This is a genomic window from Ramlibacter sp. AN1133 (assembly GCF_037890035.1).
In the GTDB taxonomy this organism is placed as follows: Bacteria; Pseudomonadota; Gammaproteobacteria; order Burkholderiales; family Burkholderiaceae_C; genus Ramlibacter.
Genome location: NZ_JBBKTQ010000018.1, coordinates 1 through 112,293 on the forward strand (window position 1 = coordinate 1; position 112,293 = coordinate 112,293).

Annotated in this window: 107 protein-coding genes and 2 tRNA genes (1 of these 109 only partly in view); 65 read left to right on the forward strand and 44 right to left on the reverse strand. The window is 69.5% G+C overall.

Annotated elements, in window-relative coordinates; genetic code table 11:
- Positions 1–59 precede the first annotated feature (59 nt).
- The 20 genes from WG923_RS21320 (at position 60) to trhA (ending at position 21,569) form a co-directional block, all read left to right on the forward strand.
- Positions 60–135 (forward strand) — tRNA-Trp (locus tag WG923_RS21320).
- Positions 136–228: 93 nt separating this feature from the next.
- Entirely contained in the window at positions 229–612 is a 384-nt protein-coding gene (gene secE / locus WG923_RS21325; RefSeq protein ID WP_340353013.1) for a preprotein translocase subunit SecE, read from the forward strand.
- Positions 612–1,214: a transcription termination/antitermination protein NusG gene (nusG, locus tag WG923_RS21330; RefSeq protein WP_340353014.1), complete on the forward strand. Its 603-nt coding sequence runs from the start codon at positions 612–614 to the stop codon at positions 1,212–1,214. The genes secE and nusG overlap by 1 nt, the downstream gene beginning before the upstream one ends.
- 136 nt (positions 1,215–1,350) lie before the next feature.
- Positions 1,351–1,782, forward strand: a complete 432-nt coding sequence (gene rplK / locus WG923_RS21335; protein ID WP_340353015.1) for a 50S ribosomal protein L11 — start codon at positions 1,351–1,353, stop codon at positions 1,780–1,782.
- Positions 1,783–1,784: 2 nt separating this feature from the next.
- On the forward strand, positions 1,785–2,498 hold the full coding sequence (gene rplA, locus WG923_RS21340) for a 50S ribosomal protein L1 (RefSeq protein ID WP_340353016.1): 714 nt from the start codon (positions 1,785–1,787) through the stop codon (positions 2,496–2,498).
- Positions 2,499–2,725: 227 nt separating this feature from the next.
- Complete coding sequence (gene rplJ / locus WG923_RS21345; protein ID WP_340353017.1) at positions 2,726–3,250, forward strand: 50S ribosomal protein L10; 525 nt, start codon at positions 2,726–2,728, stop codon at positions 3,248–3,250.
- A 51-nt stretch (positions 3,251–3,301) separates the two neighbouring features.
- On the forward strand, positions 3,302–3,679 hold the full coding sequence (gene rplL / locus WG923_RS21350; protein ID WP_340353018.1) for a 50S ribosomal protein L7/L12: 378 nt from the start codon (positions 3,302–3,304) through the stop codon (positions 3,677–3,679).
- A gap of 291 nt (positions 3,680–3,970) precedes the next feature.
- The gene (gene rpoB / locus WG923_RS21355; protein WP_340353019.1) at positions 3,971–8,083 is read left to right on the forward strand and encodes a DNA-directed RNA polymerase subunit beta; all 4,113 of its coding nucleotides are present in this window, start codon (positions 3,971–3,973) and stop codon (positions 8,081–8,083) included.
- A gap of 18 nt (positions 8,084–8,101) precedes the next feature.
- Positions 8,102–12,334 carry a DNA-directed RNA polymerase subunit beta' gene (rpoC, locus tag WG923_RS21360; protein WP_340353020.1) on the forward strand — a complete coding sequence of 1,411 codons (4,233 nt, stop codon included), beginning with the start codon at positions 8,102–8,104 and terminating at the stop codon, positions 12,332–12,334.
- Between the two features lie 162 nt (positions 12,335–12,496).
- Entirely contained in the window at positions 12,497–13,060 is a 564-nt protein-coding gene (locus WG923_RS21365; protein ID WP_340353021.1) for a LemA family protein, read from the forward strand.
- 46 nt (positions 13,061–13,106) lie between these two features.
- Complete coding sequence (locus tag WG923_RS21370) at positions 13,107–13,469, forward strand: c-type cytochrome (RefSeq protein ID WP_340353022.1); 363 nt, start codon at positions 13,107–13,109, stop codon at positions 13,467–13,469.
- Complete coding sequence (locus tag WG923_RS21375; RefSeq protein ID WP_340353023.1) at positions 13,466–14,740, forward strand: NAD(P)/FAD-dependent oxidoreductase; 1,275 nt, start codon at positions 13,466–13,468, stop codon at positions 14,738–14,740. Before WG923_RS21370 ends, WG923_RS21375 begins: the two co-directional genes overlap by 4 nt.
- Positions 14,740–16,083 (forward strand): 16S rRNA (cytosine(967)-C(5))-methyltransferase RsmB, encoded by a 1,344-nt coding sequence (rsmB, locus tag WG923_RS21380; protein ID WP_340353024.1) that lies wholly within the window; start codon positions 14,740–14,742, stop codon positions 16,081–16,083. The genes WG923_RS21375 and rsmB overlap by 1 nt, the downstream gene beginning before the upstream one ends.
- Positions 16,058–16,675 carry a DUF4390 domain-containing protein gene (locus WG923_RS21385; RefSeq protein ID WP_340353025.1) on the forward strand — a complete coding sequence of 206 codons (618 nt, stop codon included), beginning with the start codon at positions 16,058–16,060 and terminating at the stop codon, positions 16,673–16,675. Before rsmB ends, WG923_RS21385 begins: the two co-directional genes overlap by 26 nt.
- An 83-nt stretch (positions 16,676–16,758) precedes the next feature.
- A complete protein-coding gene (locus WG923_RS21390; RefSeq protein WP_340353026.1) occupies positions 16,759–19,026 on the forward strand; it encodes a sensor histidine kinase in 2,268 nt (755 codons plus the stop codon).
- 113 nt (positions 19,027–19,139) lie between these two features.
- On the forward strand, positions 19,140–19,856 hold the full coding sequence (locus WG923_RS21395; protein ID WP_340353027.1) for a response regulator: 717 nt from the start codon (positions 19,140–19,142) through the stop codon (positions 19,854–19,856).
- A 116-nt stretch (positions 19,857–19,972) separates the two neighbouring features.
- Positions 19,973–20,048: transfer RNA gene (locus WG923_RS21400), tRNA-Phe, on the forward strand.
- A gap of 153 nt (positions 20,049–20,201) precedes the next feature.
- Positions 20,202–20,513, forward strand: a complete 312-nt coding sequence (locus tag WG923_RS21405) for a hypothetical protein (RefSeq protein ID WP_340353028.1) — start codon at positions 20,202–20,204, stop codon at positions 20,511–20,513.
- A 131-nt stretch (positions 20,514–20,644) separates the two neighbouring features.
- A complete protein-coding gene (locus tag WG923_RS21410; RefSeq protein ID WP_340353029.1) occupies positions 20,645–20,893 on the forward strand; it encodes a hypothetical protein in 249 nt (82 codons plus the stop codon).
- Positions 20,871–21,569 (forward strand): PAQR family membrane homeostasis protein TrhA, encoded by a 699-nt coding sequence (trhA, locus tag WG923_RS21415; RefSeq protein ID WP_340353030.1) that lies wholly within the window; start codon positions 20,871–20,873, stop codon positions 21,567–21,569. Before WG923_RS21410 ends, trhA begins: the two co-directional genes overlap by 23 nt.
- A gap of 34 nt (positions 21,570–21,603) precedes the next feature.
- On the opposite strand, the gene WG923_RS21420 is transcribed toward trhA, so the two are convergent.
- Positions 21,604–22,386: an aspartate/glutamate racemase family protein gene (locus tag WG923_RS21420; RefSeq protein ID WP_340353031.1), complete on the reverse strand. Its 783-nt coding sequence runs from the start codon at positions 22,384–22,386 to the stop codon at positions 21,604–21,606.
- A 53-nt stretch (positions 22,387–22,439) separates the two neighbouring features.
- Between WG923_RS21420 and panC the strand changes: the two genes are divergently transcribed.
- The 8 genes from panC to WG923_RS21460 all read left to right on the forward strand — a co-directional run bounded on the left by panC (position 22,440) and on the right by WG923_RS21460 (position 31,209).
- A complete protein-coding gene (gene panC / locus WG923_RS21425) occupies positions 22,440–23,261 on the forward strand; it encodes a pantoate--beta-alanine ligase (RefSeq protein WP_340353032.1) in 822 nt (273 codons plus the stop codon).
- 176 nt (positions 23,262–23,437) lie between these two features.
- Positions 23,438–25,159, forward strand: coding sequence for a methyl-accepting chemotaxis protein (locus tag WG923_RS21430; protein ID WP_340353033.1), 1,722 nt, complete (start codon positions 23,438–23,440; stop codon positions 25,157–25,159).
- Positions 25,160–25,258: 99 nt separating this feature from the next.
- A complete protein-coding gene (locus tag WG923_RS21435) occupies positions 25,259–26,473 on the forward strand; it encodes an alpha-hydroxy acid oxidase (protein WP_340353034.1) in 1,215 nt (404 codons plus the stop codon).
- 226 nt (positions 26,474–26,699) lie between these two features.
- A complete protein-coding gene (locus WG923_RS21440; RefSeq protein WP_340353035.1) occupies positions 26,700–27,797 on the forward strand; it encodes a TRAP transporter substrate-binding protein in 1,098 nt (365 codons plus the stop codon).
- A 10-nt stretch (positions 27,798–27,807) separates the two neighbouring features.
- Positions 27,808–28,350 (forward strand): TRAP transporter small permease subunit, encoded by a 543-nt coding sequence (locus tag WG923_RS21445; RefSeq protein ID WP_340353036.1) that lies wholly within the window; start codon positions 27,808–27,810, stop codon positions 28,348–28,350.
- Entirely contained in the window at positions 28,347–29,672 is a 1,326-nt protein-coding gene (locus WG923_RS21450) for a TRAP transporter large permease (protein ID WP_340353037.1), read from the forward strand. Before WG923_RS21445 ends, WG923_RS21450 begins: the two co-directional genes overlap by 4 nt.
- Before the next feature lie 154 nt (positions 29,673–29,826).
- Positions 29,827–30,390: a cytochrome b gene (locus WG923_RS21455; RefSeq protein ID WP_340353038.1), complete on the forward strand. Its 564-nt coding sequence runs from the start codon at positions 29,827–29,829 to the stop codon at positions 30,388–30,390.
- 102 nt (positions 30,391–30,492) lie between these two features.
- Positions 30,493–31,209, forward strand: coding sequence for a response regulator transcription factor (locus WG923_RS21460; RefSeq protein WP_340353039.1), 717 nt, complete (start codon positions 30,493–30,495; stop codon positions 31,207–31,209).
- Between the two features lie 13 nt (positions 31,210–31,222).
- Here WG923_RS21460 and WG923_RS21465 read toward each other — a convergent pair whose 3' ends face one another.
- Complete coding sequence (locus WG923_RS21465; RefSeq protein ID WP_340353040.1) at positions 31,223–31,825, reverse strand: ABC-type transport auxiliary lipoprotein family protein; 603 nt, start codon at positions 31,823–31,825, stop codon at positions 31,223–31,225.
- On the reverse strand, positions 31,822–32,811 hold the full coding sequence (locus WG923_RS21470; protein WP_340353041.1) for an MlaD family protein: 990 nt from the start codon (positions 32,809–32,811) through the stop codon (positions 31,822–31,824). The genes WG923_RS21465 and WG923_RS21470 overlap by 4 nt, the downstream gene beginning before the upstream one ends.
- A gap of 86 nt (positions 32,812–32,897) precedes the next feature.
- Between WG923_RS21470 and WG923_RS21475 the strand changes: the two genes are divergently transcribed.
- From WG923_RS21475 to WG923_RS21485, 3 genes are all read left to right on the forward strand, one after another.
- Entirely contained in the window at positions 32,898–33,638 is a 741-nt protein-coding gene (locus WG923_RS21475) for a haloacid dehalogenase type II (RefSeq protein ID WP_340353042.1), read from the forward strand.
- Positions 33,639–33,745: 107 nt separating this feature from the next.
- Complete coding sequence (locus WG923_RS21480; RefSeq protein WP_340353043.1) at positions 33,746–33,934, forward strand: hypothetical protein; 189 nt, start codon at positions 33,746–33,748, stop codon at positions 33,932–33,934.
- Between the two features lie 10 nt (positions 33,935–33,944).
- Positions 33,945–34,142: a hypothetical protein gene (locus WG923_RS21485; protein WP_340353044.1), complete on the forward strand. Its 198-nt coding sequence runs from the start codon at positions 33,945–33,947 to the stop codon at positions 34,140–34,142.
- A gap of 38 nt (positions 34,143–34,180) precedes the next feature.
- Here WG923_RS21485 and gspE read toward each other — a convergent pair whose 3' ends face one another.
- From gspE to gspG, 10 genes are all read right to left on the reverse strand, one after another.
- Positions 34,181–35,584, reverse strand: a complete 1,404-nt coding sequence (gspE, locus tag WG923_RS21490; protein WP_340353045.1) for a type II secretion system ATPase GspE — start codon at positions 35,582–35,584, stop codon at positions 34,181–34,183.
- Positions 35,585–35,592: 8 nt separating this feature from the next.
- Positions 35,593–37,743: a type II secretion system secretin GspD gene (gspD, locus tag WG923_RS21495; RefSeq protein ID WP_340353046.1), complete on the reverse strand. Its 2,151-nt coding sequence runs from the start codon at positions 37,741–37,743 to the stop codon at positions 35,593–35,595.
- 21 nt (positions 37,744–37,764) lie between these two features.
- Positions 37,765–38,556, reverse strand: a complete 792-nt coding sequence (gene gspN / locus WG923_RS21500) for a type II secretion system protein N (RefSeq protein ID WP_340353047.1) — start codon at positions 38,554–38,556, stop codon at positions 37,765–37,767.
- A 4-nt stretch (positions 38,557–38,560) separates the two neighbouring features.
- Positions 38,561–39,040 (reverse strand): type II secretion system protein GspM, encoded by a 480-nt coding sequence (gene gspM / locus WG923_RS21505; protein WP_340353048.1) that lies wholly within the window; start codon positions 39,038–39,040, stop codon positions 38,561–38,563.
- Entirely contained in the window at positions 39,037–40,245 is a 1,209-nt protein-coding gene (gspL, locus tag WG923_RS21510; protein ID WP_340353049.1) for a type II secretion system protein GspL, read from the reverse strand. The genes gspM and gspL overlap by 4 nt, the downstream gene beginning before the upstream one ends.
- A gap of 33 nt (positions 40,246–40,278) precedes the next feature.
- Positions 40,279–41,250, reverse strand: a complete 972-nt coding sequence (gspK, locus tag WG923_RS21515; protein WP_340353050.1) for a type II secretion system minor pseudopilin GspK — start codon at positions 41,248–41,250, stop codon at positions 40,279–40,281.
- On the reverse strand, positions 41,247–41,915 hold the full coding sequence (locus WG923_RS21520) for a PulJ/GspJ family protein (protein ID WP_340353051.1): 669 nt from the start codon (positions 41,913–41,915) through the stop codon (positions 41,247–41,249). Before WG923_RS21520 ends, gspK begins: the two co-directional genes overlap by 4 nt.
- Before the next feature lie 81 nt (positions 41,916–41,996).
- Positions 41,997–42,353, reverse strand: a complete 357-nt coding sequence (gene gspI / locus WG923_RS21525; RefSeq protein WP_340353052.1) for a type II secretion system minor pseudopilin GspI — start codon at positions 42,351–42,353, stop codon at positions 41,997–41,999.
- Positions 42,350–42,823, reverse strand: coding sequence for a GspH/FimT family pseudopilin (locus WG923_RS21530; RefSeq protein WP_340353053.1), 474 nt, complete (start codon positions 42,821–42,823; stop codon positions 42,350–42,352). Before WG923_RS21530 ends, gspI begins: the two co-directional genes overlap by 4 nt.
- Positions 42,798–43,256 carry a type II secretion system major pseudopilin GspG gene (gene gspG, locus WG923_RS21535; RefSeq protein ID WP_340353054.1) on the reverse strand — a complete coding sequence of 153 codons (459 nt, stop codon included), beginning with the start codon at positions 43,254–43,256 and terminating at the stop codon, positions 42,798–42,800. Before gspG ends, WG923_RS21530 begins: the two co-directional genes overlap by 26 nt.
- A gap of 22 nt (positions 43,257–43,278) precedes the next feature.
- On the opposite strand from gspG, the gene WG923_RS21540 reads away from it, so the two are divergent.
- Complete coding sequence (locus WG923_RS21540) at positions 43,279–43,884, forward strand: type II secretion system protein N (RefSeq protein WP_340353055.1); 606 nt, start codon at positions 43,279–43,281, stop codon at positions 43,882–43,884.
- Here the strand turns inward: WG923_RS21540 and WG923_RS21545 are convergent.
- Together WG923_RS21545 and ilvA are read right to left on the reverse strand one after the other, a co-directional pair.
- On the reverse strand, positions 43,857–44,582 hold the full coding sequence (locus WG923_RS21545) for a hypothetical protein (protein ID WP_340353056.1): 726 nt from the start codon (positions 44,580–44,582) through the stop codon (positions 43,857–43,859). The genes WG923_RS21540 and WG923_RS21545 overlap by 28 nt on opposite strands.
- The gene (ilvA, locus tag WG923_RS21550) at positions 44,566–46,119 is read right to left on the reverse strand and encodes a threonine ammonia-lyase, biosynthetic (RefSeq protein WP_340353057.1); all 1,554 of its coding nucleotides are present in this window, start codon (positions 46,117–46,119) and stop codon (positions 44,566–44,568) included. The genes WG923_RS21545 and ilvA overlap by 17 nt, the downstream gene beginning before the upstream one ends.
- Before the next feature lie 301 nt (positions 46,120–46,420).
- Here ilvA and WG923_RS21555 point away from each other — a divergent pair, with 301 nt between their 5' ends.
- Positions 46,421–46,882, forward strand: coding sequence for an OsmC family protein (locus tag WG923_RS21555; RefSeq protein WP_340353058.1), 462 nt, complete (start codon positions 46,421–46,423; stop codon positions 46,880–46,882).
- Here the strand turns inward: WG923_RS21555 and coq7 are convergent.
- Complete coding sequence (coq7, locus tag WG923_RS21560) at positions 46,879–47,502, reverse strand: 2-polyprenyl-3-methyl-6-methoxy-1,4-benzoquinone monooxygenase (protein ID WP_340353126.1); 624 nt, start codon at positions 47,500–47,502, stop codon at positions 46,879–46,881. The two genes, WG923_RS21555 and coq7, sit on opposite strands and share 4 nt — an antisense overlap.
- Before the next feature lie 319 nt (positions 47,503–47,821).
- On the opposite strand from coq7, the gene WG923_RS21565 reads away from it, so the two are divergent.
- The 8 genes from WG923_RS21565 (at position 47,822) to WG923_RS21600 (ending at position 56,734) form a co-directional block, all read left to right on the forward strand.
- Positions 47,822–48,973 (forward strand): porin, encoded by a 1,152-nt coding sequence (locus WG923_RS21565; RefSeq protein ID WP_340353059.1) that lies wholly within the window; start codon positions 47,822–47,824, stop codon positions 48,971–48,973.
- Between the two features lie 41 nt (positions 48,974–49,014).
- Positions 49,015–49,809 (forward strand): DUF3047 domain-containing protein, encoded by a 795-nt coding sequence (locus tag WG923_RS21570; RefSeq protein ID WP_340353060.1) that lies wholly within the window; start codon positions 49,015–49,017, stop codon positions 49,807–49,809.
- 91 nt (positions 49,810–49,900) lie between these two features.
- Complete coding sequence (locus tag WG923_RS21575) at positions 49,901–50,881, forward strand: ABC transporter permease (protein ID WP_340353061.1); 981 nt, start codon at positions 49,901–49,903, stop codon at positions 50,879–50,881.
- A 5-nt stretch (positions 50,882–50,886) separates the two neighbouring features.
- On the forward strand, positions 50,887–52,107 hold the full coding sequence (locus tag WG923_RS21580) for a M20 aminoacylase family protein (protein WP_340353062.1): 1,221 nt from the start codon (positions 50,887–50,889) through the stop codon (positions 52,105–52,107).
- 50 nt (positions 52,108–52,157) lie between these two features.
- Positions 52,158–53,732 (forward strand): ABC transporter substrate-binding protein, encoded by a 1,575-nt coding sequence (locus tag WG923_RS21585; RefSeq protein WP_340353063.1) that lies wholly within the window; start codon positions 52,158–52,160, stop codon positions 53,730–53,732.
- 31 nt (positions 53,733–53,763) lie between these two features.
- Entirely contained in the window at positions 53,764–54,675 is a 912-nt protein-coding gene (locus WG923_RS21590; RefSeq protein ID WP_340353064.1) for an ABC transporter permease, read from the forward strand.
- The gene (locus WG923_RS21595) at positions 54,672–55,649 is read left to right on the forward strand and encodes an ABC transporter ATP-binding protein (protein ID WP_340353065.1); all 978 of its coding nucleotides are present in this window, start codon (positions 54,672–54,674) and stop codon (positions 55,647–55,649) included. The genes WG923_RS21590 and WG923_RS21595 overlap by 4 nt, the downstream gene beginning before the upstream one ends.
- Before the next feature lie 68 nt (positions 55,650–55,717).
- Positions 55,718–56,734: an ABC transporter ATP-binding protein gene (locus WG923_RS21600; RefSeq protein WP_340353066.1), complete on the forward strand. Its 1,017-nt coding sequence runs from the start codon at positions 55,718–55,720 to the stop codon at positions 56,732–56,734.
- 95 nt (positions 56,735–56,829) lie between these two features.
- Here the strand turns inward: WG923_RS21600 and WG923_RS21605 are convergent, their stop codons facing one another.
- A complete protein-coding gene (locus WG923_RS21605; RefSeq protein ID WP_340353067.1) occupies positions 56,830–57,678 on the reverse strand; it encodes a MurR/RpiR family transcriptional regulator in 849 nt (282 codons plus the stop codon).
- Positions 57,679–57,709: 31 nt separating this feature from the next.
- Positions 57,710–59,164 carry a glucose-6-phosphate dehydrogenase gene (gene zwf, locus WG923_RS21610; RefSeq protein WP_340353068.1) on the reverse strand — a complete coding sequence of 485 codons (1,455 nt, stop codon included), beginning with the start codon at positions 59,162–59,164 and terminating at the stop codon, positions 57,710–57,712.
- Positions 59,165–59,289: 125 nt separating this feature from the next.
- Here zwf and WG923_RS21615 point away from each other — a divergent pair, with 125 nt between their 5' ends.
- Genes WG923_RS21615 through pgi form a run of 5 tightly spaced genes read left to right on the forward strand, consistent with a single transcriptional unit; the run spans position 59,290 to position 66,116 of the window.
- Positions 59,290–60,303, forward strand: a complete 1,014-nt coding sequence (locus WG923_RS21615) for an ABC transporter substrate-binding protein (protein WP_340353069.1) — start codon at positions 59,290–59,292, stop codon at positions 60,301–60,303.
- Complete coding sequence (locus WG923_RS21620; RefSeq protein ID WP_340353070.1) at positions 60,300–62,522, forward strand: ABC transporter permease; 2,223 nt, start codon at positions 60,300–60,302, stop codon at positions 62,520–62,522. The genes WG923_RS21615 and WG923_RS21620 overlap by 4 nt, the downstream gene beginning before the upstream one ends.
- Positions 62,519–63,565, forward strand: a complete 1,047-nt coding sequence (locus WG923_RS21625) for an ABC transporter ATP-binding protein (RefSeq protein WP_340353071.1) — start codon at positions 62,519–62,521, stop codon at positions 63,563–63,565. Before WG923_RS21620 ends, WG923_RS21625 begins: the two co-directional genes overlap by 4 nt.
- A gap of 42 nt (positions 63,566–63,607) precedes the next feature.
- Positions 63,608–64,555, forward strand: a complete 948-nt coding sequence (gene tal, locus WG923_RS21630; protein ID WP_340353072.1) for a transaldolase — start codon at positions 63,608–63,610, stop codon at positions 64,553–64,555.
- A gap of 19 nt (positions 64,556–64,574) precedes the next feature.
- On the forward strand, positions 64,575–66,116 hold the full coding sequence (gene pgi / locus WG923_RS21635; RefSeq protein ID WP_340353073.1) for a glucose-6-phosphate isomerase: 1,542 nt from the start codon (positions 64,575–64,577) through the stop codon (positions 66,114–66,116).
- Between the two features lie 256 nt (positions 66,117–66,372).
- Here the strand turns inward: pgi and WG923_RS21640 are convergent, their stop codons facing one another.
- Positions 66,373–67,488, reverse strand: a complete 1,116-nt coding sequence (locus WG923_RS21640; protein ID WP_340353074.1) for an NADH:flavin oxidoreductase/NADH oxidase — start codon at positions 67,486–67,488, stop codon at positions 66,373–66,375.
- A 142-nt stretch (positions 67,489–67,630) separates the two neighbouring features.
- Between WG923_RS21640 and WG923_RS21645 the strand changes: the two genes are divergently transcribed.
- The 6 genes from WG923_RS21645 (at position 67,631) to WG923_RS21670 (ending at position 72,321) form a co-directional block, all read left to right on the forward strand.
- Positions 67,631–68,026, forward strand: a complete 396-nt coding sequence (locus WG923_RS21645) for a response regulator (protein WP_340353075.1) — start codon at positions 67,631–67,633, stop codon at positions 68,024–68,026.
- 143 nt (positions 68,027–68,169) lie between these two features.
- Positions 68,170–68,436 carry a flagellar biosynthetic protein FliQ gene (locus tag WG923_RS21650; protein ID WP_340353076.1) on the forward strand — a complete coding sequence of 89 codons (267 nt, stop codon included), beginning with the start codon at positions 68,170–68,172 and terminating at the stop codon, positions 68,434–68,436.
- A gap of 10 nt (positions 68,437–68,446) precedes the next feature.
- Positions 68,447–69,235: a flagellar biosynthetic protein FliR gene (locus WG923_RS21655; RefSeq protein ID WP_340353077.1), complete on the forward strand. Its 789-nt coding sequence runs from the start codon at positions 68,447–68,449 to the stop codon at positions 69,233–69,235.
- Entirely contained in the window at positions 69,235–70,323 is a 1,089-nt protein-coding gene (locus WG923_RS21660) for an EscU/YscU/HrcU family type III secretion system export apparatus switch protein (protein WP_340353078.1), read from the forward strand. Before WG923_RS21655 ends, WG923_RS21660 begins: the two co-directional genes overlap by 1 nt.
- Positions 70,320–71,549, forward strand: coding sequence for a flagellar type III secretion system pore protein FliP (fliP, locus tag WG923_RS21665; RefSeq protein WP_340353079.1), 1,230 nt, complete (start codon positions 70,320–70,322; stop codon positions 71,547–71,549). Before WG923_RS21660 ends, fliP begins: the two co-directional genes overlap by 4 nt.
- A 7-nt stretch (positions 71,550–71,556) precedes the next feature.
- Positions 71,557–72,321: a sigma-70 family RNA polymerase sigma factor gene (locus WG923_RS21670; RefSeq protein WP_340353080.1), complete on the forward strand. Its 765-nt coding sequence runs from the start codon at positions 71,557–71,559 to the stop codon at positions 72,319–72,321.
- Between the two features lie 55 nt (positions 72,322–72,376).
- Here the strand turns inward: WG923_RS21670 and frdD are convergent, their stop codons facing one another.
- The 9 genes from frdD to WG923_RS21715 form a co-directional block, all read right to left on the reverse strand.
- Positions 72,377–72,742, reverse strand: coding sequence for a fumarate reductase subunit FrdD (gene frdD, locus WG923_RS21675; RefSeq protein ID WP_340353081.1), 366 nt, complete (start codon positions 72,740–72,742; stop codon positions 72,377–72,379).
- Positions 72,739–73,137: a fumarate reductase subunit C gene (locus WG923_RS21680; RefSeq protein WP_340353082.1), complete on the reverse strand. Its 399-nt coding sequence runs from the start codon at positions 73,135–73,137 to the stop codon at positions 72,739–72,741. The genes frdD and WG923_RS21680 overlap by 4 nt, the downstream gene beginning before the upstream one ends.
- 1 nt (position 73,138) lies before the next feature.
- Positions 73,139–73,894, reverse strand: a complete 756-nt coding sequence (locus tag WG923_RS21685; RefSeq protein ID WP_340353083.1) for a succinate dehydrogenase/fumarate reductase iron-sulfur subunit — start codon at positions 73,892–73,894, stop codon at positions 73,139–73,141.
- A complete protein-coding gene (frdA, locus tag WG923_RS21690; RefSeq protein WP_340353084.1) occupies positions 73,878–75,707 on the reverse strand; it encodes a fumarate reductase (quinol) flavoprotein subunit in 1,830 nt (609 codons plus the stop codon). The genes WG923_RS21685 and frdA overlap by 17 nt, the downstream gene beginning before the upstream one ends.
- A gap of 177 nt (positions 75,708–75,884) precedes the next feature.
- Positions 75,885–76,367, reverse strand: a complete 483-nt coding sequence (locus tag WG923_RS21695) for a Csu type fimbrial protein (protein WP_340353085.1) — start codon at positions 76,365–76,367, stop codon at positions 75,885–75,887.
- Complete coding sequence (locus WG923_RS21700; RefSeq protein WP_340353086.1) at positions 76,360–78,807, reverse strand: fimbria/pilus outer membrane usher protein; 2,448 nt, start codon at positions 78,805–78,807, stop codon at positions 76,360–76,362. The genes WG923_RS21695 and WG923_RS21700 overlap by 8 nt, the downstream gene beginning before the upstream one ends.
- Positions 78,782–79,540, reverse strand: coding sequence for a fimbrial biogenesis chaperone (locus WG923_RS21705; RefSeq protein ID WP_340353087.1), 759 nt, complete (start codon positions 79,538–79,540; stop codon positions 78,782–78,784). Before WG923_RS21705 ends, WG923_RS21700 begins: the two co-directional genes overlap by 26 nt.
- A 114-nt stretch (positions 79,541–79,654) precedes the next feature.
- Positions 79,655–80,161, reverse strand: coding sequence for a spore coat protein U domain-containing protein (locus WG923_RS21710; RefSeq protein ID WP_340353088.1), 507 nt, complete (start codon positions 80,159–80,161; stop codon positions 79,655–79,657).
- 93 nt (positions 80,162–80,254) lie between these two features.
- Entirely contained in the window at positions 80,255–80,743 is a 489-nt protein-coding gene (locus WG923_RS21715) for a spore coat protein U domain-containing protein (RefSeq protein ID WP_340353089.1), read from the reverse strand.
- Between the two features lie 474 nt (positions 80,744–81,217).
- Between WG923_RS21715 and WG923_RS21720 the strand changes: the two genes are divergently transcribed.
- From WG923_RS21720 to WG923_RS21730, 3 genes are read left to right on the forward strand one after another with little or no spacing between them, the layout of a single operon-like run.
- Entirely contained in the window at positions 81,218–81,547 is a 330-nt protein-coding gene (locus tag WG923_RS21720; RefSeq protein WP_340353090.1) for a cupredoxin domain-containing protein, read from the forward strand.
- Between the two features lie 8 nt (positions 81,548–81,555).
- Positions 81,556–82,380 carry an FTR1 family iron permease gene (locus tag WG923_RS21725; protein ID WP_340353091.1) on the forward strand — a complete coding sequence of 275 codons (825 nt, stop codon included), beginning with the start codon at positions 81,556–81,558 and terminating at the stop codon, positions 82,378–82,380.
- A gap of 43 nt (positions 82,381–82,423) precedes the next feature.
- Positions 82,424–83,176 carry a hypothetical protein gene (locus tag WG923_RS21730; RefSeq protein WP_340353092.1) on the forward strand — a complete coding sequence of 251 codons (753 nt, stop codon included), beginning with the start codon at positions 82,424–82,426 and terminating at the stop codon, positions 83,174–83,176.
- A gap of 25 nt (positions 83,177–83,201) precedes the next feature.
- Here WG923_RS21730 and WG923_RS21735 read toward each other — a convergent pair whose 3' ends face one another.
- Positions 83,202–83,351, reverse strand: coding sequence for a hypothetical protein (locus WG923_RS21735; protein WP_340353093.1), 150 nt, complete (start codon positions 83,349–83,351; stop codon positions 83,202–83,204).
- A gap of 209 nt (positions 83,352–83,560) precedes the next feature.
- Between WG923_RS21735 and htpG the strand changes: the two genes are divergently transcribed.
- A complete protein-coding gene (gene htpG / locus WG923_RS21740) occupies positions 83,561–85,465 on the forward strand; it encodes a molecular chaperone HtpG (RefSeq protein ID WP_340353094.1) in 1,905 nt (634 codons plus the stop codon).
- A gap of 173 nt (positions 85,466–85,638) precedes the next feature.
- Here htpG and WG923_RS21745 read toward each other — a convergent pair whose 3' ends face one another.
- Genes WG923_RS21745 through WG923_RS21755 form a run of 3 tightly spaced genes read right to left on the reverse strand, consistent with a single transcriptional unit; the run spans position 85,639 to position 88,299 of the window.
- Complete coding sequence (locus tag WG923_RS21745) at positions 85,639–86,334, reverse strand: molybdate ABC transporter substrate-binding protein (protein ID WP_340353095.1); 696 nt, start codon at positions 86,332–86,334, stop codon at positions 85,639–85,641.
- Positions 86,334–87,317, reverse strand: a complete 984-nt coding sequence (locus tag WG923_RS21750; protein WP_340353096.1) for a Bug family tripartite tricarboxylate transporter substrate binding protein — start codon at positions 87,315–87,317, stop codon at positions 86,334–86,336. The genes WG923_RS21745 and WG923_RS21750 overlap by 1 nt, the downstream gene beginning before the upstream one ends.
- Positions 87,318–87,333: 16 nt before the next feature.
- Positions 87,334–88,299 (reverse strand): tripartite tricarboxylate transporter substrate binding protein, encoded by a 966-nt coding sequence (locus WG923_RS21755; RefSeq protein ID WP_340353097.1) that lies wholly within the window; start codon positions 88,297–88,299, stop codon positions 87,334–87,336.
- A 75-nt stretch (positions 88,300–88,374) separates the two neighbouring features.
- Between WG923_RS21755 and WG923_RS21760 the strand changes: the two genes are divergently transcribed.
- Positions 88,375–89,250 (forward strand): fumarylacetoacetate hydrolase family protein, encoded by an 876-nt coding sequence (locus tag WG923_RS21760; protein WP_340353098.1) that lies wholly within the window; start codon positions 88,375–88,377, stop codon positions 89,248–89,250.
- Positions 89,251–89,392: 142 nt separating this feature from the next.
- On the opposite strand, the gene WG923_RS21765 is transcribed toward WG923_RS21760, so the two are convergent.
- The 3 genes from WG923_RS21765 to WG923_RS21775 all read right to left on the reverse strand — a co-directional run bounded on the left by WG923_RS21765 (position 89,393) and on the right by WG923_RS21775 (position 91,756).
- Positions 89,393–90,400, reverse strand: a complete 1,008-nt coding sequence (locus WG923_RS21765; protein WP_340353099.1) for a serine/threonine protein kinase — start codon at positions 90,398–90,400, stop codon at positions 89,393–89,395.
- A 32-nt stretch (positions 90,401–90,432) separates the two neighbouring features.
- Positions 90,433–90,852 (reverse strand): organic hydroperoxide resistance protein, encoded by a 420-nt coding sequence (locus WG923_RS21770; protein ID WP_340353100.1) that lies wholly within the window; start codon positions 90,850–90,852, stop codon positions 90,433–90,435.
- A gap of 94 nt (positions 90,853–90,946) precedes the next feature.
- Positions 90,947–91,756 carry a crotonase/enoyl-CoA hydratase family protein gene (locus WG923_RS21775; protein ID WP_340353101.1) on the reverse strand — a complete coding sequence of 270 codons (810 nt, stop codon included), beginning with the start codon at positions 91,754–91,756 and terminating at the stop codon, positions 90,947–90,949.
- Positions 91,757–91,828: 72 nt separating this feature from the next.
- On the opposite strand from WG923_RS21775, the gene WG923_RS21780 reads away from it, so the two are divergent.
- Positions 91,829–93,487 (forward strand): GMC family oxidoreductase, encoded by a 1,659-nt coding sequence (locus WG923_RS21780; protein ID WP_340353102.1) that lies wholly within the window; start codon positions 91,829–91,831, stop codon positions 93,485–93,487.
- On the opposite strand, the gene WG923_RS21785 is transcribed toward WG923_RS21780, so the two are convergent.
- Entirely contained in the window at positions 93,427–94,218 is a 792-nt protein-coding gene (locus WG923_RS21785) for an ABC transporter permease (RefSeq protein ID WP_340353103.1), read from the reverse strand. The two genes, WG923_RS21780 and WG923_RS21785, sit on opposite strands and share 61 nt — an antisense overlap.
- Positions 94,219–94,422: 204 nt before the next feature.
- On the reverse strand, positions 94,423–95,349 hold the full coding sequence (locus tag WG923_RS21790) for an ATP-binding cassette domain-containing protein (RefSeq protein ID WP_340353104.1): 927 nt from the start codon (positions 95,347–95,349) through the stop codon (positions 94,423–94,425).
- A 95-nt stretch (positions 95,350–95,444) separates the two neighbouring features.
- On the opposite strand from WG923_RS21790, the gene asd reads away from it, so the two are divergent.
- From asd to WG923_RS21805, 3 genes are all read left to right on the forward strand, one after another.
- Entirely contained in the window at positions 95,445–96,314 is an 870-nt protein-coding gene (gene asd / locus WG923_RS21795; RefSeq protein ID WP_445322958.1) for an archaetidylserine decarboxylase, read from the forward strand.
- A gap of 237 nt (positions 96,315–96,551) precedes the next feature.
- On the forward strand, positions 96,552–97,028 hold the full coding sequence (locus tag WG923_RS21800; RefSeq protein ID WP_340353105.1) for a rhodanese-like domain-containing protein: 477 nt from the start codon (positions 96,552–96,554) through the stop codon (positions 97,026–97,028).
- 24 nt (positions 97,029–97,052) lie between these two features.
- On the forward strand, positions 97,053–98,708 hold the full coding sequence (locus WG923_RS21805) for a methyl-accepting chemotaxis protein (protein ID WP_340353106.1): 1,656 nt from the start codon (positions 97,053–97,055) through the stop codon (positions 98,706–98,708).
- A 5-nt stretch (positions 98,709–98,713) separates the two neighbouring features.
- Here WG923_RS21805 and WG923_RS21810 read toward each other — a convergent pair whose 3' ends face one another.
- Complete coding sequence (locus WG923_RS21810) at positions 98,714–100,207, reverse strand: AMP nucleosidase (RefSeq protein WP_340353107.1); 1,494 nt, start codon at positions 100,205–100,207, stop codon at positions 98,714–98,716.
- Here WG923_RS21810 and WG923_RS21815 point away from each other — a divergent pair.
- Positions 100,185–100,643: a hypothetical protein gene (locus tag WG923_RS21815; protein ID WP_340353108.1), complete on the forward strand. Its 459-nt coding sequence runs from the start codon at positions 100,185–100,187 to the stop codon at positions 100,641–100,643. The genes WG923_RS21810 and WG923_RS21815 overlap by 23 nt on opposite strands.
- Here WG923_RS21815 and WG923_RS21820 read toward each other — a convergent pair.
- The gene (locus tag WG923_RS21820; RefSeq protein WP_340353109.1) at positions 100,636–102,342 is read right to left on the reverse strand and encodes a hypothetical protein; all 1,707 of its coding nucleotides are present in this window, start codon (positions 102,340–102,342) and stop codon (positions 100,636–100,638) included. The genes WG923_RS21815 and WG923_RS21820 overlap by 8 nt on opposite strands.
- 115 nt (positions 102,343–102,457) lie before the next feature.
- Positions 102,458–103,825, reverse strand: a complete 1,368-nt coding sequence (gorA, locus tag WG923_RS21825) for a glutathione-disulfide reductase (RefSeq protein ID WP_340353110.1) — start codon at positions 103,823–103,825, stop codon at positions 102,458–102,460.
- A 99-nt stretch (positions 103,826–103,924) separates the two neighbouring features.
- On the opposite strand from gorA, the gene WG923_RS21830 reads away from it, so the two are divergent.
- Genes WG923_RS21830 through WG923_RS21840 form a run of 3 tightly spaced genes read left to right on the forward strand, consistent with a single transcriptional unit; the run spans position 103,925 to position 106,427 of the window.
- The gene (locus tag WG923_RS21830; RefSeq protein WP_340353111.1) at positions 103,925–104,728 is read left to right on the forward strand and encodes an MlaE family ABC transporter permease; all 804 of its coding nucleotides are present in this window, start codon (positions 103,925–103,927) and stop codon (positions 104,726–104,728) included.
- 2 nt (positions 104,729–104,730) lie between these two features.
- Positions 104,731–105,786, forward strand: coding sequence for an MlaD family protein (locus tag WG923_RS21835; RefSeq protein ID WP_340353112.1), 1,056 nt, complete (start codon positions 104,731–104,733; stop codon positions 105,784–105,786).
- A complete protein-coding gene (locus WG923_RS21840) occupies positions 105,783–106,427 on the forward strand; it encodes a hypothetical protein (RefSeq protein ID WP_340353113.1) in 645 nt (214 codons plus the stop codon). The genes WG923_RS21835 and WG923_RS21840 overlap by 4 nt, the downstream gene beginning before the upstream one ends.
- A 95-nt stretch (positions 106,428–106,522) precedes the next feature.
- Here WG923_RS21840 and WG923_RS21845 read toward each other — a convergent pair whose 3' ends face one another.
- The 4 genes from WG923_RS21845 to WG923_RS21860 all read right to left on the reverse strand — a co-directional run.
- Positions 106,523–107,131 carry an alpha-ketoglutarate-dependent dioxygenase AlkB gene (locus tag WG923_RS21845; RefSeq protein WP_340353114.1) on the reverse strand — a complete coding sequence of 203 codons (609 nt, stop codon included), beginning with the start codon at positions 107,129–107,131 and terminating at the stop codon, positions 106,523–106,525.
- A 161-nt stretch (positions 107,132–107,292) separates the two neighbouring features.
- On the reverse strand, positions 107,293–107,865 hold the full coding sequence (locus tag WG923_RS21850; protein WP_340353115.1) for a histone H1-like DNA-binding protein: 573 nt from the start codon (positions 107,863–107,865) through the stop codon (positions 107,293–107,295).
- Positions 107,866–108,078: 213 nt separating this feature from the next.
- Positions 108,079–109,356 carry a ribonucleotide-diphosphate reductase subunit beta gene (locus WG923_RS21855; protein WP_340353116.1) on the reverse strand — a complete coding sequence of 426 codons (1,278 nt, stop codon included), beginning with the start codon at positions 109,354–109,356 and terminating at the stop codon, positions 108,079–108,081.
- Positions 109,357–109,532: 176 nt separating this feature from the next.
- Positions 109,533–112,293: the 3' portion of a ribonucleoside-diphosphate reductase subunit alpha gene (locus WG923_RS21860; protein WP_340353117.1), read on the reverse strand. It continues 173 nt past the right edge of the window; the window shows 2,761 of its 2,934 coding nt (coding positions 174–2,934); the start codon falls outside the window, past its right edge; it ends in the stop codon at positions 109,533–109,535.

The following is a 112,293-nucleotide window of genomic DNA, read 5'->3' on the forward strand; positions in this document are numbered from 1 at the left end:
AACAAGGTCTTTCGGGATAGCCGATAATGTCGGGTTCCCCCGGAAGTGCCGGTTAGCGGAGGGGTATAGCTCAATTGGCAGAGCGTCGGTCTCCAAAACCGAAGGTTGTAGGTTCGATTCCTACTGCCCCTGCCACCTGAGTGGCAAGCCCCCGAAACCAAGCCCGTCCCTCCGACGGGCTTCGGTGTCTTGAACGGCACCGCGATTGAAGCAGGAAGAGCCCCGTCCATGGCCACGACCCAAGTTGAAACCGTCACCACTGGCGCCGACAAGGCCAAGGTGGGTGGCGCCATTGCGCTGGTGATCGCCGGCCTCGCTGCCTTCTACATGCTGGGCAAGCAGGGCCAGGTCGCCCAGTGGGGCGCGCTGATCGTCGCCCTGATCGCCGCGGTGGCCGTGTTCTTCACGTCCGAGCCGGGCAAGGAATTCATCGCCTTCGGCCGCGACGCGGTCAAGGAAACCAAGAAGGTCGTCTGGCCGACCCGCAAGGAATCGATCCAGATGACCGCCTACGTGTTCGGCTTCGTCGTGATCATGGCCATCTTCCTGTGGCTGACCGACAAGACCCTCGAGTGGGTGTTCTACGACCTGATCCTGGGCTGGAAGAAGTAATGAACGACACGACCGAAAACACCCAGGGCACCGCGCCCGTCCCCGGCGTCGAGGCGAAGGCCAAGAACCCCGACCTGCGCTGGTACGTGGTGCACGCCTACTCCGGCATGGAGAAGGCGGTGGAGCGCAACATCAAGGAGCGCATCAACCGCGCCGGCATGCAGGACATGTTCGGCGAGATCCTGGTGCCCACCGAGGAAGTCGTCGAGATCAAGAACGGCCAGAAGCGCAGCTCCGAGCGCCGCTTCTACCCCGGCTACGTGCTGGTGCAGATGGTCATGAACGACGACACCTGGCACCTGGTCAAGCACACCAACAAGGTGACCGGCTTCGTCGGCGGCGCCAAGAACCGCCCGGCCCCGATCAGCGACGAGGAAGTCGCCAAGATCCTCGGCCAGATGGAAGAGGGCGTGGAAAAGCCGCGCCACAAGGTCGAATTCACCGTGGGCGAGTACGTGCGCGTCAAGGACGGCCCGTTCACCGACTTCAACGGCACCGTCGAGGAAGTCAACTACGAGAAGAGCAAGGTGCGCGTGTCGGTGACGATCTTCGGCCGCGCGACCCCCGTGGAACTGGAATTCAGCCAGGTCGAGAAGACCTGACGAGCGATTCGCACCTTTTCAGGCGGGGTGCGATTCGTAGGCTGGCGGTGAGCGCGCGATAGCGCCGAACCCCAGCGATCAAGAGCCTCAACCCCGGGGAGCCGCAAGGCGCTATCACCCGCAAGGAAATCAAGACATGGCCAAGAAGATTGTCGGCTTCGTGAAGCTGCAAGTCCCGGCCGGCAAGGCGAACCCCTCGCCGCCGATCGGTCCCGCGCTGGGTCAGCGCGGCCTGAACATCATGGAGTTCTGCAAGGCGTTCAACGCCCAGACCCAGGGCGTCGAGCCCGGTCTGCCGCTGCCGGTGGTGATCACCGCCTTCGCGGACAAGAGCTTCACCTTCATCATCAAGACGCCCCCGGCGACCACGCTGATCAAGAAGGCGATCAAGCTGGACAAGGGTTCCGCCAAGCCGCACACCGACAAGGTCGGCAAGATCACCCGGGCCCAGCTCGAGGAAATCGCCAAGACCAAGCTGAAGGACATGAACGCGGCCAACATCGACGCCGCTGTCAAGACGCTGGCTGGTTCCGCCCGTTCGATGGGCGTCACGGTGGAGGGCCTCTGATCATGGCGAAGCTCACGAAGAAGCAGAAAGCCCTGGAAGGCAAGGTCGACAGCACCAAGCTGTACGAGCTGAACGCCGCCATCGGCCTGGTCAAGGGTGCCGCCACCGCCAAGTTCGATGAGTCCATCGACGTGGCCGTGCAGCTGGGCATCGACCCGAAGAAGTCGGACCAGGTCGTTCGCGGCGCGGTCGTGATGCCCAACGGCACCGGCAAGACCAAGCGCGTCGCCGTGTTCGCCCAGGGCGCCAAGGCCGAGGAAGCCAAGGCCGCCGGCGCCGACATCGTCGGCATGGACGACCTGGCGGCCCGCGTGAAGGCGGGCGACATGCCCTTCGACGTGGTGATCGCCGCGCCGGACGCCATGCGCGTGGTTGGCCAGCTGGGCCAGATCCTCGGCCCGCGCGGCCTGATGCCGAACCCGAAGGTCGGCACCGTGACGCCGGACGTCGCCACCGCGGTGAAGAACGCCAAGGCGGGCCAGGTGCAGTTCCGTGCCGACAAGGCCGGCATCATCCACGCGACCATCGGCCGCCGCTCGTTCGAATCGGACAAGCTGCAGGGCAACCTGGTCGCGCTGATCGAGGCGCTGAACAAGGCCAAGCCGGCCACCAGCAAGGGCGTGTACCTGCGCAAGGTGGCCGTGTCCTCGACGATGGGCCTGGGTGTCCGCGTCGACCTGCAGACCGTGAACGCGCAGGGCCAAGCCCAGGCGTGATGAATTGGCCGGTTGCGCAAGCAGCCGGCTGGTGTGGTGGGCCATCGGGGCGACCCGGTGGGCCATCCAAGACCGTTGGCGAGGCGCGAGCCTCTTAATTCCGCAAGGGCCAACGCAGATGGCGATCCCGCTGACTGAAAGATTTCGAGAGATTTCCGGAAGACAGTTGGTCGCTTAAACAGGCGCGCGAAAGGGGCAACCCCCAAGCGCAATCGAAGGAGTAGACCTTGAGTCTGAATCGCAGTGAGAAGGAAGCGGTCGTCAGCGAAGTGACCGCTCTCGCCGCTAAAGCTCAAACGCTGGTGATGGCGGAATACCGCGGCATCACGGTCGCCGACATGACGAAGCTGCGCGTGGCCGCGCGCGGCGCTGGCGTGGACCTGAGTGTTCTGAAGAACACCCTGGCCCGCCGCGCCGTTGCGGGCAGCCAGTTCGAAGTCATCGGTGACCAGATGACCGGTCCGCTGATCTACGGCTTCTCCGTGGACGCTGTGGCCGCCGCCAAGGTGGTGGCCGACTTCGCGAAGACCAACGACAAGCTGGTCATTCGCGGCGGCGCGTTCGCGGGCAAGGCCCTGGACGTCAACGGCGTCAAGCAGCTGGCGAACATTCCGTCCAAGGAAGTTCTGCTGGCGCAGCTTTGCGGCCTGCTGATGTCGCCCATGTCCCGCACCGCGGGCGTGCTGGCGGCCCTGGCGAAGAAGAAGGAAGAGGGCGCTGGCGCGCCCGCCGAGGCTGCCGCCGCCGCGTAAGCGCGGGAACAGCAGCCCTACGGATCACCAACTTATTCTGGAAAGTACAAAATGGCATTCAACAAAGACGAATTCCTGACGGCCCTGGACAGCATGTCCGTCATGGACCTCAATGACCTGGTCAAGGCCATCGAAGAGAAGTTCGGCGTCTCCGCCGCCGCCATGGCCGCCCCGGCCGCTGGTGGTGCCGGCCCGGCCGCCGCCGCCGTGGAAGAAAAGACCGAGTTCACCGTGCAGCTGATGGAAGCCGGTGCGCAGAAGGTTTCCGTCATCAAGGCGGTCCGCGAAATCACCGGCCTGGGCCTCAAGGAAGCCAAGGACCTGGTCGATGGCGCGCCGAAGCCCGTCAAGGAAGGCATGAACAAGGCCGACGCCGAAGCTGCCAAGAAGAAGCTGGAAGACGCCGGCGCCAAGGTCGAACTCAAGTAATTGCGTTCACCGTGGAAGGGCTGGAGGCTCGAAAGGCCTCCAGCCTTTGCCGCTTGTAGAGAGCACCAGGAAGACGGGTGGTTGTTGTGCCGAACGAACGCGGCGCAAATCGCTCCAACCGCTTTCCTAGTGTTTTCTGATCCGACTGCAGAAAACTGCTTGGTTCGGGCCCGGTGCAACGCCGGGCCGTCCGCCAAGGGTGGTAGTGGCCACCCCGCCAAGAACGCCGCCCACCCCTTCGCTGGTGTGGGGGCGCGTCAGTTGCCAAGAGCTTGATAGCCCGGAGAACTCATGGCCTATTCCTATACCGAACGCAAACGCATCCGCAAGAGCTTCGGCAAACGCGACAGCGTGCTCGAAGTGCCGTACCTGCTGCAGATGCAGAAGGATGCGTACACCGCCTTCCTCCAAGCCGACCTTCCACCCCAGAAACGGACCATCGAAGGTCTGCAGGCCGCGTTCGACTCCGCCTTCCCGATCGTCTCGCACAACGGGTTCGTGGAGATGAAGTTCATCGAGTACAACCTGGCCAAGCCGGCATTCGACGTGCGCGAATGCCAGACCCGCGGCCTGACCTTCGCCTCCGCCGTGCGGGCGAAGGTGCAGCTGATCATCTACGACCGCGAGTCCTCCACGCCGCAGTCCAAGGTGGTCAAGGAAGTCAAGGAGCAGGAGGTCTACATGGGCGAAGTGCCGCTCATGACGGACAAGGGCTCGTTCATCATCAACGGCACCGAGCGCGTGATCGTCTCGCAGCTGCACCGCTCGCCGGGCGTGTTCTTCGAGCACGACAAGGGCAAGACGCACAGCTCGGGCAAGCTGCTGTTCTCCGCGCGGATCATCCCCTACCGCGGCTCCTGGCTGGACTTCGAGTTCGACCCGAAGGACGTGCTGTACTTCCGCGTCGACCGCCGCCGCAAGATGCCGGTCACCATCCTGCTCAAGGCCATCGGCCTGACGCCGGAAACCATCCTGGCGAACTTCTTCGTCAACGACAACTTCCGCCTGATGGACACGGGCGCGCAGCTCGAGTTCGTGCCCGAGCGCATCCGCGGTGAAGTCGCCCGCTTCGACATCACCGACAAGTCCGGCAAGGTCGTGGTCGCCAAGGACAAGCGCGTCACCGCCCGCCACACCCGCGAGCTGGAAACCACCGGCACCACGCACATCAGCGTGCCCGAGGACTACCTCGTGGGCCGCGTGGTCGCGCGCAACATCATCGACCCGGACACGGGCGAGATCATCGCCAAGGCCAACGACGAACTGACCGAAGCGCTGCTCAAGAAGCTGCGCGCCGCCGGCATCCAGGACATCCAGGCGATCTACACGAACGAGCTGGACCAGGGCCCGTACATGTCGCAGACGCTGCGCATCGACGAGACCGCCGACGAGTTCGCCGCCCGCGTGGCCATCTATCGCATGATGCGCCCCGGCGAGCCGCCGACCGAGGACGCGGTGCAGGCCCTGTTCCAGCGCCTGTTCTACAACCCGGACACGTACGACCTGTCGCGCGTGGGCCGCATGAAGTTCAACGCCAAGGTCGGCCGCGAAGAGGGCACCGGCCCGATGGTGCTGACCAACGACGACATCCTGGCCGTCGTCAAGATCCTGGTGGACCTGCGCAACGGCCGCGGCGAAGTCGACGACATCGACCACCTGGGCAACCGCCGCGTGCGCTGCGTCGGCGAACTGGCCGAGAACCAGTACCGCACGGGTCTCGCGCGGATCGAGAAGGCCGTCAAGGAACGTCTGGGCCAGGCGGAGCAAGAGCCGCTGATGCCGCACGACCTGATCAACTCCAAGCCGATTTCCGCGGCCCTCAAGGAGTTCTTCGGCGCGTCGCAGCTGTCGCAGTTCATGGACCAGACCAACCCGCTGTCCGAGATCACGCACAAGCGCCGCGTCTCGGCCCTGGGCCCGGGCGGCCTGACGCGCGAGCGCGCCGGCTTCGAAGTGCGCGACGTGCACGTCACGCACTACGGCCGCGTCTGCCCCATTGAAACGCCGGAAGGCCCGAACATCGGCCTGATCAACTCGCTGGCCCTGTACGCCCGCCTGAACGAGTACGGCTTCATCGAGACGCCGTACCGCCGCGTGCGCGACGGCAAGGTCACGATGGAGATCGACTACCTGTCCGCCATCGAGGAAGGCAAGTACGTCATCGCCCAGGCCAACGCGCTGCTGGACGCCGAAGGCCGCCTGACCGGCGACCTGGTGTCCGCGCGTGAAAAGGGCGAATCGATCCTGGTGGGGGCAGAGCGCATCCAGTACATGGACGTGTCGCCGGCGCAGATCGTCTCCGTGGCCGCTTCGCTGGTGCCCTTCCTGGAGCACGACGACGCCAACCGCGCGCTGATGGGCGCCAACATGCAGCGCCAGGCCGTGCCGGTGCTGCGCCCCGAGAAGGCCTTCGTCGGCACCGGCATCGAGCGCGTCTCCGCGATCGACTCCGGCACCGTGGTCACCGCCACCCGCGGCGGCGTGGTCGACTACGTCGACGCCACCCGCATCGTGGTGCGCGTGAACGACGCGGAAGCCACCGCCGGTGAAGTCGGCGTCGACATCTACAACCTGATCAAGTACCAGCGTTCCAACCAGAACACCAACATCCACCAGCGTCCCATCGTCCAGCGCGGCGACAAGATCGCCAAGGGCGACGTGATCGCCGACGGCGCGTCGACGGACCTGGGCGAGCTGGCCCTGGGCCAGAACATGCTGGTCGCGTTCATGCCCTGGAACGGCTACAACTTCGAGGACTCGATCCTGATCTCCGAACGCGTCGTGGCCGACGACCGCTATACCTCGATCCACATCGAGGAACTGGTGGTGATGGCGCGCGACACCAAGCTGGGTCCGGAAGAAATCACCCGCGACATCCCGAACCTGTCCGAGCAGCAGCTCAACCGCCTGGACGAGTCCGGCATCATCTACGTCGGCGCGGAAGTGCAGCCGGGCGACGTGCTGGTGGGCAAGGTCACGCCCAAGGGCGAGACCACGCTGACGCCGGAAGAAAAGCTGCTGCGCGCGATCTTCGGCGAGAAGGCCAGCGACGTGAAGGACACTTCGCTGCGCGTGGACCAGGGCTCGCAGGGCACCGTGATCGACGTGCAGGTCTTCACCCGTGAAGGCATCCAGCGCGACAAGCGCGCCCAGCAGATCATCGACGACGAGCTCAAGCGCTTCCGCCTGGACCTGAACGACCAGCTGCGCATCGTGGAAGCCGACGCCTTCGACCGGATCGCCAAGCTGCTGACCGGCCGCGAGGCCAACGGCGGCCCGCAGAAGCTGGCCAAGGGCGCGAAGATCGACAAGGCGTACCTGGACTCGGTGGAGAAGTTCCACTGGTTCGACATCCGCCCGGCCGAAGACGAAGTGGCCTCGCAGCTCGAGTCCATCAAGAACTCGCTGGAGCAGACGCGCCACAGCTTCGACCTCGCGTTCGAGGAAAAGCGCAAGAAGCTCACGCAGGGCGACGAGCTGCCGGCGGGCGTGCTGAAGATGGTCAAGGTCTACCTGGCCGTCAAGCGCCGCCTGCAACCCGGCGACAAGATGGCCGGCCGCCACGGCAACAAGGGTGTCGTGTCCAAGATCGTCCCGGTCGAAGACATGCCCTACATGGCCGACGGCACGCCGTGCGACATCGTGCTCAACCCGCTGGGCGTGCCTTCGCGCATGAACGTGGGCCAGGTGCTGGAAGTGCACCTGGGCTGGGCCGCCAAGGGCATCGGCAACCGCATCGGCGAGATGCTGCAGAAGGAAGCGGCCGCCGCCGAAGTGCGCAGCTTCCTCGAGACGATCTACAACCGCTCGGGCAAGAAGGAAACGCTGGGCGACCTCACCGAGTCCGAAGTGATCGAGATGGCCGGCCAGCTCGCCAAGGGCGTGCCCTTCGCGACGCCGGTGTTCGACGGCGCCTCCGAGGCCGAGATCCGCGGCATGCTGCACGAAGCCTTCCCCGAGGAAGTCGCCAAGCGCAAGGGCCTCACGGCCACGCGCACGCAGGCCTTCCTGTACGACGGCCGCACGGGCGACCAGTTCGAGCGCCCGGTGACCGTGGGCTACATGCACGTGCTCAAGCTGCACCACCTGGTGGACGACAAGATGCACGCCCGCTCGACCGGCCCGTACTCGCTGGTCACGCAGCAGCCGCTGGGCGGCAAGGCGCAATTCGGCGGCCAGCGTTTCGGCGAGATGGAAGTGTGGGCGCTGGAAGCCTACGGCGCTTCCTACACGCTGCAGGAAATGCTGACCGTGAAGTCCGACGACGTGCAGGGCCGCACCAAGGTGTACGAGTCCATCGTCAAGGGCGAACACGCGATCGATGCCGGCATGCCGGAGTCGTTCAACGTGCTGGTCAAGGAAATTCGCTCGCTCGGCATCGACATCGAACTCGAGCGCAGCTAAAGGAAGGAACAGAGTTACATGAAATCTCTACTCGACCTGTTCAAGCAGTTCACGCCGGACGAGCATTTCGATGCCATCCGCATCGGGATCGCGTCGCCCGAGAAGATCCGTTCCTGGTCCTTCGGTGAAGTCAAGAAGCCGGAGACGATCAACTACCGCACCTTCAAGCCGGAGCGGGATGGCCTGTTCTGCGCCAAGATCTTCGGCCCGATCAAGGACTACGAGTGCCTGTGCGGCAAGTACAAGCGCCTGAAGCACCGCGGCGTGATCTGCGAGAAGTGCGGCGTGGAAGTCACGCAGACCAAGGTGCGCCGCGAGCGCATGGGCCACATCGACCTGGCCGCGCCCTGCGCGCACATCTGGTTCCTGAAGTCGCTGCCTTCGCGCCTCGGCCTGGTGCTGGACATGACCCTGCGCGACATCGAGCGGGTGCTGTACTTCGAGGCGTATGTCATCACCGACCCCGGCATGACCCCGCTGAAGAAGTTCGGCATCATGTCCGAGGACGACTACGACGCCAAGCGCAAGGAATACGGTGACGAGTTCATCGCCAAGATGGGCGCCGAGGGCATCAAGGACCTGCTGGAAGCGATCGACCTCGACATCGAGATCGAGAAGCTGCGCGGCGACCTGACCGGCTCCGAAGTCAAGGTCAAGAAGAACGCCAAGCGCCTGAAGGTGCTGGAAGCCTTCAAGAAGTCGGGCATGAAGCCCGAGTGGATGGTCATGCAGGTGCTGCCGGTGCTGCCGCCGGACCTGCGTCCGCTGGTGCCGCTGGACGGCGGCCGCTTCGCGACCTCCGACCTGAACGACCTGTACCGTCGCGTCATCAACCGCAACTCGCGCCTGAAGCGCCTGCTCGAACTCAAGGCGCCGGAAATCATCGCGCGCAACGAGAAGCGCATGCTGCAGGAGGCGGTGGACTCGCTGCTGGACAACGGCCGCCGTGGCAAGGCCATGACGGGCGCGAACAAGCGTGCCCTGAAGTCGCTGGCCGACATGATCAAGGGCAAGAGCGGCCGCTTCCGCCAGAACCTGCTGGGCAAGCGCGTCGACTACTCGGGCCGTTCGGTCATCACCGTGGGCCCGACGCTCAAGCTGCACCAGTGCGGCCTGCCGAAGCTGATGGCGCTGGAACTCTTCAAGCCCTTCATCTTCTCGCGCCTGGAAGCCATGGGCATCGCCACCACCATCAAGGCGGCGAAGAAGGAAGTGGAAGCCGGCACGCCGGTGGTGTGGGACATCCTCGAAGAGGTGATCAAGGAGCACCCGGTGCTCCTGAACCGCGCCCCCACGCTGCACCGCCTGGGCATCCAGGCCTTCGAGCCGATCCTGATCGAAGGCAAGGCGATCCAGCTGCACCCGCTGGTGTGCGCGGCGTTCAACGCCGACTTCGACGGCGACCAGATGGCCGTGCACGTGCCGCTGTCGGTGGAAGCGCAGATGGAAGCCCGCACGCTGATGCTGGCCTCCAACAACGTGCTGTTCCCCGCCAACGGCGAGCCCTCCATCGTGCCCTCGCAGGACGTGGTGCTGGGCCTGTACTACACGACGCGCGAGCGCACCAACGGCAAGGGTGAGGGCATGACCTTCACCGACGTGGCCGAAGTGCTGCGCGCCCTGGAAACCGGCGCGGTGGAACTGACCGCCAAGATCGCCGTGCGCCTGACCGAGTGGGAAAAGGACAAGGACAGCGGCCAGTTCGTGCCGACGACCAAGCTGTTCGACACCACGGCCGGCCGCGCGCTGCTGTCGGAGATCCTGCCCAAGGGCCTGCCCTTCAGCGTGCTGAACAAGGCGCTGAAGAAGAAGGAGATCAGCAAGCTGATCAACATCTCCTTCCGCAAGTGCGGCCTGAAGGAGACGGTGGTCTTCGCCGACAAGCTGCTGCAGAACGGCTTCCGCCTGGCGACCAAGGCCGGCATCTCCATCGCGGTGGACGACATGCTGGTGCCGCCGGAGAAGAAGGCGATCATCGAGCGCAGCGAAAAGGAAGTGAAGGAGATCGAGCAGCAGTACGTCTCGGGTCTCGTCACCGCCGGCGAGCGCTACAACAAGGTGGTGGACATCTGGGGCAAGGCCGGCGACGAAGTGTCGAAGGTGATGATGGCCCAGCTGGCCAAGGAAAAGGTCATCGACCGCCACGGCAAGGAAGTGGAGCAGGAGTCCTTCAACTCCATCTACATGATGGCCGACTCCGGCGCCCGCGGTTCCGCTGCGCAGATCCGCCAGCTGGCGGGCATGCGGGGCCTGATGGCCAAGCCGGACGGCTCGATCATCGAGACGCCCATCACGGCCAACTTCCGCGAAGGCCTGAACGTGCTGCAGTACTTCATCTCCACCCACGGCGCCCGCAAGGGCCTCGCGGACACGGCGCTGAAGACCGCGAACTCCGGCTACCTGACCCGCCGTCTCGTGGACGTGACGCAGGACCTGGTCGTGACCGAGGTCGACTGCGGCACGGGCGACGGCGCGCTGATGCGTGCCATCGTCGAGGGCGGCGAAGTGATCGAGTCGCTGCGCGACCGGATCCTGGGCCGCGTGGCCGCCGAAGACGTGGTGCACCCGGAAACGCGCGACGTGATCGTCCCCTCCGGCGTGATGCTGGACGAAGATGCGATCGACCGGCTCGAGGCCGACGGCGTGGACGAGGTCAAGGTCCGCACCGCGCTGAACTGCGCGACGCGCTTCGGCCTGTGCGCCAAGTGCTACGGCCGCGACCTGGGCCGCGGCGGCCTGGTGAACGTGGGCGAGGCGGTGGGCGTGATCGCCGCGCAGTCGATCGGCGAACCCGGCACGCAGCTGACGATGCGCACCTTCCACATCGGTGGTGCGGCTTCGCGGGCGGCGGTGGCCTCCAGCGTGGAAGCGAAGTCCGCGGGCTTCGTGGGCTTCAACACCACGATGCGCTACGTGACCAACCAGAAGGGCGAGCTGGTCGTCATTTCCCGTTCGGGCGAGATCATCATCCACGACGAGCACGGCCGCGAGCGCGAACGCCACAAGGTGCCGTACGGCGCCACGCTGACGGTGAAGGCCGACCAGCAGGTCAAGGCCGGCGTCATCCTGGCCAACTGGGACCCGCTGACCCGACCCATCATCACGGAATTCGCCGGCCGGGTGAAGTTCGAGAACGTGGAAGAGGGCCTGACGGTGGCCAAGCAGGTCGACGAGGTCACGGGCCTGTCGACGCTGGTGGTGATCGACCCGAAGCGCCGCGGCTCCGCCAAGGTGGTGCGTCCGCAGGTGAAGCTGGTCGATGCGGCCGGCAACGAGGTGAAGATCCCCGGCACCGACCACTCGGTGACGATCGCCTTCCAGGTCGGCTCTCTGGTGCAGGTGCGCGACGGCCAGGACGTGGGTCCCGGCGAAGTGCTGGCCCGCATCCCGGTCGAAGGGCAGAAGACGCGCGACATCACGGGCGGCCTGCCGCGCGTGGCGGAGCTGTTCGAAGCCCGTTCGCCCAAGGACAAGGGCGTGCTGGCCGAGATGACCGGCACGGTGTCGTTCGGCAAGGAGACCAAGGGCAAGATCCGCCTGCAGATCACCGATCCGGAAGGCGGCGTGCACGAGGAGCTGGTGCCCAAGGAGAAGAACATCCTGGTGCACGAAGGCCAGGTGGTCAACAAGGGCGAATCCGTGGTCGACGGCCCGGCCGATCCGCAGGACATCCTGCGCCTGCTGGGCATGGAGGAACTGGCGCGCTACATCGTCGATGAAGTGCAGGACGTCTACCGCCTCCAGGGCGTGAAGATCAACGACAAGCACATCGAGGTGATCGTGCGCCAGATGCTGCGCCGCGTGGTCGTCGAGAACCCGGGCGAGTCCGACTACATCGCCGGCGAGCAGGTCGAGCGTTCCGAGATCCTGGACACCAACGACCGCCTGCACGGCGAGGGCAAGATCCACGCGACCTACAGCAACCTGCTGCTGGGCATCACGAAGGCCTCGCTGTCGACCGACTCGTTCATCTCCGCCGCTTCCTTCCAGGAAACCACGCGGGTGCTGACCGAGGCGGCGATCATGGGCAAGCGCGACGAGCTGCGCGGCCTGAAGGAAAACGTGATCGTCGGCCGCCTGATCCCGGCCGGCACCGGCATGGCCTACCACGTCGCGCGCAAGGCGAAGGACCAGATGGACGAGGCCGAGCGCCGCGCCATCGCCGACGCCGAAGCGGCCGAACTGGCGGAAGCCACGGAAGGCGCCAACGCTTCCGAGGTCAGCGACCCGGGCACGTCGACCGCCGAATAAGCGTCGACGGGTAGCTCCCCCAGGCTACGCACTCCGTGCTCCGCCTCCCCCCTCCGCAAGCGGAGGGGGCGCGCGCCTTCGAGCGGCCGGGCGGCGCGCATCTGCCGTCGAAGGGCGCCACCTCTTGCGGGGGTGGCGCCCTTTCCTTATCGTGCGAGGCAAATGCAGTCGTCGAACTTCCTTCCCTGGGTGATCGCGGCGGTGGCCCTGTTCTGGGCCGTCGGCGCGTACAACCGGCTGGTGCGCCTGCGCTCGGAGGCCAACCACGCCTTCGCCGCGCTGGAGGCCGAACTCACGAAACAGGCGCAGCTGGTGCAGGAATGCGTGCCGCCGGAAGACGAGCAGGCGCAGTCGCAGTTCACGGGCGGCAGCGCGTTCTGGGGCGGGCTGCAGGGCGCCGCCGCCCAGATGCAGGCGTCGCTGGCGGCGGCGAAGTCACGCCCGCTGGACCCGGAGCGCATCGCGGCGCTGGGCGCGGCGCAGGAAGTCCTGAGCATGGCGTGGGACCGCGCCGAGCGCGACGACGCGCACGACCTCGCCGGGCCGCGCCTGCCGGAGAACTTCAGCGGCGAGCGGGCGCAGCTCGTTCGCATGACGCAGGCCGCCACCGAGCATTTCAACCAGGCGGTGAACCGCTACAACGAGGCGATCGCGCAGTTCCCGGCGGCGCTGCTGGCGTGGCTGTTCGGGTTCCATCCGGGACGTGGGTTGCGGGCGAGGCATTGACATGCACACTTGCCGGCGTTCGGTCCCTCGTAGGCTGGCGGTGAGCTTGGCGAACCCCAGCGATCCGGCGAGCGCAGCGGAGCTGGGGTTCCCTTCGGTCACCACCAGCCTACGAACTGCCCTGCTCGCCGTCGGCCTGGTCGCGGGGCCCGTCCACGCGCAACAGGAAACCCTCCACCTCCGCACCCTCGCCGCCAACTGCGCCCAATGCCACGGCACCGACGGCCGCACCGTGCCCGGGTCCGCCCTGCCATCGATTGCCGGCATGCCGCGCGACTACCTGCTGACGCAGCTCCACGCCTTCAAGGCCGGCACGCGCCCGTCCACGATCATGCAGCAGCTCGCGCGCGGCTACACCGACGAGCAACTCGAACAGCTCGCGGCCTTCTTCGCCGCCCAGAAGCCATGACCATCGACCGCCGCAGCTTCCTGCAAGCCGCCGCGGCCGTCGGCCTCGCCGGCTGCGCGACGACGGCCACTATCCCGGCCAAGGCGCGCGTGGTCGTCATCGGCGGCGGCTATGGTGGTGCGACCGCGGCAAAATACGTGCGCCTGCTGTCCGACCACAGGATCGAGGTCGTCCTGATCGAGCCGAACGACGTGTTCGTCTCCTGTCCGCTGTCCAACCTCGTGATCGGCGGCAGCCGGCAGATCGCCGACATCACCACGCCGTACGACGGCCTCGCGCGCCAGGGCGTGACGCGGGTGAAGGACACGGCGCGGGCGATCGATGCGCAGCGCAAGACGGTCACGCTGGCGAGCGGCCCTTCCATTGCCTACGACAAGCTGGTGCTCTCCCCCGGCGTCGAGCTGTTGTTCGACGAGATCGAAGGCCTGCGGGCGGCGCACGACAGCGGCCGCGTGCTGCAGGCGTGGCAGAAGGCCGGCCCGGAGACGCTCGCGCTGCGCCGGCAGCTCGAGGCGATGCGCGACGGCGGCGTCTATGCGATCACGATCCCCGAGCAACCCTATCGCTGCCCGCCCGGCCCCTACGAGCGCGCCTGCCAGGTCGCTTGGTATTTCAGGCAGGCCAAGCCGCGCAGCAAGGTGCTGATCCTCGACGCCAATCCGGACGTCGTCTCCAAGGGCGCCCTCTTCAAGCGCGTGTGGAGCGAGCAGTACCGCGGCATCGTCGAATACCGCCCGCAGCACAAGGCCGTGGCCGTCGACGAGCGTGCGGGCGTGATCAAGTTCGAGGTGGCGGAAGACGTGCAGGCCGACGTCCTCAACGTGCTGCCGCCGATGCGCGCCGGCGCCGTCGCCGTGCAGGCGGGCCTCAACAACATGGCCAGCCAGCGCTGGTGCGGCGTCGACTACCTGGGCTTCCAGTCCACCGCCGCGAAGGACATCCATGTGGTCGGCGATGCGATCCAGGTCGCGCCCGCGATGCCCAAGAGCGGCCACATGGCGAACGCGCACGCGAAGGTCGCCGCCGCGGCGATCGTGGCGGAGCTTTCCGGCTGGCCGGCGGACACCACCCCCATGCTCACCAACACCTGCTACAGCTTCGTCGACGACCAGCGCGTGATCCACGTCGCCAGCGTCCACCAGTACGTGGCGGCCGAGCGCACCTACAAGGCGGTGGGCGCTTCCGGCGGCGTCAGCCCCGGGCCGACGGAGCTGGAGGGAAGGTACGCGCTGAACTGGGCGCGTAACATCTGGGCCGACACCCTGACCTGATGCATCCTCCCGTTCCCCTCTGGCGGCAGCTGCAGGCTGCCGCCTCCGTTTTGGCCGCCGTGCGGCGCGGCGAATCGGCGACGCCGGCGATCGCGCGCCTGCACGCCGACGTGCGCCCCGGCGCGCAGGCGCTCGCCTACCACGTGCTGCGCTTCCTCGGGCGCGCGCAGGCGCTGCGCCGGCAGCTGGCGAACAAGGCGCCGCCACCGGCGGCCGATGCGCTCCTCACCACCGCGCTGGCGCTCGCCTGGCAGGAGGAGGGGGCGCCCTACGAGCCCTTCACGCTGGTCGACCAGGCCGTCGAGGCCGCCAAGCGCGGCAAGGACACGCGCGCGCAGCAGGGCTTCATCAACGCCTGCCTGCGCCGCTTCCTGCGCGAGCGCGACGCGCTGGTCGCCGCGACCGAGGACGACTCGGTGGCGCGCTGGAACCACCCCCGCTGGTGGATCGCGCAGCTCGAGCGCGAGCACCCGCAGGACTGGGAACAGGTGCTGGAGGTGAACAACACGCCCGCCCCCATGACGCTGCGGGTGAACACGCACCGGATCTCGCGCGAGCCGCTGCGGCAGTTGCTGGCTGCGCAGCACATCGCCTCCGAGCCGGTGGGGCTGCACGGCCTGGTGCTGGACCGGCCGCATGCGGTGGATGCGATCCCCGGCTTCGCCGACGGCCTGTGGTCGGTGCAGGACGCCGGCGCCCAGGTGGCCGCGCAGCTGCTGCTGGAGGGCCTGCCGCACGACGCGCCGCTGCGCATCCTGGACGCCTGCGCCGCCCCCGGCGGCAAGACCGCGCACCTGTGCGAGCTCGCGCGCCACGCCCAGGTCGTCGCGCTGGACGTGGATCCGGTGCGCTGCGAACGCATCCACCAGAACCTGCGGCGGCTGGACCTGACGGCGGAAGTTCGCACCGCCGATGCCGGCGAGCCTGCCGCGTGGTGGGATGGAAAGCCTTTCGATGCGATCCTGCTCGATGCGCCCTGCACCGCCTCCGGCGTGGTGCGCCGCCACCCCGACGTGCGCTGGCTGCGCCGCGAATCGGACGTGGCGCAGCTCGCCGCGCAGCAGAAGCGTCTGCTCACTGCGCTGTGGCCCTTGCTCAAACCGGGCGGTACGCTGGTGTACTGCACCTGCTCGGTGTTCCGCGCGGAGGGCGAGCAGCAGATCGCGGCGTTTCTTGCGCACAACAGCTCGGCCCTTTTGCGCCCCGGCCCGGGCCATTTCCTGCCCCGGGACGGCGCGCACCCCGAGGGCCTCCGGGACAATGAGCCACGTGACCACGATGGCTTCTATTACGCGGTGGTGCAAAAGAGTGCACAGCATGCACCGGCTCCTCCGGAGGCCTGATCGCGCCCTGTTCCTCGCCCTGGTCTGCGCCGTGCTGCTCGCCGGCGCGGGCTGGCGCCCTGCCGCGGCCCAGGTCCAGATGGCCGAAGTCACGCAGCTGCAGGTCGAGCGCACCGAAGAAGGGGTGCTGCTGAGCGCTGCCGTCCGCTTCGAGCTGCCGCAAGTGGTGGATGATGCGCTGGCGAAGGGCATCCCCATGTACTTCCTCGCCGAGGCCGCCATCTACCGGGACCGCTGGTACTGGACCGACAAGCGCGTGGCCTTCGCCACGCGGCACATGCGCCTGTCCTACCAGCCGCTCACCCGCCGCTGGCGGCTGCAGGTGTCGTCCGCGCCGATCGGCCATTCCGGGCTGGTGTTGGGGCAGATGTTCGACAGCCGCGAAGAGGCGCTGGCGGCGGTGCAGCGTGTCTCCGGCTGGCGCATCGCCGATGCTTCCGCGGTCGATCCCGAATCGACCCACACCATCGACTTCCGCTTCCGGCTCGACGTCTCGCAGCTGCCGCGCCCGTTCCAGATCGGCGCCGTGGGGCAGGCCGAGTGGATCATCCTGGCGGTGCGCAACCAGCGCCTGGTGCTGGATCCGAAATGAGCGCCGCACGGCCGCCCGAAGGCGCGAAGGCCCCCTCGGGGGGGCAGCGCCGTACACGAAGTGACAAGCGTGGGGGCGCTGGAATGAATTTGCCGCGTCCGCCCGAAGGCCCGCCGCGCAAGCTGATCGAAAGCTCGCGCGCCTTGCGCTGGGCCATCGTCGTGGGCATCGCGGTGGCCATCGGCATCGGCATCGTGCTGATGTTCCTGCTCACGCAGGCCACCAGCAACCGCGAGTTCTACGAGCGCAACTACGGGCGCCTGTTCGCGCTGAACATCGTCATCGCCGGCATGCTGCTGGCCGTGATCCTGTGGGTGTTCGTGCGGCTCGCCTCGCGGCTGCGGCGCGGCAAGTTCGGCAGCCGGCTGCTGGTCAAGCTGTCGCTGATCTTCACGCTGGTGGGGGTGGTGCCCGGCGTCCTCATCTACACGGTGTCCTACCAGTTCGTCTCGCGCTCCATCGAGAGCTGGTTCGACGTGAAGGTGGAAGGCGCGCTGGAGGCGGGCCTGAACCTGGGGCGCGCCACGCTGGACACGCTCTCCAGCGACCTGGCCAGCAAGACCCGCAACGCCGCCGGCCAGCTGGCCGAGGCGCCGGATGCCTCCGCCGGGCTGCTGCTCGAACGCATCCGCGAGCAGCTCGGCGCCACCGACGTCATCCTGTGGAACAGCAACGCGCAGATGCTCGCCAGCGCCGGCGCCTCGCGCTTCCAGCTCACGCCCGACCGGCCCACGCCGCAGCAGCTGCGCGCCGTGCGCGCGCAGCGCAGCGTCACCCTGGTCGAGGGGCTCGACGACCCGACGGCGGCCAGCAACGGGCGCATCAAGGCGATCGTGCCCGTGCCGCAGCCGAGCCTGGGCCTGCTGGCGGAATCGCGCTTCCTGCAGTCCACCATCACCATCCCGCCGACGCTGGTGGCCAACGCGATCGCGGTGCAGGAGGCCAACCGCGAATACCAGGAGCGGGCGCTGGCCCGCGAGGGCCTGCGGCGCATGTACATCGGCACGCTGACCCTGAGCCTGTTCCTCGCGGTGTTCGGGGCGGTGCTGCTGGCGATCATCCTGGGCAACCAGCTCGCGCGCCCGCTGCTGCTGCTGGCCGCCGGCGTGAGCGAGGTGGCCGCCGGGGACCTCTCGCCCAAGCCGGCGCTGCAGGGCAAGGACGAACTTGGCGGCCTCACGCGCGCCTTCGCCGACATGACGCAGCAGCTGGCCGACGCGCGCTACGCCGTCGAAAAGAGCATCGACGAAGTGAGCGCGGCGCGCGGCCACCTGCAGACCATCCTGGACAACCTCACCGCCGGCGTGATCGTGCTCGATGCGCAGGGGCACATCGAGACCTCCAATCCCGGCGCCACCGAGGTCCTGCACGTGCCGCTGGAGATGTACCGCGGCCGCCGGCTGGCGGAAGTGCCGGGGCTGGAGGCCTTCGGCACCGAGGTGCAGCAGCGCTTCGACGACTTCATGCAGGAGCGCACGCACACGATCCTGGTGGACCACTGGCAGCAGACCTTCGAGCTCAATACCGCCCATGCGGGGGCCGCCGCCAACATGGTGACCCTCGTCGCGCGCGGCGCGCCCCTGCCCAGCGAGGGCCGCCTGCTGGTGTTCGACGACATCTCCGAGATCGTGTCGGCGCAGCGCGCGCAGGCCTGGGGCGAGGTCGCGCGGCGGCTCGCCCACGAGATCAAGAACCCGCTGACGCCGATCCAGCTCTCGGCCGAACGCATCGAGATGAAGCTCGCCTCCAAGCTGGGGGAGCCCGAACGGGCGATGCTGGCCAAATCCGTGCACACGATCGTGGAGCAGGTCGAGTCGATGAAGCGGCTGGTCAACGAGTTCCGCGATTACGCGCGCCTGCCCGCCGCCGAACTCAAGCCGGTGGACCTGAACTCGCTGGTCAACGACGTGCTGCACCTGTACGCGCGCGAGGGCGACCCCGCGCGCGGACCCTCGCAGGTGCCGGTGCGGGTGGAGCTCGATCCGGCGTGCCCGCGCATCCTGGGAGATGCGCAGCAATTGCGGCAGGTCATCCACAACCTGCTGCAAAACGCGCAAGATGCCACCGAGGGGAGCACGAAGCGCGAGGTCACCGTGCGCACGCAATGGAGCGAGGCTTCGCGCCGCGTGCGGCTGATCGTGCAGGACAGCGGCACCGGTTTTCCGGAACACATCCTGAAACGAGCCTTCGAGCCTTACGTGACCACCAAGACCAAAGGCACCGGCCTGGGGTTGGCGGTCGTGAAAAAAATCGCGGATGAGCACGGAGCCCGCATCGATCTGAAGAATCGAGTGGCCGACGGGGTGATCCGCGGGGCTCAAGTGTCGTTATCATTTGGAGTTGCGAGTTAACAACGGCATCGTGGGCTGGGCACTCGTGACGGGGGTTCCTGGGAGGGGGTCTCCGGCAGATGGGGTCCGGCTGGCGCCGGATGAACGAGTGGCGGTTTGGGGCAAGAAAGCTGATGGCAAACATACTGGTGGTGGATGACGAACTGGGGATCCGCGATCTCCTGTCCGAGATCCTCAACGACGAAGGACACACCGTCGAACTCGCAGAGAACGCGGCGCAGGCCCGGGCCGCGCGGCAGCGCATGCGGCCCGACCTGGTGCTGCTGGATATCTGGATGCCCGACACGGACGGTGTCACGCTGCTCAAGGAATGGTCCTCCAGCGGCCTCCTGAGCATGCCCGTGGTGATGATGAGTGGCCACGCCACCATCGAGACCGCCGTGGAAGCGACCAAGATCGGCGCGCACTCGTTCCTCGAGAAGCCGATCACCATGCAGAAGCTGCTCAAGGCAGTGGAGGCGGGGCTGGCGCGCAACACGCCGTCGCTCGCGGCCGTGCCCACCGCGCGCAAGCCGGGCATGGGCGTGGTGGTGCCGATGCCGGTGCAGGAGCTCACGGTGGAAGCCGCGATGACGGGTGGCCAGACCGTGCCGCCGGTGGTCGACATGGGCCCGCAGGCGCGCCAGGTGTTCGAACTGGACAAGCCGCTGCGCGACGCACGCGACGAATTCGAGAAGTGCTACTTCGAGTTCCACCTCGCCAAGGAGGGCGGCTCGATGACGCGCGTGGCGGAGAAGACGGGCCTGGAGCGCACGCACCTGTATCGCAAGCTCAAGCAACTGGGCGTGGACCTCTCGCGCGGCAAGCGCAACACGTCGTCCGCGGCCTGACTTTGGTCTTCCTCCCTCCCCCTCCGGGGGAGGGCCGGGGTGGGGGCGCTGGGGGGCGTTCCGAGCGCTCACTTCGTCGGGAGCTGCTCCCCACCCTGCTATAATCTCCCCCTCACGGCCCGGTAGCTCAGTTGGTAGAGCAGCGGATTGAAAATCCGCGTGTCGGTGGTTCGATTCCGCCCCAGGCCACCAGATCACGAACGCCCCCGCACCTCTCGCAGGTCCGGGGGCGTTTCTCCATCCGCCTTTCAAATCCCAACGCCGCATAGTTGCCCCGTTGACGAACCGCCCGAACCCGCAGCGCCATAATTCCCGCCAACACATCCGAAGAGGACAGGAGCCGGCATGAGGAGCGAAGTGAGCGTCACGTTCAAGGATGCCGCACCGGTGCGGATCGACCTGGAAAAGGCGGAGCCGATGACACCCGAGGCGGCTCGGGCCTGGCTCGACGAGCAGTTCACGGAGATGGGCTGCGAGCCCCTGCGCCCGACGGGCAAGGTGCTGATCGCGGACAAGGTGTTCGTGGTGGCGCAGGCCGCCGGTCCTGCCCGGTTCGCCGACGCGGCGTGGGCCCACCAGTTCGGCCGTTGCGCAAGCGCCGCGCTCGGCAAGCCGGTGGTGCGGGTCGACGTGCCCGCATCCAGCGTCGGGTACTGAGGGAACCTGAATCCGCGCCGCTGCCGGAGCGACAGCCCTCGGCGCGTGCTTTCCTGCCGCCTGCGCGCGCTAGCGCACAGACGGAGCAGGCTCGACGGTCTACTGTGGCCGTTGTGCCTCAGGAGGCGCCCATGACAAAGATCCTTCCCATCACCCCCTCCTTCGCCGCCTGGCGATGCGCTGCGGACCGGCTGTTGACGCTGGAGACGAGCTTCGCCCTCCACCAACGGACGATGATTCCGGGACCCATGCCGCTGCGGCCGGCACAGGAGATCGAGATCGAGCAAGTGCGCCAGCTTGCCGGCAAGCTGTTCGAGATCGCCCGCGCCGAAACGGAGCGGGTGCGCGGACACGCGAATGCTGCCTCCGGACCAACCTGAGGCGCGGGGGGCTGCGGCTGCGGGCGCGCGCCTCCAGACCCCGCGCGAGGAACTGCTCAACGCCGTGAGCCACGGCTTCGGCCTGCTGCTGGCGCTGGCGTCCCTGCCGATCCTCGTGGCCATCGCGGCACGCCAGGGCACTGCCGCCACGGTGGTGGGCGCGGTGCTGTTCTCCTCCACGATGGCCGTCCTCTACTTCGCGTCGACGGTCTACCACGCCCTGCCGCACGGCGCCTGGAAGCGCAGGTTCAACCGGCTGGACCACGCCAGCATCTACCTCTTCATCGCCGGCAGCTACATGCCCTTCACGCTCGGCCCGCTCAGGGGTCCGTGGGGCTGGTCCCTGTTCGGCGTGGTCTGGGGCATCGCCGCGGTGGGCACGCTGGCCAAGCTCCTGAACCGGCTGCGGCATCCCCTGTGGTCGACGGGGCTGTACGTCGGCATGGGATGGATCGCGCTGGTGGCGGTGCCGCCCATGATCGAGCGCATCGGCGCCAGGGGATTGATGCTGCTCGTCGCCGGTGGCGTGGCCTACACGGTCGGCGCCCTGTTCTTCCTGCTGGATGGCCGCTACCGCTACGCCCACTTCGTCTGGCATCTCTTCGTGCTCTCGGGCAGCACGCTCCACTTTCTCGCCGTTGCGCTGTACGCGGTCACCACGGGGCCGATGGCTTGAGCGACAGGCCGACGCGTGCGGCCGATGCGGGCAGCTAGCGTCGCACCCGCCCACGGGCCAGGGCCGCCCATTGCGCCAGCAACAAGGTCTCGATGTCGTGCACGGCGCAACCCGTGGCCCGCGCGACGGCGTCCCGGTACGGCGGCATGTTCGTGCACTCGAGGACGATGTCGCTCACGCCAGGGTGGCGGCGCACGAGCTCCAGCGCCGCCGACACCACATCCCGCTCGGCCTGCGCGAAGTCCAGCGTGCCCTCGTCGCCGAGGATGCGTCGATGAAACTCGCAGCCGGGCTCCACGCCCTGGATGGGCGCTCCCGCGGGAACCCCGGCGGCTTCGAGAATGGCCGGGCCCAGGGATTCGGCGGCGATCGTCACGATGCCCGGCCGCGCGAAGCGTCGCACCTGCAGCAGGCTGGAGGTGATGACCGGCACGGCGACGGCGCGCGACAGGCTTGCCTGGTACGAAGCCAGGAAGCCGCAACTGGTCGACAGCAGTGCCGCGCCTTGGCGCTCCAGTTCAAGCGCCGCCTCCAGGAACGGCTGCAGCAAGGCAGGGTCCGCTTCCCGCACGATCCGTTGCGGCGAGGCGCCGCGCACGGTCGCGAAGCGCGCCGGGATGCCCGCGCGCCTGTACGTCTCCGGATGGCCCACGTCGCCGACCGGGCGCGGGAACCGTGTCTCGAGCATGAGCACGCCGAGGAATCCTTCACCCGCATCGACCTTCATGCCGCGCTCGCCACCATCCCCGCATGATCCCATCGCGGCATGAGCCGCGGCAAGGCGCTCGCGCGCATCGCGCCGCTTGACGAATGTCAACCGCCGCGAGCCACTGCGCCCGCATCCTCGGCGTCCACCCCCGGAAGCGCCCCATGCACATCGTCCATACCATCGCCGAGCTGCGCGAGTGCCTGTCCTCGTTCCGCCGTCCCGCCTTCGTGCCCACGATGGGCAACCTGCACGACGGCCACCTCGCGCTGGTGCATCGCGCCCGCGAGCTCGGCGACGTGACGGTGGCCAGCATCTTCGTCAACCGGCTGCAGTTCCTGCCGCACGAGGATTTCGACAGCTACCCGCGCACCCTCGGGGTGGACGCGCAGAAGCTCGCGGCCGCCGGCTGCGACCTGCTGTTCGCGCCCACCGAGCGCGACCTCTATCCCGAACCGCAGACCTTCAAGGTGCTGCCCGATCCCGAGCTGGCGGACCTGCTCGAAGGCCAGTTCCGCCCCGGCTTCTTCACCGGCGTCTGCACGGTGGTGATGAAGCTGTTCCAGTGCGTGCAGCCGCGCACGGCCGTCTTCGGCGAGAAGGACTACCAGCAGCTGCTCGTGATCCGCCGCATGGTGCGGCAGTTCGCCATGCCCCTGGAGATCGTGGCTGTCCCGACCTGCCGCGACGCGGACGGGCTCGCGCTGTCTTCGCGCAACGGCTATCTCTCGGCCGCGGAGCGCACCGAAGCCGTGCAGCTGTCACGCATCCTCGCGCGCATGGGCGAGCAGGCACGCGAGGGCGGCGACCTGGCCGCCATCGAGGGCGCGGCCATGGCGACGCTCGCGCAACGCGGCTGGAAGCCCGATTACCTCGTGCTGCGCCGCCGGTCCGACCTGCAGGTTCCCGCGCCGGGCGACGCGCTCGTGGCCCTCGGCGCCGCGCGGCTGGGCGCCACGCGCCTGATCGACAACCTCGCGGTCTGAGCGTCGCCGCGGCACCACTGCCGCGGGCCGTCAGGATGTGGCACCGGGCGCCTTCTGCGCCCCCGGAGCACACCGCCTGTCCGCGGCGGACGGCACGTTTGATGGCCGTCAAGAAACAAATTGTTTCGTTCCCCGCATGCTACCTCCCAGCCAACAACAAGCCGGAGGGCGTGGACATGTTCGAGAACCTGCGCGTGATGAAGAAGCTGGCCCTGGCCTTCGGGCTGCTGGTGATCCTGACGATGGCGATGATGGGGGTGGGGGTGAGCAGCCTCGGCTCGCTCAAGCAGAGCGTCGACGACATCGCGGAGCACCACTCGCCGGGCATCATGTACGCGGGCGAATGGCACGCGCACCTGGAAGGCGCGGCCAAGCACATGTACGCGGCACTCTCGGCCGCGCCCGAGGCGCGCAAGGCGCAGCTCGACGCGATCCGGACCGACCGCACCGAACGCGACCGCCTGCGCGGCGAGCTGGTGAAGATCGTGCAGGAAGGCAACGCGAAGCGCTCGCTCGAGGCGATGGGCGAGACCCGCAACAGCTATCTCTCGCTCGAGACCGAGTTCGTCCAGCTGGTCGAGGCCGGCCGCATCGACGACGCGCGCACCCTCCTGGTCGACAAGATCGACCGCGCGCAGGCGGGCTACAACGACGCGCTGGACAAGCTGGTGGACGTGCTCGAGGAAGAAACACGCGACGAGGTGCGCCAGGCCAACGCGACCTACCAGGCGGGCCTCAACACCCTGGTCGGTGCCGCGGCGGTGTGCGCGGTGCTCGGCGTGCTGTTCGGATGGCTGGTGGCGCGCACGATCACGGCGCCGATCGCCGAGGCCGTGGAAGCGGCCCGCCGCGTCGCCGCCGGCGACCTGAGCGCGGACATCCACACGACGCGCCGCGACGAGCCGGGCCTGCTGCTGCAAGCCGTGGCGGAGATGACGCGCAAGCTGCGGCACCTGGTCGGCGAGGTCGCCACGGGCGCCGAAGTCGTCGCCCAGACCAGCACGCAGATCGCGCAGGGCAACGTGGACCTGTCGCAGCGCACCGAGGAACAGGCCAGCACGCTGGAAGAGACCGCCAGCTCGATGGAGGAACTCACCTCCAGCGTCACGCAGAACGCCGAGAACGCACGGCAGGCGAGCCAGCTTGCCGTCGATGCGTCGCAGGTCGCGCGCAAGGGTGGCGAGGTCGTGGGCCAGGTGGTGCAGACGATGACCGGCATCTCCGAGTCCTCGCGCAAGATCTCCGAGATCATCGGCGTGATCGACGGCATCGCCTTCCAGACCAACATCCTCGCGCTGAACGCGGCGGTGGAGGCGGCGCGCGCCGGCGAACAGGGCCGCGGCTTCGCCGTCGTGGCCGCGGAGGTGCGCACGCTGGCGCAGCGCAGCGCCGCGGCGGCCAAGGAGATCAAGACGCTGATCGGCGGCTCGGTGGAGCAGGTGGACGCCGGTTCGCGGCTGGTGGAAGCGGCCGGCCGCACCATGGACGACATCGTTGCCTCCGTCAAGAAGGTCAGCGACCTGATCAGCGAGATCGCGGCCGCGAGCCACGAGCAGAGTTCGGGCATCGAGCAGGTCAATACCGCGGTGACGCAGATGGACCAGGTGGTGCAGCAGAACGCCTCGCTGGTGGAGGAGGCGACCGGCGCGACCGAGTCGATGAAGGAACAGGCCGCCACGCTGCTGCGCACGGTGGCGCGCTTCCGCATCGCGGGCGAGGTGCCGCAGGCGGCGCGCACCCGGGAAGACGCGGCGCCCGCCATGCCGGCGCCGGCGCGGCCCGCGCGCAGCGCGCCCGGTGCGATCGCGTTCAAGCCCGCCGTCGTGGCGACCCCGCATTTCGCCTCGGCGGCGCCCGCGAAGCCGCACGCCGCGAACGGCGAGTGGAGCACCTTCTGAGCGGGGCGCGGGCGAAGGCCGGGGCGGCTTGATGCATGTCAAGGGGTGGCCCGCGGCCCGCTGCATGCTGCGGCAAGCCGCACGCGCGAGGAGGAAGCCATGACCGTCGTCACCTGCGTCGAGGACCTGCGCCTGCTGGCGAAGAAGCGGGTGCCGCGCATGTTCTACGAGTACGCCGATTCGGGCTCGTGGACGGAGAGCACCTACCGCGCCAACGAGAGCGACTTCGGCAAGCTGCTGCTGCGGCAGCGCGTGGCCGTGAACATGGAGAACCGCAGCACGCGCACCACCATGGTCGGCCAGGAGGTGGCGATGCCGGTCGCGCTGGCCCCGGTGGGCCTCACCGGCATGCAGCATGCGGACGGCGAGATCCTCGCGGCCCGGGCGGCGCGCCGCTTCGGCGTGCCGTTCACGCTCTCCACGATGAGCATCTGCTCGATCGAGGACGTGTCCACCGCGCTCGGCGGCGATCCCTTCTGGTTCCAGCTGTACGTGATGAAGGACCGGCACTTCATCGAGGGCCTGATCGACCGCGCGAAGTCCGCTGCGTGTTCCGCGCTGGTGCTCACGCTGGACCTGCAGATCATCGGGCAGCGGCACAAGGACCTGCGCAACGGGCTGTCGGCGCCGCCCAGGCTGACGCTGCCCAACATCCTGAACATGGCCACCAAGCCGCGCTGGGGCCTGGGCATGCTGGGCACGCCGCGCCGCCACTTCGGCAACATCGTCGGCCACGTGAAGGGCGTCGCGGACATGGGTTCGCTGTCGGAGTGGACGTCCAGGCAGTTCGACCCGGCGCTGTCCTGGCGGGACGTGGAGTGGATCAAGGACCGCTGGGGCGGCAAGCTGGTCCTCAAGGGCATCCAGGACGTGGAGGACGCACGGCTGGCGGTAGATAGCGGCGCCGACGCGCTGATCGTGTCCAACCACGGCGGCCGCCAGCTCGATGGCGCGCAGTCCTCGATCTCCGCGCTGCCGGCCATCGTGGAGGCGGTGGGCCAGCGCATCGAGGTGCACATGGACGGCGGCATCCGCTCGGGGCAGGACGTGCTCAAGGCCGTGGCGCTGGGCGCGCGCGGCACCTACATCGGCCGCCCCTATGTCTATGGCCTTGGCGCGATGGGCGAGCAGGGCGTCACGAAATGCCTGGAGATGATCCACAAGGAGCTCGACGTGACGATGGCCTTGTGCGGCCACACGCGCATCGACCAGGTGGACAGCCGCATCCTGCTGGACGTGCCGCAGGAATGGCTCGCACGCTCGCGTCCGCGGCTGGAGGTGCTCTCCGCGGAGAAGCCGGCGCTCGCCGCCTGAACGGGACTTGCGGCACCGCAGCACCGCAATTGCAGGAGCCGCTCGCGTTTTCCCGGTAGCACGAAAGCTTCCGCCGGTCCGATAGTGCGCCAGGCCCGTGCATCCACGCACGGGCTTGGCGCACGGCGCCTGCGTGGTGGATGGCACAACGTATGCATGCCAACACTCGCCAGCGCCGTGCTGGTGCACCGGTGGCGAGCGCGCCACCCTTCGAGGACACCGCAGCATGACAACCACGCGACGCAGCCTGCTTGCCAGGGGTTCGGTCACGGCCGCCGCGGGCGCGGCCCTGGCCTTCCCGATGGTCGCCCGGGCACAGCAGAACTTCTCCTGGAAGATGACGAGCGCCTACGGCAAGGGCTCGCCCTTCTACATGGAGGGCCCAGGCAGCGCGACGGATCTCGCGGCACGCATCAACGCGATGTCCAACGGGCGGCTGCGCATCCAGGTGTTCGGGGCGGGCGAGCTGATCCCCGCGCTGGAAGGCTTCGACGCGGTGCGCGCCGGCACGGTGGAGATGAACCACGCCAACAGCTATTTCTGGACCGGCAAGACCTTTGCCGCGCAGTACTTCTGCGCCGTGCCCTTCGGGCTGAACTTCCAGGGCATGAACGGCTGGCTGTACGACGGCGGCGGCCAGCAGTTGTGGAACGAGGTCTACGCCCCCTTCGGGCTGGTGGCCATGCCGTGCGGCAACACCGGCGTGCAGATGACGGGCTGGTTCAAGAAGGAGATCCGCAACAGCGGCGACCTCAAGGGCCTGAAGATGCGCATTCCCGGCCTGGCCGGCCGCGTGTACGCGGCGCTGGGCGTCGACGTGAAGCTGCTGCCCGGCGGCGAGATCTTTCCCGCGCTGGAGCGCGGGGTGATCGACGCGGCCGAATTCGTGGGCCCGTTCCAGGACCGCAAGCTGGGCCTGCACAAGGCCGCCAAGTACTACTACACGACCGGCTGGCACGAGACCGCCACCGTGTCCGAACTCCTGGTCAACAAGGCTGCCTGGGACAAGCTGCCCAAGGACCTGCAGGCGATCGTGGAGAACGCCGCGGCCGCCTGCAACGTGATCAGCGAGGCCTGGTGCCAGCGCACCAACGCGGAGGCGATGGAGGACCTGGTGAAGAACCAGGGCGTGATTGCCCGCCCCCTGCCGGACGAGGTGGTCAAGCGCCTGCGCGAGGTCACCACCCAGGTGCTGGCGGACGCCACCGCGAAGGACCCGCTGACGAAGAAGGTGCACGACTCGTACATGGCGTACAAGAAGAAGTACGAGGCCTGGGCGGGCTACAGCGAAGGTCCCTATCACGCCAAGATCCTCGCCGCCTGAGGCGATGCGGGTGACGGACTCCGGCGGCACGCCGCCGCCCCGCGCGCCCGGCGCGCAAAGCGTGGTGCGGGGCATCGAGCGCGCCATCGACGCGGTCGGGCGCGCCGCCGCCTGGCTCACGCTGGCCATCGTGGTGCTGATGGCCACCGACGTCCTGCTGCGCTACGCCTTCAGCATCGGATCGGTGTGGGCACAGGAACTCGAATGGCACCTGCTGGCGCCGCTGGTGCTGGCGGGCATGACCTACGCCCTGCAGAAGGGCGACCACGTGCGGGTGGACATCTTCTACGCGAAGTACCCGCCGCGCACGCAGGCCCTCGTGGACGTGCTCTCCGCCCTGCTCGCGGTGGCCTTCGCGCTGCTCGTCATCCGCTATTCCCTGCGCTTCGTGGAGCAGTCGTATGCGGTCAACGAGATCTCCGCGGACCCCGGCGGCCTCACGCACCGCTGGATCCTCAAGGCCCTGATCCCCGCCGGCTTCGCCCTCTTCGCGCTGCAGGCGGCGGCGCAAGGCGTGCAGGCCGTGCTGCGCTTCAGGAGGGCAGGGCGATGAGCCTGAACGAGATGCTCGCCATCGGGCTGCTGATCGGCTTCTTCGGGCTCTTGCTGATCGGCGTGCCCGTGGGGATCACGCTGGCGGCCAGCGGCTTCTTCTTCGGCTTCCTCGGCTTCGGCGAGAGCCTGTTCAACCTGCTGCCCGCGCGCATCTACGGCGTGGTGGCGAACTACCAGTGGCTGGCGATCCCGCTGTTCGTGTTCATGGGCGTGATGCTGGAGAAGTCGCGGCTGGCCGAGGACCTGCTGGACGTGATCGGCCACCTCGCGGGCGGCCTGCACGGCGGCATGGCCCTGGGGATCGTGCTGGTGGGGGTCCTCATGGGCGCGACCACCGGCATCGTCGGCGCCACCGTCATCACGCTGGGCCTGCTCACGCTGCCGACGCTGCTGCGGCGCGGCTACGATCCGGCCATCTCGTGCGGCGCGATCTGCGCCTCCGGCACGCTGGGGCAGATCATCCCGCCCAGCCTGGTGCTGATCCTGCTGTCGGACATCATGCAGCTGTCGGTGGGCACGCTGTTCGCGGCCGCGGTGCTGCCGGGCCTGATGCTGGCGGGCCTCTACATCCTGTGGATCGTCGCCAACGGCGTGTTCCGCCCGCAGTCCATGCCGCCGCTGCCCAAGGCGGAACGCGATTCGCTCACCCGCTACGTGCTCTGGTCGCGCGTGTTCAAGGTGGCCCTGCCGCCGCTCGCGCTGGTGCTCGCCGTGCTCGGCTCGATCATCGCCGGCATCGCTGCGCCGACCGAGGCGGCGTCGATGGGCGCGCTCGGCTCGATCGTGGTCGTGGCCGCCGCCCGGCGCCTGAGCATGGATGTCCTGCGCGAGGTGATGCGCAGCACCATGCGCACGTCCGCGATGGTGCTGTTCATCCTGATCTGTTCGCAGGTCTTCAGCCTCGCCTTCCGCGGCCTGCAGGGCGAACTGCTGATCGAGGACCTGTTCAGGCTGCTGCCCGGCGGCACGGCGACGGCGGTGTGGTTCCTGATGGCGCTGATCTTCGTGCTCGGCTTCTTCATCGAGTGGATCGAGATCAGCTACATCGCGGTGCCGCTGTTCCTGCCGATCTTCGTGGCCGCCAAGGTGGACATGGTGTGGCTGGCCATGCTGATCACCGTCAACCTGCAGTCCTCCTTCCTCACCCCGCCTTTCGGCTGGGCGCTGTTCTTCCTGCGCGGGGTGGCGCCGCCGGAGATCAGCACCCGCCACATCTACACGGGGATCGTGCCGTTCGTGGGGCTGCAGCTGGTCGGGATCGTGCTGGTGTTCTCCTTTCCCGCCATCGCCACCTGGCTGCCCAAGGCCATCGGCTGGTGAGCGCATCCGGGCTGGCCCAAAACCTGCTACATATTTTTCGACAGGCCGAGGGCACGCGGCCTGTGCAAGTTGTCTCCTCCACCTCGGGAAAGGGTGGTTGGGCCCCGGGGCCGGCAAACACCCCGGGGCCCTTTCCTCGCCCATACTGCGCGCCATGGGCCGCGCGACGCTCGCCAACACCCCGGAACGCTATGGCTGGATCGCCATCGTCCTGCACTGGGCGATGGCGGCGCTGCTGGCGGGCCTCGTCGGGCTGGGGATTTTCATGGTGCAACTCCCCGATGTCGGGTACGACCGCGAGAAGATCACCCTGATCCTGGTGCACAAGGCGCTCGGCATGATCGCGCTTGCGGGGGCAGGGGCACGCATGGTGTGGCGCCTGACGAATGCGTTGCCCCGTTTTGTCGATGGGCTGCCGCCCTGGCAGCAGGTGAGCGCTCTCTTCGTTCACCTGTGGCTGTACGCCCTGATGTTCGCGGTGCCCGTGACGGGGTGGCTCATGTCGTCGGCCGGCGGCTACCCGACGCCGATCTTCTCCTGGCTCGATGCGCCGGACCTGATCGCGCGCAACGAACACCTGTTCCGCACGCTGATCGACGTGCACCGCTGGCTCGCCTACGCGTTTACGGGCGTCGTCGTGCTGCATGCCGCCGCGGCCCTGCGCCACCACCTGGTGCTCAAGGACCACACATTGCGCAAGATGCTTCCCGGAGGCTGACGACAGGCCCCGAGCGAAGGCGCCGCGCTGCCGAGCCACCCCTATACTGGTTTGCATGTCGTACCGCAGGGGCGGGCACCGCGGGTGCGCCCCGGAACAAGAATGATGGACGGAAAACAGGTGCTGATCGTCGAGGACGACCCGGTCACGGCCGTCATCCTGCAGGGAATGCTGCGCAAGCTCGGGGCGGGTGCGGTCGTGCTGCAGGACGCCGCATCCGCGTGGCAGCTGCTGTGCGAGCAGGCCTTCGACCTGGTGTTCCTCGACCTGTGCCTCGGTGACGGCGACGGCGAGACGCTGCTGCGGCGCCTGCGCGCCAGCACCGGCCCGCAAGCGCCCGACGCGCGCACCCCGGTGGTCGTGATCACCGGCCGCCACGACCTCGATTCGCGCGTGCGCCTGCTCGATGCCGGCGCCGACCAGTTCGTGAAGAAGCCCTTCGACCTGCGCGAGCTGGAAGCACTGGTTCGCGCCGTGTTCCGGCGCCGTGCGGTGGCCGGTGCGCCGGTGCGCCACGGCGAACTGGAACTCGACCTCGTGCAGCGCACCTGCCATTACCACGGCCGGCTGGTGGTGCTCACGCGCGCGGAGTTCGACATCCTCCTGTGCCTGGCGCGCTCGTTCCCGCAGGCGGTGCCGGCGGGCGGCCTGCTCAAGGACGCCGGCGAGGGCACGCCGAGTGCCACGGCGCTGCAGGTGCACATCCATCACCTGCGCCAGAAGCTGCACGAAGCCGCCATCGAGACGGTGCGCGGCGGGGGCTACCGCCTGGCCGACGGCCAGCTCGCGGACTCCGAACTGCAGCCGCTCGCCGCGTAGTCTCGCGGGCCAGCTAGCGCGCCTGTTCGAGCACGAAGGCCGCGAGCTCGCGCACCAGGCGCGCCGTGGCTTCGTTGGCCGCGCGCACGCCGCCCGCGGGCGTCGCCTCGCCCATCGCCTGCCGCGCCGCGAATTCGCGCGAGGCCACGACCTGCCGCGCCGCATCCACCACCTGTGCATGCAGCACCAGCCGCAGCACCGGCGGCTGCGCCTCGAAGTCCTGCAGCAGTTCCTGCACGTCGACCTGCAGCGAGTGCGTGGCCGCACCGGCATGGGGCGGCACCAGCACCGCCTGGAAGCGCCCGGTCGCCTCGAGTGCGCGCACCAGCAGCGGCTGCAGCATCTGCGGCGGCGTCTCGGCCCATTCGTTGCGGCCGTAGTAGGCGAGGTGGTGGGGGCGCAGGCTGTACGCCATGCGCTTCGTGTCGTATGCCGGCCGCGCCTGCGGCCCGAGCACCAGCAAGGTGAGCGGTGCGCGCGGTCCGCGCGGCAGGTCCGCCGGCAACTGGTCGATCAACGAGCTCGTGACGGCGGGCTCGGCGGGCGGCAGCGCGCAGCCGGCCAGCAGCGCCGCCGCGCCGAGTCGAACGACGAGGCGCAGCCCCGCCCGCGTCATTGCGCCTCGCCCGGGCCGACCGGCACGGGGCGGGCGCCGCGCCACAGGACCGAGGGGTTGCGCTGGATGCGGGTGGCGGTGTCGTCCAGGGTGCTCGAGAGGTGCTCCATGCGCGCCAATGTACGCTGGGCCTCGGGCAACAGCTGCAGCTGCAGCGCGCGCACGGTCTCGTTGCCCGATTGCAGCAGCGGCTGCAGCTGCGTGCTGGCACGCTCGGTGTTGTCCAGGATCACCCCCATGCGCTGGCGCGTGGAGGTCGAGAGGTCGTCCAGCCGCACCAGGGTCTGCTGCGTCTCGGGCAGGATGCGCGTGCGCAGCGAATGCAGCACGTCGTCGCTGGACTGCAGCAGCGGCTGCATGCGCGCGCTGGCGCGTTCGGCGTTGGCGAGGAAGCTCTCGATGCGCCCGTTGTTGGCGGCCAGCGTGCGCGTGAGCTGCTCCAGGCTGGCGAGCGACTGCTTCATGGAGGCGACGGTGCCGCGGTCCAGCGTGCCTTCGAGCAGGGCCGTCACGCGCTGCACGCTCTCGTTCAGCTCGCCCATGGTGGTGTCGAGGCTCACCGTCTGCGCCGGCGCGCTGGCGATCACCGGGTGCGCGCCGTCCTTCGGCACCGCGAGCGGCGCGCCCGGGGCGCCGCGGTCCTCCAGGCTCACGTACACGTAGCCCGTGAAGCCGCGCGTGGCCAGCCCGCGGCCGGTGATGGTCGCGACGGTGGCGCTGCTGACCGGCGCGTCCCGGCGCACTGCCAGCAGCACGCGCACGCTGCGCGGATCGGCCAGCCGTACCTCGCGCACCTGCCCCACCTCGACGCCGTGGAACTCCACCGGCGCCCCCGCGATGAGGCCCGAGACCGGCTCGCGCGAGCGGATCTCGTAGGTGGCATAGCGGCCGGCGGTGACCGCATAGGCGGCGGCCGCGGCGGCCGCGACGGCGGCGAGGGAGAGCGCGAAGGCCCACCTCGCCCTGGACGATACGTTCGGCTTCATGCGCGCTCCCCGGGGCTGATCAGCGTGGGGGATGGAGCGCGGGTGGCGTACTTTGGTTCCCGCGCCGGGCCGCCTACACTGCGCGCATGCCCAACGCACCCGCTTCGCCCTGGCCCGACGCCGAGCGCGTCGAGGTCCTCGTGTTCGACATCTTCGGCACCGTCGTCGACTGGCACGGCAGCATCGCACGCGAGCTGGCGCACGCGCATCCGCAGGTGGATGGCGCCGCTTTCGCGCGGGCGTGGCGCGCCGGCTACCAGCCGGCGATGGCGCGCGTGCGCTCGGGCGAGCTGGGCTGGACGCTGATCGACGACCTGCACCGCATGATCCTCGACCGGATCCTGCCGCAGTTCGGCCTGGCCCACCTGGACGAGGCCGCGCGCGCGGACCTCAATCGCGCCTGGCACCGGCTCGATCCGTGGCCGGACGCGGTGGAGGGCGTGAAGCGCCTGAAGGCGAAGTACATCTGCTGCACCCTGTCGAACGGCAACCTGGGCCTGCTCACGCGCATGGCCAAGCGCGCCGGCCTGCCCTGGGACTGCATCCTCTCGGCCGAGGTGTTCCGCGCGTACAAGCCCGACCCGGCGACCTATCTCGGGGCGGCGAAGGTGTTCGACGTCCCGCCCGAGCGCGTGATGCTGGTCGCCGCGCACCACGACGACCTGGCCGCCGCGCGCACCTGCGGGCTGCGCACCGCCTATGTCGAGCGGCCCTTCGAGTTCGGGCGCGACCAGCCCAAGGACGTGGGCCCGCGGCCGGAGAACGACCTGCACAGCCGCGACCTGCTGGACCTTGCGGACCGGCTGGGCTGCCCCGCCGCGCTGTAGTCAGGCACTGACAGCCGCGCGCGGGCGCGGACTAGGCACCGCCGCGCATGCAGCCTAAGCGCGCCGGCGCCGGCGCGTCGCACCATGGCATCGTGAAAGGAAGAGCGATGCCGGAAGACCGTACCCCTATCGACCACGGGCTGGCGCATCCCCAACCGGAGCGCGGCCGCATTCCGCAGTCCAACCCGCAGGCGGGCCAGGACGAGCGCGAGCTGGTGCCCGACCAGCCCACGCACGAAGACAAGAAGCAGCCGGGCGTCGGCGGCCACACGAACTTCGTGCAGACGCCGGATTGAGGAGCCCTCCATGGTGATGTTCAAGACGAAATTCAGGCCCGCCTCGGACAAGCCGCGGGCCCAGCAACAGCAGCAGCCGCAGCCGGTGCCGCCGATGCCGAAGCCGCAGCAGCAGGACGAGAAGGCCCCGCCGATCGAGAAGGAACGCGGCCCGCAGTACCCGATCAGGGAGCCGGGTCCGAGGCACGAGCCCGAGCGCGCCCGGTAGGCTGGCGGTGAGCCGCGCCAGCGCGCCAACCCCAGCGCTCAGTCCCGCGTCACGCGCAGCACTTCCTCGCGCGAGGTGATCCCTTCGCGGATCAGGCGTTCGCCGTCCTCGCGCATCAGCCGCAGGCCGGAGGCGAGCGCCGTCTCGCGGATCGCCGCCTCGCCGGCGCGGGTGTGGATCAGGGCGCGGATGCGCTCGTCCGCGGTCATCAGCTCGAAGATGCCCGTGCGGCCGTGGTAGCCGGTGTAGCCGCAGTGCTGGCAGCCGCGCGCCACGCCTTCCACTTCCACCTTGCAGTATTCGCACAGCTTGCGCACCAGGCGCTGCGCCAGCACGCCCAGGATCGACGAGCTCAGGAGGAAGGGCTCCACGCCCATGTCGGTCAGGCGCGTGACCGCGCTGGCCGCGTCGTTGGTGTGCAGCGTGGCCAGCACGAGGTGGCCGGTCAGCGAAGCCTGGATGGCGATCTGCGCGGTCTCGTAGTCGCGGATCTCGCCGATCATGATCACGTCCGGGTCCTGGCGCAGGATCGCGCGCAGCGCCTTGGCGAAATCGAGGTCGATCTTCGGGTTGACCTGCGTCTGCCCGATGCCGGGCAGCTCGTACTCGATCGGGTCCTCCACCGTCATGATGTTGCTGGTGGACGCGTCGAGCCGGCTGAGTGCCGCGTACAGCGTGGTGGTCTTGCCCGAGCCGGTCGGGCCCGTCACGAGGATGATGCCGTGCGGCTGCTCGATCAGGTGCAGGAAGCGCTGCAGCGTGTCGCCCGTCATGCCGACCGATTCGAGGCTGATGCGCGTCTCGCTCTTGTCCAGGAGACGCAGCACGGCGCGCTCGCCGTGCGCGCTCGGGATGGTGGACACGCGCACGTCCACCGCGCGGGTGCCGATGCGCAGCGAGATGCGGCCGTCCTGCGGCAGGCGCTTCTCGGCGATGTCCAGTTCCGCCATGATCTTCAGGCGCGAGATCAGCGCCGCGTGCAGCGCGCGATTGGGCTGCACCACCTCGCGCAGCGCGCCGTCGACGCGGAACCGCACGGAGGAGTGCCGCTCGTAGGCCTCGATGTGGATGTCGCTGGCGCCGTCGCGCGCGGCCTGCGTGAGCAGCGCGTTGAGCATGCGGATGATGGGTGCGTCGTCGCTCGCCTCCAGCAGGTCCTCCACCGCGGGCAGTTCCTGCATCATGCGGGTGAGGTCGGCGTCGTTCTGCACCTCGCTCACCACCGTGGCGGCGCTCGACTCGCCCTGGGCGTAGGCGGCGCTGATGCGCTGCGCGAGCTCGCCGGGATCGAGCTGCTCCAGCTTGCGCACCGGGTACTTGCGCAGCACCTCGCTCCACGCGGGCTGCGGCGCGCCGGCGTGCCACAGCACGTACTGGTGGCCGTCGTCTTCCAGCAATAGCTGCTGGCTGCGCGCGAACGCGTAGGGCAGGGGGTAGCGCATGGAACTGCCTAGCGGGCGCTGGGTGCGGTCGTGGCGGGTGGCGCCGTCAGCGGCGACGAGGGGTTGAACCCCTGGGGGATGGGCTGGAGCGGCTCTGGCACGACCGCAGCACCCTCCACGCCCTTGAGCACTCCGCTGGGCGCCGGCTGCGTGTTCTGCTGCTTGGTGCGCATCAGGTCGTAGCGATCCAGCGAGAGCGCATCGCTGCTGGCCTGGTCGCGCACGACCACGGGCCGCAGGAACACCATCAGGTTGCTCTTCTTGCGGCTGCGGGCTTCGCTGCGGAACAGGCCGCCGAGAACCGGCACGTCGCCGAGGCCGGGCACCTTTTCCTGGTTGTTGCCGTACTGGTCCTGCAGCAGCCCGCCGATCACGATGATCTGGCCGTCGTCCACCAGCACGTTGGTCTCGATGGTGCGCTTGGTGGTCGTGGGGCCGTTGGGATCCGCACGCGTCTGCTGGTCGACGTTGGAGGTTTCCTGGTAGATCGTCAGGCGCACCGTGCCGTTCTCGGCGATCTGCGGCTTCACGCGCAGCGTGAGGCCGACGTCCTTGCGCTCGATGGTCTGGAACGGGTTGACCGTGTTGCCCGAGGCGCCGGTGTTGGTGAACTGGCCCGTCACGAACGGCACGTTGGAGCCGACGACGATCTTGGCTTCCTCGTTGTCCAGCGTCATGAGGTTGGGCGTGGACAGCACGTTGGCGTCGCCGCTGCTCTCGAAGAAGCGTGCCAGCGCGCTCAGGACGACCCGGCCTTCGATCCTGCGCGCCACGCCGATGTTGAAGCCGGAGCCGGGCGTCACCACCGAGGTGCCGCCGTTCTGCGTCGCGAGGTTGATGATGTTCGCCCCGGCCACGGCGGCGCTGAAGTTGCTGCCCAGGAAGCCGATCACGCTGCTGCCGGCATTGCCCACGATGTTCTGCCACTGGATGCCGAACTCCGCCGCCTTGTCGTTGTTCACTTCGACGATCAGGCTTTCCACCAGCACCTGCGCGCGGCGGCCATCGAGCTGGTCGATCACGGCGCGCAGCTGCCGGTACTGCGGCTCGGGCGCGGTGATGATCAGCGAATTGGTGGCGGGATCGGCCTGCACCTGCCCGCCGGTGGAGGGCTGGGCCGAGGGCGCGATCGGCGTGTTGGCGGCACTGGTGCCGGTGCCGGCGCCGGCACCGCTGAGGCCGCTGGTCACGCCGGGCGGGCTGGCTGCCCCACCGGACACTGCGCCACCGCCGCCCGCCGCGCCCGTCCCGCTCGTGCTCGCGATTGCCGCGCGCAGGATCTGCGCCAGCTTGGTCGCATCCGCGTTGCGTAAGTACACGACGTGGATGTTGCCGGCCGCGCCGACGCCTGCCTGCCCCGCGACGTCCAGCCGCGCGACGACGGAGCGCACGAGGTTCAGCCGCGCCGGGTTGGCGGCGCGCACGATCAGCGAATTGCTGCGCGGCTCGGCCACGATCGTGGTGCGGGCCGAAGTGTCCACCTGCCCCTGGCCCGCCGGCGCGCCGGTGCCCGAGGCGTCCACCAGCCGCTGCACCACCGGCGCGAGGTCCACCGCCAGCGCGTTCTGCAGGTTGATCACCTCGACGTCGGTGGCGTTGGGGATGTCCAGCGCCGCGATGATGCGGGCCAGGCGCTGCAGGTTGTCGGCGTAGTCCGTGATCACCAGCGAGTTGTTGCCGGGGTTCACGTTGATCGTGTTGTTGGGGCTGATCAGCGGCCGCAGGATCGGCACCAGGTTGCCCGCGCTCTCGTAGTTCATGCGGAAGATCTGCGTGACGATCTGGTTGCCCGAGATGCCGCCGTCCACCGTGACCTGCCCGCCCTGCAGCTTGGCTTCCGCTTCGGGCACCACCTTGAGCAGCCCGCCGGATTCGACCACCGTGAAGCCGGACAGCCGCAGCGTCGCCACGAACTGGTTGAAGGCGGCCCGGGGCGGCACCGGGCGGTCGGTGGACAGCGTGATCGTGCCCTTCACCCGCGGGTCGACCACGATGTTGCGGCCGGTGATGGCGGCCATGGTGCGCGCCACCGCCTCGATCTCGGCGTTGACGAAGTTCAGCGTGATCGGCTCGTTGGCGCGTTGCGCGTACAGCATGCCGGGCGCGCCGGCCAGCAGCAGCACCACTGCGAGCGAGGCGAGGGCGGATCGGAAATTCATGGCAGGCGTTTCTGGCTCTCTCTAGCCGATGGAGATGATCGAACGGACGCCGCTGCGCCGTCCGATGATGTTCAGGAGGTTGGCGAGCGCGGCCTCGCGGTCCGGTGCGGCGCTGGCTTCGCCGCGGAAGTGCAGCCGCTCGCCCACCCATTGCCCGCTTCCGGACAGCTGCAGGCTGCCCTCCAGGGTCTCCAGGTGCAAGGTGGCGGGCGTGCCCCCTTGCACGGTGATGCGGTAGCTGCCCATGGGCCTCAGGGTAGACAGGCGCGACGCGACGCGCAGCGCCACCAGCTCGGCCCGCCCGGCGATCGCCGCGCGGCCTTCGGACCATTCTACTGAAAGGCCCTGCGTGGTCAGCCGCAAGTCGCCGTCGAATTGCAAAGTGTTCCAGGGCGTGCCCAGGCCCGCCGTCACGCTGGCGGGCCACTCGGAACGGGCGTCGCCCACCTGCAGCGCGGGGCCGCCCCAGCGCCAGCGGGCCCGCACCGCCACGGGCTGGGGGGTGCAGCATTCGGCGCGTAGCGCCGCCGCCACGCCGTTCCAGCGCGGATGCAGCTCCCAGGCCACCCGCCCCGGCAAAGCCGCGGCGTCGGTGCTGCCCGGGCCGCCGGTCAGGATCACGCGGGCGGAGCCGTCCCACACGGTGCCGCGCGCATCCGAGAGCAGCACGCGCTCGCCCGAAAGGCGTTCGACGCCGGCGGCCAGCCAGCGCGCCGGCGCGAAGGTGACGAAGGCAACGAGCAATCCGAGTGCGGCGCCGCCGAAGGCCCACCCCCAGGGAACCTCGCGGACGGAACGCTTGCCGCGCGCCACGCGGCTACCGCGCCGGCAGCGTGACGACCAGTGTGCCGTCCCAGCCGCCCGTGGCGTTGCGCGCGAGCCTGGCCTCGCCGGGCAGGGCGCGCGCGTTGCTGCGCACCTGCGTCAGCCAGCGCGCCAGCCCCTCGGCCGGCGTGTTCAGCAGCGTGATGGTGACGCGCTCGCCCGCGATCGTGTAGCGCGCGCTCACCCCGAGCTGTTCGCGGATCGCGGCTTCGAGCTGGCGCATCGCCTCGTCGTGGCTCTGGCGCGGCTGCGACTGCATCATGCGGGCCTGCGACTGCAGGCGCCGCATGTGCTGCAGCTGCGTGTCGAGCGCGCGGTGCTGGGCTTCGGCGGTGCGCAGGGTGGCGACGGCGGGCCCGAGCAGGACCCACCAGACCAGGGCCAGGGCCACCACGATCACCGCGCCGGCGACCAGTGCCTGTTCGCGCGGGGCGAGCGCCCGGAAGCGCTGGCGCAACAGCTCCATGTTCATCGGGCATCCTCCGCCGCCACCACGATCGCATTGCCATCCGCGTTGGCGGCGTAGCCCAGCGCCTTGAGCGTGGCGGCGGTGCCGCCGAATTCCGCCGGCGACAGCGCCAGCCCGCCGGCGCGCAGTTCCGTGCCGTTGAATTCCAGGCTGGCGGGCACGCGGCCCTGGGGCAGGGCGGAGGCCAGGGCGCCGAGCACCGCGTCGAGGTCGCGCGCGGAGGCGACGCCGGTCTGCTGGCGCAGCGCCGCCACCTCGCGTTCCATCTGCACCGGCGCATCGACGACGACCCGCACCTGCGGGAAGGTGTCGGTGAGGGTGCGCCTCACGGCCTCGCGCTGGGCCGCCAGGGTGGCCCGTTCCTTCCAGGCCCAGGCGTTGAGGCCCACGAGGTGGATCGCCACCAGGGCGACGGCCGCCCAGCGCGCCGGCCGCCAGGCCGCCGCGTGCAGCACTTCGCCCCAGCTGGTGGCGATCTTCTTGAACGTGCGGGCTTGGGCGGAGCTGGCGAAATCGAATTGCGCCAGGTCCCAGCGGGTGCGGGCCGCGTCCAGCCAGCGTTGCGGCGCCTGCTGCAGCGTGAGCTTCTGCTGCAGCACCTGTTCGGCCAGGCCGGCGACCGCGGGTTCGGCCAGCCGCGGGGCGTCTTCGGGCAGCCCCGGCAGCAGCGCCAGGGCCGCGGCGCTCAGGGGCAGGCTGATCACGCCCTCGTCGCTGCTGGTCACCACGACCGGCTGCTCGGGGTCGCCAATCACGGCCAGGGCCGGCCGGCCCTCGGGCGCGAACTCCGGGACGATGCGGGTGGCGGGCCGGCCCGCGCTTTCGAGGACCTGCAGGGCGCCGCGCAGCCAGGCGCGGTCGCACACGCAGACCCAGGCGGGCTCGCCGGCGCGCGCACCGGGCTGCAGCGCGAAATGCACCGCCTCGGTTTCATCGAGGAGGCGCTCTTCCAGCACCCCTTCCAGCGCCGTGCGCATGCGCGGGGTGCCGGGGCCCACGCCCTTGGGCAGGTCCACGCGGTGCCAGGCCAGCGCCTGCACCGGCACCAGGGCCACCACCTCGGCGCCGGCGCCGCGCGGCTGCGGCAGCAGCGCGGCGGGCGACCTGCCGTGGTCGGCGAGCGTGCGCCCGTCGGGCGTGACGGCGAAGGCCCACTCGGTGGCGCCGGAGGCGGGCTCCAGCGGCAGGGAAACGATGAGGGTGCTCATGGAGTGCCGGCGATTGTAGGTTGCCGGCTGCGGCTAACGCTTGATCTCGGTCGTCCCCAGCGCTTCGGTCGGGCCGCGTTCGCGCTGCAGGGTGCGCACCTCGCGCCCCTGGCGCACGACGATCGAATGTTCCTCGATCACCACGTCGCCGATGCGCAGCCGGCCGCGCACCCCGAAGTAGCTGGAGCCGATGCCCACGCTGCCCGGCTCCAGCTTGGTCCCCTCGGGCAGCAGCGGCTTGACGTCGGCGATGCTGCGGAAGTGCTGCCGCTCGCGCTCGGCGACGATGCGCTGCGCGTCGGCCAGGCCGATGCCGGGGATCGCCGCGTAGATCACTTCCGCGGGAGCCGTGTTCAGGTTCACCGGCGACTTGATGATCGGCACCGTCCGCGGCAGGATGGTCACGTAGGGCTCCAGTGCCGCCACGGTTTCCGGCGCCAGCCCGAGCCAGACCAGCTGCTCCACCCGCTGCGGTGGCAGCGGGGCCTGCGCGGCGCTGCGGTTGTCCACGTTGAGGTCGAAGGCGAAGCGCAGGTTTTCCGCCATGCGCGCGAGTTGCGCCTGCGGCAGGCCCAGCAGGTCGAACAGCCGGCGGAAGGGGGCGAGGCGGTTCTCCGGCACGCCGGCGGCCTCGACCAGGTCGCCCACGTTCAGCCGGCTTTGCAGGTCGACGATGTCGCCCGAGAGAAAAACCTGGTCGGCCTCCTCGGTGTCGCTCATCGTGTTGTTGGCCTGGTCGGCGGCGAGGAAGGTCGAAAGGCGCGCCTCCTGCAAGGGCACCGCCCAGGGTTCGGCCAGGTAGTCGGGGTCGCCGCGGTCCTCGCGCAGGATCAGCCGCGCCCAGTCCAGCGCGCCGGTCAGGATCCAGGTGGATTGCACCCGCTGCCGGTCCGCACTTTCGACCTCCACGCTGCGCCACTGCTGCCACAGGGCCGCGGCGGCGAAGGTCGCCACCAGCGTCACCGTGAGCATGGCCGCCAGCAGGGCGGCGCCGCGCTGCTTCATGTGCGGCCTCCGCCGACGGTGGGCCGCACCCAGTCGCGCTGCAGGCGGCCGCTGATCGCGCGGCCCGGGGGCAGTTGCAGGATCAGCCGCACGCCATCGGGCAGCGCCGAGGTGGACACGAGCGGGGACCCGGGCAGGGCCGCCGTCTGGCCGGGGGTGTCGGCGCTGGATTGCGGGTTGGTCCAGGCGTCGCCGCGGAAGAAGAAGATCTGCCAGTCTTCCAGCGGCGTGATCGCCACTTCCAGCCGGCGCAGCGCGTCGCTGGGGTTCTGCGCCCACAGGTCCGCCTGCTGCCAGGCGGTCCCGAGGTCGCCGCGGGTGAAGACCGGCGGCGACTGCCAGCGCCGCCACTGGCCTTCGCGCCGCGTCCAGCCCACCACGCGCGCGCCGTCGCCGGGCGCGAGGCTGCCCCGGCGCGTCAGGCGCAGCACGCGGCCGTTCCACTCCAGGGCGGGGGCCGGGGCGAATTCCTCGATCGCCTCGAGGTCCGCCGCCCACTGCGCCAGGCCCGTCTGCAGCGTGAGGATCTCGTCGGCGCGCGCTTCGGTCACCTCGCGGGCGCGGATCATGCCGTCGAGGCCGCGCCAGCTGAGGGTGGCGAGGATCGCCAGCGCGAACAGGGCGACCAGCAGTTCGACCAGCGTGAAGCCGCGGATGCGCCGCACGATCCGCCGCCGGGCCGCCCCAAGGCGGATCGCCCCCCCCGGGGGGCAGCGACGACGCGTGGTGCGGAGCGTGGGGGCCATTCAGTACCGCCCCATGACGGTGGACAGCCGCAGGATCGGCGAACGGGTGTCGGTGACCTGCGCGTCGACGCGGCGGAAGCTCGGGTTGGGCGTGGGCGAAACCTTGATCCGCACCTGGAACACCTGGCCGGCCTGTTCGCAATCGAGCTGGCTGTCGCCCACCGCCGGCATCTGGCGCGCCAGGCGCATGCGCGTGAGCTCGTTCTCGGCGCACATGTGCGCGAGCAGCACGTCCGACTGGCGCTGGGCGTTGTTGGTCAGCGCGGCGCTCGCCTGCAGGCCGGCCACCAGGGCGATCGAGACGATGCCCAGCGCCACCAGCACCTCCACCAGCGTGAAGCCGCGGCTGCGCTTCATGGCGTGGCGGCGCCGACCGTGAACGGCCGCAGGCCGTCGGTGGCCACCCGCAGCGTGCGATCGGGATGGTCGGCGCTCGTGAGCACCACGGCCTGCGGGCCGATCACGGGCTCGGGGCCCAGCACCAGCACGCCGCGGCCGGCGACCTGCGTGTCGCGCGCGAGCCACTGGTTCGGCAGCGCGTCCGGCGCCAGCCCCTCGAAGCGGAAGCCGCCGTCGCCCGCGACCCAGCGCACGGGCTGGCCGCTCAGGCGCGAGCGGGCGCGGGCGGATTCGAGCAGGGCGGCCAGCCGCTGCGCGTCGCGCTCCAGCGGGTCGCCGCCGGCATCGCGCAGCGCGAAGGCGACGCCGGCCGAGGCGATGGCGATGATGGAGACCACCACCAGCAGTTCGAGCAGGGTGAAGCCCGCCGCGAGGAGCCTGCGCGCTTGCGGACGGTGGGGGCTACTGCCAGGAGCCGACGTCGGCATTCTTGCCCTCGCCGCCGGGCTGGCCATCGGCGCCGAAGGACATCACGTCGATCTCGCCCTTGACGCCGGGATTGAGGTACTGGTACGGGCGGCCCCACGGGTCGTTGGGCAGCTTCTCCAGGTAGGGCTTCCAGTTGGGCGGGTTGGGCCCGGTGGTGGGCTTGGCGATCAGCGCCTGCAGCCCCTGCTCGCCGGTGGGGTAGCGCTGGTTGTCCAGCTTGTACAGCTTCAGGGCCTGCATCAGGTTGTTCACGTCGGTGCGGGCGGCGGTCACGCGCGCGTCGTCGGCGCGATCCAGCACGTTGGGCACGATCAGCGCGGCCAGCACGCCGATGATGACCAGCACCACCATCAGCTCGATCAGGGTGAAGCCGCGGGCGAGCCGGCGCCCGCGCGGGATCGCGCGTGTTTGCATGGCGGAGGAGGTGAGCATCGCATCAATGATAATCGCCAGCATGCTGACGCCGGCCCCCGCTCCCTGGATCGTGCGCGGCGCGACCTTCGCGCTGTGGGCGCTCGCCGCGGGCAGCGCGGCCTATTGGGGGCTGAAGCTGTCCTCCAGCACCCGCTCCGTGGCGGCGCCCGTCGCCGTGGCCCGGCAGGTCGGGCCGGTCGATCCGGTCGCCCTGGCCCGCATGCTGGGCAGCACGCCGGCGGCCGCGGCCGCCCCGGCGCCCGTGATCGCGCTGTCCAGCCGCTTCCAGCTGCTGGGGGTGGCTGCCGGTGCCCGCTCCGGCGGCGGGGCGGCGGTGATTGCGGTGGACGGCAAGCCGGCCAGGTCGTACCGGGTCGGCAGCACGATCGACGAAGGCCTGGTGCTGCAGTCCGTGCACGGACGCCAGGCCGTCATCGCGGCGCGCGACGGCCGGCCGGTGCTGACGCTGGAGTTGCCCCAGCCGCGCATCGAGACTTCCAACCGGCCGGTGCCGATGGGCGTCGCGCCCGGGGCAGTGGCGCCGGCGCCAGGCTTCCCCGTGCGTCCGGCCCCGCCGGCCGTGCCGCAGAACGCGCCGCAGCCCGTGGGCGAGGCGGCTCAGGCGCCCAGCGAGGCGGCCAGGTAGAAGGCCGCTTCGCAGGCCTGCTGCAGCGCGGCGGCCCGCGCCTCGTCGAAGCCTGGGCTGCGATGGCGGAAGAACCGCAGCAAGGCGATCCACGCCGCAGCCGCGCCCGCCAGCGCCAGCAGCGCGAAGGCGGCGCCGTCGGCCAGGACCATCAGCGCCACGGGCACCACGCACCACAGCGCCGCGATGCGCACGGTGCCGGCGTCCTCGCCGCCGGCATGCGCCGCCCAATGCGCGGCCAGCAGCGGCGCGAAGCGCGAGACCACCGGGCCGGCCAGCAGCGCCGCCAGCACCCCCGGCTCGGACGCCGAGCCGATCGCCGCCACGGCGACGATGCGCGCGGCGAGCAGAACCACCATGGCGATCACGCCCTGGCCTGCGCCGGGCGCCAGGCTTTCGGCCAGCCGGAACACCGCGCGTTCGTGCGCCGCACCGGTGAGCACCAGCACGGCGAACAGGCTCGCCACCGCCGCGACGGCGGGGCCCGCGGGATTGCCCCGCAGCAGCAGGCCGAAGACGGCGAACACGAACGCGGCCAGCAGGCCGACCACGGCACCGGCACCCGGCCGGTGGCGATCGCTGCCGCGCGCCAGGTCTTCGTCCGCGGCGCCGGCCACCGGCGGCAGCCGCGTTTCGCGCTGCAGCGCCCGCGCGAAACGGCGCGCGAACAGGTTCACCGAATCACTCAGGGCGGGCACGCAGGAACAGCCGGTAGACGGGGTTGTCCGTTTCCTCGAAGTACGGATAGCCGAGCGTGTCGAGGAACTCCTTGAAGGCCTTGTCTTCGCTGCGCGGCACCTGCAGGCCCACCAGGATGCGGCCGTAGTCGGCACCCTGGTTGCGGTAGTGGAACAGCGAGATGTTCCAGTTGGGGCGCATGTGCGCCAGGAACTTCATCAGCGCGCCGGGACGTTCGGGGAACACGAAGCGCAGCAGCCGCTCGTCCTGCGCCAGCGTCGACGGGCCGCCCACCATGTGGCGGATGTGCTCCTTGGCGAGTTCGTCGTGCGTGAGGTCCAGCGCCTCGAAGCCGTGGCGCGTGAAGTTCGCCGCGATGCGGCCCGACTCGCCCTTGCCGTGCGTGGTGAGGCCCACGAACACGTGCGCCTGCTGCGCGTCGCTGATGCGGTAGTTGAACTCGGTGACGTTGCGCGGGCCGCCCGGCAGCGTGCCGATCAGCTCGCAGAAGCGGCGGAAGCTGCCGCGTTCCTCGGGAATCGTGACGGCGAACAGCGCCTCGCGCTCCTCGCCCACCTCCGCGCGTTCGGCCACGAAGCGCAGGCGGTCGAAATTCATGTTCGCGCCGCACAGGATCGCCGCGTACGTTTCGCCGCGGGTCTTGCGCTCCGCCACGTACTGCTTGATCGCGGCCACCGCCAGCGCGCCGGCCGGCTCCACGATGCTGCGGGTGTCGATGAACACGTCCTTGATGGCGGCACAGACGGAATCGGTGTCCACCAGCATGAATTCGTCGACCAGCTCGCGGGTGAGGCGGAAGGTCTCCTCGCCCACCAGCTTGACCGCGGTGCCGTCGGAGAACAGGCCGACGTCGCCCAGGGTCACGCGCTTGTTCGCTGCGACGGACTGCGCCATCGCGTCCGAATCGCTCATCTGCACCCCGATCACCTTGATCTCGGGTCGCACCGACTTGATGTAGCTGGCCACGCCGGAGATCAGGCCGCCGCCGCCGATGGCGACGAAGACGGCGTCGAGCGGCCCCTGGTGCTGGCGCAGGATCTCCATCGCGATGGTGCCCTGGCCGGCGATCACGTCCGGGTCGTCGAAGGGATGGACGAAGGTGAGCTGCTCGCGCTCGCACAGTTGCGCGGCATGGCCGGCGGCGTCGGAATAGCTGTCGCCGAACAGGACCACCTCGCCGCCCAGGGCCTTGACCGCCTCGATCTTCACCTGCGGCGTGGTCACGGGCATGACGATCACGGCGCGCGCGCCCATGCGGTGGGCCGCGAGCGCCACGCCCTGCGCGTGGTTGCCGGCCGAAGCGCAGATCACGCCGCGCTGCAGCTGCTCGGGCGCCAGGTGCGCCATCTTGTTGTAGGCGCCGCGCAGCTTGAAGCTGAAGACCGGCTGCTGGTCCTCGCGTTTGAGCAGGACCTTGTTGTGCAGGCGGCGGCTGAGGTTGCGCGCAGGCTCGAGGGACGATTCCACCGCCACGTCGTAGACGCGGGCCGTGAGGATCTTCTTGAGGTAGTCCTGCGGCTGCAGGTGTTTCTTCATGGCGGCGAGATCATAGGGCGGACCGCAGGGCAGGGCCGGCACGGAGGGAAAAGAAAAAAGCCCCTGGATCTTGCGATCCGGGGGCTAAATCCACCAATGGAGGAGGTGGAGGAGACAACCGTTGCGCGGCCTCGGCGTGGAACGCCCCGGCTGCGATGCTTAGCGGAATCGCTATGCTCTGAGGGCAGTATAGCCAGATGTTTGCTGCGATGCACAACCGGGGCCCTTGTTCCGTGTCGCATACGCATCACTACGTAGCCGGGGACCCACAGGTGCCCCAAGACCGAAGGAACAGACAGCGATGGAATGCACAGTGACGTGGACCGGGGCCACCGGCGCGCGCTCGGGGATGGGGTTCCTGGCCGAGACCGGGACCGGCCACGTCCTCATGATGGACGGCGCCCCCGACGAGGCGCGGCCGGAGAACGGGGGCCTCAACCTGGCCCCCCGGCCGATGGAGACGGTGCTGGCCGGCACGGGCGGCTGCACCGCCTACGACGTCGTCCTGATCCTCAAGCGCGGGCGCCACGACGTGCGGGGCTGCTCCGTCAAGCTCAGTGCGGAGCGCGCCGCGACGGATCCGAAGGTCTTCACGAAGATCCACATGCACTTCACGGTGCGCGGGCGCCAGCTGCCGGCGGTCGCGGTGGAGCGCGCCATCGCCATGAGCCACGAGAAGTACTGCTCCGCCAGCGCGATGCTGGCGAAGACGGCGGAAATGACCACCAGCTTCGAGCTGGTGGAGGACGGCGCCGCAGCCTAGATGTAGTGCGCCGTCGTGGTCATCACGCGGGCCACCGCGCGCATGGCCACCTTCACCGGCGCAGGCAGTTCCACCCCGCCGGCCTGCAGCGCATGATTGGCGTGCGCGGCCTCGTCGTCCTTCATCTGCGCGATGATGGCGCGCGACGCGTGGTCGGCGGCCGGCAGGCGCTCCAGGTGGCTCTGCAGGTGGGCCTCGACCTGGCGTTCCGTCTCCACGACGAAGCCCAGGCTCACCCGGTCGCCGAAGCGGGCGGCGATCAGGCCCATCCCGAACGCGCCGGCGTACCAGAGCGGGTTGAGCACGGAAGGCCGGGCGCCCAGTTCGTCCAGCCGCGCCTTGGTCCAGGCCAGGTGGTCCGTCTCTTCGCGGGCGGCCCGTTCCAGCTGCGCGCGCAGCTCCGCGTTGCCCGTGGCCAGGGACTGGGCGGTATACAACGCCTGGGCGCAGATCTCGCCGACATGGTTGACCCGCATCAGCGCGGCGGCGTGCTGCTTTTCCTGCGCGCCCAGGTGCGTGGCTTCGTTCGGCACGACCGGGCAGGGGCGGGTGCTGCGGGGGGTCGCGAACAGGGTGCGCAACGCCTGGTCGGCGGCGCCGAGGATGCGATCGACGATCATGGGCCAAGTGTAGGAGCCCCGCGACGGTTGCGGCAGGTCGCACATCAGGAAGAAGGATGTCACACCTCATCCTTGACTTGACGCGTAAATGCGACGCAAGTGTTGTGCATCGTCCACTCGGCCGTCGGATTCCTGTTGTCGGCCTGCAACGAAACGCTCTCCGCAAGGCGAATTGCTTTGCGCCGCAAAAAGGCCTCTGGTGGAATAGCAACAACTTCCCAAAAGGAGGTTGGCCCGGGGATCCGGTGGAGCGCGACACGTGCCTGCATGCGCGCCCCATGCGAACCGGAGCCCTATGTTTAACCTTGGAGAAACTTGCATGAAAAAGTCCCTGATTGCGCTGGCCGTGATGGCTGCCGCCGGTGCGGCGTCCGCCCAGTCGTCGGTCACCCTGTTCGGTATCGTCGACGCCACGATCGCTCACGGTCGTGCCAATGGCGCCGGTGACGCCAGCAAAACCCAGCTGACCAACTCGGGCTACAACAGCTCGCGCATCGGCTTCCGCGGCACGGAAGACCTGGGTGGCGGCATGAACGCTTCCTTCTGGCTGGAAGGCTCCCTGGGCAATGACAGCGGCGTCGCCGGTCAAGCCATCCCCACGGGCAACCAGACGGCCGTGAACGCCGCCGACGGTACCGGCCTCGTGTTCAACCGCCGTTCCACCGTCAGCCTGGCTGGCAACTGGGGCGAAGTGCGCATCGGCCGTGACTACACCCCGTCGTTCTGGAACCTGACGATCTTCGATCCGTTCGGCACCAACGGCGTCGGCACGACCATGACCCTGAACGGCCCGGCCGGCGGCCTGGCTTCGCCCGCCGCCACCGGCGTGTTCGTGCCCAACGGCAGCCGCAACGTGATCGTGCGCGCCTCCAACGACATCGGCTACTTCCTGCCGGCCAACCTGGGCGGCATCTACGGCCAGGTGAACTACTGGATGGGCGAGAACGTCTCCAACGGCGCCGTGACCGAAGACGACGGCAAGGGCTACGGCCTGCGCCTGGGCTACGGCTCCGGCCCGTTCAACGTGGCCGTGGCCTGGGCCCGCACGAACTACGGCATCACCGCCCCCGGCGTCGGCGGCGACTACACCACCTGGAACATCGGTGGCCAGTGGGACTTCGGCATGGCCAAGCTGATGGCCCAGTACGCGCGTGACAAGAAGGACAGCACGACCGAGATCGACGGCCGCGGCTGGCTGATCGGCGCCCTGGTGCCGGTCGGTGCGGGCGAGATCCGTGCCTCCTACTCCACGTACAAGCTGGACAACGGTCCTGGCGCCGATCCGCGCACCGCGCAGATCGCCCTGGGCTACGTGCACAACCTGTCCAAGCGTACCGCCCTGTACGCCACGGTCGCCCACGCCCGCAACAAGGACGGCGCTTCCATGACGCTGAACGGCGCGACGGTTGCCGCCGGTTCCGTGAACTTCCGTTCCACGGGCTACGACCTGGGCATCCGCCACAGCTTCTGATTTTCGAAGCGGCCGCAAGGCCGCCGCAGAAAACAAGAAACTTGAAAGCCGCCTTCGGGCGGCTTTTTTCCATCTTCCCCGCCATGGACTTCCTGTCCTCCGGACGGCGCCGCTGCGCGGCCCTGTTCGCCGCCACCGCCCTGCTGGCCGCCGCCGGCTGTGCGTCCGTGCCGCCCGATTCCGCCGCCGCTGCGGCGACCTCGCCCTGGGCCGGCCCCGCCGCCTGGGTGCACAAGACCTTTCCCGGCAAGACCGCCACCGAATTCCAGTACATGCGGCTGGACGGCCGCGACGTGCTCGCCGTGCGCGCCGACAGCTCCGCCAGCATGCTGCGCCAGGCCGTGCGCATCGCGCCGGCCGACCTGGGGAGCGTGCGCTTCTCCTGGAAGGTGCCCGGCCTGATCGAGCAGGCCGACCTGGCCCTGCGCGAGCGCGACGATGCCCCGGTGCGCATCGTGCTCGCCTTCGAAGGCGACCGCTCCCGCTTTTCGGCCCGCGATGCCGCGCTGTCCGAACTGGCCCGCGCGCTGACCGGCGAAGAGCTGCCCTACGCGACGCTGATGTACGTTTGGTGCAACCAGCGCCCGCCGGGCACCGTCATTCCCAGCCCGCGCACCGACCGCATCCGCAAGCTGGTCGTCGAGTCCGGGCCGCGCCGCCTGAACCGCTGGCTGGACTACGAGCGCGACATCCGCGCCGATTACGAGCGCGTGTTCGGCGAGCCGCCCGGCGCGCTGGTGGGCATCGCGATCATGACGGACAGCGACAACACGCACACGCAGGCGCAGGCCTGGTACGGACCGGTGCGGCTGGTACCGGCGCAACACGTGCAGTGAAGCGCGTCACTGCCGCGACCGTTCAGAGTTTCCCCGCGTTCCGGCACGGGAATTGCCATGCTAGCCTCGGCAGCCCTTCGCGCCCATATTGATGCTTGCATTTGTCCTGCGCCGCATGCTCCAGGCCGTGGTGGTCATGGTGGTGGTGGCCTTCATCGCGTTCCTGCTGTTCCAGTATGTCGGTGACCCCGTGGTGTTCCTGCTCGGTCAGGACGCCAAGCCGGACCAGATCCGCGAGCTGCGCTCCGCGCTGGGGCTGGACCAACCCTTTTTCGTGCAGTTCTGGCACTTCCTGGGCAACGCCGTGCAGGGCGAGTTCGGCCTCAGCCTGCGCCAGGGCGCCAAGGTGTCGCGCCTGATCGGCGAACGCTTCCCCGCCACGGTGGAACTGGCGCTCACCGCAGCGGTGCTGGCGCTGGCGATCGGCGTGCCCATGGGCGTGTACGCGGCGCTGCGGCGCGGCACCTTCGGCAGCCAGCTGTTCATGACGCTCTCCCTGCTGGGCGTCTCGCTGCCCACCTTCCTGATCGGGATCCTGCTGATCCTGGTCTTCTCCGTCACGCTGGGGTGGTTCCCGAGCTTCGGCCGCGGGCAGACGGTGCAGGTGGGCTGGTGGGCCACGGGCCTGGCGACGCGCGACGGCTGGTACCACCTCGTGCTGCCGGCGATCACGCTGGCGATCTTCCAGCTCACGCTGATCATGCGGCTGGTGCGCTCGGAGATGCTGGAGGTGCTGCGCACCGACTACATCAAGTTCGCGCGCGCCCGCGGGCTGCCGAACCGCGCCATCCATTTCGGCCACGCGCTGAAGAACACGCTGGTGCCGGTGATGACCATCACGGGCCTGCAGCTCGGGCAGCTGATCGCCTTCGCCATCATCACCGAGACCGTGTTCCAGTGGCCCGGCATGGGCCTGCTGTTCATCCAGGCCGTGACCTTCGCCGACATCCCCGTGATGGCATGCTACCTGTGCCTGATCGCCCTGATCTTCGTCGTGATCAACCTGATCGTCGACCTGCTTTACTTCGTCGTCGACCCGCGCCTGCGCGTGGGCGCGGCGGGAGGACATTGACCGCCATGCTGGCTCCGGCCGCCGCCAACCGGCTCGCGCACGCGCGACCCTTCGCGCACATCGCGCAGTTCCACCCCGAGCTCACCGCCTTCCGGCGCGACCTGCACGCGCACCCGGAACTGGGCTTCGAGGAGGTCTACACCTCCGCCCGCATCCAGGAGGCCCTGCGCCTGTGCGGCGTCGACGAAATCCACACCGGCATCGGCAAGACGGGCGTGGTGGGCATCGTCCACGGGCGCCAGAACACGGGCAACCGCATGCTCGGCCTGCGCGCCGACATGGACGCGCTCACCATGACCGAGAACAACGACTTCCCCTGGAAGTCGACGCGCAACGGCATGATGCACGGCTGCGGGCACGACGGCCACGTGACGATGCTGGTCGGCGCCGCGCGCTACCTCGCGGAGACGCGCAACTTCGACGGCAGCGCCGTGCTGATCTTCCAGCCGGGCGAGGAAGGCTTCGCCGGCGCCAAGGCGATGATCGAGGACGGCCTGTTCCAGCGCTGGCCGGTCGAATCCGTCTACGCCATGCACAACTGGCCCGGCCTCAGGCCCGGCAGCTTCGGCGTGCGCCACCACGCGATGATGGCCTCGGCCGACCGCGTGACGATCGAGATCGCCGGCAAGGGCGGCCACGGCGCCCACGCCTACCTCGCGGTGGATCCGGTGCTGGTGGCCGGCCACATCATCACGGCGGTGCAGAGCATCGTCTCGCGCAACGTCAAGCCGGTCGACGGCGCCGTCATCAGCCTGTGCGCGATGCAGGCCGGCGACCTGCACGCGATGAGCGTGATCCCCGGCAAGGCCACGCTGGTGGGCACCGTGCGCACCTTCCGCCCCGAGGTGCAGGACATGGTGGAGCGGCGCCTCAACGAGCTGTGCAGCGCCGTGGCGCTGGGCTTCGGCGCCTCGGCCACCGTGCACTACGAGCGCATCTATCCGGCCACCATCAACACGCCGCGCGAGACCGAGTTCGCCGCCGACGTGGCGGAGTCGCTGGTCGGACCCGAGCACGTGGTGCGCGACATGGAGCCCAGCATGGGCGCCGAGGACTTCTCCTTCATGCTGCAGGTCAAGCCCGGGGCCTACCTGCGCATCGGCCAGGGCGGCGAAGGCAGCTGCATGCTGCACATGACGCGCTACGACTTCAACGACGACATCCTGCCGCTCGGCTCCGCGTTGCACGCGAGCCTGGTCGAGCGGGGGCTGCCGCTGGCGGCGTGAGCGGCGCGAACGGTTTCATCCGAAGGCATTACTTCCAGAAGGAGTCCACCATGCGATTGAAGAGTTTCCTGGCCACGGCCCTGCTGTGCGCCGCACTGGGCGCCGGCGCGCAGACCGTGCGCATCGCCAACCAGGGCGATGCGCTGTCGATGGACCCGCATTCGCTCAACGAGTCGCTCCAGCTCGACGTGCTGGGCAACATCTACGACGCGCTGGTGCTGCGCGACAAGGACATGAGCGTCGTGCCGGGGCTCGCCACCGCCTGGAAGCAGGTCTCGCCGACGGTGTGGCGCTTCGAGCTGCGCAAGAACGTGCAGTTCCACGACGGCACGCCCTTCACGGCCGACGACGTGCTGTTCTCGATGGCGCGCACGCAGGCCGACGGCTCGGACCTCAAGAGCTACACGAACGACTTCAAGGCGGTGCGCAAGATCGACTCGCACACCGTGGAGATCGAGACGCTCAAGCCCTTCCCCATCCTGCCGGACCTCATGTCGCGCGTGATGATCATGAGCAAGAAGTGGTGCGAGGACAACCAGGCCACGCGCCCGGTCGACCGCCGCAAGGGCATCGAGAACGCCGCCTCGTTCCGCGCCAACGGCACCGGCCCGTACCGCCTGCGCGAGCGCCAGCCCGGCGTGCGCACGACCTTCGTTCGCAACGGCAATTACTGGGGCAAGATCGAGGGCAACGTCCAGGAAGTGATCTTCACGCCGATCGGCAACGACGCCACCCGCGTCGCCGCGCTGCTCTCCGGCGAAATCGACGTGATGGAGCCGGTGCCGCTGCAGGACGTGGACCGCGTCAACGGCTCGCCGAACGCGCGCGCCCTCACCGGCCCCGAGCTGCGCACCATCTTCCTGGGCATGGACCAGAAGCGCGACGAACTGCTGTATTCCAGCGTCAAGGGCAAGAACCCGTTCAAGGACAAGCGGGTGCGCCAGGCCTTCTACCAGGCGATCGACATCGAAGGCATCAAGAAGACCGTGATGCGCGGCGCGTCCTCGCCCACCGGCGAGATGGTCGGCCCCGGCATCAACGGCTTCCAGCCGGACCTGAACAAGCGCCTGCCGTACGACCCTGAGGCCGCCAAGAAGTTGATGGCCGAAGCCGGCTATCCGAACGGCTTCGAGGTCACGATGAACTGCCCGAACGACCGCTACGTGAACGACTCGCGGATCTGCCAGGCGGTGGCCGCCAACCTCTCGCGCATCGGCGTCAAGATCAACCTCGCCGCCGAGACCAAGGGCACCTACTTCCCGAAGATCCTGCGCCGCGACACCAGCTTCTACCTGCTCGGGTGGACGCCCAGCACCGTCGACGCGGCGGACCCGCTGAATGCGATCATGTCCTGCGTCGACGACAAGGGCGCCGGCCAGTTCAACCTGGGCGCCTACTGCAACCCGAAGGTCGACGAGCTCACGCACAAGATCCAGGCGGAAACCGACAAGGCCAAGCGCAACGCGATGATCCACGAAGCCTTCAAGATCCACCAGGACGACATCGGCCACATCCCGCTGCACCAGCAGGCGCTGGCCTGGGGCGTGAGCAAGCGCGTGGACGTGGTCCAGCGGCCCGACAACAACCTGTCGTTCAAGTGGATCAAGGTGAAGCCGGGCGCCTGATGCCATTGCTTGCGCCAGCGCCGGAGGCGCGATGAAGCAGGTGCTCGCGGGCTGGCTGGACAGCGATGTCGGCTACAGCTTCCGCACGTCGCCGGTGGCGATCGTCGCCGGCGCGATCGCCTTCGCGTGCATCTTCTGTGCGGTGTTCGCCGGCTGGGTGGCGCCGCACAACCCCTTCGACCTCACGACCCTGGAGCTGGGCGACGCGCGCAAGCCGCCGGCCTGGCTGCCCGAGGGCAGCGCCAAGTACCTGCTCGGCACCGACGACCAGGGCCGCGACATCCTCTCGGCCCTGATCTACGGCGCGCGCATCTCGCTCGTCGTGGGCGTCGCGTCCGTGGTGCTGTCGATGGCCGTCGGCGTGGCACTCGGCCTGTTGGCGGGCTTTCGCGGCGGCTGGCTCGATGCGTTCCTGATGCGCCTGTGCGACGTGATGCTGTCCTTCCCGCCGATCCTCGTCGCGCTGCTGATCGCGGGGGTCGGGCGGGCGCTCTTCCCGAACGCGCCCAACACCGTGGCCTTCGGCGTGCTGATCGTCGCGATCACGCTCACCGGCTGGGTGCAGTACGCGCGCACGGTGCGCGGCTCCACGCTGGTGGAGCGCAACAAGGAATACGTGCAGGCGGCGCGCGTGACGGGCGTGGCGCCGGTGCGCATCATGCTGCGCCACGTGCTGCCCAACGTCATGGGTCCGGTGCTGGTGCTGGCCACGATCCACATCGCCACGGCGATCATCACCGAGGCGACGCTGTCCTTCCTCGGCGTGGGCGTGCCGCCCACTTCGCCTTCGCTGGGCACGCTGATCCAGATCGGCAACAACTACCTGTTTTCGGGCGAGTGGTGGATCACGGTGTTTCCCGCGATCATGCTGATCCTCATTGCGCTGTCGGTGAACCTGCTGGGCGACTGGCTGCGCGACGCGCTGAACCCGAGGCTGCAATGAGTTTGCTGGAGGTCCGCGACCTCGTCGTCGAATTTCCCACGCGGCGCGGCACGCTGCGGGCGCTGGACCACGTCTCCTTCGACATCGCGCCGGGCGAAATCCTGGGCGTGGTGGGCGAGTCGGGCGCCGGCAAGTCGCTGACGGGTGCGGCCATCATCGGGCTGCTCGAGCCGCCGGGGCGCATCGCCTCGGGTGAGATCCTGCTGGAAGGCGAGCGCATCGACAACCTGCCGTTCGAGCGCCTGCGGCACATCCGCGGCCGCAAGATCGGCGCGATCTTCCAGGACCCGCTGACCTCGCTGAATCCGCTCTACACGATCGGCCGGCAGCTCACGGAGACCATCCAGGCGCACCTGCCGGTGGACCGCGCCGAGGCGCGCCGGCGCGCGATCGCCCTGCTGGAGGAGACCGGCATCCCCGCCGCCGCGCAGCGCATCGACCACTATCCGCACCAGTTCTCGGGCGGCATGCGGCAACGGGTGGTGATCGCGCTGGCGCTCGCGGCCGAGCCGCGGCTGGTCGTCGCCGACGAGCCCACGACGGCTCTCGACGTGTCGATCCAGGCGCAGATCATCCAGCTGCTCAAGCGGATCTGCCGCGAGCATGGCGCCGCCGTCATGCTGATCACGCACGACATGGGCGTGATCGCGGAGACCTGCGACCGCGTCGCGGTGATGTATGCAGGCCGGCTGGCCGAGATCGGGCCGGTGCACCAGGTGATCCACCAGCCGGCGCATCCGTACACCATGGGGCTGATGGCCTCCATCCCGGACATGGCGAGCGACCGCGAGCGCCTGAACCAGATCGACGGCGCGATGCCGCGCCTGACGGCGATCCCGTCCGGCTGCGCCTACAACCCCCGCTGCCCGCGCGCCTTCGAGCGCTGCACGCGCGAGCGCCCCGACCTGCTGAACGCCGGCGCCACGCGCGCCGCCTGCTGGCTGCACGACGCCAATGCGGAGATGCCGGGATGAGCAGCGTCCTGCCCGCCGACTCTCTCCCTGGGGGTTCGCTCCCTCTCTCCCCTGGGGAGAGGGCTGGGGTGAGGGGCACGCCCGCCACCACCAACGCCCCCCTCGTCCAGGCCACTGACCTCGCCAAGACCTTCGACGTCTCCCCCCCGTGGCTCAATCGCGTCATCGAACGCAAGCCGCGCCTGCTGCTGCACGCCGTCGACGGCGTGAGCTTCGCGATCGGCAAGGGTCGCACCCTCGCACTCGTCGGCGAATCCGGCTGCGGCAAGAGCACGGTCGCGCGCCTGCTCGTGGGCCTGTATGCGCCCACGCGCGGCAGCTTCACCTTCGACGGCCAGGATGCCCACGCGGCCTTCCGCACGCCCGAGGGCCGCAAGCTGCGCCGGCGCATCCAGATGATCTTCCAGGACCCCTATGCCAGCCTGAATCCGCGCTGGCGGGTGGAGGACATCGTCGCGGAGCCGCTGAAGGAGCATGGTCTGGTCACCGGTGCCGCCGCCGTGCGCGAGCGCGTGGCCGAACTGCTGTCCTCGGTCGGCCTGGGCGTGCAGGACGTGACCAAGTACCCGCACCAGTTCTCCGGCGGGCAGCGGCAACGCATCTCGATTGCCCGCGCGCTGGCGACGAACCCCGAGTTCCTGGTGTGCGACGAGCCCACGTCGGCGCTGGACGTGAGCGTGCAGGCGCAGGTCCTCAACATCATGAAGGACCTGCAGCGGCGGCTGGGGCTGACCTATCTCTTCATCTCGCACAACCTGGCCGTGGTGCGCCACGTGAGCGACGAGGTCGGCGTGATGTACCTCGGCCGGCTGGTGGAGCTCGCGCCCAAGCAGCAGCTGTTCGCCAACCCGCAGCATCCCTACACGCGCATGCTGCTGGATGCGATCCCGAAGATGCACGACACCGGGCGCGCGCGCACGCCGGTGCAGGGGGAGGTGCCGAATCCGCTGGACCCGCCGACGGGGTGCGCGTTCAACCCGCGCTGCCCGCATGCGAACGAGAGGTGCCGGGCGGAGCGGCCGGCACTGCTGGAGCTTCGTGGGGTGCGCGTGGCCTGCCACGCGGTGGAGGAGGGGCGGATCTGAACGCTGGGGTTCGCTTCGCTCACCGCCAGCCTACGAAAGCGCCGGGCGCGGATTGCGCAGGCTGGCGGTGAGCGAAACGAACCCCGGCGCTTGCTTCACGCGTACCGCTTCGACCGCAGGTTGTTCTTCATCTCGCGCAGCAAGGGCTGCAGCCGCCCGCCCCCGATCCGCAGCGCCACCGTCGTCGCCAGCACGTCGATGATCATCAGGTGCAGCAGGCGCGACACCATCGGGCTGTAGCGGTCGTAGCCCTCCGGATGGTCCGCAGCGAGGTGGATCTGACCGGCCGTGGACAGGGGCGAACCCGTCGCGGTGATCACGATCGTGGTGGCGCCGTTGCGCCGCGCGATGTCGCAGGCATCCATCAGGTCGCGCGTGCGGCCGGAGTTGGAGATCACGACCACGCAATCCCCGGGCCCCAGCAGCGTCGCGCTCATGACCTGCATGTGCCCGTCGCTGTACGAGATGGTGTTCACGCCGAGGCGGAAGAACTTGTGCTGCGCATCCAGGGCCACGACGCCGGAGTTGCCGACGCCGTAGAACTCGATGCGTCCGCGCGTGCCGTGCGTGGCGGCCAGCGCCTGCGCTGCCTTCTCGATGGCGAAGGTGGATGCATCGTTGCGGTACTTCAGGAAGGCCGCCACGGCGTTGTCGATCACCTTCACCAGCACGTCGCCGGTCTTGTCGTCCGCGTCCACGCTGCGGTGGATGAAGGGCACGCCTTCGCTGACGCTGCCCACCAGTTTCAGCTTGAAGTCCGACAGGCCGTCGTAGCCCATGCTGCGACAGAAGCGCACCACCGTGGGCTTGCTCACGTGCGCGCGGAACGCAAGCTCGCTCACCGGCAGGTTCGCGAACGCGCGCGGGTCCACGAGCACGAGCCGCGCGACGCGCTGCTCCGCCGGTGCCAGCGAAGACATGGACGCGCGGATGCGGTCTAGCACGCGCACCTCGCCGCAGTGGCCGGCGTGGGGGCTAGCATTCCTCGCTCCAGCAGAAGCCGTCGCGGGCGATCATCGCGCTGGAGGCGCTCGGTCCCCACGTTCCCGCGTTGTACGGCCGCGGCCCGCGTTCGTCGGCACGCCAGTGTTCGAGGACCGGCTCGACCCAGCGCCAGGCCGCCTCCTGCTCGTCGCTGCGCACGAACAGGTTCAGGCGCCCGGCGATCACGTCCAGCAGCAGCCGCTCGTAGGCGCCCACGCGCTCGGAGCCGAAGCGCTTGGCGAAATCCAGGTCCAGTTGCACCGGCGCCAGCACCTGGCCGTTGCGCCGGTTCTCCTGCCCCTGCGCCAGCAGGTGCAGCTCGAGGCCGTCGCGCGGCTGCAGGTTGATCACCAGCCGGTTGGCGCTGCCGGGCGGGGCGCTGAAGATCGCATGCGGCGTCTCGCGGAAGTTCACCACGATGTGCGCCTCGCGCGAAGCCAGCCGCTTGCCGGTGCGGATGTAGAAGGGCACGCCGGCCCAGCGCCAGCTCGCGATCTCCGCGCGCAGGGCCACGAAGGTCTCGGTCTGGCTTTCCGGGGCTACGCCCGGCTCCTCGCGGTAGCCCTTGACCGGCTGGCCGTTGACGCTGCCGGCCGCGTACTGCCCGCGGACCACGTGCTGGTCCAGCGCCTCGGGCGTCCAGCCCTTGAGCGAGCGCAGCACCTTGAGCTTCTCGTCGCGGATCGCATCGGCGTGCGCGCTGATCGGCGGCTCCATCGCCAGGGCGCACAGCAGCTGCAGCGCGTGGTTCTGCACCATGTCGCGCAGGGCGCCGGTCTTGTCGTAGAAGGCGCCGCGCTTTTCCACGCCCAGGTCTTCCGCGATCGTGATCTGCACGTTCGACACGTGCTCGCGCCGCCAGACCGGTTCGAACAGGGCATTGCCGAAGCGCATCGCGAACAGGTTCTGCACCGCCGGCTTGCCCAGGTAATGGTCGATGCGGAAGATCTGCCGCTCGCTCAGCACGCTGCGCACCACCTCGTTGATCTCGCGGTTGGAGGCGAGGTCGTGGCCCAGCGGCTTCTCCAGCACCAGCCGCGTGTTCGGCCGGTTCAGGCCGGCGGCGGCGAGCTGCTGGACCACCTTGGTGAACAGGTCCGGAGCGGTGGCCAGGTACATCACCACCGTTTCGGCATGGCGTTCGCGCAACATCTGCGCGAGCCGCGCGTAGTCCTGCGGCTGCGACAAGTCCAGCCGCAGGAAGTGCAGCAGTCCGGCAAAGCGCTCGAATTCCTCCGGGCTCGGCCGCTTGGCCAGGTCCACGTCCGCGAAGCGGGAGCGGATCAGCTCGCGATACTGCGCATCGCTCAAGTCGTCGCGCGCAATGCCGATAATGCGGCCACCCTCGGGCAGCGTGCCGTGGCGGAAGGCCTGGAACAGTGCCGGCATGATCTTGCGCCACGCGAGGTCGCCGGTACCGCCGAAGAGAACGAGGTCGAAGCTCATGGCGTTGTTGTTGCTTGACGGGGTCGGGATACTGTAACTTAGTTTCAGAACGCGGGTGGGAGGCGCGTCGCGCCAAGCCAGGCCCCGCAGCAGGAATCGTTGTAATTTCGTTACGAGGAGAAGCAATGCGCACGTTCTGTTTCGGCCTGGTCCTGGCCACCGGCGCTTCGGTTGCCGCCGCCCAGGGGCAGGTCAACGTGATCTGCTCCGTGCAGGCCGAGTGGTGCAACATGATCTCCACCGTGTATGCGCGCACGACGGGCGTGCGCGTGAACATGGCCATGAAGGGCTCCGGCGAAGCGCTGGCGCAGCTCATCGCGGAGAAGGACAACCCCAAGACCGACATCTGGTTCGGCGGCACCGGTGATCCGCACCTGCAGGCCGCCGAGCAGGGCCTCACCCTCGAATACCGCTCGCCTTCGCTGCCGCAGCTGCACGAGTGGGCGCAGCAGCAGGCGAAACAGTCGAACTGGCGCACCGTCGGCATCTACTCGGGGCCGCTGGGCTTCGGCTACAACCCCGAGCTGCTGGCGAAGAAGAAGCTGCCGGTACCCAGGACCTGGGGCGACCTGCTCAAGCCCGAATACAAGGGCGAGGTGCAGGTGGCCAATCCCGCCTCCAGCGGCACCGCCTACACGATGATCGCCACGCTGGTGCAGCTGATGGGCGAGGACAAGGCCTTCGACTACTTGAAGGGGCTGCACCGCAACGTCGGCACCTATCCGCGCTCCGGCACGGCCCCGATCAAGGCGGTGGCCCGCGGCGAGACGGCCCTGTCGATCAGCTTCGTGCACGACGGCCCGGGCGAGAAGATGCAGGGCTTCCCCGTCGAGACGATCACGCCGGCGGACGGCACCGGCGCCGAGATCGGTTCCATGAGCATCATCAAGGGCGCACGCAACCTCGAGGCCGCGAAGAAGTTCTACGAATGGGCCTTGACGCCGCCCGCGCAGGAGATGGCCGCGGCGGCGAAGTCCTTCCAGCTTCCGAGCAACAAGGCCGCCAGGGTGGATGCGCGCGTGCCGGACTTCCGCAGGATCCGATTCATCAACTACGACTACGCGAAGTACGGTGCCAGCGCGGAGCGCAGGCGCCTGATCGCGCGCTGGGAAAAGGAAGTGAACGCGCTGCCGCGGTGACGCGTAGCCTCCTGAGGAAGCCCGACGCACCGGTGTGGGCGTGGGTGGCGGCCGGCCTGCTGGGGTACCTGCTGTTGCCCTGGTACGCGCTGCAGGATGCGAACGGGCTGCTCGCGTTCGGCCGCACCTGGGGCGAGCAGGCGAGCGCGAACGGGCTGCTGCAGGCCCTGGTGTTCGGCCGGCCGTGGTTGCTGGCCGGCCTCGCGGGCCTGCTGCTGTGCGGCGCCGCCACCTTGCTGCCGCCCGGTGGCCGGCAGGGCGGCCTCCTCGCGGCGGGCGGCTTCGGCGGCGCGCTGGCGCTGCTGGCGAGCGGCTTCGCCATCGGCGCCAAGGGCTGGAACTTCGCGCTGCTCGAGACGACGTTCGGCGCACTGGCGCTGCAGCAGTTCGGCATGGGCTGGGGCGCGGCGATCGCCCTCGTCTCCCTCGTGGTGCTCGGCGCCTGCGGGCTCGCGCGGCGCGGGCTGTTCCGCGGCGACCTGTTCGTCGCCGCCGCGGTGCTCACCTGCGGGGCGCTGCTGGCCTTGTTCATCGTGTTCCCGGTGCTCAAGGCGCTGGCCGGCGCCTTCCTCGGCGAGGACGGCCGCGTGGCCCTGACCGCCTTCGCGGGCCGCCTCGCGAGCGAGCGCAACTGGGGCCTGCAGTGCCTGGGCGGCGGGGTGCGCTGCGGCGTGGCCTGGAACACCCTGTTCCTCGGCCTCGCGACGGCGGCGAGCACCACGCTGCTCGGCACGCTGATGGCCCTGATGGCGGAGCGTGGCTCGCGCCGGCTCGCCCGGCCGCTGAACGTGCTGGCGCTGCTGCCGATCATCACGCCGCCCTTCGTGGTGGGCCTCGGCCTGATCCTGCTGTTCGGGCGCGCCGGCATCGTGAACCAGTTGCTGGAGGCTGCCTTCGGCGTGCAGCCTTCGCGCTGGTTCTACGGCTGGCTGGGGGTGTGGATCGCGCAGACCTTCGCCTTCACTCCGATCGCCTTCATGACCGTGCGCGGGGTGGTGCAGGGCGTGTCGCCCAGCCTGGAAGAAGCGGCGCAGACGCTGCGGGCCGACGCCCGGCAGACCTTCCGCACCGTCACGCTGCCGCTGCTGCGCCCCGGCCTCGCCAACGCGTTCCTGGTCGGCTTCATCGAAAGCATGGCGGACTTCGGCAACCCGATCGTCGTGGGCGGGCAGTTCTCGGTGCTGTCGACGGAGATCTTCTTCGCCATCGTCGGCGCGCAGTACGACCAGGGCCGGGCCGCTGCCCTGGCATGGCTGCTGACGCTGTTCGCGCTGGGCGCGTTCGCGCTGCAACGCTGGGCGCTCGGCCGGCGCAGCTACGCCACCGTGGGGGGCAAGGGCGACGGCGGCGTTCCCATGCCCTTGCCGCCGGACGTGCGGCGGCTGGTGCACGGTGTCGCCTTGCCGTGGATCGCCTTCACCCTGCTCGTGTACCTGTTCGCATTCGCCGGAGGCTTCGTGCAGACCTGGGGCCGCGACTACACGCTCACGCTGGCGCACTTCCGCACCGCCTTCGCGCTGGAGTGGGGCGCCTTCGGCGTGGTGTGGGCCGGCACCGCGTGGAACTCGTTCTTCACCACCGTGAAGCTCGCGGCCCTCTCGGCGCCCGTGACCGCGGCGATGGGCCTGCTGATCGCCTGGCTGCTCGCCCGCACGCGGTTTCGCGGCCGGGGGCTGTTCGAGTTCTCCGCCCTGCTGGCCTTCGCCATTCCGGGCACGGTGCTGGGCGTGAGCTACATCCTGGCGTTCAACGTGCCGCCGATCGAGCTCACGGGCACCGGGCTGATCATCGTGCTGTGCTTCGTGTTCCGCAACCTGCCGGTCGGGGTGCGGGCGGGCACGGCGGCCCTGCACCAGGTCGATCCTTCGCTCGACGAGGCCTCGCTGATGCTGCGCGCCTCGACCCTGCAGACGCTGCGCCACGTCGTGCTGCCGCTGCTCAAGCCCGCGCTCGTCGCGGCACTGGTCTACAGCTTCGTGCGGGCCATCACCACCGTCTCCGCCGTGATCTTCCTGGTCACCGCGGAGAACGAACTGGCCACCACCTACATCATCGGCCGCGTCGGCAACGGCGACTATGGCGTGGCGCTCGCGTACTGCACCGTCCTGATCGCGATGATGAGCGTGGTGACGGCCGGCATCCAGTGGGCGGTGGGGGAACGGCGCCTCGGCCGGCGCGCCGCCGCGGCGGTGCAACCCATGGCGGGAGCGGCGGCATGAGCGCCGGCATCGAATTCCGCGGCGTCAGCAAGCGCTATGGGGCCGACGCCAGCGCGCGGGCCGCGGTGGACGGCATCAGCTTCGAGATCCCGCGCGGCTCGCTCACCACCATCCTCGGTCCCTCGGGCTGTGGCAAGACAACGACGCTGCGCCTCATCGCCGGCCTGGAGACGCCCAGCGCGGGCGAGGTCCTGATCGGCGGGCGCGACGTCACGCGGCTCGGCCCGGCGCAGCGCAACGTGAGCATGATGTTCCAGAGCTACGCGCTGTTCCCGCACATGGACGTGCTGGAGAACGTGAGCTACGGCCTGCGCATGTCGGGCGTGCCGCTGCAGGAGGCGCGGCGCCGCGCGCGCGAGGCATTGCACAACGTGGGCCTGGTGGACTTCGACGCGCGGCTGCCCAGCGAGCTCTCCGGCGGCCAGCAGCAGCGCGTGGCGCTCGCCCGCGCGCTGGTGCTCGAGCCGCAGGTGCTGCTGTTCGACGAGCCGCTGTCCAACCTCGACGCGCGGCTGCGGCGCGAGATGCGCGAGGAGATCCGCGCGCTGCAGCAGCGCCTGCAGCTCACCGTGGCCTACGTGACCCACGACCAGGGCGAGGCGCTTGCCGTGAGCGACCACATCATCGTGATGGACCACGGCGCGATCGCGCAGCGCGGCACCCCGCAGGAGCTGTACGAGGCGCCCGCCAGCGAATTCGTGGCCGCCTTCATGGGGGAGGCGACGCTGTTCGCGGCCGAGGCGGATGCACGAGGCATCGTCACGCTCGGGCCGCTGCGGATCGTGCCGCGCCAGTCCGTGAGCGCCGGCGCGGTGAAGGTGGCCGTGCGGCCGGAGGCCTGGCAGCTCGTGCCGCCGGGGCAGGGGCTGGCCGGCCGGCTGGCCAAGCTGTCCTATCTCGGCAGCAGCTACGAGTACACCTTCGAGACCGAACTGGGGCCCGTGTTCGTCGTCTCGCCGGACGTCGGGCGCGCGGTCGGCATTGGCAGCGACGTGGGCCTGCAGCTGGCGAGCCACGGGGTGGCGATCGTGCGGCCATCCTAGGTTCCGGCGCCTCCCGGCGGGGCCGCGCCGGATAATCGGGGCATGAACCAACTGGATGCCCTCAAGCAGTACACCACGGTCGTGGCGGACACCGGCGACTTCCGCCAGCTCGCGCAATACCACCCGAAGGACGCGACGACCAATCCCTCGCTGATCCTCAAGGCGGTGCAGAAGGCCGACTACGCGCACCTGCTGGCCGAGACGGTGGGCCGGCACCGCAGGGAACCTCTCGACGAGATCGTCGACCGCCTGCTGGTGCGCTTCGGCACCGAGATCCTGCAGCACATCCCCGGCCGCGTCTCGACGGAGATCGATGCCCGCCTGAGCTTCGACACGGCCGCCACCGTCGCGCGGGGCGAGCGCCTCATCGCGCTGTACCGCGCCGAAGGCATTCCCGCCGAGCGCGTGCTGATCAAGGTCGCCTCCACGTGGGAAGGCATCCAGGCGGCCGCGCAGCTGCAGAGGCAGGGCATCCAGTGCAACCTGACCCTGCTGTTCTCCTTCTGCCAGGCGGTGGCCTGCGGCCAGGCCAAGGTGAAGCTGATCTCGCCCTTCGTGGGCCGCATCTACGACTGGTACAAGAAGAGCGCGGGCTCGGCGTGGGACGAGGCCGGCAGCGCGGGCGCGAACGACCCCGGCGTGCAGTCGGTGCGCCAGATCTGGAGCTACTACAAGCATTTCGGCATCGCCACCGAAGTGATGGGCGCGAGCTTCCGCAACGTGGGCCAGATCCTCGCGCTGGCGGGCTGCGACCTGCTGACCATCAGCCCCGAGCTGCTGGCGCAACTCGCCGGCTCGAACGAGCCGCTGCGGCGCGCGCTCGACCCCGCGCAGGCCAGGGCCGCCGACATCGAGCGCGTGCAGTACGACGAGAAGTCGTTCCGCTGGGCGCTCAACGAGGACGCCATGGCCACCGAGAAGCTGGCCGAAGGCATCCGGACCTTCGCCGTGGACGCGGCGAAGCTGGAACAGCTGATCCTCGCGGCCTGATGCCTGGAGGAGGGACGCGATGACCGACGCACGCCAGCGCTGCGACCGCACGGCCGCCTGGGCGCAACTGCACGAGCGCTTCCGCACCGCGGGCGCCGCGTTCGACCTGCGCGATGCGTTCGCGCAGGACGCCGACCGCTTCGCGCGTTTCAGCCAGCAGGCGCCGCACGTGTTCGCCGACCTGTCGAAGAACCTGCTCGACGCCGCCACCGAGCAGGCGCTGTTCGCGCTGGCGCGCGAGTGCGGCGTCGAGGCGCACCGCGACGCGATGTTCGCCGGCGAGCGCATCAACAACACCGAGGACCGCGCGGTCAAGCACTGGCTGCTGCGCGCACCGCGCGACGCGAAGGATCCGGACTCGGTGGCCGTGCACGACACGCTGGAGGCGATGCTCGCCTACGCCGAGCACGTGCGCGCCGACGCCGCGATCACCGACGTGGTCAACATCGGCATCGGCGGCTCCGACCTCGGGCCGCAGATGGCCGTGGCGGCGCTGGACGCCTTCCGCATCCGCGGCAAGCGCTTCCACTTCGTCTCCAACATCGACGCCCACGAGCTCGACGCCGTGCTGCAGCAGCTGCGGCCCGATCGCACGCTGTTCCTGATCGCCTCCAAGACGTTCACGACCCTGGAGACGATGACCAACGCGCGCAGTGCCCGCGTCTGGTTCCAGCAGCAGGGCGGCAGCGACGTGGGGCGGCACTTCGCCGCCCTCACCACCAACGTGGAGGCGGCGCGCCAGTTCGGCATCACCACCACCTTCGGGTTCTGGGACTGGGTGGGCGGCCGCTATTCGTTGTGGTCCGCGATCGGCCTGCCCCTGGCCATGGCCGTCGGCGCGCAGCGCTTCGGTGCGTTCCTGGCCGGCGCCCACGCGATGGACCAGCACTTCCGCCGCGAACCGCTGGAGCGGAACCTGCCGGTGCGCCTGGGCCTGCTGGACGTGTGGTACCGCGACTTCCACGGTTTCGCCAGCCGCAGCATCGCGCCGTACCACAGCGCGCTGCGGCGCTTTGCGGCCTACCTGCAGCAGCTCGAGATGGAGAGCAACGGCAAGAGCGTGGATGCGCAGGGCCAGCCGCTGCCCTACGCGACCTCGCCGGTGCTGTGGGGCGAGGCGGGCACGAACGGGCAGCACGCCTACTTCCAGATGCTGCACCAGGGCAGCGACCGCGTCCCGGTGGAATTCATCGCCGTGCGCGACCCGGCGCACGGCATTCCGGGGCACCAGGAACTGCTGCTGGCCAATGCGCTGGCGCAGGCGCAGGCGCTGATGCAGGGCCGCGCGGACGCCGGCGGCCACCGCAACTTCCCGGGCAACCGGCCGAGCACCTTCTTCGTGCTGGACGCGCTCACCCCCGAGTCGCTGGGCGCACTGATCGCCCTGCACGAGCACCGCGTGTTCACCAGCGGCAGCGTGTGGGGCATCGACAGCTTCGACCAGTGGGGGGTGGAGCTGGGCAAGGTGCTGGCGACGGAGATCGCCAGGCGGCTCGAATCCGGCCATACGGAAGGGCTCGACGGCTCCACCGCTGGCCTGCTGCACAAGCTCAGGCGCTGAAGCACGGCTGTCGCGCAGGCGACTTGTTGCAGCGGCGGCACGCGCCGCCAGCCGCCAGTCAGCTTCGGCCGGCACCTGCCTGTTGTTGCATCACCCCGTCCGGAGCCAGTGCTGGCGCGGCCCGGCGCCGGCTTCCACACGGTTGTCCACAACGTTCTCCACGGAAGCTGTGGGAAGCGCCGTCATGGAGCTGTGCTAGGAGCATGGGCGGCAGAGAAACGCAGGCCCGTCTCTCTGCCGCCCACGCTCCTGGGGATCAGCGCTGCCCGTAATGCGCGCCGGCGAACAGGTCCTTGTGTTCGCGCGGCTGCGAGCGCCAGTACTGCTTCGGCGCGACCACGTGCGCACCCAGTTTCGCGGCCGCGTGCCAGGGCCAGCGCGGGTCGTACAGCATGGCGCGGGCCAGCGCCACGGCGTCGGACCGGCCGCCGCGCACGATCGCGTCGGCCTGTTCCGCTTCGGTGATCAGGCCCACCGCGATGGTGGGCAGGCCGACGGCCTCCTTCACGCGCTGCGCGAAGGGCACCTGGTAGCCGGGGCCGAGCGCGATCTTCTGGGCCGGCGACACGCCCCCGCTGGAGACATGGACCGCCGCGCTGCCCCGCGCTGCGAGCGCGTGCGAGAAGGCGATGGTGTCCTCCACGTCCCAGCCCCCCGGCACCCAGTCGGTGGCCGACACCCGCGCCCACACCGGCTTGCCGGCCGGGAAGGCCGAGCGCACCGCGTCGAACACTTCGAGCGGGAAGCGCATGCGGTTCTCGCGGCTGCCGCCGTATTCGTCCTCGCGCCGGTTCGCCAGCGGTGACAGGAACTGGTGCAGCAGGTAGCCGTGCGCGGCGTGCAGCTCGATGCCGTCCAGGCCGAGCCGGGCGGCGCGCGCCGCGGTGCGGGCGAAGTCGTCGCGGATGCGCGCCAGGCCGGCGCGGTCGAGTGCCACCGGCGGCAGCTCGCCGGGAGAGTGCGCGACGGCCGATGGAGCCTCGGTGACCCAGCCGCGCGGCTCGTCGGAGCGGATCTGCGCGCCGCCATCCCACGGCGCGTGGCTGGAGCCCTTGCGTCCCGCGTGCGAGAGCTGGATCGCCACCGGGATCGCCGAATGCCTGCGCACCGCCGCCAGCACGCGCGCCAGCGCGGCCTCGTTCGCATCCGAGTACAGGCCCAGGTCGTCCGGCGAGATGCGCCCGACGGCGGACACGGCCGTGGCCTCGATGATCAGCAGCCCGGCACCCGACAGGGCGAGGTGCCCGAGATGCACCAGGTGCCAGTCGGTCGCGCTGCCCTCGTCGGCGGAGTACTGGCACATCGGTGCGACGACGATGCGGTTGGCCAGGCGCAGCGGGCCCAGCTGGAGGGGATCGAACAGGTGCGTCATGGGGTCCTTTGTTCCTGCCCCGATTAGAGCAGCGCCCGGACGGCCCTGTCTGTCGACCGCCACTGACGCCGGAGCGGCGACTCCTTTGGGCAAAATACCGCCGCAGCCCGCAACAGATGACACCGACAGCACTTGCCACGCCATGACGCCCGAACCAGCCGACCCCGCCAGCAGCCGTACCGTGCTGGTGGTCGACGACCACCGTGACACCGCCGACGGCCTGTGCGAAGTGCTGCAGCAGCTCGGCTTCGACACGCTGGTGGCCTACGACGGTGACGATGGCGTGGCGGTGGCGCTGCGCGAGCGCCCGCCCTTCGTGATCCTCGACCTGCACATGCCGCGCATGGGCGGCGTGGTCGCCTGCACGCGCATCCGGCAGCAGGCGGCGGACAGCCGGATGAAGCTGGTGGCGCTGACGGGATCGGACCAGCCCACCGACCGCGAGGCCGCGGAGCTGGCCGGCTTCGACCATTTCCTGGTCAAGCCGGTGATGGTGGGCGCGCTGCTGGCCCTGCTGCAGGCAGTGCCGGGCATGTAGCGCATTCCGCAGCGCGCGGCGCGCTGCGTCTCCTCCGATCGTGCCGGGCCGATTGCGCCCGCCGCGTGTGACATCCCGCACTCAACGCGGCCTGCCGCCTCCCGCACAGTCAGCCCTCACGAAAGCACCAGGGAGGTGTGGTCATGCAGGGCGATCTCGCGATCAGGGTGACGGCCGATCTGTTCTGGACCGGGCTGATGGTGTGCCTGCCGGTGCTGGGCATCACGATGCTGGTGGGCCTGGCCGTGAGCGTGCTGCAGGTCGTGACGCAGATCCAGGAGATGTCGCTCAGCTTCGTGCCCAAGCTCCTCGCGGCGGGCCTCGCGGTGGTCGCCTTCGGTCCGTGGATGCTGCGCACGCTGTGCCGCTTCACCGTTTCGCTCTGGTCGCAGATCCCCTCGCTGCTCTGAGTCGCGCGCCATGAACGCCATCGTCTCGACGCTGGGCGCCGGCTGGATCGTCACGGTGCTGCTGCTGTCCGCGCGCATCGCGGCGCTGCTGCTGATGACCCCGCTGCTGTACGCCGCCGCGCTGCCGCTGCTGGTGCGGGTGCTGATGGCGCTGGGCTTCGCCTGCGTCATCGCGCTGCCCTTCGCCGGCACGGCCGCGCCCGCGCCGCACGATTTCGGCGTCCTCCTGCAGGGGCTGCTGCGGGAACTGGTGATCGGCGCCACGCTCGGCCTCGGCGTGCTCATGGCCTTCGCCGGCTTCGCGCTCGCCGGGCGGCTGGTGGACGTGCAGGTGGGCTTCGGCATCGCGCAGGTGTTCGATCCCACCACCCGCACGCGCGTGCCGGTGCTGTCGTCCATCTTTGCCCTGTTCGCGGCCGTGTTCTTCTTCCTCGTGAACGGCCACCACGCGCTGCTGCGCGGCATCGCCTACAGCGTGGAGCGCTTTCCGGTGGGGCAGCCCGCCTCGCTCGCCGGTGCCGCCGAGCCCCTCGCGCGGGAGGCGGCGGCGCTGTTCGCGCTCGGCTTCGCGCTGGCGGCGCCCATCGTGCTGGGGCTACTGCTGGTCGACTTCGCCCTCGGCGTGATCTCGCGCAACCTGCCGCAGATGAACATGCTGGTGCTGGGCGTGCCGGTGAAGATCGTCGCCGGCTTGCTGTCGCTGTGGGCCTGGGCCGGCACCTTCGGCGCGCCCGCGGGCCGGCTCTACGCCGCGATCTACCGGACCTGGATGGCCTGGCTGGCCACGGGGGCACGCTGATGGCGGAACAGGACCTCGATCGCAGCGAAGCCGCCACGCCCTTCAAGCTGCACAAGGCGCGCGAAAAGGGCCAGACGCCCCGCAGCTCGGAGGTGGTGGGCTGCGTCGTGTTCGTGGCCGCGGCCGGCTGGCTAGCGGCCTGCGGCCTCGAAGCGTGGCAGGCCCTGGTGCGGATCGCGCGGCTGGCGCTGCTGCGCGCCGGCGACGCCGCGCAGCAGCCCCCTGCGTGGGCGCTGGTGCAGGAAATGGCGGCCGGCGCCGCCCTGGTCCTGTGGCCGCTGTTCCTGGCGCTGCTGGCCGCGGCGGTGGTGGGTTCGGTCGCCCAGACGGGGGTCGTGTTCTCCTTCGAGCCGCTGCGCCCCGACTTCACGCGGCTGCATCCGGCCCAGGGGTGGCGCCGCATCTTCTCGCTGCGCACGCTGTTCGATGCGGCGCGCGCCTGCGTCAAGCTGGCGCTGCTCGCCACGGTGGCGTGGCTGGCGCTGCGCAGCCTGCTGCCCGGCTTCGCGGCGATGGCCGCCGTGCCGCCCTCCGGCTTCGTTGCGGTGCTGCTGGCCGACGCCGGCGCGCTGGCGTGGAAGATGGCCCTGGCGCTGGTGGTCGTCGGCCTCATGGACCTCGCCTTCACGCGCCGGGAGTTCACCCGCCGCATGCGGATGAGCCGGCGCGAACTGAAGGAGGAACACCGCAACCGCGAAGGCGATCCGCGCATCCGCGGCCGCCTGCGGGAGTTGCGGCGCGAGATGCTGCGGCGCAGCCAGTCGCTGAAGAACACGCGCGACGCCGACGTCGTGCTCACCAACCCGACGCACTTCGCCGTGGCGCTGCGCTACGTGCACGGCGAGATGCCGGCGCCACGCGTGGTCGCCAAGGGCGCGGGCCACCTCGCCGCGGCCATGCGGGAAATCGCCGCGCGCCATCGCGTGGTCGTGGTGCAGAACCCGCCGCTCGCGCGGCGGCTGTTCCGCGAAGCGCCGCTGGACGAGGACATCCCCGCCTCCTTCCACGCGGAGGTCGCGCGGATCATCGTCTGGGTGCTGGCCGCGCGCCAGCAGAAGGCCCGCGCCGGCGCAGGAGCCGCGGCATGAACGCCATCAGCCGCTTCCTGGGCCGCCACACGGATGTCGCGATGGTGCTGGCGCTGCTCGGCGTGCTGCTCGTGCTGTTCCTGCCCATCCCGCGCGGCCTGCTGGACTTCCTGATCCTGGCGAACTTCAGCTTCGCCTTCCTGCTGCTGCTGCTCACGTTCTCGATGGCCCGGCCGGTGGACTTCTCCACCTTCCCCTCGCTGCTGCTGCTGGCGACGCTGTTCCGCCTGTCGCTCAACGTCGCCGCGACGCGCCTGATCCTCGCCGAGGGCGACGCCGGGCGCGTGATCGCGGCCATCGGCTCGCATGTCGTGGCCGGAAATTTCGTCGTCGGCCTGATCGTGTTCTTCATCCTGGTGGTCGTGCAGTACGTGGTCGTCACCAGCGGCGCGCAGCGCGTCTCCGAGGTGGCGGCGCGCTTCACGCTGGACAGCATGCCGGGCCAGCAAATGAGCATCGACGCGGACCTCAACATGGGCTTCATCGACCAGGCGGAGGCGCAGCGCCGCCGCCGGCAGATCGAAAAGGAAGCGGGGTTCTACGGCGCAATGGACGGCGCCAGCAAGTTCGTCAAGGGCGATGCCATCGCCGGCATCCTGATCCTCCTGATCAACATCATCGGCGGCCTGGTGATCGGCATCCTGCAGCACAAGATGCCCTGGCCGCAGGCGCTGCAGACGTACACGCTGCTCATCATCGTGCTGTCCATGCTGCGGCAGGCGATCGGCATGCCGGAGACGCCGCCGAATCCGGTGCTGATCGGCCTGGCGCTGTTCTTCACCCTGTTCACCATGTCCCCGGTGCTGCAGTCGCTCAACGAGCAGGCCTTCCAGCCCTTCATGAACGGCACGCTCGGCATGGAGGCCGCGTACAGCAAGGGCACGGCGCCGCTGCGGGAGTTCATGGTGCGCCAGACCCGCGAGCAGGACCTGGCGCTGATGATCGAGTTGTCCAAGGCGAAGATGCCGCAGGGAATCGAGGACGTCGGCAACGTGCAGCTCATTCCGGCCTTCATGCTGTCCGAGCTGCGCGCGGCCTTCCAGATCGGCTTCCTCGTCTTCCTGCCCTTCCTGCTGATCGACCTCGTCGTGTCCTCGGTCCTGATGGCGCTGGGGATGATGATGATGCCGCCGACGACGATCGCCCTGCCGCTGAAGGTGCTCATGTTCGTCCTCGTGGACGGCTGGTCGCTGGTCCTCAAGGCCCTCGTGGGGTCCTTCCACTGAGCCCGCCATGGAAGCCCTCGCATCGCACCTGGGAGAGGAAGCGATCCTCTGGCAGCAGCTGCGGCAGGGCGGGGACGCCGCCGCGCGGGAACAACTGCTGGCCCTGCACATGGGTTATGCCAAAGTGGTAGCGGGTACGTACTATGCCCGCCGCTTCCACGACGAGATCGAGTATGCGGACTACCTGCAGTACGCCTCGGTGGGCTTGCTGGAGGCGCTGGAGCGCTTCGATCCGGCGCGCGGCGTGCAATTCCGCACCTTCGCGGCGCGCCGCATGCATGGCGCGATCCTCAACGGCCTGGAGCGCTTCACCGAAAAGCAGCAGCAGATCGCGGCGCGGCAGCGGCTGCGGGCCGAGCGGATGGCCGACGTGAAGGCGCTCGCCGGCGAGCGCAGCGGCGCGGAGACGGGAACGCCCCGGACGGCGGACCAGTTGCTGGCGTTCGTCTCGGAGGCCGGGATCGGCCTGGCGCTGTGCTGGCTGCTGGAAGGCAGCGGCATGGTCGACGACGCCGGCGCCACCGTGTCGCAGCCGTTCTACCGCAGCGCGGAGATGCGCCAGTTGCGCGAGCGGCTCGTGCTGGCCATCGAGGGCCTCCCCGCGCAGGAGCGCACGGTGATCCGCAGCCACTACCTGCAGGAAGTCCCGTTCGAGGAGATCGCGGCGAGCCTGCAGCTCACGCGCGGGCGCATCTCGCAGGTCCACCGGCGGGCGCTGGTGCGCCTGCGCGGCGTGCTGGGCGGACAGGGCGACTGGAGCGCCCTGTTCTAGAGGGTTGGAGCGTGGCAGTTGCCGGCGCAGGCCCGTTTCCCTGCCTCCCGGACTCCTAGATCCGTAGCAGGGAGACCAGGGCCACGATACTTCCCAGCGCCGCCACGCCGTAGCAGCACAGCCACCAGAACGCGTTCAGGTGGATGCCGAAATCGTGCAGCGTGTGGTAGATGCGGTGCGCCGCATGCCACAGGAACAGCGCGATCACCACGAAGATGAACAGGCCGCCCAGCGGGTTGCGCGCGAACGCCAGCAGGTTGTCGTAGGCGATCGGGTTCGCTGCGCCGAACAGGCCCAGCGGCCCGGCCAGGCCCGTGATCAACACCAGCGCCACGCCGATCAGCGCCGACACCATGCCGCCGGCGCCGAACAGCATCCAGAAGGGCGCCTGGTTGGAGTGCTTCAGGTTGGTCTGTTTCATCGTGCGAGCCCCCAGGCGACCAGGAGGACGAAGGCCGAGGCCGCCACGGCGGCCGCGATCCCCAGGCTGGTGATGGTCTGCGGCGCCAGCTTCTTGCCGCCGACGACCACCGGCGGCATCGTCTTGGGCATGATCTCGAACCAGCTGTAGGTGTGGTACGCGAACACCAGCAGCAGCACCACGTGCAGCGCGATGGACCAGCCGCTGCGCAACTGCTCGAGCCACTGCGCGAAGGCGGCGGGCCCCTGCGACAGCCGCACCAGCCCCGCCAGCAGCAGCAGTCCGTACACGGCGACGAAGAAGGCCGTCACCTCGCGGGCCATGTAGATCTTGAAGAACGGCACGCGGGTCCACCACCCGTCCATGCTTCGCACATAAGGTCTTCGTGCAGCCATCTCAGCGCCTCCCTCCGGGAATGATGCGGGAGAACCAGCCCAGCGCGCTCGCGGTCTTGTTCTGGTTCACGGCGTTGGCCGGGTCCACGTGCTTCGGGCACACCTCGGAGCAGTAGCCCACCGCGGTGCAGTTCCACACGCCCTCGGTCGAGTGGAGCAGCTCGTCGCGCCCGGCGTGCTCGCCGTCGCGCGAGTCCACCTTGTAGCGATGCGCCAGCGCCGTCAGGCCCGGGCCCAGGAATTCCTGGTTGAGCCCGTACTGCGGGCAGGCCGCGTAGCACAGCATGCAGTTGATGCAGTGGCTGAAGGACTCGAACTTCTCCAGCTGCGCCGGCGTCTGCAGGTATTCGCCTTCCGACAGGGGCTTCTTCAGCTGCGGCTCGATCCAGGGCTCGATGCGCGGCAGCTTGTCGATGAAGTCGGTGGCGTCGACCACCAGGTCGCGCTCGATCGGGAAGTGCGCCAGCGCCTCGATGCGGAACCCTTTCGGGTAGTAGTCGCGCATGAAGGTCTTGCAGCCCAGGCTGGGCACGCCGTCGATCATCACGCCGCAGCTGCCGCAGATGGCCATGCGGCAGGACCAGCGGAAGGTCAGCGAGCCGTCGAAGTTGTCCTTGATGTACTGCAGCCCCTGCAGCACGGACATGTCGTCGGTGAACGGAACCTCGAACTTCTCCACGTAGGGCGCTTCCGCCTTGTCAGGCTGGTAGCGCAGCACCTCGACGACGATGGTGCGGGTCTCAGGCAACGACGACACCTGGCTTCTCCTTGGACTGTTGTTGGGCCTTTTCCGCCTTGTCGGCGGCCTCGCCGGCCGCCCCGTAGGCGCGCGTGCCCGGTTGCGACCTGGTGATGACCACGTCGCTGTACGAGATGACCGGCGCGCCGTCCGCGCCGATGGTGGCCAGCGTGTGCTTGAGGAACCGGTCATCGTTGCGCTCGGTGCACCCGGCATCCAGCCGCTGGTGCGCGCCGCGCGATTCCTCGCGGGCGAGCGCGGAGTGCACCATCGCCTGCGCGACGTCGAGCTGGTACTGCAGTTCGAGCGTGGCCAGCCATTCGGTGTTCCAGGCTTCCGCCTTGTCCTGCAGCTTGATGTGCTGGGCCCGCTGCTTGAGCACCGCGATGTCGTGCACCGCCTGCTGCATCTCGGGGCCGGTGCGGTAGATGCCGCAACCGGCTTCCATCGCCTTGGCCATGCCGTTGCGGATGTCGGCCACCTTCTCCGTGCCGTGCTTGCGTTGCAGCACCGAGACGGCACGCTCGCGCGCCTCCTCCGCCTGGGCCTTGAGGTTGGCCTCGTGGCCGAAGGAGTGGCCCTTGGCGAAGGCCACGGCCGATTCGCCCGCCACCTTGCCGAACACGCACAGTTCAGCCAGCGAGTTGGAGCCGAGCCGGTTGGCGCCGTGGATGCCGCTGGAGGCGCATTCGCCGGCGGCGAACAGGCCGGGCAGCGGCGCGGCGCCCATCACGTTGGTCGGGATGCCGCCCATGGTGTAGTGCACGGCGGGCCGCACCGGGATCGGGCTGTCGGCCGGGTCGATGCCCATGAACTCCTCGGCCAGCTCGCAGATCTGCGGCAGGCGCTCGCGCAGCTTGGCGTGGCCCAGGTGGCGCAGGTCGAGGTTGACGTAGGTGCCGTGCGGACCCTCGAGCGTGCGGCCCTTGCGCTCCTCGTGCCAGAAGCTCTGCGACAGGCGGTCGCGCGGACCGAGCTCCATCGCCTTCTTGCGCGGCCACGGGTCGGCCGGGCCGAGGCCGTAGTCCTGCAGGTAGCGGTAGCCGTCCTTGTTGGTCAGGATGCCGCCTTCGCCGCGGCACGCCTCGGTGAACAGCAGGCCGGTGCCGGGCATGCAGGTCGGGTGGTACTGCATGAACTCCATGTCGCGCAGCGGCACGCCGTGCCGGTAGGCCAGCGCCATGCCGTCGCCGGTGACGATGCCGCCGTTGGTGTTCTGGCGGAACACGCGGCCGGCGCCGCCGGTGGCGATCACCACCGCCTTGGCCTCGATCAGGCGGAAGTCGCCGGTGGCGATCTCGATGGCCAGCACGCCCTGCGCGCGGCCGTCCTCCACGACCAGGTCGCAGCAGAAGTGCTCGTCGAACCGCTGGATGCTGGGATATTTCAGCGAGGTCTGGAACAGCGTGTGCAGCATGTGGAAGCCGGTCATGTCGGCGGCGAACCACGTGCGCTCGATCGTCATGCCGCCGAAGGCGCGCGTGTTGATGTGGCCGTCTTCCTTGCGGCTCCAGGGGCAGCCCCAGTGCTCCAGCTGCACCATCTCCTCGGTGCAGTGGGCCACGAAGTAATCCACCGCGTCCTGGTCGCACAGCCAGTCGCCGCCGTGCACGGTGTCGTCGAAGTGGTGCTGCAGGCTGTCGTCCGGTCGCACCACGGCGGCCGAGCCGCCCTCCGCCGCCACCGTGTGGCTGCGCATCGGATACACCTTGGAGACCAGCGCGATGCGCAGTGCCGGATCCTTCTCGGCCACCGCGATGGCGGCACGCAAGCCCGCGCCGCCTCCCCCCACGATGACCACGTCGCATTGATGAACAGGAATGGCGCTCAAGTGACCCCCGCCTTGTCGTAATGGGTTTGTTCCGTTACTTTGGGGGTTCGGGCCCCTGCCGGCGTTGATTCCGGTCAACTCCGGACGACACGTGCACCGGGGCCGTCCGGGCGCAGGGCGTCGAAAGGGGGCGTGCAGCGTGCGGCCGGCCGGGGCCCGCGAGCCGAGCGAGGGCCTTCAGTACACCAGCGTGATCTGCACCGAGTCGCTGTAATTCCCCACCGTCACGTCCTGGCCGGGCGGGATGCGGCCGAAGATCGTGAAGCGCGCGGCCGCCGAGCTCTTGTTCTCGATCGACAGCGGCGCTCGCAGCGTGTTGATGCCGTCGGACATGCCCAGCACGTTGCTGCGGGCCGGGTCGCTGTACAGGCCGTAGTTCAGCGTGTCGCGCGTGCCGCCGACGTGCGCCAGGCGGCGGGCGTTCACGCTGGCGCCGTTCATGCCCTGGTCGGCCTGCAGCGTGAGCGTGACGTTGCGGCTGCCGCCGTCGCGTTCGCAGGTGACCGTCACGTCCATCTGGGTGTCGTTGGGGGCCGTCGCCAGGGAGTCGTAGGGGCCGAAGGCGAGGGTGCCGCCGGAGGAGATGCGGCACACGACGGCCGCCGTCGACGCGGCGGGCGCCAGCAGCACCAGCAGCGCCAGCAGGATTGCCTTATTCACAGACGATGCCCTCCTCCAGTTCGTGCACGGGCTCGGAAAACGCCGGCACGGTCAGGCGGCATGCGTGCCTGTGGCCTGGCGCCTCCAGGATGCCGGTATAGCGGCCCGGCGGGGCGTCTTCCAGGTAGAAGTCGCCCGCCGAGCCGGTTTCGATCTGCAGGCGGCCGGCCGGGCCGGCCAGCCCCCAAGAGCGGGCCTTGATCGGGGTGCGCCGTCCGCCCTCCACCAGCCAGGCCATCCCGGCGGCGGCGCGCACCTGCCGGATGCCGAAGTCCACGATCGACCCGCTGCGGAAGGCCGGCGCGATCGTACGCCGCTTTTCCGGCAGGGTGTACTGCATGGCCAGGTCCTTGTCGTTGATGGAGATCTCCTGCCGGCCGATGGAGCCGAGCTCCGGGATCAGCAGCCGGCCCTGCGCGTCGGTGCGGCCCTGGGCCTGGTTGTTCAGGTACACCTCCACGCCCGGCTGCGGCACCCCGAGCTGCGCCAGGGCGAAGCTGTCGCTCACCTGCCGCGTCAGGCCCCAGTAGCCGCCGATGCCCACCAGCGCGCCGGCGGCATCCGCCTGCAGGTAGGGATTGCCGCCGCCCAGGGCGCTGGTGGCGAACACGCCCACGCTCAAGGGCCGCAGGTTCCAGTCCGCGGCCAGCGTGGCCGCGGTGGTCGTGCCGCCGCCGTTCCAGGTGGTGAGGGTGCCCACCCGGTAGCCCATGCCTTCGCCTTGCGGCAGCTGCTGGCCCGCCTGCAGCTCCAGGCTCCTGCCGTCCGAGCCGGCGCGCGCGCTGCTGCTCACCCACCGGCGCTGGTCCAGGTCGGCGCGCAGGTACACGTTGGCCGCCCAGCCCTTGCGGTCGTCGATGCGGGTGGTCTGCAGCTCGGCGAGCAGGCTCACGGTGCGCGTGAGGTTGGTGCCCAGGCGCAGGAAGCCGATGTCCTGCACGTCCCGGTCGGTCACGGTGCGCACCACGTCGGCGGACAGGTGGTAGCGGCCCACGCTGGTGGCGAGCCCGACGCGCGTCTCGCTGCGCGGGAAGGCCGCGCCGAGCGCGCTGTCGAAGCTGCGGAAGTCGCGCCCGAACTGGCGCCGCCCCAGGACCACCGACCCCAGCGGGGAGCTCCAGGTGTAGCGGCCGGACCAGCCGAGCGCGTGCCGGTGCGCCTCGCGGTCGTTGCTGGTCAGCAGGTCCAGCCCCAGCAGGCCCAGGCGGTCGCTGCGCAAGGCGATGCCGGCGCCGGCGTTGTAGAAGTCGGCGTTGCCTTCGCCGCCGGCTGACACCGTCAGGCTGTCGCTCACGCCGTAGCGGTGCAGGGCCTGCCAGGCCGGCTCGCGGTAGCGGATCACGTTGGTCTCGTCCAGCTCGGAGCGGCGGCCGGCGAAATAGCTGTATTCGTGGAAGCCCTTCGCCAGCACCGAATCGGTGAAGAGGAAGGGCTGCTCGATCACCTCGCGCCGGCCGGCCGCGTCGGTGATCACGACGCGCACGTTGCGCAGGCCGCCATGGAGCAGCACGTTGTCCAGCGTGATCGGCCCCGGGCCCACATGGCCCCGGTACAGGGGGGTGCCGTCGACCGACACTTCCACGTCGGCCGGCAGCGTGGTGGAGGCGCGCAGCGTCGCCGTCGGCTGCCGCACCACGTCGGGCGTGAGGTCGTACACCTTCGCGAACAGCACGCCGCCGCCGGTGATGGTGCTGCCGTACGGGCCGGCCGCCGACACCACGTCGCCGGCGATCAGGCGGGTGGCGTTCCTGGGCCGGTCCCAGATCACCTGCGTGGGCCCGCGGACGGCGCGCCGCGGCGCGCCCGTGTCGATGCGCATCTCCTGGCGCAGCAGCAGGCCCGCGACGCGCACGTTCAGGTCGGTGGCCATCTGTGCGGTCACGCTGCCGCGCGCGGGCCGGATGGCGCTGAGGCGGTAGCTCAGGAGGAGGCTGGTCGCGGGCGGTGTCGGCTCGATGCGCTGCGGCCGGGTCGACAGGTCGATGCGCGTCCCCTCCAGCACGTCGGCCCGGAAATCCAGCTGCAGCCGCAACGTCGGCTCGTCGAAGCGGATCGTGGTGGCGCCCAGGGCGCGCGCCGAGTAGAAGGACTCGCCGTCCAGCGCGCGGCGGGCCGCATCGCGCGACTCCAGCTGCATGCGGGCAAGGTCGCCCGCGGCGATCCAGAAGTCGCCATCGGACGTGCGCAGCACCGTGAACTCGCCGCGCTCGACGCCGTTGACGCGCACGGTGACGATCACCGGCTCCGGCGCTTCGGCCGAAGCCGCGGCGGCGGGCGCCTCGGGCTGCGCTTGAACGAGCGCTGGGCCGGCCGCCCCGAGCAGCAGGCAGGCCAGGGCCAGGGCGCCGCGGCGCAGCGCGGACGGCGGAGACAGGAAGGCCGGGCGCGGGCGGCCGGGACCGCGGAGAGCTCGATCAGCTGCAGCGCGCCGGATCGACATCGAGCTTGCGGTCGGCGCGGAGCCCCTCGCCCTCGACGGCGATGGTCAGCGTCCTGGCCTTGCGGCACACGTCGCGCGGGACCTCCAGGGAGTAGGTGCGCTCGCTGCCCGCCAGCGAATACCAGCCGGTGATCTCCTGCGAGAAGCCGGCGCCGTCCTGCACCAGCAGCCGCAGCAGGCGGAAGTGCTGGTTGCCTTCGTTCTTCACCTGCAGCGACAGCCGGCCGTGGTCCAGCGTCGGCTGCAGGATCTCCGGCTGGGAGCGGGGCGCCGCGGGCGGCAGGAAGACGGGCACGCCGAAGCGCAGGAACACCGCGATGCGGGCCTGGCCGGGTTCGGCCGCGGCCTCCGGCTGCTCTTCGACGAACAGGCGGTAGGTGCGCTCGGTCACGCCGGCCGGCGCCTTGGCGCCGACGCGCACCAGGCGCTGGGCGCCGGGAGGCAGGTCCATCTGGCGCGGGAAGTACACCAGGTCGGTGGTCTCCTTGTAGACGTCCTCGCCCTTGGCGTCCTGCGTCCACTCCATGAGCTTGATGCCCACGCGCAGCGGCGCCTCGGCGTGGTTGGTCACGGTGATGGTTTCGCTGAGCGCGCCGGCGCGCAGTTCCACCCGGATCGGCGCCACGGAGAACTCGCTCGCGCTGGCGGGCGCAGCGGCCAGCAGGCCGACCAGGGCCATCCATGCAGGCGCGGTGCGCCAGGCGGGTCGAAGTCCGGAGAGGGTGGGCATCATCGATACTGCTTCGCACCGTCTGGGCCGGCGCAGGGTTGATTTCACGCGACTTTAGCCCAAGGGCCCACCGGACTGCGCCCTGGCCAACGCTGATCGCGGCTGCGGGCCGCGCCTTCAGAAGTTGAGCGTGAGCTTGACGGTGTCGCTGTACGCGCCGGCCGCCGCCGGCTGGAAATTGGCCGGCGCGATGGAGCCGGTGACGTCGATCGTGCGGCTGCCCGCGAACAGGAAGAAGAAGCCGTTGGTGGGCGTCACCGTCAGCGTGTAGGGCATCAGCTCGCCGGCGATCGATTCGTGCCGCAGGCGGCGCACGCCCGTGCCGGTGGGATTCAGCCCGTTGTCCACGGCGATCGACCAGTTGACGAAGATGTTGCCCCGGCACCGCACGGTGACGGTCGTGGCCGCCGTCGCATTGGCGGTCGACGCCTGGTCGATCACGCCGAAGTCGAGCGTGGGATTGCTGCTGTTGAGAAACAGGCAGCCGGTGCGGCCCACCACCGTTGCCGTCACCGTCAGGGCTCCACTGTCGCTGGCCGCGTGGGCGGACAGGCTGCCGGCCAGCATCAGCGCCGCGAGCAGCGCGGCGCGGCGCCGCCTCCCGCGCTCGCTTCGGCCTCCCATGGCCAACCTTTCCTTCATGGGCGACGCCGCGCACCTTCGCCCGCAAGGGCGGAGTGCGCGTGCCGCGAACTTCTCTTGCCTTCGGCGGTGGGCTTAGTAGTTGACCGCCACGCCGATCGTGCCGGTGTAGGAGTCGGGCTTCACGTTGACGTAGTTGGCGTTCAGGATCTTGCCGTTGAGCGTCACGCTCTTGGCCGTTCCGGCGGCGCCCAGGCCGTCGCCGGTGAAGGCGGTCGGGTCGGTCCACGTGATCGTGTAGGCGATCGTGTCCGGGGAAGCGAGCGCGCCGGTCATGGTGCCGCCGGTGCCGGTGGCGCCGGTGGTCACGCTGTTGACGCCGAAGCTCGTCACGGCCGTGCCCTTGGTGCACTTGTAGCTGGCCGTCGCGGTGGCGGTCGGGTCGGTGGTGAGCGTCGGGTCCAGGGAACCGAACGCCATGGCGCCGGACAGCGTCACCTTGCACTTGGCACCGACGCTCGCGGTGACGGTCAGGGTGGAGCCGTCCGACCCGGCAAAGGCGCCGGCAGCGAAGAACGCCATCGCCGCGGCGGCGATGGCACGGATGGAAGACTTGTTCAGCATCGGAATCCTCATTTGACCAATCAACTAACCGTTACTGGGTGATCCCTGGGGCCGCTACTTCAACTCAAGTTCCGCAACGGCCTAACGAATCGTCCTTGTGGGTCATTAGGCAAACCGCCTAAGCCTTGACTACGAGGAAAATGTAGGCCAGGGGGTAAGTGAATGCAATTAACGAAGCTGACGGCTGCGGGCAATTCCGGAGTCATCAAACGGAAAAAAGCCAAATATTCCGCAGACTTGCCGCAATTTCATGGCTGTCGAGCGGGCTGGGGACGACTGGCGGTGGCGCGGAGGCGATGGCCGGATTCGCAGGCGGCGTAAGCCAAACGGCTAATACCTTGCAGTGTTTCAAGACGCACAGTTCTGATTCATTGTGTAACCAATGCGTGCAGCACGACGCGTGGATCGCGTCCGCTCTTCACAAATGAGAGTGATTTGCATTAAGATGGGGAAGCCTCAAGAAGAAAGCCCCCCATGCGCGCCTCGCCCCTGCTTGCCTGCCTCGCCCTTGCCTGCGCGTTCACCTCCGCCGGCGCGGCCGAACGCGAATTCACGCTCGTGATCCGGAACCACCGCTTCGAACCCTCCGAGCTGAAGGTTCCCGCCGGCCAGCGCGTCAAGCTGCTGGTGCACAACCAGGACGGCACCGCCGAGGAATTCGAGAGCCACAGCCTGAATCGCGAAAAGGTGATCCCGGGCGGCGCGAAGGCCACGATCTTCATCGGCCCGCTCAAGCCCGGCCGCTACACCTTCTTCGGCGAATTCAACGAGAAGACGGCGCAGGGCGCCGTCGTCGCCGAATAGGGGCCGCGATGTTCGCCGCCGCCCTGATCGTCTTTCGCGAGTCGCTCGAAGCGGCCCTGTTCGTCGGCATCGTGGCCGCGGCCACCCGCCAGCTGGCAGGCCGCAGCCGCTGGCTCGCCGGCGGCGTCGGCCTCGGCGTGTTCGGCGCCATCCTGCTGGCGCTCTCCGCGCAGCAGATCAGCGAACGGTTCGAAGGCATGGGGCAGGACCTGGTGAACATCGCCGTGCTGTCGGTGGCGCTGGCCATGCTGCTGTGGCACTGCATCTGGGTGAGCGCCCATTCGCGCGAGATGGCGCTGCAGGCGCGCCAGCTCGGCTCGTCCGTGCAGCAGGGGCAGCGCGCACCCTGGGCCCTCCTGGTCGCGGTCGCCCTGGCGGTCCTGCGCGAAGGCGCGGAGACGGTGCTGTTCGTCGGCGGTGCGCTCACCGGCGCGGGCGCGGGCGCGGTGCATCCGGGCGAAGTGGTCGTGTCGTGCGCGCTGGGCGTGTTCTCCGGCGTCGGGGCCGGGCTCGTGATCTACGGCGGACTGTCGCGCCTGCCGACGCGGCACGTGTTCGCGACGACCAACGCGCTGATCGCGATCCTGGCCGGCTCCATCGCGAGCCAGCTGGTCAAGGCGCTGGCGCAGGCCGGCTTCCTCGAGCGGGGCACCACGCCCCTGTGGGACACGTCGGCGGCGCTGGCGCCGGATTCCGCGTTCGGCACCTTCCTCCATGCCCTCATGGGCTATGACGCGCGGCCCTCCGCCGCCCAGATCGCCTCCTATGTCGGCGTGCTGGCGCTGATCTACGCCGGCACCCGGCTGATGCGCCGCACGGCCCACGCGCCGTAGCCCGCGCGCCGCGTTTTCCTCCAACCACACCAGAAAGAAACCGATGAAGAACGCTGTGCATGCAGCAGCGCTGGCCGCGCTCGCCTGCATTTCGCTCACCCCCGCCGTCCCGGCGCTGGCCGGCCCCGCCGAATACGTCTTTCCCGCCACCGTCGAAGAAGGCGAGAAGGAGGTCGAGTTCAAGGCGGGCACCCGCAAGCTGCGCGACGGCACCCGCGAAAGCGAGACCATCCTGGGCTTCGGCCTGGGCGTCAACCGCTGGTGGTTCACCGAACTGTCCGCCAAGTGGCACAAGGAGCCGGGCGAGCGCTTCGGCTTCGACGCCTGGGAGTGGGAAAACCGTTTCCAGCTCACCGAGACCGGCCGCTATCCGGTGGACGTCGGCTTCCTGCTGGAGATCGAGCGTCCGCGCGACCGCAGCGAAGGCTACGAAGTGCGCTGGGGCCCGTTGTTCCAGGCCGACCTGGGCACCAGCGTCGCCGCCAACCTGAACCTGCTGGTCGAAAAGCACTACCGCGCCGACAATGCCGCGCGCGCGGAGCTGGGCTACCAGTGGCAGCTGCGGTATCGCTGGCGGCCGGAATTCGAGTTCGGCGCCCAGGGCTTCGGCGAGTTCGGCCCCTGGGACCACTGGGCCTCGACTTCCGACCAGTCCCATCGCTGGGGGCCGGCGGTGTTCGGCCGGCTGAAGGTCGGCCAGGCCCGCACGATCAAGTGGAATGCCGGGGTGCTGTTCGGCCTGACGGACGCCTCGCCGCGCAACCAGTTGCGGCTGCAGGCCGAATACGAGTTCTGAGGCGGGGAGGGCGGCGCGCCCTCGCTCAGAAGGTGAGGGTGACCGCCACCGGGGGCGCCGCTTCCACGTGCAGCCGCAGGGTGGGCGCCGGATCGCTGCCCCATTGCCAGGGAGCCCACTCCATGGGCGCCGCCGCCACGGTCAGCGTGTGCGCGTCGTCCTCGGCGCGTGGCATGGTGTCGGCCCAGGAAGGAAGGGGAAGCTCGATCCGCATGACGCTCACTGTAACCAGCCGTTGCGCCGCCGCGCAGCCGCGTGTCGCCGATACTCGGCAGGAAGCGTCGAAAAGTTCACATCGGGGCCCCGCTGCCCCCGGGCGGCTTGAAAAGTTCACGGCCAGCCCTTACTTGCGCGGCGCCGTTCGTCCCTTCAGAACAACACGTCATGAGCCAGAAACACTCCTTCCAGGCCGAGGTCGCGCAACTGCTGCACCTGGTCACCCATTCGCTGTACTCCAACAAGGAGATCTTCCTGCGGGAACTGATCTCCAACGCGTCCGACGCCTGCGACAAGCTGCGCTTCGAGGCGCTGCACCATCCCGAGCTGTACGAGGACGCGCCCACGCTCGAAGTGCGCGTGAGCTTCGACAAGGAGGCCCGCACGCTCACGATCGCCGACACCGGCATCGGCATGTCGCAGGCCGAGGCGATCGAGAACCTGGGCACGATCGCCAAGAGCGGCACGCGCGAATTCGTCAGCCGGCTCTCCGGTGACCAGAAGGCCGATGCGCAGCTGATCGGCCAGTTCGGCGTCGGCTTCTATTCCGGCTTCATCGTGGCCGACCGCATCACGGTGGAATCGCGCCGCGCCGGCCTCAAGCCCGAGGAGGGCGTGCGCTGGGCGAGCGCCGGCGCCGGCGACTTCGAGGTCGAGGCGATCACGAAGCCGCAGCGGGGCACGAGCGTCACGCTGCACCTGCGCGACGATGCGCTGGACTACCTCTCCACCTGGCGCCTGAAGTCCATCATCGGCAAGTACTCCGACCACATCTCCCTGCCGATCCTGATGCGCAAGGAGGAGTGGAAGGAGGGCGAGGAAGGCAAGGGCGGCGAGCACGCGCCCACCGACGAATGGGAGACCGTCAACCAGGCGACGGCCCTGTGGAGCCGCAACCGGAAGGACATCACGCCGGAGCAGTACCAGGAGTTCTACAAGGCCATCAGCCACGACTACGAGGATCCGCTCGCCTGGAGCCACAACCGGGTGGAAGGCAGCACCGAGTACACGCAGCTGCTGTTCATCCCCTCGCGCGCACCCTTCGACCTCTGGAACCGGGAGAAGGCCGCGGGCGTGAAGCTCTATGTGAAGCGCGTGTTCATCATGGACGAGGCCGAAGCGCTGCTGCCGGCGTACCTGCGCTTCGTCAAGGGCGTGGTCGATTCCGCCGACCTGCCGCTGAACGTGAGCCGCGAGCTGCTGCAGGAAAGCCGCGACGTGAAGGCGATCCGCGAGGGCAACACGCGCCGCGTGCTGGCGATGCTGGAGGACCTGGCGAAGGCCGAACGGGACGAGGCCGCGAGCGAGGAGGACAAGGGCAAGTACGCGAAGTTCTGGGCCGAGTTCGGCGCGGTGCTCAAGGAAGGCCTGGGCGAGGACATGGGCAACCGCGACCGGCTGGCGAAGCTGCTGCGCTTCGCCTCCACGCAGAGCGACGCCGTGGGCGTCTCGCTGGCCGACTACAAGGCGCGCATGAAGGAAGGCCAGGAGGCGATCTACTACATCAGCGCCGACACGCGCTCGGCGGCCGCCAACAGCCCGCAGCTCGAGATCTTCCGCAAGAAGGGCATCGAGGTGCTGTACATGACCGACCGGGTGGACGAGTGGGCCATGTCGTACCTCACGGAGTTCGACGGCACGCCGCTGCAGTCGGTGGCCAAGGGCCAGGTCGACCTCGGCAAGCTGCAGGACGAGTCGGAGAAGAAGGCCGCCGAGGAGGCCGCCGAGTCCTTCAAGCCGGTGCTGGCGAAGCTGAAGGAAGCGCTGAAGGACAAGGCGCAGGACGTGCGCGTCACCACCCGCCTCGTCGATTCGCCGGCTTGCCTGGTCGTCAGCGACGGCGGCATGAGCCTGCAGCTCGCGCGGCTGCTCAAGCAGGCCGGCCAGAAGGCGCCCGAGGTCAAGCCGGTGCTGGAGGTCAATGCCTCGCATCCGCTGGTGCAGAAGCTCGAGGGTTCGCCCCACTTCCACGACCTGGCGCACATCCTGTTCGACCAGGCGCTGCTGGCGGAAGGTGGGCTGCCGGAGGATCCGGCGGCGTATGTGAAGCGGGTGAACGCGCTGCTGTCCTGAAAGCGCAAGAGGGGTGCCCGTAGGCTGGTGGTGAGCGCCGCGAACCCCAGCGCTCGCGGCGCTCGCGCATCGCTGGGGTTCCCGCGCTGGCGCGGGTCACCGCCAGCCTACGGGCGCTGCCGCGAGCCTACCGGCGCGGCCGCGAGCCTACGGGCGCGGCCTGCGCGCCAGGCTCACTCGAACCCGCACTCCCTGCGCACCTGCGCCGCAGCGGCGGCCGTCAGCGCGGCGATCAGGGCGCGCGCCAGTTCCGGCTCCTTCGCATCCTTCGCCACGGCGGCGGTGTAGGTGGTCGTGAGCTCGTGCGGCGGCGGCAGCAGCCCCGTGAGGTGCACGCCCTGCGTGATCAGGATCTCCGTCACCTGCGTGCAACCCACGGCATCCGTTTCGGGCGCCTGCGCCAGTGCCGCCATCGCCGTCGCCCCGTTCGGGAACGTGCGCAGCCTGGCCGGATCGCCTGCGAGGCCCAGCGCCTGCAGCACCTTCATGAAATGGATGCCGGCGGTGGCCTTGGCCGGATCGGGGAAGTAGATCGCGGGCGCTGCCGCGAGCAGCGTCTTCAGGTCGTCCGCCGAGCGGATGGTGACCGGTTCGCGGCCGGCCTTCAGCGCCACGCCGGTCTTCACCTGGCCCACCGCGCGCGCCGAGGACCCATCGGCCTTTCCTTGCGCCGCGAGGTCCTCGATCAGTGCCTGGCTCAGGATCAGCACGTCGCAGGGCGCGCCGGCCAGCAGCTTGTCCTTCATCGCGCCGACGGCGCCGAAGGTGCCGGAGAGGCGGCAGCCGTGCTTCGCCTCGAACTCCGCCTGCAGGCGCGAGACCAGGCCCTGCGCCGCGCCGCCGCTCAGGATGTTCAGTGTTCCCGCCATCAGTCCGCCTTGATGTGGGCCGAGCGGATCACCTTGGCCCACTTCTCGATGTCCTCGTTCACGTACTTGTCGAAGGCCTGCGGGCTCATCACCATCGGCACCGCGCCCTGCCTGGCCCAGGCCTGCTGCAGCTCGCGGTCGCTGACGATCTTGCTCACGGCGGCATTCAGCCGGTTGACCACGTCGGCCGGCGTGCCCTTGGGCGCCATCAGCCCGAGCCAGATCGTCGCCTCGTAGTTCGGCACGCCCGATTCACCCACGGTGGGGACGTCGGGCAGCACGGCGGAGCGCGTCTTGCCGGTGGTGGCGATCGCCTTCACCTTGCCGGCCCTGATCTGCTCCGTCATCGTGGTCACGGCGTCGAACATCAGGTTGACCTGGCCGCCCAGGACGTCGGTGCGCGCGCCCGAACTGCCTTTGTAGGGAATGTGCAGGATGCTGGTGCCCGACATGCTCTTGAACAGCTCGCCGGCCATGTGGTACGGCGTTCCGGTGCCCGACGACGCATAGGTCAGCTTGCCCGGCTTCTCCTTGGCAGCCTTGACCAGCTCGCGGATGTTGTTCACCGGTACCGACGGATGCGCCACCAGCACCAGGTCGGAGTAGTTGATCGGCGCCACCGGCACGAAGTCGCGCAGCAGCTCGTAGGGCTTGTTGGCCACCAGCGTCTCGTTCACCGTGTGGGTGTTCGACATCAGCAGCAGCGTGTAGCCGTCCGGCGGCGACTTCGCGACCTGGTCGGTGCCGATCACCGCGCCCGCGCCGGGCTTGTTCTCGACGACGAAGGCCTGGCCGCCCAGGAGGTCGGGCAGCTTCAGCGCCAGCGCGCGCGCGAACACGTCGGCCGGCCCGCCGACGGCGAAGGGCACGATGATCTTCACCGGGTGCGTGGGCCAGGCCTGCGCCGCGGCGGGCAGCGCGTGGAGCAGCCCCGCCGCGCAGCCGGCGGCAAGGAGCGAACGAACGAACAGGTGACGCTTCATCGCGGCCTCCGGGGGGTTATTCGACCTTGCCGATCTTCTTGACGACATCGCTCATGCGGCGCACGTCGTTCTGCACGTACTTCTCGAAGTCCGGGGCGTCCTGGTACAGCACCGGGCTGCCGGCGTTGAGGATCACGTCCTTGACCTTCGGGTCGTTGGCGGCGTGGCGCGCGGCGGCCCGCAGGCGCTGCACGACCGGCTCGGGCGTGCCGGCGGGCACGAACAGGCCGGACCATTGCGCGTACTCGGCGTTGTAGCCCGCTTCCTTCAGCGAGGGCACGTCGGGCAGGGTCTGCAGCCGGCCGTTGCCCCAGTGCCCCAGCACGCGGATCTTGCCGGCCTTGACGTGCTGCAGCACCGTCGCCGGCCCCGTGGCCAGCGCATCCACCTGCCCGCTGAGCAGCGCCACCACGGCCGGGCCCGCGCCCGTGTACGGGATGTGCGTGATGTGCGTGTTGGTGACCTGCTTGAGGATCTCCATCGGCACGTGCATCGTGCCGTAGTTGCCCGACGAGCCGAAGTTCAGCGCGGCCGGGCGCTTGCGCGCGTCGTCGACGAAGTCCTTCACGGTCTTCCACGGCGCATCGGCGCGCACGGCAAGCACCACGGGATCGGCGGTGAAGCGCGCGATGGGGCGCAGGGAGTTGAACGAGTACATCTGCTGGCGGCCGAGGATCCGGTCGGCCTCGGGCAGCACGCTGTAAGAAGAAAGCGCCATCAGGATCGTGTAGCCGTCGGCCGGGGACTTGGCTGCCTGGGCCATGCCGATGCCGCCGCCGGCGCCGCCCTTGTTCTCGATCACCACCGGCTGGCCGAGGTCCCGGCTCATCGCTTCGGCCACCGGGCGCCCGACCGTATCGGCCAGGCCGCCGGGCGGGAAGGGCACGATCATGGTGATGGGCTTGGTCGGGAAAGCGGATTGCGCAAAGGCCAGCCCGGCTGCGGCAACGAGACCCGCAGCACACAGAAAACGACGCAACATCGGGGGAACTCCTGACGGGGGTTTTGTTAGCATGCTATAGAGCGCCAATTGTGGCGCGAAAGAGAGTTTTCCCCCATGAGAATCGCAGCTTATCGTTATCAGGGCCAGCCCGGCGTTGGCCGTGTGTCAGCCGATGGCAAGCAAGTCGAGCCGTTCCAGCTTTCCCCCGAGGAAGCAGCGCGCGGCGCACTGCCCATCGTGGAGGCGCAGGCCGCGGGCGGGGCGCTCCCCGCCACCGGCGCGGCCATCGCGTTCGACAAGATCGAACTGCTCGCGCCGATCCCGCGGCCGCGCCGCAACATCTTCTGCGTGGGCAAGAACTACCACGCGCATGCGAAGGAATTCGCCGGCAGCGGTTTCGATTCGAGCGCCAAGTCGCACGGCGACATCCCGGCCGAACCGATCTACTTCAGCAAGGTTCCGGAGTCGGTGGTCGGCCACAAGGCGGACATCCTGTTCCCCGGCGAAGTGTCGACCGCGATCGACTACGAATGCGAGCTGGCCGTGATCATCGGCAAGGGCGGCAAGGGCATCAGCCGCGCCGACGCGATGAAGCACGTGTGGGGCTACACGATCATCAACGACGTGACCGCGCGCGACTGGCAGAGCCGCCACCAGCAATGGCTGCTCGGAAAATCCTTCGACACCTTCTGCCCCATGGGCCCGTGGATCGTGACGGCCGACGAAATGAACGGCCAGGACACGGACATCAAGCTGTGGGTCAACGGCGAACTGCGCCAGGATGCCAACACGAAGGACTTCATCTTCGACATCCCGAAGATGATCGAGACGCTCTCCGGCGGCATCACGCTGTACCCGGGCGACATCATCGCCACCGGCACGCCGGTGGGCGTGGGCATCGGCTTCAAGCCGCCGAAGTACCTCAAGCCGGGCGATGTGGTGCGGCTGGAGATCCAGGGGATCGGGGTGCTGGAGAACACGCTGCGCTGAGCCGCGCCGGCATCGCGTCGGCATCCCGTAGGCTGGCGCTGGAGCGAAGCGAAAGCCCAGCGATGCGCGAAGCGCTGGGCTTCGCGCGCTGGCGCGGCTCAGCGCCAGCCTACGAGACCCGCCCTCCGGGGAGGACGATCGTTCACACCACCAGAGCCGGCTCCTCCATCGCCTCCAGCTGCTCCTCGAGCATCTGCACCTGCCCGCGCCAGTAGTCGCTGGTGCCGAACCACGGGAAGGCATGCGGGAACGCCGGGTCGTCCCAGCGCCGCGCCAGCCACGCGCTGTAGTGGATCAGCCGCAGCGTGCGCAGCGGCTCGATCAGCGCGAGCTCCGCGCGATGGAAGTCGCGCAGCTGCTCGTAGCCATCGAGCAGCCCGCCCAGCTGGCGCTGGCGCTGCGAGCGCTCGCCGGACAGGAGCATCCACAGGTCCTGCACCGCGGGGCCGGTGCGCGCGTCGTCGAGGTCCACGAAGTGCGGGCCGCCGTCCGGCGTCCACAGGATGTTGCCGGGGTGGCAGTCGCCGTGCAGGCGCAGGGTGCGCACGCCGGCCTCCTGCGCCTCCTGCAGCGCCACGCGCACGCGCGCCAGCGCCTGCGCGCACAGCCGCGACCAGTCGCCCTGCACGTCCAGCGGGATCGCCTCGTGCGTGAGCAGCCAGTCGCGCGGCTCTTCGCCGAAGGTCTGCGCATCGAGCGCCGGCCGCACGCGGAACGCATGCTGCGCGCCCACGGTGTGCAGGCGCGCGAGATAGCGCCCGATCCACTCCAGCACCTCGGGGTCGTCCAGTTCCGGCATGCGGCCGCCGCGCCGCGGCGAGACGCTGAAGGCGAAGCCCGCGAAATGGTGCAGCGTCTGCCCGCCGGGAGCGAGCGGCCCCACTGCCGGCACTTCGGCGCGCTGCAGTTCGGCGGCGAAGGCGTGCTCCTCCAGGATCTGTTCATCGGTCCAGCGATTCGGCCGGTAGAACTTGAGGACCACCACATCGGAGCCGTGGAAGGGCTCCTCGAGGTGCACCTGGTACACCCGGTTCTCGTAGGAGCTCAGGCCGAGCAGGCGGCCGTCGCCGTACAGGCCGAGCGGCAGCAGCGCGTCGAGCACCACGTCGGGCGTGAGCGCGGCGTAGGGATGCCGGGTGTCGTCGTTCATGCGGCATTGTGCGCCGCTCAGGGCTCCTCGCCTCAGACGATGTTGAGCTTCACGTCGATGTTGTTGCGCGTGGCGTTGGAGTACGGGCAGACCTTGTGCGCTTCGTCGACGAGCTTCTGCGCCTGCTCGCGCTGCAGGCCCGGCAGCTTGATGTTCATGCGCACGGAGACGCCGTAGCCGAGCGAAGTCGGCCCCAGGTCCACTTCGCTGTCGATCGCGGCGTCGTTGGGCACCTGCACGCCCACCTTGGGCGCCACCGCCTTCATCGCGCCCATGAAGCAGGCCGCGTAGCCGATGCCGAACAGCTGCTCGGGATTGGTGCCCGGGCCGCCCTGCGCCGGCGGCGACAGCCGCACTTCGATCTTGCCGTCGTCGGAGCGGCCGTTGCCGTCGCGTCCGCCGGTCACGTGGGTCTTGGCGGTGTAGAGGACCTTGTCGAGGGGAGTGGCCATGCTGGGATCCTTGAAGAGGCTTGCGGGGGGCTGGATTATGGGCGCGGAACGATGACCTCGGGGCGCCCGGTGTTCCTGCTGCCCGGCCGTTCGATCAACGTCCCGTGAAGCGGGCGGCTCGCTTTTCGACGAAGGAGCGCAGGCCCTCGGCCGCATCCTCGGTGCGCGACAGGCGCTGCTGCACGGCGACGAACTCCGCCATGGCCTCCAGCGGCCCGTGCTCGATCGCCTGGCGCGCATTCAGCCGGGTGGCCACCACCGCCTGCGGCGCCTGCGCGGCGATCGTCTCCGCGATGCGGATCGCCGCGTCCAGTTGCTCGCCGGCGGGCACCACCTTCTGCACGAAGTTCAGGCGCAGAGCCTCCGCGGCGCCGAACTCGTCGCCCGTCAGCAGGTGCAGCATCGCGTTGCCGAAGCCCGCGCGCTGCGCCATGCGCAAGGTCGCGCCGCCGGTAGCCATGATCCCGCGCCTGACTTCGAGCTGCGAGAAGCGGCAGTCGTCCGCCGCGACGACGACGTCGGCCGCCAGCATCAGCTCGATGCCGAGCGTGAAGGTGATGCCCTGCACCGCCACCACCAGGGGCTTGCTGCGGCGCCGCAAGCCGGGGCTGCCCAGGTCCAGCGGTTCGACCGCACCCGCCGGCCACAGCTTCTCGCCGCGCTGCATCGAGGGCGCGATGGAGGGCAGGTCCAGGCCCGCGGTGAAGTGCGCGCCGTGCGCATGCAGCACGCCGACGCGCAGGCCGGGATCGTCTTCCAGCAGGGTGTAGGCTTGGGCCAGCTCGCGGAACATGCGCGGCGTGAAGCCGTTGCGCTTGGCGGGCCGGTCGATTCCAATGAGCAGCAGCGCGTCGCGGCGCTCGGTGGTGATGGTGCCCTCGGCGGGCGGCGGGGTCGCGTCCATGCGCGCGATTAGAGCAGCCTCCCGGCCACCGTGGGCGGGCGTTTGCCTAGACTGGCGCAGGAGGACGAGACGATGGTTCCCAGCGATGCCCTGGCCATGGATTACGTGATCGTCGGCGGCGGTTCCGCCGGCTGCGTGCTGGCCGCGCGCCTGAGCGAAGACCCCGCCGTGCAGGTGGCGCTGCTGGAGGCGGGGCCGGCCGACACCAGCGTGCTGATCCAGTGCCCGGCCGGCCTCGCGGTGCTGGCGCAGACGGGGCAGGCCAACTGGAAGTTCCAGACCGTCCCGCAGCCGGGCCTGGGCGGGCGCCGCGGCTACGTGCCGCGCGGCAAGGTGCTGGGCGGCTCCAGCTCGATCAACGCCATGATCTACACGCGCGGCCACCGTGCCGACTACGACGCGTGGGCGGCCGAGGGCAATCCGGGCTGGTCCTTCGAGGACGTGCTGCCCTACTTCAAGCGCAGCGAGCACAACGAACGCGGCGCGGACGCCTTCCACGGCGCCGACGGGCCGCTGAACGTGATGGACCTGCGCTCGCCGCATCGCTTCGGCGCCGTCTTCGTGGAGGCGGCGCGGCAGGCCGGCTACCCCGAGAACCGCGACTTCAACGGCCCGACGCAGGAAGGCGTGGGCCTGTACCAGGTCACGCACAAGGCGGGTGAGCGCTTCAGCGCGGCCAAGGCCTACCTCGCGCCGAACCGCGGCCGGCCGAACCTGCACGTGATCACGGGCGCGCACGCCACGCGCGTGCTGCTGGAAGGCAAGGCCGCGGTCGGCGTCGCCTACCGGCAAGGCGGGCAGGACAGGACGATCCGCGCGCGGCGCGAGGTGATCCTCGCGGCCGGCGCGCTGCAGTCGCCGCAACTGCTGATGCTCTCCGGCATCGGCCCCGGCGAGCACCTGCGCCAGCACGGCATCCCCGTGGTGCACGACCTGCCCGGCGTCGGCCGCAACCTGCATGACCACGTGGACGTGGTGCAGGTGGTCGACGCGCCGCATCTCACCGACCTGTTCGGCCTGTCGGTGGCCGGCATCGTGAGCGCCGTCAAGGGCATCCTCGAATGGCGCCGCCATCGCACCGGCCTGCTCACCACCAACTTCGCCGAGGCGGGCGGCTTCATCCGCAGCGCGCCGCAGGAGCCGCTGCCGGACCTGCAGCTGCACTTCGTCGTCGGCAAGCTGGTGGACCATGGCCGCAAGACGGTGTTCGGCCACGGCTACTCGTGCCACGTGTGCCTGCTGCGGCCGAAGAGCCGCGGCGCGCTGACGCTGGCCAGCGCCGATCCCTTCGCCGCGCCGTGCATCGACCCCGACTTCCTCGGCGATCCGGACGACCTGCGCCGGCTCGTGACGGGCTTCCGCGCGATGCGCCGCATCCTGGAGCAGCCGGCCCTGGCCGGCTACCGCGGCCGCGAGCTGGCGGCCTCCGCAGACGCGCGCGACGACGAAGGCATCGCCGCGTTCATCCGCAGCCACGCCGACACGATCTACCACCCGGTGGGGACGTGCCGCATGGGGACGGGAGCGCTGGACGTGGTCGATGCGGAACTGCGCGTGCGGGGCATCGAAGGCCTGCGCGTCGTCGACGCGTCGATCATGCCCAGCATCGTGGCCGGCAACACCAACGCGCCGGTGATCATGATCGGCGAGAAGGCGGCCGACCTGGTGCGTCAGGCCGCGAACCGCCGCCGCGTCAGCGCCAGCGCGGCCCAGAACGCGATCACCGCATAGACCGCGAGCACCAGCAGGTGCCGCAGCGCGCCGTCCGGCCAGCGGTCCATGAACATCGGCCGGACCAGTTCGATCGCGTTCGTCAGCGGCAGCCAGTCCGAGATCACGCGTACCACCTGCGGCAGCTGCTCGCGCGGGAAGAACACGCCCGAGAGGAACATCATGGGCGTGAGGAAGAGCGTGAAGTAGTAGGTGAAGAAGTCGTAGCCCTTGGCCAGCGCGTTGAAGATCAGCGCGATGCACGAGAAGGTGATGCCCACGGCCAGCAGCACCACCCACGCCGCCAGCAGCTTCGGGCTGTGGCTGATGTTCAGCGCCAGCATCACCAGCAGGATCGCGGTGGCCGTGAAGATCGCCTTGTACGCGGCCCACAGCATCTCCGCCATCACCACGTCGTCCAGGCTCACCGGGGCGTTCATGATGCCGTCCCAGGTCTTCTGCACGTGCATGCGCGAGAAGGCGGAATAGAGCGCCTCGAAGCTGGCCGCGTTCATCGCGCTCATGCAGACCGAGCCGCTCGCCAGGAACAGGATGTAGGGCACTTCGGTCCCGCCCAGGCGCACGCTGCCCACCAGCGCTCCCATGCCGTAGCCGAAGGCCACCAGCCAGATCAGGGGCTCGGCGATGTTGCCGATCAGGCTCGGCACCGCGAGCTTCTTCCACACCAGCAGGTTGCGGCGGAACACGGGCCAGAAACGCATGGACAGCGCCGGGGCGCGCCAGTGGTTCATGTCATGCACACCGTTTGACGACGGGCCTCGCGTGGAAGGCGGACTGCCGGACGCAGAGGGCGCAAAGGGTACGCAGAGGACGCAAAAGGAAGGCAATTCATCAAGGTTTCTTTGGCTTCTTTGATTTCCTTGGTTTCCTTGGTTTCTTTTGCGTCCTCTGCGTACCCTTCGCGTCCTCTGCGTCCGGAAGTTTGGTTTTGCTGTTCACGCCTCCTCCCGAATCTGGCGACCCGTCAACTTGAGGAACAGGTCCTCGAGGTTGGCCGGCCGGTGCAAGGTGCGCAGCTTCGGGTGCTCGCGCGCCAGCGCATCGAGCAGCGGTCGCGCGTCCTGCGTGTAGAAGAAGACGGTCTCGCCGCTCACCTCCGTGCGGCCCGCCATCGCGCGCAGGGGCGATTCGGCGAGGGCCAGCGCGCCATTCCCATAGGCCTCCACCACGTCAGGCTCCAGGTGCTCGGCGATCAGGTCGCGGGGCCGGCCTTCCGCGATCTTGCGGCCGTGGTCCAGCACGAGCAGGCGGGTGCACAGTCGCTCGGCTTCGTCCATGAAGTGCGTGGTCAGCAGGATCGACTTGCCCTGCTGCAGCAGCACCTGCAGGCGCTCCCACATCAGGTGCCGTGCCTGGGGGTCCAGGCCGGTGGTGGGTTCATCCAGCATCAGCAGGCGCGGATCGTTGACGAGGGCGCGTGCCAGCGACAGGCGCCGGCGCATGCCGCCCGAGAGTTCGGCCGGCCGCGCATCCGCCTTGTGCGTGAGCGCGGCGAATTCGAGCAGTTGGGGGATCCGCGCGCGGATCCATTTCTCCGGCAGCGCGAAGTAGCGGCCGTACACGAGCAGGTTCTCCGCGCAGCTGAAGTCCGGGTCGAGCGAGTCGAACTGGCTCACCACGCCCAGCTGCGCCTTGATGGCCAGGGCATCGCGCGGCATGCGCAGGCCCAGCGCCGTGATCTCGCCGCTGTCGGGCTCGGTGAGCCCCAGGCACATGCGGATCGTGGTCGTCTTGCCGGCGCCGTTGGGGCCGATCACGCCCAGGCATTCGCCGGCCTCGATGTGGAAGGACAGCGCATCGACGACGGTGCTGTCGCCGTAGCGCTTGGTCAGGGCGCGGGCTTCGAAGAGCGGCTCGGTCATGGGCGGCGGCTATTGTGCAGCGCGCGGCCGCTGCCCGGCCGCGCATCGCAGCCGTAGAATTTCTTTTTGCCGACGAGGTCCCACGCTTGTTTCCGTTGTTGCCGCCGCTTCCCATCACCCAGCAATACCTGCTGCCCAAGAAACTGCTGACGGTGCTGGCGGGCAAGTTCGCTTCCGCGCGCATGGGCGGCCTCACGCAGTGGACCATCCGGCGCTTCGTCGACCACTACCGGGTGGACATGCAGGAAGCGCTCGAGCCGCGCATCGAGAGCTACGCCAGCTTCAACGACTTCTTCACCCGGCCGCTCAAGCCCGGCGCGCGGCCCATCGCCGCGGCGCCCTTCGTCTGCCCGGTGGATGCCGCGATCAGCCAGTTCGGTCCGATCGAGCACGACCAGCTGTTCCAGGCCAAGGGCCACAGCTACTCGACGCGCGCGCTGGTCGGCGGCGACCAGGCGCTGGCGCGCCAGTTCGACCACGGCCATTTCGCGACGCTGTACCTCGCGCCCAAGGACTACCACCGCATCCACATGCCATGCGACGGGCGCCTGAAACGCATGATCTACGTGCCGGGCGACCTGTTCTCGGTCAACCCCTTGACCGCGCGCCACGTGCCCAGCCTGTTCGCGCGCAACGAGCGCGTGGTGTGCGAGTTCGAGTGCGCGCACGGCGCCATGGTGATGGTGCTGGTGGGCGCCACCATCGTGGGCAGCATGGCGACCGTGTGGCACGGGGTGGTGAACCCGCCGCGCACGCGCGACGTGCGCGAGTGGCGCTACGACGAGCGCGACATCCGGCTGGCCAAGGGCGAGGAGATGGGGCGCTTCCTGCTCGGCTCGACGGTCGTCATGCTGTTCCCGCGCAACGTGCTGACCTTCACGCCGGACTGGGCGCCGACGCGGCCGGTGCGGCTCGGCGAAGCGATGGGGACGGTGATCGCGACCGAGGCGGCGCTCCAGCCTTAGGCGCGATCCCTGGGGTGGATCCAGCCGCCGGCTTGTGCCCCGGCGCGCGGGCACGTCCGTCCATCCTCGTTCCGGCACCGCCGGTCCGAGGTGCATGCGCGATCGTTGACGTGGGTCATGGCTGCTCGCACGCCGGCTCCTGGCTGCCTTGCAATATCAGCAGGCGCTGATACTGTTCGTAACAGTTTCAGCGTCCGGCGCAGCCAGGACGACCTTGCAACAAGTGAAGGAGAAGGCATGCAAGCGAACCTCAATTCCGCCACCGGGTCCCTGCGTCTCGGCATCTCGAAGTGGGTCGCGGGCGCGCTGCTCGCGGTGGCCGCCAACGCCCTTGCCGGCGACGTGCCGAGCACGCTTGCCGGCGTCGCCGTGGTGACGGCGGAACATGCGAAGTCGCTGATGGACGGCGGCGCCGCGATGATCGACACGCGGGTCGGCAACGAATACGCCGACTCGCACATCAAGGGGGCCAAGAACGTGACGTACAAGGAAAAGAGCCCCAAGGACGTCGCCTTCAACCCGAAGGACGACCGCTTCGATCTCGCGCAGCTGCCGGCGGACAAGAGCCGGCCGGTGATCTTCTACTGCAACGGCCCCGAATGCTGGAAGAGCTACAAGGCCTCGAAGGTCGCGGCCGAGGCCGGCTACAAGAAGGTGCAGTGGCTGCGCGGCGGGTTCCCCGAATGGAAGGCCAGGGGATTCCCCATCGAGTGAGATCCGCCATCCAAGGGAGTACCCATGAGAAAGCGCAGCCTGAGCATCCGGCAGAAGCTGTACGTGCTGGGATTCGTGTGCCTGATCGGCGCTTCGTCGCTCGCCGGCATGGCCATCCAGTTCTCGGCACGGGTGGCGCATACCGCCTCCGTCATCCACAGCGAGCGCTTCGCACCCGTCTCCAAGCTGCAGGAACTGGCCACGCACCTGAAGGAGGTGCGCTTCCGGCTGGCGGGGGTGCTTCTCGACCAGATGCCCATCCCCGGCTCGCGCATCCACCTGCGCGAGACCGTGCAGGCCGCGCCCGCGCTGTGGCGGGACTTCAGGCAGGCGGTGGGCGAGGTGCAGGGCGACGGCGGCAAGCTCGTCGCCGCACTGGACGCCTCCATGCCCGAGTTCTATCGCTTCGCCGAAGCGCTGGACAAGGCCTACGCCGCCGACGACAAGGTGGCGCTGACCGCGATGCTGGAGGACCAGTGGCCGGTGGTGCAGCAGAAGGTCGTGAAGCCGCTCGACGCGATGCTTCCCAGCTTCAGCGCCGCGGTGGGGGCGGAGACGGCGGCGCTGGAGACCTCCGCGCGCCACTTCCGCGACGCCACGGCGGCTGCGGTGTTCGTCGTGCTGGCCCTCACCCTGGGCATCGCCGTGCTCGTCGCGCGCTCTCTCATGGCGGGCGTCGCCGAAGCGCAGGCCGTGGCGCAGGCGCTGGCGCGCGGCGACCTCACGCACCAGGGGAGGCAGCGCAGGCCCGATGAACTGGGGCAGTTGCTCGCCGCCCTCGACGTCACGGTGGCGCGCCTTCGCAGCACGATCGGCGACGTGCGTGCGGCCACGGGCACCATCGCCACCGCTTCCGACGAAATCGCCATGGCCAACGCGGACCTGTCGCAGCGCACCGAGGAGCAGGCGAGTTCGCTGGAGGAGACCACGTCGTCCATGGAGGAGCTGACGGTCACGGTGCAGCAGAATGCCGACAGCGCGCGCCAGGCCAACGAGCTGGCCGCCACGGCGACGGAAGTGGCCACCCAGGGTGGCCAGGTGATCGGCCGCGTGGTGCAGACCATGAACGCCATCGACACGAGCTCCAGGAAGATCGTCGACATCACCGGCGTCATCGATGCGATCGCCTTCCAGACCAACATCCTCGCCCTCAACGCCGCGGTCGAAGCCGCGCGCGCCGGCGACCAGGGACGGGGCTTTGCCGTGGTCGCCTCCGAAGTGCGCACCCTGGCGCAGCGCAGCGCGGCCTCCGCCAAGGAGATCAAGCAGCTGATCGACCACTCGGTGCACGACGTGCAGGACGGCACCAGGCTGGTCGACCTGGCCGGCAAGACCATGGAGCAGATCGTCGGCTCCGTCCAGCGGGTGAGCGGCATCATCTCGGAAATGGCCGCGGCATCGCGCGAGCAGGCGAACGGCATCCAGGAGGTGAGCCAGTCCGTCGCGCAGATGGACCGCGTCACGCAACAGAACGCCGCGATGGTGGAACAGGCGTCGGTGTCGGCCGATTCGCTGAAGGAGCAGGCGCAGAACCTGGTGCACGCCGTCGGGGTCTTCAGGCTCGACGCGGCGGCGCCGCCGGCCGTCCCGGCCGCGCCCCCGGTCGTCCCGGCCGCGGTGCTGACGCGCAGCGGCAAGCCGTCCGCCGGAATCGGCTACGAGGTGCCCTCGCTCGCCTGACGCGCCTACTGGAAGGCCACCTCGTCGAAGGCCCGCAGCTTGCGGCTGTGCAGCCGTTGCGGGCCGCCCTGGCGCAGGATCTCGATCGCCCGCATGCCGATGCGCAGGTGCTGGTCGACGCGCTCGCGGTAGAAGTGGTTCGCCATTCCGGGCAGCTTGATCTCGCCGTGCAGCGGCTTGTCGCTCACGCACAGCAGCGTGCCGTAGGGCACGCGGAAGCGGAAGCCGTTGGCCGCGATGGTGGCGCTTTCCATGTCCAGTGCGACCGCGCGGCTGATCGAGAAGCGCCGCTGCGGCTCGTTGCCCGGCAACAGTTCCCAGTTGCGGTTGTCGGTGCTGGCCACCGTGCCGGTGCGCATGATGCGCTTGAGGTCCGCGCCCTTGCATTGCGTGACGTCGGCCACGGCATGTTCCAGCGCCACCTGGATTTCCGCCAGCGCCGGGATCGGCACCCACAGCGGCAGCTCCTCGTCGAGCACGTGGTCCTCGCGCACGTAGCCGTGGGCCAGCACGTAGTCGCCCAGCTGCTGCGAGTTGCGCAGCCCGGCGCAGTGTCCGAGCATCAGCCACGCATGCGGCCGCAGCACCGCCACGTGGTCGGTGATGTTCTTGGCGTTGGCGGGTCCCACGCCGATGTTGATCATCGTGATGCCGCCATGGCCCGGCCGCACCAGGTGGTAGGCCGGCATCTGCGGCAGCCGCGGCGGCGGCGCGCCGAAGCTGTCCATCGCCTCGCGCGGCAGGCCCACGCGGCGCGTCACCACGTTGCCCGGCTCGACGAAGGCGACATATTCGCTGTCCGGCCGATTCATCTCCTCGTGCCCGAGCTTGATGAATTCGTCGATGTAGAACTGGTAGTTGGTGAACAGGATGAAGTTCTGGCACCACTCGGGGGCGCTGCCCGTGTAGTGCCGCATGCGGTGCAGCGAGTAGTCCACGCGCGCGGCGGTGAAGAGCGCCAGCGGCAGCGGCTGCTCCGGATTGAACTGCAGCGTGCCGTTGGCGATGCCGTCGTCCATGCGGCCGAGGTCCGGCAGGTCGAACAGGTCGCGCATCATCATGCGGCGCGCGGGCGGCAGGTTCCCCTCGATGTGGTCGTGCTCGGCGAAGGAGAAGTGGATCGGCATCGGCTCGTTGCTCACGCCCACTTCGAGCGGCACGCCGTGGTTCTCCATCAGCAGCCGGAACTGGTCGAGGTAGTAGCCCGCGTACAGGTCCGGCCGCGTGAGCGTCGTCTCGTAGATGCCCGCGCTGGGCACGAAACCGTACGAGAGGCCCGAGTTCTCCAGCGCCGCCTGCGGCATCACGCTCTCGGTGCGGATGCGAACGTAGGGATAGCAGGCGCGCACGCGCCCCGGCAACGCCTCGCCCGCCACGAAGCGCTGCATCGCTTCGCGCAGGTGGCTGATCTGCTGCGAGTAGATGGCGCGCACCTCGTTCAGCGCGCTTTCGGGATCGTTGTGGAGGGTCGGGGCGATGAACGGCGGCATGAAGGGCATGTGCCTATTGTGCAACTGCCCTTCCATGGTCCCGCACACCCCGTCCGGAGGTGGGTATCCGTCCTACAGCGTCAAACGCAGCCGGCTGACCTTGCCTCTGGCGCGCAGGGCCGACAGTCTGCGTCATCCAGAACAAGGTCGCAGATCACCCCAAAAGCGAATCAAGGAGTCCCAGAAAATGACGACAGCGTTGGCCGCGAACCCCTTTGCCCTGATGGTCGATCCGGCCCAGGTCAAGCAGCACATCGACAGTTCCGAGGAACTGAGCAGACTGAGCCAACGCCAATGCCATCCGCTCGATCGTGCCGTGATCCGGTGCGCGAGCGCGGAGATCGCCGCCTTCGATGCGAAGATCGATCGCACGACGATCTACCTGCCGCCGGAAGAAGAAAAGGCGCAGCCGGTGACGCGCACCTACACGCGTCGCGTCAACTGATCCTGCGGGCGGGCACGCCCATGGGTTGCGGGCGCGACGGCTGGTAGATCTGCTGCTGCTGCCGCAGCCACACTTCCTCTTCGCGGCGCGCCTGATCGCGCCGCGCCTGCTCCGCCAGGGCCCGCTGGCGCCTCTCGACGTCATCGCGGCGGGCCTGCTCTTCCCGGCGGGCGTCTTCCTCGCGGCGGGCCTGTTCGGCGCGCCGCGCCAGTTCTTCCCGGCGATCCTCGTCGGCCCGGCGGGCCGCCTCCGCGCGGCGCACCACGGAACTCTGTTCCTCGCGCCTGGCCTGCTCCTGCAGGCGCGCGAGGTGCTGGCGACGCGCGGCTTCGGCGGCGGCCAGCTTCTGCTGTTCGGCCTTGCGTGCGGCGGCCAGCCGCTTTTCCTCCGCGGCGCGGCGGGCGAGCGCCAGCTTCTTCTGCTTTTCCTCCTCGGCGCGCTTCATCGCGAGATGGCGCCTGTGTTCCTGTTCGCGCCTGGCGGCGAGCTGGCGGCGCTCTTCCTCGGCATGCCGGGCAGCGAGCGCACGGCGGCGTTCGTCGGCACGCCTGGCTTCGGCGGCGACGAGCGCGCGCCTGTCCTGTTCGGCGCGGGCCGCGGCGGCGGCTTGGCGTTCCTGCTCGGCGCGTGCGGCGGCCTGGCGTTCCCGCTCGGTGCGCTGCTGAGCGAGACGTTGCTGCTCGCGCGCGGCCTGGGCTTGCGCCTGGGCCTGCGCGTCGGCCTGCGCCCTGGCGGCGGCGGCTTGCGCCTGCGGCGCGGGCGCCGCGGGAAGGGAGGCGTTCTGCACCGAGGCGGCCGGCGGCAGCATCGGCGCGGCCACCTTCAGGGTGGGCGGCGAGGAGGGCATCACCTTGGCGGCCGGTTGCGCCAGGACGGCGGGCTGCGCGATCGCCGGTGCGACCGGTGCGGCGGCCTTGGCCTGCGCAGGCGGCTGCTTCAGGCTGGCTGCGGAACCGGAGATCACGATGTCCTTGCCCTTGCTGATCGTGTTGGGGATCGGCTTGTCCGGCGCGGCGGCCACGGTGGGCATGCTCACCGTCGGTTCGCCGCGCTTGCGTGCGCCCGCCCAGCGGTCGAAATCGTCGCTGGCCGCGAAGGCCGGCTGCAGCATGCGGGCGAGGTTGCGGTCGCGGAACGTGAGGCGCTGGCCGGTGCGCAGTTCGAGCGCCTCGCCCTTCTCGCCGTACACCACGCCGGTGCCGGCCAGCACGACGACGCGCGTGACGCCCTGCTTCGTGTCGACGTCGATGCGGTAGTCGCCCGGCTGGCGCGCGCGGAACGCGAGGTTGGGCGTGCCGACCTCGAAGCTGTCGCCGGGGTTCACGCGCGTGACGGTGGCGGCGATGCTGCCCTGCGTGAGGCTCAGTTGCGTGGCCGTGTCGCTGACGTTCTCCAGGATCAGCTGCGTTTCGCCGTTCATGCGCAGCGCATGGCCGCCGGCCTGCACCTCGGCCCGCGAGCCGCGGTCCGTCCACAGCCGGTCGCCGCGCTTGAGCAGGCGGCGCGGCTGGACGTCATGCCATTCCTGGTCCCCCTGGGGCGCGTAGGCGACCGAGCCTTCCGCGTGGTTGAGGTGGGCTGCCGGCACCGACACCACCTGGGCGAACACGCCCGAGCCGAGGGCCACAGCGAGGGCTGCGATGCCGGGGCTCCACCGGCGGCAGCCCTGCCCGCCAGTCGTTCTGGTGATTGCGCTCATGCGTTATTGAACGCCTGAGACAGCGCGGAGGACCGCAAAGGGCGTGTAAATCCTGTAGTCCCAGTCTGACGGATCGCGACTTGCGTGAAGTTGTCACGGGCCGATTCGCCATGGTTCAGCGCGTAACCGGCTCACGCATCGTCACGAACTCCTCCGCCGCGGTGGGGTGGATTCCGAGGGTGTGGTCGAACACGGATTTCGTCGCGCCCGCCTTCATTGCGACGGCGAATCCCTGCACGATTTCGCCCGCGTCCGCGCCCACCATGTGCAGGCCCACCACGCGGTCGCTCGCCGCGTCGACCACCAGCTTCATCAGCGTGCGCTCGGTGCTTGCGCTCAGGGTGTGCTTGAGCGGCCGGAACTCGGACCGGAAGATGCGCAGCTCCCCGAAGCGCTCGCGCGCCTGCCGCTCCGTCAGGCCCACGGTGCCGATGTTGGGATGCGTGAAGACCGCGGTGGGCACGCATTCGTAGTCCATGCGGCGCTCGCCCGTGCCGAACAGGCGGTCCACCACGACCATCGCCTCGGCCAGTGCCACCGGCGTGAGTTGCAGCCGCGAGCACACGTCGCCCACCGCGTGGATCGAAGGCACGCCGGTGCGGAAGTGCTCGTCGACGACGATGGCGCCGTGCGCGTTCAGGGCCACGCCGGCCGCGTCCAGCCCGAGGCCGGCGACGTTCGGCACCCGGCCGGTGGCATAGAGCACCGCGTCCGCCGTGAGCGCTTCGCCGCTCTCCAGGGTGAGCGCCAGGCCCGCGCCCGCGCGCTCGATGGCGGCCACGTTGCTGTGCAGGCGCAGGTCGATCCCGGTCTTGCCCATTTCCTGCGCGAGGAAGGCACGCACGTCGTCGTCGAAGCCGCGCAGCACCTGCTCGCCGCGGTAGAGTTGCGTCACCTGCACGCCGAGGCCCTGGAAGATGGAAGCGAACTCGCAGGCGATGTAGCCGCCGCCCACCACCACCAGTCGGCGCGGCAGCGGCTCGAGGTCGAACATCTGGTCGGAGGTGAGTACATGCTCCCGCCCCGGGAAGTGCGGCACGGAGGGCGTGCCGCCGGTGGCCACCAGGATGTGCGCCGCGCGCCAGCGCCGCGCGCCGTCGCCGGTGGCGACCTGCACGGTGTGCGCATCCAGCAGCGTCGCCCAGCCCGGCACCATCGTCACGCCCGCCCCTGCCAGCAGCTGCGCGTACACGCCGTTGAGCCGCGCGATCTCCGCCGCCCGGTTCATCTTCAGGCGCTGCCAGTCGAAACGGGCCGCCGGCACGTCCCAGCCGAAGCCGGCCGCGTCCTGGAAGTCGTGGGCGTAATGGGCCGCGTAGCTGTAAAGCTTCTTGGGAATGCAGCCCACGTTGACGCAGGTGCCGCCCAGCGCCGCGGCCTCCGCCAGCACCACGCGGGCGCCGCGCTGGGCCGCCATCCGGGCCGCGCGCACGCCGCCGCTGCCGCCGCCGACGACGAACAGGTCGCAATCGAATCCACTCATGCCGCTTCTCCTTGTCCGGGCCACGCCGGTCGGCAATGGCTCTGCTGTAGGCGCCGCCTTACGAGCCGCGCGCTCCAGCCCGCTTACCATTCGGTCGCTATGACCCATCTGTCGACGTGGTACCGCACCGTCAGCCACACCAGCCTGGCCCCGGTGCGCTGGGCGGCCGCGTGGGCGCGCATCACCTTCTTCGGCGCCGTGATGGTGGTGCGCGCGTTCTCACCCCGCAGCTACGGCCCGGAGACGCGCTACAACCTCGCGCGCCACATGTATGTCGACACGGCCCCCATTCTCGGCTGGTTCACGGTGCTGATCGCGCTGTTCACGCTGATCATCACGCGCATCGTGATCGTCACCGCACAGAGCTACGGCCTGTCGCAGTACGCGCTGGAGATGGTGGTGCGGGTGCTGGTGGTGGAACTGATCCCGCTCACCGCCGCCCTGTTCGTCGCCCTTCGCTGCACGATCCCGAGCGGCGCCGCCCTGGTGGAGATGCGGCGCATGGGGCACTTCCGCACGCTGCGGCGCCGCCGGCTCGACCCCATCGCGGTGGAGGTGCTGCCGCGCCTGATGGCGGGCATCTTCGCCTGCATCACGCTGGCGGCCCTGAGCTGCGTGGTGGCGGGCATCCTCGCCTACTTCGCGGTGTGGGGCCCGACCAGCGCCGGCCTGGACGCGTACATGCACACCACGGGCCGCGTCTTCTCCCCCATGTTCACCTTCATCTTCGTCATGAAGACGCTGTTCTTCGCGATCGCGGTCTCCGTGATTCCCATGGCCTCCGGCCTGAACAACATCGAGGACGTCGGCTCGCGCGAAAGCGCCGCGCTGCAGGGCCTGGTGCGCATGTTCGGCGTGCTGCTGATCCTGGAGGCCATCTCGCTGGTGGGCAACTACATCTGACCATGGCCGAAACGCTCAGCCCGCCCCCCCCGCACGAGCCCCCCAAGCCGCCGCCGAAGCCGCCGGAAACGCCGGTCTCCATGTCCGAGCCGGCGTCGCGCAACGTGCCGGTCAAGCACCTGGAGCTCAAGGCGATCCTGCTGCTGGCGTTCACCGTCGGCCTGATCGGGGTCGCCGCGCTGTTCCTCATGCGCTCGCGCGGCTACTTCGAGCCGAAGCAGGAGCTGTTCCTGATTGCCGACAACGCCGAGGGCGTGATCGCGGGGATGGACCTGACCTTCTCCGGCTTCGCGATCGGCACGGTGAAGAAGGTGTCGCTCAACGAGAAGGGCCAGGTGCGCATCGAGGTCGACGTGATCCGCAAGGACGCCAAGTGGCTGCGCACGTCGAGCGTCTTCACGCTGATCAAGAACATCTTCGGGCCGGCGCAGCTGCGCGCCTACAGCGGCGTGCTCACCGACCCGCCGCTGCCCGACGGCGCCGAGCGCCCGGTGCTGCGCGGCGACTTCAACGAAGAGGTGGGCCGCGTGATCGGCGCGACCAAGGACGTCCTCGACAACCTGAACCAGATCACGTCCGAGAACTCCGAGCTGAACCGCTCGATGGCCAACCTGCAGGCCTTCACCCAGAAGCTGCAGGGCAAGCGGGGGGCGCTGCACGCGATCTTCGGCAACGAGGAGGACGCGAAGAAACTCGTCGCCGCGGTGGACCGCGCCAATGCCGCCATGGCGGAGATCCAGCGCCTGGCGCAGCGCGGCGAAACCTTCGTGCAGAACGCCGACACGCGCGTGTTCGGCCCCAGGGGGATCGCCGACGACGCCCAGGCCAGCATGCGGCAGTTGCAGGCGCTGCTGACGGATGCGCGCGGCAGCCTGCAGCGCGTGGACGGCGTGCTCAAGGAGGCGCAGGGCGTCGCGAGCAACGTGCGCGAGGCCACGGCCGACCTCGGGCCCCTGCGTGCCGAGGTGGAAGCCAACCTGCGCAAGATCGAGGACATGATCAACGACCTGCAGCGCAAGTGGCCCTTCGCCAAGGACCGGAAGATCGAGCTGCCATGAGAGTCCTCGCGCTCCTCGCCCTGGCGGCGCTGCTGGCTGCATGCGGCAGCAAGCCGCGCCAGCCCGACTGGCTGGTCAACGCCGACGGCGCGCAGGACCGCTTCGAGCGGGCCTACCTCGCCGGGCGCGACAAGGTGGCCGCGGTGGAGTTCCAGCGCTTTCGCGACGAGCTGGCGAGCACGGCGCAGCCGGCGCTGGTGGCGCGCGCGGAGCTCACGCGCTGCGCCGTGTGGGTCGCGAGCCTGGACTTCGCGCCCTGCGCCGGGTTCGAGCCCCTGCGCGAAGACGCCGGCGCCGCGGAACGCGCCTACGCCGATTTCCTGGCCGGCAAGCTGGCACCGCAAGACGCCAAGGCCTTGCCCGAGGACTACCGCGGCATCGCGGGCGGTGGCGGGGCGGGCCAGCTGGAGAAGATCAAGAACCCGTTGTCGCGCGTGATCGCCGCCGGCGTGCTGCTGCGCACCGGCAAGGCGGATCCCAAGGTGCTGGAGCTGGCCACGGATACCGCATCGGAGCAGGGCTGGCGCCGCGCGGTGATGGCGTGGCTGGGCGCGCAGGCGATGCTGGCGGACAAGAGCGGCGACCGCGAGGCGGCGGCGCGGCTGCGGCGGCGGATGGAGATCGCGGCGCAGGAAAGGTAGCCGGGAGGGCAGCGGTCTCGTAGGCTGGAGGTGGAGCGCAGCGAAACCCCAGCGCTTCGCGCATCGCTGGGGTTTCGCTGCGCTCCACCTCCAGCCTACGGAGCCCGCTTGCGATCGGAGGCCGTCCGCAAGGTGATCGAATACCGCAGTACCTTCGCCGGCGCCACGCTGTGCTGCCACGCCCAGCGCGCCGGGCCGCGCAGCAGGTAGATCGAGCGCGGCGCCAGCGTGAGCTTCACGACGTCCCCCTTCTTCGGCGCAGCGGGCGGATAGGGGCGAAAGCGCATCACCGCCTCGTCCAGCAGCGAGATGCCGACGATGTCCTCGAAATCGGGCACGTCGCGGTGCCAGCCGAGCGGCGTGCCGGGGCGGTACTCGGCCACCAGCGCCTGCGTGAACCGCGCCGGATCGATCCCGATCCAGGCGGCTGCGCGCTCGCGCAGCGGATCCAGCCAGTGGGGCAGCGGCTCGGCCTCGTCCAGGCGCTGCGCGCTGAAGTCGTACTGGCCGCCGTAGCTCACCACGCGCCGCAAGGCCGTGTACTGCCGGTACTTCATGGCCTGCAGCGGCAGCGCCTCGACGATCGCCAGCAGCGCCGCCTCTTCCTCGCGCGAGAGGAACGCCTCCTCGTAGCGCAGGCCTGCGGGCAGTGCGGGGCCGGCGGGCGCGGCAGCGCCGAACAGATCGCCTTGGGGGTGGGTCACGGCGCTAGCTTAGACGCGGCACGGCGAGCGCGGAGCGCCCCCACCCCGGCCCTCCCCCGGAGGGGGAGGGAGCGAGACCAATGAAAAGACCCGCACCGAGGTGCGGGTCTGGAGAAGGCCAAGCCTCGGAGAAAGCGCTGAGCGCTTCTCCGAAAGACTGCTTATGGCTTGGCCGCGGTCGGAAACGGCCAGGCGGCCTGCGGGTTCAGCGTGGTCTGAGCCGCGGGCGCCGGCGCCGCCGTGGAGGGCGCGCCGGCGGCAGCAGGGGTTTTGGCGGCCTTTTTCGCGCCGCCCGACGACTTCTTCGCCGCCGTCTTGCGCGCGCCGCCCGAGGACGACTTCGCCGCCGTCTTGCGCGCGCCGGTGGCCTTCTTCGCCGCCGTCTTGCGCGCACCGCCCGCCGTCGACTTCGCCGCGCTCTTGCGCGCGGTGCCAGCCGTCGACTTCTTCGCTGCCGACTTGCGCGCGCCACCCGCCGTGGACTTCTTCGCAGCCGGGCGCTTCGCCGCGGTCTTCTTCGCTGCCGGGCGCTTCGCTGCCGTCTTCTTGGCGGCCGGACGCTTCGCTGCCGTGGCCTTCTTCGCCGGCGCCTTCTTGGCGGCCGTCGACTTCTTGGCCGTGGCCTTCTTCGCGGTCGTCTTCTTCGCCGTCGTCTTCTTGGCGGCCGTCTTCTTCGCGCCGGTGGACTTCTTGGCCGTTGCCTTCTTGGCGGCCGATTTCTTCGCAGTTGCCATTGCTATCTCCTGTTCAAGTTGACTCAAACATCAACCAAAAGAAGCACTCCACGCCTTGTTGGTGAGGCGCGAAGCGATTCGTGGGGTTGGGCCGCAGCCCAGCCTCACGAACACCATGACCCACTCGCCCCGGCCTCTGTCGGGCCGTGGTGCGAGCGGGCGCTGTCCAAACTCAATCGCAGTTGCCGTGTTACAGGAATTCGCATTCCATGCTCAGTCCCAGGAAAGGGCGCCACCCGTCTGGTATTCAATCACGCGGGTCTCGAAGAAGTTGCGCTCTTTCTTCAGGTCAATCATTTCGCTCATCCAGGGGAAGGGGTTTTCCTCGTTCGGGAAAAGCGCTTCCAGGCCGATCTGCGTGGCGCGCCGGTTGGCGATGTAGCGCAGGTAGCCCTTGAACATGGAGGCATTGAGGCCCAGCACGCCGCGCGGCATGGTGTCCTCGGCGTAGCGGTACTCGAGTTCGACGGCCTTGAGGAACAGCGCCTTGATGTCCGCCTTGAATTCGGCGGTCCACAGGTGCGGGTTCTCGAGCTTGATCTGGTTGATGAGGTCGATGCCGAAGTTGCAGTGCATCGACTCGTCGCGGAGGATGTACTGGTACTGCTCGGCGGCCCCGGTCATCTTGTTCTGCCGGCCCATCGCCAGGATCTGCGTGAAGCCGACATAGAAGAACAGGCCTTCCATCAGGCAGGCGAAGACGATCAGGCTCTTGAGGAGGCGCTGGTCGGCTTCCGGCGTGCCGGTGTGGAAGTTGGGATCCATGATCGCGTCGATGAAGGGGATCAGGAACTCGTCCTTGTCCCGGATCGACTGCACCTCATGGTAGGCGTTGAAGATCTCCGCCTCGTCCAGGCCCAGCGACTCCACGATGTACTGGTAGGCGTGGGTGTGGATCGCTTCCTCGAAGGCCTGGCGCAGCAGGAACTGGCGGCACTCCGGCGCCGTGATGTGGCGGTAGGTGCCCAGCACGATGTTGTTGGCGGCCAGCGAGTCGGCGGTGACGAAGAAGCCCAGGTTGCGCTTGATGATGCGGCGCTCGTCCTCGGTCAGACCGTTCGGGTCCTTCCACAGGGCGATGTCGCGGTTCATGTTGATTTCCTGCGGCATCCAGTGGTTGGCGCAGGTGGCCAGGTACTTCTCCCAGGCCCACTTGTACTTGAAGGGGACGAGCTGGTTGACGTCGGTCTGGCCGTTGATGATGCGCTTGTCGGCGGCGCTCACGCGGCGCGCGCGGGTGGGCTGCGCGGAGGCGGTGGCGGCGCCGCGCGCGGCCGGCTGCGAGACGACGATGGGCGCGACCGCGGCGGGCGCGGCGACGACGGCGATCGGAGCGAGCGCGGAGAGCGCTGCCGACGGCGTCGGGGCTCCGTCGTTCAGCGTGCGCAAGGCGGGTTGGGGAATGGAAAGGGTGGCCTCGCGGTTCGGAAGCAAACCGCTGCTCGGGGGCTTTGACGGTGTGGGCGTGACTTCGTCGTCCCAGGTCAACATAGGTTTTCCAGTGCTCGGATTATGTGAGCCCGCGTGATGAATTCAAAGTGTCCGTTCACACTCGGCTCGCATTTTGTTGCTTGGTTGCATCGGCGTTCTGTCGGAGAACACCGATACCTCTTCGATTTCGTTCGTGCCTGCGCGCGCAACCGCACGCGCGCAAGCACTTCACTTGCTCATTGGCACGCTTCGCACGTCGGGTCGTCGACGCCGCAGAACTTGATGTCGGTCGCGGGCGTCGCCGCTTCGAGCTGCGCGCGCGCCGCGGCCGCGGCCGCATCGAGCGCGGAGATCGCATGCGCGCCGGCGGCGCCCAGGCCGCCGCCGGACGCGGTGCCGTTGCTCACCGCGTTGAGCCGGCCGGATTGCACCGTCGACTTCTCGGCCTGCGTCGCGCTGGTCGTGCGCAGGTAGTAGGTGGTCTTCAGGCCGCGCAGCCAGGCGAGCTTGTAGGTCTCGTCCAGCTTCTTGCCCGAGGCGCCGGCCATGTAGATGTTGAGCGACTGGGCCTGGTCGATCCACTTCTGCCGCCGCGCCGCGGCTTCCACCAGCCAGACCGGCTCGACTTCGAAGGCGGTCGCGTAGAGCGCCTTGACGTCCTCGGGCACCCGGTCGATCGGGCGCAGCGAGCCGTCGAAGTGCTTCAGGTCCATCACCATCACGTCGTCCCAGGTCCCCAGGCGCTTGAGGTCGCGCACCAGGTAGTGGTTGATCACGGTGAACTCGCCCGACAGGTTGGACTTGACCGAGAGGTTGCCGAAGCAGGGCTCGATGGAGGCGTCCACGCCGATGATGTTGGAGATGGTGGCGGTCGGCGCGATCGCGACGCAGTTGGAGTTGCGCATCCCGTCGGCGGCGATCTTGCGGCGCAGCGCTTCCCAGTCCAGGGTGGCGGAGGTGTCGACGTCCACGTACTGCTCGCCGCGCTGGGCGGCCAGCAGCTTCAGGGTGTCGAGCGGCAGGATGCCCTGGTCCCACAGCGAACCCTTGTAGCTGGAGTAGCGGCCGCGCTCGCGCGCCAGGTCGGTGGAGGCCCAGTACGCGTAGTAGCAGACCGCTTCCATGGACTCGTCGGCGAACTGGACGGCCTCGCTCGACGCGTAGGGGATGCGCAGTTCGTACAGCGCATCCTGGAAGCCCATCACGCCCAGGCCGACCGGCCGGTGGCGCAGGTTGGAGTCGCGCGCCTTCTTGACCGCGTAGTAGTTGATGTCGATCACGTTGTCGAGCATCCGCATCGCGGTGGCGACGGTGCGCTTGAGCTTGTCGTGGTCGATCCGGCCGTCCTTCAGGTGCTGCAGCAGGTTCACGGAGCCCAGGTTGCAGACGGCCGTCTCGGTGTCGGACGTGTTCAGCGTGATCTCGGTGCACAGGTTGGACGAGTGCACCACGCCCACGTGCTGCTGCGGCGAGCGGACGTTGCAGGCGTCCTTGAAGGTGATCCAGGGGTGGCCCGTCTCGAACAGCATCGAGAGCATCTTGCGCCACAGGTCGTTGGCGGCGATGGTCTTGCTCGGCTTGATCTCGCCGCGCTTCGCCTTTTCCTCGTAGGCGACGTAGGCCCGCTCGAACTCGGCGCCGAACTTGTCGTGCAGGTCCGGTACGGAGGAGGGCGAGAACAGCGTCCACTCGCCCTTTTCCATCACGCGGCGCATGAACAGGTCGGGGATCCAGTTGGCCGTGTTCATGTCGTGGGTGCGGCGGCGGTCGTCGCCGGTGTTCTTGCGCAGCTCCAGGAATTCCTCGACGTCCAGGTGCCAGGATTCCAGGTAGGCGCAGACGGCGCCCTTGCGCTTGCCGCCCTGGTTGACGGCCACGGCCGTGTCGTTGACCACCTTCAGGAAGGGCACCACGCCCTGCGACTCGCCGTTGGTGCCCTTGATGTGGGAGCCCAGGGCGCGCACGCGGGTCCAGTCGTTGCCCAGGCCGCCGGCGAACTTGGACAGCAGGGCGTTTTCCTTGATCGATTCGTAGATGCCGTCCAGGTCGTCCGGCACCGTGGTCAGGTAGCAGGACGAGAGCTGGGAACGCAGCGAGCCGCTGTTGAACAGCGTCGGCGTGGACGACATGAAGTCGAAGCTGGAGAGCACCTCGTAGAACTCGATGGCGCGGGCTTCGCGGTCGATCTCGTTCAGTGCCAGGCCCATGGCCACCCGCATGAAGAAGGCCTGCGGCAGCTCGATGCGGCTCTTGCGAACATGCAGGAAATAGCGGTCGTACAGGGTCTGCAGGCCCAGGTAGTCGAACTTCAGGTCGCGCTCGGCCTTGAGCGCCGCGCCCAGGCGCTTGAGGTCGTACTGCAGCAGCCGCTCGTCGAGCAGTTCGTTTTCCACGCCCTTCTTCACGAACAGCGGGAAGCTGTCGGCATAGGCGGCGGCGCGGTCGGCCGGCGCCACTTCCTCGCCCAGCACTTCCTTGAAGATCGTGTGCAGCAGCAGGCGCGCGGTGACGAAGGTGTAATCCGGCTCCTTCTCGATCAGCGTGCGGGCGGCCAGGATGGAAGCCTTGTAGACCTCGTCCAGCGGCACGCCGTCGTAGAGGTTGCGCATGGTCTCGGCGGCGATCGGGTCCGGCTGCACGTCGGCGCCCAGGCCCGCGCAGGAGGCGACGATCAGCGCCTGCAGGCCGGCGAGGTCCAGCGGCACGCGCTGGCCGTGGTCCAGCACGTGGAACTGCGGCGTGGCCGGCGCCTGCTCCTGGCCCTGCTTCGCGCGTTCCTGCGCGCGGCGGTCGCGATAGAGCACGTAGGAGCGGGCCACGTCGTGGAAGCCGCCGCGCATGAGGCCCAGTTCGACCTGGTCCTGCACGTCCTCGATGTGGAAGGTGCCGCCGCCCGGACGCGAGCGCATGAGCGCGCGCACCACGGCCTGGGTGAGGCCGTCGACCGTCTCGCGCACGCTGGCCGACGCGGCGCCCTGCGTGCCGTGCACGGCCAGG

Coding starts and splice junctions, on each gene's coding strand:
- WG923_RS21800 (WP_340353105.1), top strand. CDS start 96,552: ATGCAAGCGAACCTCAATTCCGCCACCGGGTCCCTGCGTCTCGGCATC.
- WG923_RS21395 (WP_340353027.1), top strand. CDS start 19,140: ATGGCAAACATACTGGTGGTGGATGACGAACTGGGGATCCGCGATCTC.
- WG923_RS21780 (WP_340353102.1), top strand. CDS start 91,829: ATGGTTCCCAGCGATGCCCTGGCCATGGATTACGTGATCGTCGGCGGC.
- gspI (WP_340353052.1), bottom strand. CDS start 42,353: ATGAAGCGCAGCCGCGGCTTCACGCTGGTGGAGGTGCTGGTGGCGCTG.
- WG923_RS21790 (WP_340353104.1), bottom strand. CDS start 95,349: ATGACCGAGCCGCTCTTCGAAGCCCGCGCCCTGACCAAGCGCTACGGC.
- WG923_RS21365 (WP_340353021.1), top strand. CDS start 12,497: ATGCAGTCGTCGAACTTCCTTCCCTGGGTGATCGCGGCGGTGGCCCTG.
- WG923_RS21830 (WP_340353111.1), top strand. CDS start 103,925: ATGACCCATCTGTCGACGTGGTACCGCACCGTCAGCCACACCAGCCTG.
- WG923_RS21735 (WP_340353093.1), bottom strand. CDS start 83,351: ATGCCACGCGCCGAGGACGACGCGCACACGCTGACCGTGGCGGCGGCG.
- WG923_RS21485 (WP_340353044.1), top strand. CDS start 33,945: ATGGTGATGTTCAAGACGAAATTCAGGCCCGCCTCGGACAAGCCGCGG.
- gspL (WP_340353049.1), bottom strand. CDS start 40,245: ATGAGCACCCTCATCGTTTCCCTGCCGCTGGAGCCCGCCTCCGGCGCC.
- WG923_RS21585 (WP_340353063.1), top strand. CDS start 52,158: ATGCGATTGAAGAGTTTCCTGGCCACGGCCCTGCTGTGCGCCGCACTG.
- WG923_RS21650 (WP_340353076.1), top strand. CDS start 68,170: ATGCAGGGCGATCTCGCGATCAGGGTGACGGCCGATCTGTTCTGGACC.
- trhA (WP_340353030.1), top strand. CDS start 20,871: ATGCTGCCTCCGGACCAACCTGAGGCGCGGGGGGCTGCGGCTGCGGGC.
- WG923_RS21460 (WP_340353039.1), top strand. CDS start 30,493: ATGATGGACGGAAAACAGGTGCTGATCGTCGAGGACGACCCGGTCACG.
- WG923_RS21540 (WP_340353055.1), top strand. CDS start 43,279: ATGCTGACGCCGGCCCCCGCTCCCTGGATCGTGCGCGGCGCGACCTTC.
- gspE (WP_340353045.1), bottom strand. CDS start 35,584: ATGCGCTACCCCCTGCCCTACGCGTTCGCGCGCAGCCAGCAGCTATTG.
- WG923_RS21440 (WP_340353035.1), top strand. CDS start 26,700: ATGACAACCACGCGACGCAGCCTGCTTGCCAGGGGTTCGGTCACGGCC.
- WG923_RS21810 (WP_340353107.1), bottom strand. CDS start 100,207: ATGCCCTTCATGCCGCCGTTCATCGCCCCGACCCTCCACAACGATCCC.
- WG923_RS21725 (WP_340353091.1), top strand. CDS start 81,556: ATGTTCGCCGCCGCCCTGATCGTCTTTCGCGAGTCGCTCGAAGCGGCC.
- WG923_RS21730 (WP_340353092.1), top strand. CDS start 82,424: ATGAAGAACGCTGTGCATGCAGCAGCGCTGGCCGCGCTCGCCTGCATT.
- zwf (WP_340353068.1), bottom strand. CDS start 59,164: ATGAGCTTCGACCTCGTTCTCTTCGGCGGTACCGGCGACCTCGCGTGG.
- frdD (WP_340353081.1), bottom strand. CDS start 72,742: ATGAAACAGACCAACCTGAAGCACTCCAACCAGGCGCCCTTCTGGATG.
- WG923_RS21700 (WP_340353086.1), bottom strand. CDS start 78,807: ATGTCGATCCGGCGCGCTGCAGCTGATCGAGCTCTCCGCGGTCCCGGC.
- WG923_RS21385 (WP_340353025.1), top strand. CDS start 16,058: ATGCACCGGCTCCTCCGGAGGCCTGATCGCGCCCTGTTCCTCGCCCTG.
- WG923_RS21470 (WP_340353041.1), bottom strand. CDS start 32,811: ATGAAGCCGAACGTATCGTCCAGGGCGAGGTGGGCCTTCGCGCTCTCC.
- WG923_RS21480 (WP_340353043.1), top strand. CDS start 33,746: ATGCCGGAAGACCGTACCCCTATCGACCACGGGCTGGCGCATCCCCAA.
- WG923_RS21645 (WP_340353075.1), top strand. CDS start 67,631: ATGACGCCCGAACCAGCCGACCCCGCCAGCAGCCGTACCGTGCTGGTG.
- WG923_RS21750 (WP_340353096.1), bottom strand. CDS start 87,317: ATGAAGCGTCACCTGTTCGTTCGTTCGCTCCTTGCCGCCGGCTGCGCG.
- gspD (WP_340353046.1), bottom strand. CDS start 37,743: ATGAATTTCCGATCCGCCCTCGCCTCGCTCGCAGTGGTGCTGCTGCTG.
- WG923_RS21820 (WP_340353109.1), bottom strand. CDS start 102,342: ATGAGCGCAATCACCAGAACGACTGGCGGGCAGGGCTGCCGCCGGTGG.
- WG923_RS21710 (WP_340353088.1), bottom strand. CDS start 80,161: ATGGGAGGCCGAAGCGAGCGCGGGAGGCGGCGCCGCGCCGCGCTGCTC.
- WG923_RS21590 (WP_340353064.1), top strand. CDS start 53,764: ATGAAGCAGGTGCTCGCGGGCTGGCTGGACAGCGATGTCGGCTACAGC.
- tal (WP_340353072.1), top strand. CDS start 63,608: ATGAACCAACTGGATGCCCTCAAGCAGTACACCACGGTCGTGGCGGAC.
- WG923_RS21625 (WP_340353071.1), top strand. CDS start 62,519: ATGAGCGCCGGCATCGAATTCCGCGGCGTCAGCAAGCGCTATGGGGCC.
- fliP (WP_340353079.1), top strand. CDS start 70,320: ATGAACGCCATCAGCCGCTTCCTGGGCCGCCACACGGATGTCGCGATG.
- WG923_RS21530 (WP_340353053.1), bottom strand. CDS start 42,823: ATGCCGACGTCGGCTCCTGGCAGTAGCCCCCACCGTCCGCAAGCGCGC.
- WG923_RS21705 (WP_340353087.1), bottom strand. CDS start 79,540: ATGATGCCCACCCTCTCCGGACTTCGACCCGCCTGGCGCACCGCGCCT.
- WG923_RS21715 (WP_340353089.1), bottom strand. CDS start 80,743: ATGCTGAACAAGTCTTCCATCCGTGCCATCGCCGCCGCGGCGATGGCG.
- htpG (WP_340353094.1), top strand. CDS start 83,561: ATGAGCCAGAAACACTCCTTCCAGGCCGAGGTCGCGCAACTGCTGCAC.
- WG923_RS21660 (WP_340353078.1), top strand. CDS start 69,235: ATGGCGGAACAGGACCTCGATCGCAGCGAAGCCGCCACGCCCTTCAAG.
- WG923_RS21580 (WP_340353062.1), top strand. CDS start 50,887: ATGCTGGCTCCGGCCGCCGCCAACCGGCTCGCGCACGCGCGACCCTTC.
- rplL (WP_340353018.1), top strand. CDS start 3,302: ATGGCATTCAACAAAGACGAATTCCTGACGGCCCTGGACAGCATGTCC.
- WG923_RS21805 (WP_340353106.1), top strand. CDS start 97,053: ATGAGAAAGCGCAGCCTGAGCATCCGGCAGAAGCTGTACGTGCTGGGA.
- WG923_RS21405 (WP_340353028.1), top strand. CDS start 20,202: ATGAGGAGCGAAGTGAGCGTCACGTTCAAGGATGCCGCACCGGTGCGG.
- WG923_RS21850 (WP_340353115.1), bottom strand. CDS start 107,865: ATGGCAACTGCGAAGAAATCGGCCGCCAAGAAGGCAACGGCCAAGAAG.
- WG923_RS21465 (WP_340353040.1), bottom strand. CDS start 31,825: ATGACGCGGGCGGGGCTGCGCCTCGTCGTTCGACTCGGCGCGGCGGCG.
- WG923_RS21375 (WP_340353023.1), top strand. CDS start 13,466: ATGACCATCGACCGCCGCAGCTTCCTGCAAGCCGCCGCGGCCGTCGGC.
- rpoC (WP_340353020.1), top strand. CDS start 8,102: ATGAAATCTCTACTCGACCTGTTCAAGCAGTTCACGCCGGACGAGCAT.
- gspK (WP_340353050.1), bottom strand. CDS start 41,250: ATGAAGCAGCGCGGCGCCGCCCTGCTGGCGGCCATGCTCACGGTGACG.
- WG923_RS21475 (WP_340353042.1), top strand. CDS start 32,898: ATGCCCAACGCACCCGCTTCGCCCTGGCCCGACGCCGAGCGCGTCGAG.
- WG923_RS21855 (WP_340353116.1), bottom strand. CDS start 109,356: ATGTTGACCTGGGACGACGAAGTCACGCCCACACCGTCAAAGCCCCCG.
- WG923_RS21575 (WP_340353061.1), top strand. CDS start 49,901: ATGCTTGCATTTGTCCTGCGCCGCATGCTCCAGGCCGTGGTGGTCATG.
- WG923_RS21670 (WP_340353080.1), top strand. CDS start 71,557: ATGGAAGCCCTCGCATCGCACCTGGGAGAGGAAGCGATCCTCTGGCAG.
- rsmB (WP_340353024.1), top strand. CDS start 14,740: ATGCATCCTCCCGTTCCCCTCTGGCGGCAGCTGCAGGCTGCCGCCTCC.
- WG923_RS21555 (WP_340353058.1), top strand. CDS start 46,421: ATGGAATGCACAGTGACGTGGACCGGGGCCACCGGCGCGCGCTCGGGG.
- WG923_RS21615 (WP_340353069.1), top strand. CDS start 59,290: ATGCGCACGTTCTGTTTCGGCCTGGTCCTGGCCACCGGCGCTTCGGTT.
- WG923_RS21450 (WP_340353037.1), top strand. CDS start 28,347: ATGAGCCTGAACGAGATGCTCGCCATCGGGCTGCTGATCGGCTTCTTC.
- WG923_RS21565 (WP_340353059.1), top strand. CDS start 47,822: ATGAAAAAGTCCCTGATTGCGCTGGCCGTGATGGCTGCCGCCGGTGCG.
- panC (WP_340353032.1), top strand. CDS start 22,440: ATGCACATCGTCCATACCATCGCCGAGCTGCGCGAGTGCCTGTCCTCG.
- WG923_RS21745 (WP_340353095.1), bottom strand. CDS start 86,334: ATGGCGGGAACACTGAACATCCTGAGCGGCGGCGCGGCGCAGGGCCTG.
- WG923_RS21430 (WP_340353033.1), top strand. CDS start 23,438: ATGTTCGAGAACCTGCGCGTGATGAAGAAGCTGGCCCTGGCCTTCGGG.
- WG923_RS21680 (WP_340353082.1), bottom strand. CDS start 73,137: ATGGCTGCACGAAGACCTTATGTGCGAAGCATGGACGGGTGGTGGACC.
- gorA (WP_340353110.1), bottom strand. CDS start 103,825: ATGAGTGGATTCGATTGCGACCTGTTCGTCGTCGGCGGCGGCAGCGGC.
- WG923_RS21410 (WP_340353029.1), top strand. CDS start 20,645: ATGACAAAGATCCTTCCCATCACCCCCTCCTTCGCCGCCTGGCGATGC.
- WG923_RS21815 (WP_340353108.1), top strand. CDS start 100,185: ATGAACGGCGGCATGAAGGGCATGTGCCTATTGTGCAACTGCCCTTCC.
- rplK (WP_340353015.1), top strand. CDS start 1,351: ATGGCCAAGAAGATTGTCGGCTTCGTGAAGCTGCAAGTCCCGGCCGGC.
- rplA (WP_340353016.1), top strand. CDS start 1,785: ATGGCGAAGCTCACGAAGAAGCAGAAAGCCCTGGAAGGCAAGGTCGAC.
- ilvA (WP_340353057.1), bottom strand. CDS start 46,119: ATGAAGAAACACCTGCAGCCGCAGGACTACCTCAAGAAGATCCTCACG.
- coq7 (WP_340353126.1), bottom strand. CDS start 47,502: ATGATCGTCGATCGCATCCTCGGCGCCGCCGACCAGGCGTTGCGCACC.
- WG923_RS21835 (WP_340353112.1), top strand. CDS start 104,731: ATGGCCGAAACGCTCAGCCCGCCCCCCCCGCACGAGCCCCCCAAGCCG.
- WG923_RS21390 (WP_340353026.1), top strand. CDS start 16,759: ATGAATTTGCCGCGTCCGCCCGAAGGCCCGCCGCGCAAGCTGATCGAA.
- rpoB (WP_340353019.1), top strand. CDS start 3,971: ATGGCCTATTCCTATACCGAACGCAAACGCATCCGCAAGAGCTTCGGC.
- secE (WP_340353013.1), top strand. CDS start 229: ATGGCCACGACCCAAGTTGAAACCGTCACCACTGGCGCCGACAAGGCC.
- WG923_RS21720 (WP_340353090.1), top strand. CDS start 81,218: ATGCGCGCCTCGCCCCTGCTTGCCTGCCTCGCCCTTGCCTGCGCGTTC.
- WG923_RS21840 (WP_340353113.1), top strand. CDS start 105,783: ATGAGAGTCCTCGCGCTCCTCGCCCTGGCGGCGCTGCTGGCTGCATGC.
- WG923_RS21785 (WP_340353103.1), bottom strand. CDS start 94,218: ATGAACCACTGGCGCGCCCCGGCGCTGTCCATGCGTTTCTGGCCCGTG.
- pgi (WP_340353073.1), top strand. CDS start 64,575: ATGACCGACGCACGCCAGCGCTGCGACCGCACGGCCGCCTGGGCGCAA.
- WG923_RS21775 (WP_340353101.1), bottom strand. CDS start 91,756: ATGGACGCGACCCCGCCGCCCGCCGAGGGCACCATCACCACCGAGCGC.
- WG923_RS21435 (WP_340353034.1), top strand. CDS start 25,259: ATGACCGTCGTCACCTGCGTCGAGGACCTGCGCCTGCTGGCGAAGAAG.
- WG923_RS21455 (WP_340353038.1), top strand. CDS start 29,827: ATGGGCCGCGCGACGCTCGCCAACACCCCGGAACGCTATGGCTGGATC.
- WG923_RS21770 (WP_340353100.1), bottom strand. CDS start 90,852: ATGGCCACTCCCCTCGACAAGGTCCTCTACACCGCCAAGACCCACGTG.
- gspM (WP_340353048.1), bottom strand. CDS start 39,040: ATGAACATGGAGCTGTTGCGCCAGCGCTTCCGGGCGCTCGCCCCGCGC.
- nusG (WP_340353014.1), top strand. CDS start 612: ATGAACGACACGACCGAAAACACCCAGGGCACCGCGCCCGTCCCCGGC.
- WG923_RS21765 (WP_340353099.1), bottom strand. CDS start 90,400: ATGAACGACGACACCCGGCATCCCTACGCCGCGCTCACGCCCGACGTG.
- WG923_RS21595 (WP_340353065.1), top strand. CDS start 54,672: ATGAGTTTGCTGGAGGTCCGCGACCTCGTCGTCGAATTTCCCACGCGG.
- WG923_RS21640 (WP_340353074.1), bottom strand. CDS start 67,488: ATGACGCACCTGTTCGATCCCCTCCAGCTGGGCCCGCTGCGCCTGGCC.
- gspG (WP_340353054.1), bottom strand. CDS start 43,256: ATGCTCACCTCCTCCGCCATGCAAACACGCGCGATCCCGCGCGGGCGC.
- WG923_RS21755 (WP_340353097.1), bottom strand. CDS start 88,299: ATGTTGCGTCGTTTTCTGTGTGCTGCGGGTCTCGTTGCCGCAGCCGGG.
- WG923_RS21760 (WP_340353098.1), top strand. CDS start 88,375: ATGAGAATCGCAGCTTATCGTTATCAGGGCCAGCCCGGCGTTGGCCGT.
- WG923_RS21655 (WP_340353077.1), top strand. CDS start 68,447: ATGAACGCCATCGTCTCGACGCTGGGCGCCGGCTGGATCGTCACGGTG.